This window comes from Betaproteobacteria bacterium (assembly GCA_016720925.1).
Lineage (GTDB): Bacteria > Pseudomonadota > Gammaproteobacteria > Burkholderiales > Usitatibacteraceae > UKL13-2.
In genome coordinates this window covers 1-86,246 of sequence record JADKJR010000039.1, presented here as the reverse complement: position 1 = coordinate 86,246, position 86,246 = coordinate 1, and the positions used below count along the sequence as shown (strand labels likewise).

The 86,246-nt window shown below is 57.2% G+C and carries 69 protein-coding genes and 10 pseudogenes; 46 read left to right on the top strand and 33 right to left on the bottom strand.

Going from position 1 to position 86,246, the window contains the following annotated elements; translation table 11 throughout:
• From IPP88_25330 to IPP88_25270, 13 genes and pseudogenes are all read right to left on the bottom strand, one after another.
• Positions 1 to 1,574, bottom strand: a pseudogene (locus IPP88_25330) (ABC transporter ATP-binding protein).
• A 126-nt stretch (positions 1,575 to 1,700) separates the two neighbouring features.
• Positions 1,701 to 2,651, bottom strand: a complete 951-nt coding sequence (locus IPP88_25325) for an ABC transporter permease (protein ID MBL0125834.1) — start codon at positions 2,649 to 2,651, stop codon at positions 1,701 to 1,703.
• A 120-nt stretch (positions 2,652 to 2,771) separates the two neighbouring features.
• A pseudogene (locus IPP88_25320) lies at positions 2,772 to 3,752 on the bottom strand (ABC transporter permease).
• A gap of 9 nt (positions 3,753 to 3,761) precedes the next feature.
• The gene (locus IPP88_25315; GenBank protein ID MBL0125833.1) at positions 3,762 to 4,019 is read right to left on the bottom strand and encodes a hypothetical protein; all 258 of its coding nucleotides are present in this window, start codon (positions 4,017 to 4,019) and stop codon (positions 3,762 to 3,764) included.
• A gap of 395 nt (positions 4,020 to 4,414) precedes the next feature.
• The gene (locus IPP88_25310; GenBank protein MBL0125832.1) at positions 4,415 to 5,239 is read right to left on the bottom strand and encodes a hypothetical protein; all 825 of its coding nucleotides are present in this window, start codon (positions 5,237 to 5,239) and stop codon (positions 4,415 to 4,417) included.
• Positions 5,240 to 5,250: 11 nt separating this feature from the next.
• Positions 5,251 to 5,634, bottom strand: coding sequence for a hypothetical protein (locus IPP88_25305; protein ID MBL0125831.1), 384 nt, complete (start codon positions 5,632 to 5,634; stop codon positions 5,251 to 5,253).
• Positions 5,635 to 6,157: 523 nt separating this feature from the next.
• Positions 6,158 to 6,475, bottom strand: coding sequence for a hypothetical protein (locus IPP88_25300; GenBank protein MBL0125830.1), 318 nt, complete (start codon positions 6,473 to 6,475; stop codon positions 6,158 to 6,160).
• Positions 6,369 to 7,124, bottom strand: coding sequence for a hypothetical protein (locus tag IPP88_25295; GenBank protein MBL0125829.1), 756 nt, complete (start codon positions 7,122 to 7,124; stop codon positions 6,369 to 6,371). The genes IPP88_25300 and IPP88_25295 overlap by 107 nt, the downstream gene beginning before the upstream one ends.
• A 412-nt stretch (positions 7,125 to 7,536) precedes the next feature.
• Positions 7,537 to 8,982, bottom strand: a complete 1,446-nt coding sequence (locus tag IPP88_25290; protein ID MBL0125828.1) for a bicyclomycin resistance protein — start codon at positions 8,980 to 8,982, stop codon at positions 7,537 to 7,539.
• A 286-nt stretch (positions 8,983 to 9,268) separates the two neighbouring features.
• Positions 9,269 to 9,712 (bottom strand): hypothetical protein, encoded by a 444-nt coding sequence (locus IPP88_25285; GenBank protein MBL0125827.1) that lies wholly within the window; start codon positions 9,710 to 9,712, stop codon positions 9,269 to 9,271.
• A complete protein-coding gene (locus IPP88_25280; GenBank protein ID MBL0125826.1) occupies positions 9,631 to 10,155 on the bottom strand; it encodes a hypothetical protein in 525 nt (174 codons plus the stop codon). Before IPP88_25280 ends, IPP88_25285 begins: the two co-directional genes overlap by 82 nt.
• The gene (locus IPP88_25275; protein ID MBL0125825.1) at positions 10,059 to 10,472 is read right to left on the bottom strand and encodes a hypothetical protein; all 414 of its coding nucleotides are present in this window, start codon (positions 10,470 to 10,472) and stop codon (positions 10,059 to 10,061) included. Before IPP88_25275 ends, IPP88_25280 begins: the two co-directional genes overlap by 97 nt.
• Positions 10,375 to 11,109, bottom strand: a complete 735-nt coding sequence (locus IPP88_25270) for a hypothetical protein (protein ID MBL0125824.1) — start codon at positions 11,107 to 11,109, stop codon at positions 10,375 to 10,377. The genes IPP88_25275 and IPP88_25270 overlap by 98 nt, the downstream gene beginning before the upstream one ends.
• Before the next feature lie 230 nt (positions 11,110 to 11,339).
• Here IPP88_25270 and fabI point away from each other — a divergent pair, with 230 nt between their 5' ends.
• Complete coding sequence (fabI, locus tag IPP88_25265) at positions 11,340 to 12,128, top strand: enoyl-ACP reductase FabI (protein MBL0125823.1); 789 nt, start codon at positions 11,340 to 11,342, stop codon at positions 12,126 to 12,128.
• A gap of 122 nt (positions 12,129 to 12,250) precedes the next feature.
• A complete protein-coding gene (locus IPP88_25260; GenBank protein ID MBL0125822.1) occupies positions 12,251 to 13,117 on the top strand; it encodes an SDR family oxidoreductase in 867 nt (288 codons plus the stop codon).
• A 171-nt stretch (positions 13,118 to 13,288) separates the two neighbouring features.
• Here IPP88_25260 and IPP88_25255 read toward each other — a convergent pair whose 3' ends face one another.
• Entirely contained in the window at positions 13,289 to 15,196 is a 1,908-nt protein-coding gene (locus IPP88_25255; GenBank protein MBL0125821.1) for a SurA N-terminal domain-containing protein, read from the bottom strand.
• Between the two features lie 374 nt (positions 15,197 to 15,570).
• On the opposite strand from IPP88_25255, the gene IPP88_25250 reads away from it, so the two are divergent.
• The 3 genes from IPP88_25250 (at position 15,571) to IPP88_25240 (ending at position 22,398) form a co-directional block, all read left to right on the top strand.
• Positions 15,571 to 19,071, top strand: a complete 3,501-nt coding sequence (locus IPP88_25250) for a hypothetical protein (GenBank protein MBL0125820.1) — start codon at positions 15,571 to 15,573, stop codon at positions 19,069 to 19,071.
• Between the two features lie 203 nt (positions 19,072 to 19,274).
• On the top strand, positions 19,275 to 19,640 hold the full coding sequence (locus tag IPP88_25245) for a hypothetical protein (protein MBL0125819.1): 366 nt from the start codon (positions 19,275 to 19,277) through the stop codon (positions 19,638 to 19,640).
• A 91-nt stretch (positions 19,641 to 19,731) separates the two neighbouring features.
• Complete coding sequence (locus tag IPP88_25240) at positions 19,732 to 22,398, top strand: hypothetical protein (GenBank protein MBL0125818.1); 2,667 nt, start codon at positions 19,732 to 19,734, stop codon at positions 22,396 to 22,398.
• Positions 22,399 to 22,615: 217 nt separating this feature from the next.
• Here the strand turns inward: IPP88_25240 and IPP88_25235 are convergent, their stop codons facing one another.
• The 5 genes from IPP88_25235 to IPP88_25215 all read right to left on the bottom strand — a co-directional run bounded on the left by IPP88_25235 (position 22,616) and on the right by IPP88_25215 (position 30,899).
• Positions 22,616 to 23,824 carry a glycoside hydrolase family 99-like domain-containing protein gene (locus tag IPP88_25235; protein MBL0125817.1) on the bottom strand — a complete coding sequence of 403 codons (1,209 nt, stop codon included), beginning with the start codon at positions 23,822 to 23,824 and terminating at the stop codon, positions 22,616 to 22,618.
• 26 nt (positions 23,825 to 23,850) lie between these two features.
• Complete coding sequence (locus tag IPP88_25230) at positions 23,851 to 25,614, bottom strand: glycosyltransferase (GenBank protein ID MBL0125816.1); 1,764 nt, start codon at positions 25,612 to 25,614, stop codon at positions 23,851 to 23,853.
• A gap of 183 nt (positions 25,615 to 25,797) precedes the next feature.
• Positions 25,798 to 28,233, bottom strand: a complete 2,436-nt coding sequence (locus IPP88_25225; protein MBL0125815.1) for a glycosyltransferase — start codon at positions 28,231 to 28,233, stop codon at positions 25,798 to 25,800.
• A 97-nt stretch (positions 28,234 to 28,330) separates the two neighbouring features.
• Complete coding sequence (locus IPP88_25220) at positions 28,331 to 29,245, bottom strand: DMT family transporter (protein ID MBL0125814.1); 915 nt, start codon at positions 29,243 to 29,245, stop codon at positions 28,331 to 28,333.
• Between the two features lie 10 nt (positions 29,246 to 29,255).
• Positions 29,256 to 30,899 (bottom strand): FecR domain-containing protein, encoded by a 1,644-nt coding sequence (locus IPP88_25215; GenBank protein MBL0125813.1) that lies wholly within the window; start codon positions 30,897 to 30,899, stop codon positions 29,256 to 29,258.
• Between the two features lie 361 nt (positions 30,900 to 31,260).
• Between IPP88_25215 and IPP88_25210 the strand changes: the two genes are divergently transcribed.
• From IPP88_25210 to IPP88_25170, 9 genes are all read left to right on the top strand, one after another.
• Complete coding sequence (locus IPP88_25210) at positions 31,261 to 31,764, top strand: chemotaxis protein CheW (GenBank protein ID MBL0125812.1); 504 nt, start codon at positions 31,261 to 31,263, stop codon at positions 31,762 to 31,764.
• Positions 31,761 to 32,231, top strand: coding sequence for a hypothetical protein (locus tag IPP88_25205; GenBank protein MBL0125811.1), 471 nt, complete (start codon positions 31,761 to 31,763; stop codon positions 32,229 to 32,231). Before IPP88_25210 ends, IPP88_25205 begins: the two co-directional genes overlap by 4 nt.
• Before the next feature lie 49 nt (positions 32,232 to 32,280).
• Complete coding sequence (locus tag IPP88_25200) at positions 32,281 to 32,658, top strand: response regulator (protein ID MBL0125810.1); 378 nt, start codon at positions 32,281 to 32,283, stop codon at positions 32,656 to 32,658.
• Between the two features lie 11 nt (positions 32,659 to 32,669).
• Positions 32,670 to 34,265 carry an Hpt domain-containing protein gene (locus IPP88_25195; GenBank protein MBL0125809.1) on the top strand — a complete coding sequence of 532 codons (1,596 nt, stop codon included), beginning with the start codon at positions 32,670 to 32,672 and terminating at the stop codon, positions 34,263 to 34,265.
• Positions 34,266 to 34,269: 4 nt separating this feature from the next.
• Positions 34,270 to 34,716: a chemotaxis protein CheW gene (locus tag IPP88_25190; protein MBL0125808.1), complete on the top strand. Its 447-nt coding sequence runs from the start codon at positions 34,270 to 34,272 to the stop codon at positions 34,714 to 34,716.
• On the top strand, positions 34,706 to 35,278 hold the full coding sequence (locus IPP88_25185) for a hypothetical protein (protein MBL0125807.1): 573 nt from the start codon (positions 34,706 to 34,708) through the stop codon (positions 35,276 to 35,278). Before IPP88_25190 ends, IPP88_25185 begins: the two co-directional genes overlap by 11 nt.
• A 74-nt stretch (positions 35,279 to 35,352) precedes the next feature.
• Positions 35,353 to 36,186, top strand: a complete 834-nt coding sequence (locus IPP88_25180) for a chemotaxis protein CheR (GenBank protein MBL0125806.1) — start codon at positions 35,353 to 35,355, stop codon at positions 36,184 to 36,186.
• Positions 36,187 to 36,200: 14 nt separating this feature from the next.
• A complete protein-coding gene (gene cheD, locus IPP88_25175; GenBank protein ID MBL0125805.1) occupies positions 36,201 to 36,821 on the top strand; it encodes a chemoreceptor glutamine deamidase CheD in 621 nt (206 codons plus the stop codon).
• 19 nt (positions 36,822 to 36,840) lie between these two features.
• Positions 36,841 to 37,938: a chemotaxis response regulator protein-glutamate methylesterase gene (locus IPP88_25170; protein ID MBL0125804.1), complete on the top strand. Its 1,098-nt coding sequence runs from the start codon at positions 36,841 to 36,843 to the stop codon at positions 37,936 to 37,938.
• A 60-nt stretch (positions 37,939 to 37,998) separates the two neighbouring features.
• On the opposite strand, the gene IPP88_25165 is transcribed toward IPP88_25170, so the two are convergent.
• Both IPP88_25165 and IPP88_25160 read right to left on the bottom strand, forming a co-directional pair.
• Positions 37,999 to 38,472 (bottom strand): 2-C-methyl-D-erythritol 2,4-cyclodiphosphate synthase, encoded by a 474-nt coding sequence (locus IPP88_25165; GenBank protein ID MBL0125803.1) that lies wholly within the window; start codon positions 38,470 to 38,472, stop codon positions 37,999 to 38,001.
• A gap of 26 nt (positions 38,473 to 38,498) precedes the next feature.
• Positions 38,499 to 39,206: a 2-C-methyl-D-erythritol 4-phosphate cytidylyltransferase gene (locus tag IPP88_25160; protein MBL0125802.1), complete on the bottom strand. Its 708-nt coding sequence runs from the start codon at positions 39,204 to 39,206 to the stop codon at positions 38,499 to 38,501.
• A 158-nt stretch (positions 39,207 to 39,364) separates the two neighbouring features.
• On the opposite strand from IPP88_25160, the gene mltF reads away from it, so the two are divergent.
• Positions 39,365 to 40,873 carry a membrane-bound lytic murein transglycosylase MltF gene (gene mltF / locus IPP88_25155; protein MBL0125801.1) on the top strand — a complete coding sequence of 503 codons (1,509 nt, stop codon included), beginning with the start codon at positions 39,365 to 39,367 and terminating at the stop codon, positions 40,871 to 40,873.
• On the opposite strand, the gene IPP88_25150 is transcribed toward mltF, so the two are convergent.
• The 3 genes and pseudogenes from IPP88_25150 to IPP88_25140 all read right to left on the bottom strand — a co-directional run bounded on the left by IPP88_25150 (position 40,840) and on the right by IPP88_25140 (position 44,313).
• Complete coding sequence (locus IPP88_25150; GenBank protein MBL0125800.1) at positions 40,840 to 41,469, bottom strand: histidine phosphatase family protein; 630 nt, start codon at positions 41,467 to 41,469, stop codon at positions 40,840 to 40,842. The two genes, mltF and IPP88_25150, sit on opposite strands and share 34 nt — an antisense overlap.
• A gap of 120 nt (positions 41,470 to 41,589) precedes the next feature.
• Positions 41,590 to 42,867, bottom strand: coding sequence for a serine--tRNA ligase (serS, locus tag IPP88_25145; protein ID MBL0125799.1), 1,278 nt, complete (start codon positions 42,865 to 42,867; stop codon positions 41,590 to 41,592).
• 229 nt (positions 42,868 to 43,096) lie between these two features.
• Positions 43,097 to 44,313, bottom strand: a pseudogene (locus IPP88_25140) (replication-associated recombination protein A).
• Positions 44,314 to 44,962: 649 nt separating this feature from the next.
• On the opposite strand from IPP88_25140, the gene IPP88_25135 reads away from it, so the two are divergent.
• From IPP88_25135 to IPP88_25105, 7 genes and pseudogenes are all read left to right on the top strand, one after another.
• Positions 44,963 to 45,454 (top strand): hypothetical protein, encoded by a 492-nt coding sequence (locus IPP88_25135; protein MBL0125798.1) that lies wholly within the window; start codon positions 44,963 to 44,965, stop codon positions 45,452 to 45,454.
• 19 nt (positions 45,455 to 45,473) lie between these two features.
• A pseudogene (locus tag IPP88_25130) lies at positions 45,474 to 46,209 on the top strand (AAA family ATPase).
• A 21-nt stretch (positions 46,210 to 46,230) separates the two neighbouring features.
• The gene (locus IPP88_25125) at positions 46,231 to 46,620 is read left to right on the top strand and encodes a VOC family protein (GenBank protein MBL0125797.1); all 390 of its coding nucleotides are present in this window, start codon (positions 46,231 to 46,233) and stop codon (positions 46,618 to 46,620) included.
• A 150-nt stretch (positions 46,621 to 46,770) separates the two neighbouring features.
• The gene (locus IPP88_25120) at positions 46,771 to 47,088 is read left to right on the top strand and encodes a hypothetical protein (protein MBL0125796.1); all 318 of its coding nucleotides are present in this window, start codon (positions 46,771 to 46,773) and stop codon (positions 47,086 to 47,088) included.
• A gap of 561 nt (positions 47,089 to 47,649) precedes the next feature.
• Complete coding sequence (aqpZ, locus tag IPP88_25115; protein ID MBL0125795.1) at positions 47,650 to 48,339, top strand: aquaporin Z; 690 nt, start codon at positions 47,650 to 47,652, stop codon at positions 48,337 to 48,339.
• Positions 48,340 to 48,366: 27 nt separating this feature from the next.
• Positions 48,367 to 48,735 carry a hypothetical protein gene (locus IPP88_25110; protein ID MBL0125794.1) on the top strand — a complete coding sequence of 123 codons (369 nt, stop codon included), beginning with the start codon at positions 48,367 to 48,369 and terminating at the stop codon, positions 48,733 to 48,735.
• 186 nt (positions 48,736 to 48,921) lie between these two features.
• Positions 48,922 to 49,476: a hypothetical protein gene (locus IPP88_25105; protein MBL0125793.1), complete on the top strand. Its 555-nt coding sequence runs from the start codon at positions 48,922 to 48,924 to the stop codon at positions 49,474 to 49,476.
• A 26-nt stretch (positions 49,477 to 49,502) separates the two neighbouring features.
• Here the strand turns inward: IPP88_25105 and guaD are convergent, their stop codons facing one another.
• The 6 genes and pseudogenes from guaD to uraH all read right to left on the bottom strand — a co-directional run bounded on the left by guaD (position 49,503) and on the right by uraH (position 57,377).
• Positions 49,503 to 50,822: a guanine deaminase gene (gene guaD / locus IPP88_25100; GenBank protein MBL0125792.1), complete on the bottom strand. Its 1,320-nt coding sequence runs from the start codon at positions 50,820 to 50,822 to the stop codon at positions 49,503 to 49,505.
• Positions 50,823 to 50,856: 34 nt separating this feature from the next.
• Entirely contained in the window at positions 50,857 to 52,047 is a 1,191-nt protein-coding gene (locus IPP88_25095) for a urate hydroxylase PuuD (GenBank protein ID MBL0125791.1), read from the bottom strand.
• Between the two features lie 61 nt (positions 52,048 to 52,108).
• A complete protein-coding gene (gene xdhC, locus IPP88_25090; protein MBL0125790.1) occupies positions 52,109 to 53,206 on the bottom strand; it encodes a xanthine dehydrogenase accessory protein XdhC in 1,098 nt (365 codons plus the stop codon).
• On the bottom strand, positions 53,203 to 55,533 hold the full coding sequence (xdhB, locus tag IPP88_25085; GenBank protein ID MBL0125789.1) for a xanthine dehydrogenase molybdopterin binding subunit: 2,331 nt from the start codon (positions 55,531 to 55,533) through the stop codon (positions 53,203 to 53,205). The genes xdhC and xdhB overlap by 4 nt, the downstream gene beginning before the upstream one ends.
• An 8-nt stretch (positions 55,534 to 55,541) precedes the next feature.
• A pseudogene (xdhA, locus tag IPP88_25080) lies at positions 55,542 to 57,021 on the bottom strand (xanthine dehydrogenase small subunit).
• A gap of 2 nt (positions 57,022 to 57,023) precedes the next feature.
• Positions 57,024 to 57,377, bottom strand: a complete 354-nt coding sequence (gene uraH / locus IPP88_25075) for a hydroxyisourate hydrolase (protein MBL0125788.1) — start codon at positions 57,375 to 57,377, stop codon at positions 57,024 to 57,026.
• Between the two features lie 150 nt (positions 57,378 to 57,527).
• On the opposite strand from uraH, the gene IPP88_25070 reads away from it, so the two are divergent.
• The 12 genes and pseudogenes from IPP88_25070 to prsT all read left to right on the top strand — a co-directional run bounded on the left by IPP88_25070 (position 57,528) and on the right by prsT (position 69,067).
• A complete protein-coding gene (locus tag IPP88_25070; GenBank protein ID MBL0125787.1) occupies positions 57,528 to 58,286 on the top strand; it encodes a GntR family transcriptional regulator in 759 nt (252 codons plus the stop codon).
• A 7-nt stretch (positions 58,287 to 58,293) separates the two neighbouring features.
• Positions 58,294 to 59,244, top strand: coding sequence for an allantoinase PuuE (gene puuE, locus IPP88_25065; protein ID MBL0125786.1), 951 nt, complete (start codon positions 58,294 to 58,296; stop codon positions 59,242 to 59,244).
• A gap of 100 nt (positions 59,245 to 59,344) precedes the next feature.
• Complete coding sequence (locus tag IPP88_25060) at positions 59,345 to 59,470, top strand: hypothetical protein (protein ID MBL0125785.1); 126 nt, start codon at positions 59,345 to 59,347, stop codon at positions 59,468 to 59,470.
• 6 nt (positions 59,471 to 59,476) lie between these two features.
• Positions 59,477 to 59,761 (top strand): annotated as a pseudogene (locus IPP88_25055) (OHCU decarboxylase).
• Positions 59,762 to 60,071: 310 nt separating this feature from the next.
• Complete coding sequence (locus IPP88_25050) at positions 60,072 to 60,359, top strand: hypothetical protein (GenBank protein ID MBL0125784.1); 288 nt, start codon at positions 60,072 to 60,074, stop codon at positions 60,357 to 60,359.
• A 267-nt stretch (positions 60,360 to 60,626) separates the two neighbouring features.
• On the top strand, positions 60,627 to 60,827 hold the full coding sequence (locus tag IPP88_25045; protein ID MBL0125783.1) for a PEP-CTERM sorting domain-containing protein: 201 nt from the start codon (positions 60,627 to 60,629) through the stop codon (positions 60,825 to 60,827).
• A gap of 621 nt (positions 60,828 to 61,448) precedes the next feature.
• Positions 61,449 to 61,907, top strand: coding sequence for an exosortase (xrt, locus tag IPP88_25040; protein MBL0125782.1), 459 nt, complete (start codon positions 61,449 to 61,451; stop codon positions 61,905 to 61,907).
• A gap of 270 nt (positions 61,908 to 62,177) precedes the next feature.
• Complete coding sequence (gene epsI, locus IPP88_25035) at positions 62,178 to 62,606, top strand: EpsI family protein (GenBank protein MBL0125781.1); 429 nt, start codon at positions 62,178 to 62,180, stop codon at positions 62,604 to 62,606.
• A gap of 272 nt (positions 62,607 to 62,878) precedes the next feature.
• Complete coding sequence (locus tag IPP88_25030; protein MBL0125780.1) at positions 62,879 to 63,649, top strand: hypothetical protein; 771 nt, start codon at positions 62,879 to 62,881, stop codon at positions 63,647 to 63,649.
• Positions 63,607 to 64,896: a PEP-CTERM system histidine kinase PrsK gene (gene prsK, locus IPP88_25025; protein ID MBL0125779.1), complete on the top strand. Its 1,290-nt coding sequence runs from the start codon at positions 63,607 to 63,609 to the stop codon at positions 64,894 to 64,896. The genes IPP88_25030 and prsK overlap by 43 nt, the downstream gene beginning before the upstream one ends.
• Before the next feature lie 2 nt (positions 64,897 to 64,898).
• Positions 64,899 to 66,251: pseudogene (prsR, locus tag IPP88_25020) on the top strand (PEP-CTERM-box response regulator transcription factor).
• A 35-nt stretch (positions 66,252 to 66,286) separates the two neighbouring features.
• Positions 66,287 to 69,067 carry a PEP-CTERM system TPR-repeat protein PrsT gene (gene prsT, locus IPP88_25015; protein MBL0125778.1) on the top strand — a complete coding sequence of 927 codons (2,781 nt, stop codon included), beginning with the start codon at positions 66,287 to 66,289 and terminating at the stop codon, positions 69,065 to 69,067.
• Between the two features lie 287 nt (positions 69,068 to 69,354).
• Here prsT and galE read toward each other — a convergent pair whose 3' ends face one another.
• Positions 69,355 to 70,374 (bottom strand): UDP-glucose 4-epimerase GalE, encoded by a 1,020-nt coding sequence (galE, locus tag IPP88_25010; protein MBL0125777.1) that lies wholly within the window; start codon positions 70,372 to 70,374, stop codon positions 69,355 to 69,357.
• Positions 70,375 to 70,773: 399 nt separating this feature from the next.
• Between galE and IPP88_25005 the strand changes: the two genes are divergently transcribed.
• From IPP88_25005 to IPP88_24950, 12 genes and pseudogenes are all read left to right on the top strand, one after another.
• On the top strand, positions 70,774 to 71,397 hold the full coding sequence (locus tag IPP88_25005) for a polysaccharide biosynthesis/export family protein (protein ID MBL0125776.1): 624 nt from the start codon (positions 70,774 to 70,776) through the stop codon (positions 71,395 to 71,397).
• 75 nt (positions 71,398 to 71,472) lie between these two features.
• Positions 71,473 to 73,038: a chain length-determining protein gene (locus tag IPP88_25000; GenBank protein ID MBL0125775.1), complete on the top strand. Its 1,566-nt coding sequence runs from the start codon at positions 71,473 to 71,475 to the stop codon at positions 73,036 to 73,038.
• Positions 73,039 to 73,048: 10 nt separating this feature from the next.
• Positions 73,049 to 73,999, top strand: coding sequence for a tyrosine-protein kinase family protein (locus IPP88_24995; protein ID MBL0125774.1), 951 nt, complete (start codon positions 73,049 to 73,051; stop codon positions 73,997 to 73,999).
• A gap of 230 nt (positions 74,000 to 74,229) precedes the next feature.
• On the top strand, positions 74,230 to 75,681 hold the full coding sequence (locus IPP88_24990; protein MBL0125773.1) for a TIGR03016 family PEP-CTERM system-associated outer membrane protein: 1,452 nt from the start codon (positions 74,230 to 74,232) through the stop codon (positions 75,679 to 75,681).
• Between the two features lie 15 nt (positions 75,682 to 75,696).
• Complete coding sequence (locus IPP88_24985) at positions 75,697 to 76,824, top strand: AAA family ATPase (GenBank protein ID MBL0125772.1); 1,128 nt, start codon at positions 75,697 to 75,699, stop codon at positions 76,822 to 76,824.
• Between the two features lie 266 nt (positions 76,825 to 77,090).
• A pseudogene (gene asnB / locus IPP88_24980) lies at positions 77,091 to 78,884 on the top strand (asparagine synthase (glutamine-hydrolyzing)).
• A gap of 24 nt (positions 78,885 to 78,908) precedes the next feature.
• Complete coding sequence (locus tag IPP88_24975) at positions 78,909 to 80,447, top strand: acyl--CoA ligase (GenBank protein MBL0125771.1); 1,539 nt, start codon at positions 78,909 to 78,911, stop codon at positions 80,445 to 80,447.
• 46 nt (positions 80,448 to 80,493) lie between these two features.
• Complete coding sequence (locus tag IPP88_24970) at positions 80,494 to 80,754, top strand: acyl carrier protein (GenBank protein ID MBL0125770.1); 261 nt, start codon at positions 80,494 to 80,496, stop codon at positions 80,752 to 80,754.
• A 130-nt stretch (positions 80,755 to 80,884) separates the two neighbouring features.
• Positions 80,885 to 81,810: pseudogene (nadE, locus tag IPP88_24965) on the top strand (NAD(+) synthase).
• A 101-nt stretch (positions 81,811 to 81,911) separates the two neighbouring features.
• Positions 81,912 to 82,857 (top strand): annotated as a pseudogene (prmC, locus tag IPP88_24960) (peptide chain release factor N(5)-glutamine methyltransferase).
• A gap of 170 nt (positions 82,858 to 83,027) precedes the next feature.
• Entirely contained in the window at positions 83,028 to 83,399 is a 372-nt protein-coding gene (locus IPP88_24955) for a hypothetical protein (GenBank protein MBL0125769.1), read from the top strand.
• 126 nt (positions 83,400 to 83,525) lie between these two features.
• Positions 83,526 to 83,990 (top strand): hypothetical protein, encoded by a 465-nt coding sequence (locus IPP88_24950; GenBank protein MBL0125768.1) that lies wholly within the window; start codon positions 83,526 to 83,528, stop codon positions 83,988 to 83,990.
• A gap of 25 nt (positions 83,991 to 84,015) precedes the next feature.
• On the opposite strand, the gene IPP88_24945 is transcribed toward IPP88_24950, so the two are convergent.
• Both IPP88_24945 and IPP88_24940 read right to left on the bottom strand, forming a co-directional pair.
• Positions 84,016 to 84,549 carry a xanthine dehydrogenase family protein molybdopterin-binding subunit gene (locus IPP88_24945; GenBank protein ID MBL0125767.1) on the bottom strand — a complete coding sequence of 178 codons (534 nt, stop codon included), beginning with the start codon at positions 84,547 to 84,549 and terminating at the stop codon, positions 84,016 to 84,018.
• Positions 84,539 to 86,200, bottom strand: coding sequence for a xanthine dehydrogenase family protein molybdopterin-binding subunit (locus IPP88_24940; protein ID MBL0125766.1), 1,662 nt, complete (start codon positions 86,198 to 86,200; stop codon positions 84,539 to 84,541). Before IPP88_24940 ends, IPP88_24945 begins: the two co-directional genes overlap by 11 nt.
• Positions 86,201 to 86,246: the final 46 nt, after the last annotated feature.

Here is an 86,246-nt window from a genome sequence, read left to right as displayed (position 1 = left end):
GCCGCCACCGATTCCTGCCATCCTTTGGGGAATCGAGCCCAGCAGCTTCTTGGTGTATTCCTGCTGCGGATTGAGGTAGATGTCGTCGGAATTAGCCACTTCCACCACATCGCCGTCCGACATCACCATCACCTGGTCCGAGATGTACTTCACCACCGCGAGGTCGTGCGAGATGAAGATATAGCTCATCTGGAATTCGTCCTGCAGGTCCTGCAGCAGGTTCAGTACCTGGGCCTGCACCGAGACGTCCAGCGCCGACACCGATTCGTCGCAGATCAGCACATCGGGCTTCATCGTCAGGCAGCGCGCGATGGCGATGCGCTGGCGCTGGCCGCCCGAAAACTCGTGCGGATACTTGTAGAACGACACTTCCGGCATGCCGACCCGTTTCAGCAGCGCCATCGCCATCTGCACCCGCTCCTGCTCGTCCTTGCCGATGCTGTGGATGATCATCGGTTCCATCAGGATCTGGCCGACCGTGAAGCGCGGATTGAGCGACGCATACGGGTTCTGGAACACGATCTGGAATGCGGCGCTTGTACTTCATGAAGTCTTTCTCGACAGCTTGAGCAGGTCGACGCCGTCAAACAGCACTTCGCCGCCGGCGGCGTCATGCAACCGCATCAAGGTCAGGCCGACCGTGGTCTTGCCTGAGCCGGACTCGCCGACCAGCCCCAGCGTCTTGCCGCGGGCCAGCTTGAATGAGGCATCCTTGACCGCCGGCACGTCGCGTTTCTTGAACAGGCCTTCCTTCAGCTGGAAATGCTTGACAGGTTTACTTCCAGGACGATCTGGTCGCCTTCAGCGTAGCCGCGCTTGCGTTGCGCCAGGTGCTCGGCTGCAACCCGGCCGTACCCATGAAATCGTCGATCACCGGCAGTCGCATCGGCCGCTTGCTCACGCTGGGGCGGCACGTCAGCAGCGCCTTGCGTGTACGGGTGCTGTGGCGCCTTCGAAAATGCTGGGCCGGCCCTTTCCTTGATTTCGCCGCTTTGCATCACCACCACGTGGTCGGCGATCTCGCCCACCACCGCGAGGTCGTGGGTGATGAACAGCACCGACATGTGGTGCGTTTCCTGCAGCATGGCGATCAGGTCGAGAATCTGCTTCTGAATGGTCACGTCCAGCGCGGTGGTCGGCTCGTCGGCGATCAGCAGTTTGGGCTCGCAGGCGATCGCCATTGCGATCATCACCCGCTGCTGCTGCCCGCCGGACATTTCGTGCGGATACGAGCGCATGCGCAGCTTCGGATTGGGGATGCCAACTTCGTTCATCAGTTCCTCGGCGCGCTTCCAGGCCTGGCTGTTGCTCATGCCGGTATGCAGGCGCAATACTTCGGCGATCTGATCGCCGCAGGTGAACACCGGATTCAGCGACGTCATCGGTTCCTGGAAGATGACCGAGATTTCCTTGCCGCGGGATGGCCCGCATGCGCGTCGGTTTGCTTGAGCAGGTTGCGCCGTTGAACAGTACTTCGCTGTCGGGGGAAATGATGCCTGCTCGCGTGGCAACAGGCGAACGATCGACATCGCCGACACCGACTTGCCGCTGCCTGATTCGCCCACCAGCGCCACGGTGGAGTTGCGTGGGAACGTCGAATGACGCGCCTTTGACCGCTTCAAAATGGTGCCGCCGTCAAGGCGGAACTTGTACGCTGAGGTTTTTGACTTCGAGGATGTTTTCCATTTGGCGGGCCGCGCTTATTTGATCTTGGGATCGAGCGCATCACGCAGCGAATCGGTCAGCATCGAAAACGCCGTCACCAGTATCGCCATTGAAATACCCGCCGCCGCCAGCTGCCACCACTTGCCGATGACGAGCTCCGACTGCGCCTCGGCCAGCATGGTGCCCCAGGAAACCGAATCGACCGGCACCCCGAGGCCGAGGAAGGACAGGATCACTTCAGCCTTGATGAACTGCACCACGTGCTGCGACAACTGCACCAGGCAGACGTGCGAGACATTGGGCAGGATATGGACGAACATGCGACGCGTGTGGGTTGCGCCGATTGCCTGCGCGGCCTTCACGTATTCGCGCGATGCATGCTTGATGTACTCGGCGCGCACCAGGCGGTAAATGCCGGTCCAGCCGGTGAAGGCCAGGATGAAGATGATGGTATCGAGGCCGCGCTTGAACACGGCGGCAAAGGCCAGGATCAGCAGGATGTAGGGGATGGAGGTGAAGACGTTGTAGAACCATTCCAGCGTGTCGCCGGTCTTCCCGCCCATGTAGCCCGACATGGCGCCCAGCACGGTGCCGATGAATGTAGCCAGCAGCGCTGCCACCAGGCCGACGAAGATCGAGGTCTCGGCGCCCTTTACCGCCTTCTGCAGCACATCGCGGCCCCACTTGTCGCCGCCGAACAGCAGCGTGTCCGCGCGCGGCGTTTCGGTCACCTTGATCTTGGCGGTGCGCTCTTCCCATTCCTTGTAGCGCGGCGCCAGCGGGTCGATGTCCGACAAGTCGACATACGGCACCTTGCTGGCCTCCGGCGAGGCAGTGTTGCTGGCCTCGAGGTTTTCGGCGCCGGCCAGGAAGCCGGGGTTGGCGTACGAGACGCCGACTTCCTTGGACCAGTTCTTTGCCACCAGGCCGGTATACGATCCCGCCATCATCAGCAGGAAGAAAATCACGATCGCCAGCGACACCATACCCACCTTGTCGCGCTTGAGGCGCCGCCAGGCCAGCGTCCACAGTCCGGGTGAGGCCTGATGCAGCGGGCCGCCACGGTGCGGCGGGTTTTCGTCAGAACAGCGCTCATCGCTCGCTCCTTATTTAAACGTGACACGCGGATCGACGGCTTTGTACATCACGTCGACAGCGAGGTTGATGATCATCGTGATCATGGCGAGGTAGACGGTGGCCGCCTTGATCACCGGGAAATCGGAGCGGTTGACCGCCACCAGGATTTCGCGGCCGAGGCCGGGGATGGAGAAGAACGTCTCCAGCAGGAACGAGCCGACAAAGATGCCGGGCAGCGCGATGCCGATGTTGGTCAGGATCGGGATCATGGCATTGCGCAGTACATGTTTCATCATTACCGTGCGTTCGCCTAGCCCCTTGGCCCGCGCGGTGCGGACGTAGTCGTGGTTGATCTCGTCAAGGAAGAAACTGCGATACAGCCGCAGCGCCGGCGCCAGGCCGACGAACACCGCCAGCATGATCGGCAGCGGCGCGTACAGCGTGAGGTTCTTCCAGAAGCTGTCGGTCCAGCCCTGCACCGGGAACATGCCCCATTTGAAGCCGAAGTAGTACTGCGCGACGATGATATAGACCAGGAACGAGATCGACATCGCGACGGTGCAGACCATCATGATGGCGCGGTCGGTGATGGTGCCGCGCACGTAGGCGACGCCGATGGCGAGAATCACGCCGAGCACCGTTTCCAGCACCAGCACCGGCAGCATGATGGTCAGGGTCGGTCCGAGCCGGGTGAGGAAGATTTTGAACCTCCTTTGGTCGCCGGACGCACGAGGGCACGGCCTTGCCCTCGCCTTGTTCGCCCGTGGGTCGGAAAGTCTTGTAGGTACAGGAACCGGTCGCTTCAACGAAATAGCCCAGCTGCACCAGGTAGGGTTGGTCGACGCCGAGCTGCTTGCGGATGTTGTCGATCTGTTCCTGGTTGGAGATCTTGCCGGCCAGCACCAGCGCCGGGTCGCCGCCGACCGCATTGAACAGGAAAAAATCAGCAATACGACCCCCGCCAGCGTGGGGATCATTTGCCATAGTCGTCTTATTACATAGGCTAGCATTCGGCCTCCCTATTTTGAAAACCTTGAACAAGCTATTGCATCGCCGCCCGTTTGGGCCGCGACATCGATATCGAGATAACGGAAACTGGTGTACAGGATCGGGTGTTTCTTGTAGCCCTTCACCCACGGGTAAAGGATATGGCTGAAGATGCGATGCACGCCGAGGCGAACAGGCGCGTAGCTTAGCAGCAGGCGATACATTTCCCGGTAAACCTGATTGCGCTCGGGGCTGTCCGGCAGGGTCAGCGACCGGTCGTAGAGCCGCATCATAGGCCGGCAGCTTGAAACGCGCCTCATTGGATTGGCCGATATTGGGCCCGTAATACAGCTGCAGGAAATTCTGCGCGTCCGGATAGTCGGCGATCCAGGCCGAGCTCGCCATCTGGAACTTGCCCACCCGCTTGTCCTTGAGCATGTCGGCGAATTGGACCGCGATGGTATCGAGCTTGATGCCGACCGCCGTCAGCGATTTCGCCCACAGCTCGGCCAGCTGGCGCTGGTCCTGTGAGCCCGAGTTGTATTTGTAAGTCAGTTGCATCGGCTTGCCGTCCGGCGCCTCGCGGATGCCGTCGCCGTCACGGTCGGTGTAGCCGTACATTTCCAGCAGCGCCTTGGCGCGCGGCAGGTTGTAGTCCAGCCAGGTCGAGGAATTGAATGCCGGGTCAAACCCCACCACCCCCGGCGGCACCGGCGACTGCGCCGGAATCGCCTGCTTGCGGCGGATGATGTCGATCTCCTGCCCCCGGTCGTGCGCCAGCACCATCGCGCGCCGCAGCGCCACCTTGTCCGGGGTCAGGCCTCCCAGCACCGGGTCGTTCATGTTGAACAGGTCGTAGGTGAACTCCATCTGCTCTTCGCGGAATACAGTGGCGCCGCGCCTTGGCGAGATTGGGCGCCAGCTTGCCGTTTGGCAACACCTGTTCGACGAACTCGAATGGTGTTTCCTCGAGGAAGTCGTGTTCGAAATTGATGAAGGCGAGGTAGCGCGGCTGCTCCTGCTCGATCGGGAAAATTTCCACCCGGTCAATCAGCGGCAGCGTCTTGCCGGCCAGCGCCTTGATCGCCTCGCGGTCCCACGGGTCATCGGCATTGGCAAACTCGGTGGACAGAGTATGGCCGCGATAGCCGGGATTTTTCTCCAGCACGATCTTGGAACGGCGGGTCCATTCCTTGAGCAGATAGGGACCGGTGCCGACCGGGTGGCCCATGGTGTCGTCCTTGTAACCTTCGATCACCTCGCGGCTGATCGGCACCACGTTCGGCATCGCCAGGAAATACAGGAAGTTGTAGTCGGGCGAGCGCAGGCGAATCTGCAGCGTGTATTTGTCGAGCACCTTGAGGCCCTCGATCGGTGTGTCGTAATCGAACTTGCCTTCTTTCTTGGCCTTTTCGGCCGCCTCGTCCAGGCCCAGCACCTTGTTCTCGAACAGCCACTCGTACGGCGAGCGATTGGCCGGATCGCGAAAGCGGCGTATGGCGTATTCCATGTCCTTGGCGATCAATTCGCGGCGTTGCCCTTGAACGCCGGATCGTCGGCGAAGTAGATGCCGCGCTTGAAGCGCAGGGTATAGCGGGTGCCGTTTTCCTCCGGCACCGGGATCGACTCGACCAGTTGCGGCGCCAGCTTGACCGGCCTCGCCAGCCAGTCGTAGGTAAGCGGGGACTCGAAAATGTTCTCGATGATGCCGACCGAATAGCGGTCGTAGACCTTCATCGGGTCGAAGCCGGTCTCGGCGGTGCGGAAGGCGTAGCGCAGCGATTTCTTTTCGGTCGCGTCCGCAATCGTGACGGTGTGCCCAGCAATAGCGGACCAGGGCGGCTCGCCCGGCTCGCGATACGCTTCCTGAAAAGGATGCGCGTACAGACGCAACGGATGACGCAAGCTCTTGTATGCGGGAAAAACAAATCGGCGATTATACTCCGCCGACCCCCCCCCCCCCCCCCCCCCCACCCCCCCCTTTCCCCCCCCCCCGGGCGCCAACCCTGCAGCGGCCACCGCTCTAGTGCCACTGTCCCCGCTTGCTTCGTCGATGTCCAGATACAGCCACGGCGCGTTGATGATGGGATGCCGGAATAGCCCACCAGCCAGGGGTGCGAGACCTCATTGCGCAGGCGGTGGATTTGCGGCAACCAGGGCGCGTAGGCCGCCACCAGCCGGTTCATTTCGTTGTAGAGCGCCGTGCGCTCGGGCGAAGCCGGCATCTTCTTGGCACGGTTATACAGCGCATCGAACTGCGCATTGCGGAAATGCGCGTAGTTGGTGCCGCTGCCGGTATTCGGCCCATACAGGTTCTGCAGGAAGTTCTCGGCATCGGGATAATCCGCGCCCCAGGACACCTGCCACATCTGCAATTTGCCGAGCTTGGCCTGCTTGTTCAGGTCCGGCCATTTGGCGACGTTGAAGGTCAACCTGATGCCGATGGCGTCCAGATTTTTTCCACAATCCTGGAAACTGCTTGAAGTGGTATCGGGCTCGAGGCCAGCTCGATCACCAGCGGCATGCCGTCCGGCGTTTCGCGATAGCCATCGCCATCGCGATCGGTGTAGCCGTACAGGTCAAGCAATGCGCGCGCACTCGCTGGGTCGTATGTCAATTGCGCAGTCTTGAACGCCGGATCATAGCCCTGCACGCCAGGCGGCACCGGCGACTCCGCCTTGATCGCGCCGCCGTTGCGAATGATGTTGATGTCCTCGTGATAGTTGTACGCCGTCCGCAATCGCACGGCGCAGCGCGATCTTTTCGGGCGTGACGCCACCGACCACCGGGTGATCGAGATTGAAGTACGTGTATACGAGATCGGGCTCGACATGCCGCTGGCCCCTGATTCCCTGTTTGGCGAGATTCGGCGCCAGCTTGCCGCCGGGAAACGCACTGCCGACAAATTCGACCGGCGTATTGGCGTAATCGGTTTCAGCATTGAGAAACGCCAGCCAGCGCGGTTGCGATTCCTCCACCACGGTCACTTCCACCCGCTGCACCAGCGGCAGTTTCTTGCCTTTCATCTGCTGGGATGCCTGCATGATGGTGTCGGCTCCGGGTTCCGCCTCGTAAAACGCATCGCGGTAGCCGGGGTTCGCCTCCAGCACCATCTTGTGCGAACGCTTCCATTCGGCCAGGCGGAACGGCCCGGTGCCGACCGGGTGGCTGCCCGGGTCCGGCTGGTACTTTTCCACCACCTCGCGCGCCATGGCGCCGGTCTGGGCGGTGGCAAAGATGTAGATGAAGTTGTAATCGGTATCCTTGAGCCGCATACGCAGCGTGTATCGGTCTGGTGTTTCGATGCCGGCGATCGGCTGGTCGTAATCGAACTTGCCGCTTTTCTTGCGCAGCGGCGGCGGCCTCATCGCCACCGATGATCTTGCCTTCGACATACCAGAGCCACGGCGAGCGGTTTTTCGGGTCAAACAGCCGTCTCAGGGTGTAGGCGTAATCATAGGCAGTCAGTTCGCGCTTGGTTGCCGCCGAACGCGGCATGTCGGCGAAAATGGATGCCAGGCTTGATGCGGAAGGTATAGACTTGCCCTCGTCCGTGATCTCCGGCAGCGCGGCGGCCGTATTCGGCACCAGCTTGACCGGCCGGGCCAGAAAATCGTAGGTCAGCAGCGGATCGAAGATCGCTTCGTTGATGGTGTTCGAATACAGATCCGAGGCGACCACCGGATCGAACGTCGTCTCGGCGATCATGAATGCAATGCGTATGGTTTTTGGCACGGTCGCAGCCGCTCGCTGGGAAATGCCCACGAACAGCGCAAGCAGCCGCAAACAGCGCGACGTGCAGCAGCCTCACTTGCCCATCGCCTTTTTCTTCTGCACATCGATATCGATGTATTTCCACACGCTGCGCAAGATCGGATGGCGCTGGTAACCCACCACCCAGGCCTGGGTGAGATCGGTGTCCATGCGATGTGCGCCCAGCCGCCACGGCGCCAGGGTCAGGAATATGCGGTTCATTTCCCGATATACCGCCTGCCGCTCCGGACCAGGCGGCAGCGTCCTCGCCTTTTCGTACAGGCGATCAAAGGTGGCGTTACGGAACCGGGCGTGATTGGCCTGCCCGCTGTTGGGACCGTAGAGCATCACAAAAAACGCATCCGCGTCCGGATAGGCCGCACCCCACGCCAATCGCCAGCTCATGAGTTTCCCCGCACGTGATTCCTTGAGCAGGTCCGGCCATTTGGCTTTCTTGAAGTTGATGCGCAGTCCGACCGCTTCCAGGCTGGACTTCCAGTTTTCGTCGAATTGCCGGTCGCGCATCGTGGGCGACGATGCCATTTCAATGGCCAGCGGTGTGCCGTCGGGATTGTCGCGGAAACCGTCATTGTCGCGATCGACATAACCGTACATGTCCAACAGTGCGCGGGCGCGCGCCGGATCGTAATCGTTGGCCGTGGTGCGGAAATCCTGCTCATAGCCGAAGGCGCCCGGCCCGATCGGGCTGTGCGCCGGTATCGCCTGATGGTTTCGCAGGATGCTGATTTCCTTGTTGTGGTTGTAACTCAGCACGACCGCGCGCCGCAGCGCTATTTTTTCGGGTGTGTAGCCACCGACGACCGGGTTCTCCATGCCGAAATAGGCGTAGGTCACTTCCATCGACGGCGTGCGATTCATCTGCACACCGCGCTTGGCCAGGTCGGCGGCGAGTTTGTTGCCCGGGAAGGCGATGTTGGCGAACTCGGCCGGCACCCGGTCGATGTAATCGTGTTCTTCGTTGCGGAATGCCAACCAGCGCGGCTGGGTTTCTTCCACCACATGAAACTCGATGCGATGAATCAGCGGCAGCTGCTTGCCCTTCAGCTTGTTATAGGTCTCCTGCGCGCGCGCGTCGCCGGCTGGCGGCTCGGCGTCCCAGTATTCCTCGCGGAAATTCGGATTGAATTCAAGCGTGGTTCGTGACGACCGTCGCCAGTCGGTGAGGCGATACGGCCCGGTGCCGACCGGGTGCGCCATGATGTCGTCGCCATATTTCTCCACGACTTCGCGCGCGACGATGGCGGAAACATTGCCCGACGCCAGCTGGTAGAGAAAGTTGTAATCGGACTTGGTGAGCTTGATGCGCAGCGTATAGCGGTCGAGCAGCTGGAAGCCTTCCACCGGCAGGTCGTAATCGAATTTGCCGGTCTCGCGCTGCTTCTGCTTCAGTGTTTCCATGCCGGCGATGGTGCCGTCGATGTAATGCAAGTTAGGCGATTTGGTCTTGACGTCGAACAGGCGCTTGATGGTGTAGGCCAGGTCGGGGTGTAGACCGTGCCGTTTTCGGAAACCTCCGGCATTGCCTCCAGCATATTCGGTTTCAGCTTCAGCGGCCGCGCCAGAAAATCATAGGTCAACGGCGTATCGAAGATATTTGCGAATGACATACGCGGAATACCAGTCCGAGGTTTGCGCCGGGTCAAATCCGGTCTCGGCGATTTCGAAATGCCCAGCGCAGCACTTTGTCCGGGTCGGGCTGATGGGCAAATGCACCGCCCGTGCTGGACAGCGCCACCAGGCAAAGTGCGCGCCGCATGCATGACGGTCAGCGCCCGCCCAGATATTTCTTCTGCTCGGCGAGGTCGATATCAGCGTACTTCCACCAGTTCTGCGTTTGCATGAGCGGCCGGCGAAAGCCGTGCAGGTACGGGTACCACATGTCGGTCATGATGCGGTGCATGTTGAGCTTCCACGGCGCGTAGGCAACGAACAGCTTGGACATCTCCTGATACAGCTTGGTGCGCTCGGGACTGTCGGGCATCCGCTCGGCCTTCTCAAAGGCGGCGTCGTATTCCTTCAGCTGGAAACAGGCGCGATTGCCCTTGTAGCCGCAGTTCGGGCCGTACAGCGATTGCAGCCAGGTATCGGCATCGGGTGCGGATGCCGAGCCGCCAAGGAACCACATCATCAGCTTGCCGGCGTTCGATTCCTTGAGCAGGTCCGGCCATTTGGCTTTGCGAAACTCGATCCGGATGCCGATCTCGTCCATCGAACGCCGCCACAGTTCATCGACGGTGCGGTCTTTTTCGGTCGGCGTCGAATTGCTTTTGAGCACCAGCGGACGAGCCGTCCGGCATTTCGCGGATAGCCATCGCGGTCACGGTCGAGGTAGCCGTGCATATCCAGCAAGGCACGCGCCTTGGCCGGATTGTATTCGCTGGCGCTGGTGCGAAAATTGGGATCGTAACCGGCCACGCCCGGGCTGTACGGCGTATGTGCCGGCAGCGCCAGGCCCTTTTGCACGATGTTGATCTCGTCCTGCGAGCGATAGGCCAGCGAGATGGCCCGCCGCAGCGCGATCTTGTCGGGCGCATAGCCGCCGACGATCGGGTCCTTCATGTTGAAGTACAGGAACGCCAGATCCAGCGCGGGCACCAGCTCCGACTGAATGCCGGCCTTGACCAGGTTGGGCGCCAGCTCCCGGTTGGGCACCGCCTGGTTCGCATATCTTCGGGCATCCGCCACAGCAGGTCGAATTCCTTGTTGATGAACGAGATCCAGCGCGGCTGCCGCTCCTCGATGATCGAAATTTCAAAGCGGCCGATCATCGGCAGGCGGCGGCCTTTCAGTCTTGCCAGGATCGCCTGGCCGGCATTGTCGTCCGCGGCGGGCTCGCCACGAAAATATTCTTCGCGATAGTTCGGGTTCGGTTCAAACACCATCTTTGACGAGCGCTTCCAGGATGTCAGCCGGTAGGCGCCGGTGCCGACCGGATGCGCGCCGATGTCGTCGCCGTACTTCTCGACCACTTCGCGCCACCGCGCAGGCGGTGCGGCAACTGGCCAGTTGGTACATCCAGTTCGGTTTCGGTTCAATCAATTTGATCTGAAGCGTGTAGCGATCCAGCGCGCGCAATCCCTCGAGCGGCGTGTCGTAATCCATCTTGTTTGCCGCGCGCACGCGCTTCAGCAATTCTTCCGAACCGACAATATAGCCCTCCACTTCCGACAAATTCGGCGCGGACAGCTTAGGATCGAACAGGCGCTTGATGCTGTAGACGTAATCCTCGGCCGTTAGCTCGCGCTTCTTGCCGCCGAACACTTCGTGATTGTCGAAATAGATACCCGGCCTGACCCTGAGAGTAAAGGTTCGGTAGTCCGGCGAAATTTCCGGCATCGCCACCAGCGTATTCGGAACAAGTTTGGCGGGCCGGGCCAGATGGTCGTACGCGAGCGGCGCGTCAAACATGCCGTTGTTGACGATATTGGAATAGACGTCGCTGACCTTTTGCGGATCAAAGCTGGTCTCGGCAACCTCAAAGGCGTAACGCAACACTTTGGCGGGATCGGGCCCGTTGTCCGTTGGCTTGTTGCCCTGCCCGGCGGCAAGGATCGGCAATGCCAGACCAGTGCAAAGCAGCAGCTGACACAATTGTTTGAAACGCATATTGCCTCTTGGTCAATCCAACGAAAACATCAAAAAAAGCGCGCTAACTATATCTCAAACACCGCCCGCCCATTGTGTCAGACATTGTCCGGGAAACTCACTCGAAAATGAAGGTAACGCGCGTTAACGCGACGCGGCTGCACGGTGAAACACCTCCGCAATTGTTGCGTAAGCGCCGTGGGGGTCGCGCATAAGGGGTAGGCGCATAAGCGATAGGGGTATCTCAATTCATGGGCTTTCTTGCCAATAAAAAAATCCTGATTACCGGGCTGTTGTCCAACCGGTCAATCGCTTACGGCATCGCCAAGGCCATGAAACGCGAAGGCGCCGAACTCGCCTTCACCTATGCGGGCGAAGGCATCCGCGAACGCGTGGAAAAACTGGCACCCGATTTCGACGGCAAGATCATCTTGCCGTGCGACGTATCCAAAGACGACGAGATCACCAACTGTTTCGCTGAACTCGGCAAGCACTGGGACGGCCTCGACGGATTCGTGCACGCGATCGCCTTTGCGCCGCGCGAAGCGATTGCCGGCGATTTTCTCGATGGACTGTCGCGCGAAAGTTTTCGCATTGCCCACGATATTTCCAGCTACAGCTATGCGGCGATGGCCAAGGCCGCGCTGCCGATGATGGAAGGCCGCAATGCCGCCATCCTGACTTTGTCATACCTCGGTGCGGATCGGGCGGTGCCGCACTACAACACCATGGGGCCCGCCAAGGCGAGCCTCGAGGCCGTGACACGCTATCTGGCCGCCAGCCTCGGCCCGAGGGGCATACGCGCCAATGCGATCTCGGCCGGCCCGATCAAGACGTTAGCGTCCGCCGGCATCAACGGCTTCGGCAAGATGCTGCATTTCTTCGAGGAACAAGCGCCGCTGCGGCGCAACGTGACGCAGGAAGAAGTCGGCAACGTCGCCGCATTCATGATGAGTGATCTGGCAAGCGCGGTGACGGGAGAAATTACGTATGTGGATTGCGGATTTAATGTGATTGCGAGCGGGATGCCGCGGGACTGACGGGATATTGACGATCCGCCAAGAAGCAGGTGTAGATCGCCATCCGGCGCGCTTTTCCGGACACCTTCGGCCTGCGATCCGCGCCAGTACTAGAGTCTTATTATTTTTCACAGGGAGTTCCATTGAAAACCTTTGACCAGAAAGTGGCCGTCATCACCGGCGCCGCGAGCGGCCTCGGACGTGCGTTTGCGGATAAAGCCGCCGCGCTCAACATGAAACTGGTGCTCGCCGATGTGCGCGATGGCCCGTTGCAGCAAACGCTGCAGGAACTGAAGGCACAAGGCGCCACCGCCGTGGCGTTGGCCGGCGACGTTGCAAAATCCGAAGACATCGAAGCCCTCGCAAAACTGGCAATGGATACCTACGGCGCCGTGCATTGCCTGTTCAACAACGCCGGCGTCGGTTCGGGCGGGCTGGTGTGGGAAAGCACCGTGAAGGATTGGGAATGGGTGCTGAACGTAAACCTGTGGGGCGTCATTCACGGCGTTCGCATCTTCACGCCGCTGATGCTGGAAAGCGCCAAAAAAGACCCCGCGTACGAAGGGCATATCGTCAATGTTTCATCGATCGCGGGGCTGATTTCGCCGCATTTGCTCGGCGTGTATAACGTCAGCAAACACGCGGTGGTGGCGCTGTCCGAATCGCTGTATCACGACTTGGCCAAGACCGAGCCGCGCATTCATGCCTCGGTGTTGTGCCCCGGATTCACGCCCACCGGCATTTCAAAATCGCATGTGTCACGGCCGGAAGAAATGAAAAACGCCTCCGCGCCGAGTGCCTCGATGATGGCCGCGCAGGCGATGATCGTGAAGGCGGTCAGCAGCGGAAAACTGACCGCGGCCGATGTAGCCGACGTGACGTTCCAGGCAATCCGCGACAATCAGTTCTATATCCTGACGCACCCGAAATTCATGCCTCTGGTGAAAGCGCGACTGGATGACATTGCTGAATTGCGCAATCCGGGCGATGCGTTTGGGATGAAAGCCTAAGCAACATTCTCGCGCATACCGAAAGTTATCGCCCGACAGCCCGACGCAGGGTGGGCAATTGCAAAATAGTGGCGCAATACTGGCGGGTGCCAGATGCAAATAAAAAGGGCGGCCATGGCCGCCCTTCCCGTTTGCGCGGAACATCGCGCAACTTTTATGACGCGCCGGCAATTACCGGTCCTTCTTCTCCAGTGCATCCTTGCTGATCGACACATCGGATTTCGTCCGCATCTGCGCGAGCATCGACATCATTTCCTGCTGGGAAATGGCTTGCGCGAGGCGCGTGCGCGAGGCTTTGAGCTTGGCTTCATCGGCAATCGGGGCGTCGATCACCTTGGCGACCTGAATGAGGCTGAATCCGCCGGCGGGATTATCGGTACCGGCGAAGGCGGGAAGTGTCTTGGCTTCGAGTTTCATCGCGGCATCGATCACCGGGGGTGGCAGGCCACCCGGATTCGCGCGGCTGACCGCGAGCAGCGACGGCCACTTCAGGTCCGCGACCGGTTTGCCCGCGCGCAGTGCCGCCAGCTTGGCTTCACCATCGGCCTTCGCCAGTTTGCCGGCTTCATCGCGCGTCAGTTTGGCGATGATGGCCTTCTCGACTTCCGCCAATGGCCGCATGCCCGCGGGTTTGTGTTCAAGCATACGTGCCGCGATGAGCGTATTGGATGACGCTTCGATGGCTTCGGTGTTGCGCTTGTTTTTCACGATATCTTCGGAAAACAGCGCGGCGCTCAGCTTCGGGTTATTGAACGGCGGCAATCCGCCCTGCCCCTTCGATACCCACGGGCCTTGCCGGATGGCGAGGCCGGCGACTTCGGCCGCGGCTTTCAGGCTGGACGATTGTTCGTACGCGGCGTTGGTAAATTTTTCGGCGACTTCGGCGAATTTGCGCTGTGCTTTCTGTTTTTTCAGCTCGCCTTCGATTTCCGGCGTGGCTTCCGCGAGCGGCTTGCCTTTTTCCGGGCGGATATCCGTCAGCAGGATGATGTGATAGCCGAAATCGGTCAGGACCGGGCCCATCAATTCGCCCTTCGCCGCCTTGAAGACCGCTTCGTCAAATTGCTTCACCATCATGCCGCGCCCAAAAAAGCCCAGGTCGCCACCGGCAGCGCCGGAGCCCGGGTCCTGCGAATTTTTCTTCGCCAGCTCAGGGAACAGCTTGATGTTCTTTTTCACCTGCGCGAACAGGTCATCCGCCTTGGCTTTGGCTTCTTTCTTCGCCGCATCGGTGGCGGTCGGCGGTGCGTTGATCAGGATGTGGCTGGCCTTACGTTCTTCTTTTTGCACATAGCGGGAACTGTTGGTGTCGTAGAACGCCTTGATTTCATCGGGCGTTACCTGCACCGATGGCGCCAGCGCCTCGATGGACAGCTCCACGTACTCGGGCTTCACTTGTTCGGGAATCGCGTATTCCGCCTGGTGGGTTTCGTAATACGCCTTGGCTTGCTCGGGCGTGACTTTCACCTGCGCGGTGAATTGCTCGGGCGTCACATTGACCATCGCGATTTCACGCGTTTGCTCGGAAGCCAGCAGGTAGCCGGCCACGCTGGTGGCGGGTGTAATGGCGGTGGCGGTAATGCTGTTGGCAAATTGCGCGCGCTCCAGATCCCTGCGCAGTTGCGCTTCGAACATCGGCGCCGTCTGGCCGTTGGCCTTGAGGTACGTTTCATAGCGCGCCGGCACGAACTTGCCATTTTCCTGGAACGACGCTTCGGTGGCGATGCGATCGCGCAATGCGGCATCGCTCACCTTCACGCCGGTGGCCGCGGAGGCCTTGGCAAACAGGCGCTGGTCGATCAACTGATCGAGGATGGATTGGCGCATCTGCGGGTTATCCATGATCGAGGCATCGATGCTCGGCCCGAACTGGCGCTTGAATTGTTCAAGCTGGCCGCGCACCGCCTCGTTGAATTCGGCGCTGCTGATTTTTTCACCGCCAACGGTGGCGACTGCGTCCTGCCCGGCCGAGGGGCGGACGTATGACTCAACGCCCCACAAGGCAAAGGGAACGGTGATAAGCGCCAGGATCAGTTTGGCAATCCATGATTTGGTCGCGTTGCGGATGGTTTCTAACATACGGTTCTAGCCTGACGTTTGCGTGATACACCAGAAAAGCCCGCCAACCGAAGGATCAGCCGGACTTTTTATGAAATTTCGGAGAAACATTAAAGATTTGATTGCGGCGCCCGTATAAAACAGGGTGCGGGCGATTCTTTGCCTGCATCGCTAATTCAGCCCGGCATTTTACATCGATTCGCTGTTTCGCTGCCATTTGCGGATGGAAAACGGGCCAATTTCCCTCTTGTTTGCCCCGCCGCGAAGGGCCGCGAATGTGAGAAGTTCACTATTTTGCGGTGGGGAGTACGGCTAGAATCACCAATCGGCCGTTATGCAGGGCACCAATTCTTCGCAAAGCGGCGCGGCCAACGTCAACACTGCAAAGGTTTCGCATGGACACAACAATCGCCCATCGATGTTTCAGAACGCTGGTGTTGTCGCTGGCAATCCTCACGGGCGCGGGCACCGCTTCCGCCGCCGCATCCTTCATGACGCCCGTGAACGGCACCAAAGCGGTACGTTCGCAATTCGATATCAAGAGCAAACCCGCGCCGGTAATGCTGAGTCGCGCGACGCTCGGCAGCCTCAAAAACGCCGACGAGCTTGAACTCATATTGCCCAACGCCACGCGCCATATGGTCATCTTCGACCGGGTCGAAGATCACGGCGGCGGGATACGTTCTTCGGTGGGTTACCTGAAGGAGCACGGCAAGGACTATCGCGTGATCATCACCACCGGGCCGGGCGGCGCGTTTGGCTCGATTCGTACGCCTGACACCCATTACCGGATCATTCCCGGGTTGGATGGGCAGGATTTATTGGTGGATATGACGGAGGAACAGAAATTCATTCCGTATATCGATCTTGGCGATGATTCACGGCGGGTGCCCGATGACGCCAATTCCGCGACCAAGCATGCGGGTTTGCCGTCAGCGCTTGCGCGCGCGCCGGATCAGGCAGGCGAACCGGTCATTTCCCTCGTCAAGCCATCGCCTCAAAACACCGTCGACTTGATGATCGTGTACACCAATGGGTTGGCGGCCCAATTGGGTTCGGGATTGCTGACGCGCTTGTACAACCTGGTGACTGCGGCGAATACCGCGTACGCCGACAGCGAAGTCGCGATCACGCTGCGGTTGGTCAACGCCACCATGGTGAATTACACCGATGCCGGTGGTAGCGATACCGCGCTCTACGCAATATCCCCGGTTGTCACAAATAGCGTTTTAGGCGGCGTGGGCGTGTTCTCCAATATCGAAACCATCCGCAATGCCAACGGCGCGGATATGGTCGCGTTCCTGCGAAATGGCGGTACCAATAGCGGCAATGGAATCGCGTGGCTCACCACTTCCGGAACGCCCAATGTAAATTACATGTACTCGGTAACCACCGGTTGCACTGCGGGCTGCGATTCGGTCTTAATTCACGAACTCGGTCACAACATGGGCAACGCGCATGATCGCGCGACGGCGGCATATCAAAAGGGCGGCGTCGCCAATCCGCCTGCGGGTGCGTTTTCTTATTCTTTTGGGCATTACTACTGCGAGGGTGGGCTGACGTGCAATCCGAATCTCCCAGCAGCGTCCGGCGGGTGCAGCACACAGCCAGTGTGCGCGACCAGTGTCGTCAACAACATCGGCACCATCATGAGTTACTTCAATCCGGTGACCCTGAAGTTTTCTAATCCAGCTCTCTTATGCGCGCGCGCGGGCGGCGCCTCTCAGCCATGCGGCGTTGCCGGTCAGGAGGACAACGCATTGTCGATGAACAACATGCGCGTCGCAATGGAAAACGTCAAGACGCAGACCATCGCGACACCGCCAGGTGCCGTGCAATTCTCCGCGACGAGTTTTGCTACAACGGAAAATGCAACAACGATAACGGTGTCGGTGCAGCGGGTGGGTGGCTCGGCTGGATCGATCACCGTCAACTATGCAACCCAGGATGGAACTGCGATAGCGGGATCCGATTACACAGCAACCAGCGGAACGTTGACCTGGGCCAATGGTGACACGACGAACAAGACTTTTCTCATCCCCATTGCCAATGATGGAATCGTCGAAGCGGCAGAGGCATTTAGTGTTGTCTTATCAAATCCAGGCGGTTCCCTCGGCGCATTTATTGGTATGCCATCAACGACTATCGTGAACATATTGCCGCCAGAAGCATTTCCGCCGGATTGCCTGACACCGATCGGCTGGACGAGGCCGTTGACAACGCCCTATGGTTGGACCGTGACCTCGGACCGCGCACGCACCGGAGGCTGCAGTCTCAAGTCCGAGCCAATGCCCAATGCCGCATTGCCGGGGCAAGTGAATACAAACAAGGCGCAAATCAGCACGAGCGGGAACTTTCAAGCGGGCACGGTGAGTTTCTATTACAACGTTTCAAGTGAGGCCAATTTTGATTGCCTGCGCTTCCTGATAGATGGATCGCAACAGGCCGCGATGGGAAATTGCACTGGTAATACAGGATTCGGTGCATCGGGAGAAATTTCGATTTGGACTCAGGTTTCCATACCCGTTGGCGCCGGAAATCATACGTTCACTTGGTCGTATGAGAAGGACGAGTCTCTTACCAGCGGATCGGATGCCGCATGGATTGATGATGTGACGTTGCCGGCTTTTGTACCGGTCACTCTGACTGTCGCAAAAGCAGGTGCCGGCAGTGGCACGATAACCGGCACGGGAATTAACTGCGGTCTCGACCGTACGGAGACCGTTCCCGCGGGAACTTTGGTCACTCTCACCGCTTCGCCCGCGGTGGGTTCGAGTTTTTCCGGCTGGTCTGGTGGAGGCTGCACAGGCAATGGCACGTGCATTGTCACCGTGAGCACTGCCACATCGGTAGCGGCGACGTTCACGTTGCAGCAATTCAATCTCAACATCGTGCCGTCTGGTACGGGTACTGGAACAGTGACTTCCACCCCCATCGGCATCAACTGCGGCGTAGCCTGTACATTCCCGTTCAACTTCGGCACGCCGGTCACGCTCACCGCTGCACCATCAGTTGGATCAACCTTTATCGGCTGGAGTGGCGGCGGCTGCAGCGGTACAGGCACTTGCATCGTCACAATTAGCGCGATCACCAACGTGACGGCGACATTCAATATCACCGCAACGGCACCTGGTGCACCAACGATCAACTCCGCAGTTCCCGGCAACGGTCAGGCGACGGTCAGCTTTAGTCCTCCCGCTTCCGACGGCGGCTCGCCTATCACTGGATACACGGTTAGCTGTAGTGGCAATCTTGGCGTCGGTACGATCTCGCCGATCGTAGTCAGTCCGCTTACCAATGGCGTGAGCTATTCCTGCACGGTGACCGCCACAAACATCATCGGGCCTGGCGTCGCGTCAGGCGCGCTTGGCGTGACACCAACCGGTGTCGCCCCACTCGCCCTCAACAGCGTGTGGTCACGCAAGAACCATCCGGTCGCGGGCGTTCAGGAAATCCAGATCGACACCAACGCGCTGATCGGTGGCTTGGTCACCGTTGAGCCGCGCTTGATCGGCGCCGGCCACCAGATCGTGTTCCGATTCAACAACACGGTGAATTCTGTCCTCACGAGCGCGGTGACCACCGGCTCGGCTACGCACACGATCAACGGCAGCGAGGTCGTGGTGACGCTGACCGGTGTTGCGGATAACCAGCGCGTCACGGTATCGCTGGGCAATGTAAACGGCAGCTTGAATTCGCAGGCGTCGATGGGCTTCCTGGTGGGCGACGTGAGCAATTCACGCTCGGTGAATTCGAGCGACATCAGCGCGGTGAAAGCGCATGGCGGGCAGACCATCAGCGGGTCGAATTTCCGTTACGACCTCAATGCCGACGGCGTCTTCAATCAGACGGACATATCGGCAGCGAAGGCGCGATCGGGGCGCGTGATCCCGTAGGTAATGCACGACGTGTGCCTGCGATCGACCGATAAACTCTAGCACTGGCGAGGCTTTCCGGGCTTTTATGGCCTGTATGCAGCGCCAGTGCTTGTGTTTCATTGTCGCCTGTCATCAAAGGCACTCGGCATAGATTGCTCGGTGTTAAACTCCGAACACTCACAATCAACAACAAGCCGATGGCGCAAGCCTGCGGTGCGCCCATGTCCCTCTCCTGTTTCCGCCGCGCGATACGGCTCGTGCTTGCCGCCTTCCTGATTGCCTTCCCGGTTTTCGCGCATGCGCAGGTTCCGCCTATTGCATGGCGTGCGACTATTTATTCTTCCGCCGACACCGATGCCAAACCCGGTTCCGGGGACCTCGATTTTGGGCGGCGCTCCCTCGCGATCGACGCAATGGGCAACGTGCTCGTCACAGGGTCGAGTTTCAACGGCAATGATTACGATTATCTGACCGTCAAACATGACGCCAGTGGTACGGTGTTGTGGCGCGCCATTGCGCGCGGCAGCGCCAACAAAGACGACTTTGCCCTGGCCATTGCGGTCGACGCGGGGGCAACAGTTACGTGACCGGGCAAAGCACCAACGCCGCAGGATACGACAATATCGACTATCTCACGGTGAAGTACGACGAACGGCGTCGAGCAGTGGCGCGCGGGTGATGGATGGCGCCGGTAGTCATTCTGACTTCGCACGCGCCATTCAGGTCGATGCAGCCGGCAATTTATTTGTAGCGGGTAGCAGCCGCGACGCAAACCTCAAGTCCGCGTATCTCACGGTCAAATACAACAGCAACGGAATCGAACAGTGGCGCCGTACGGCGACCCGTTCGGTCGACAGCTTCAATGACGTCATCGGGCTCGCGATGGATACGGCCGGCAACGTGATCGTCACCGGTTTCGCGCAGGATGCCAGCGGCCGCGGCTACTTTACCGTCAAGTACAACACGGACGGCGTGGAGCAATGGCGTGTTGCAACGGCCGGAAGTGGCAGCGACACTCCATACAGCATCGTTGCCGACGCGGATGGCAATGTCTTCGTGACCGGTGCCAGCGCCAACTTGGCCGGAAACGTTGACTATCTCACCATCAAACTGAGTTCCACCGGCACGGAATTGTGGCGCGCCGCGATGAATGGCGCCGCGAACGGCTACGACGCGGCGATCGCGGTCGGCGTAGATTCCGGCGGTAACGTGGTGGTCACGGGCAGCAGCTTTGATGGGACACGCAATGTCACATGCACCGTCAAATACAATTCCACCGGTACCGAGCAATGGCGCGGCACAATTAGCCTCCCGCCAACAGACTACAGCGCCCCGGTCGCGATGGCGTTGGACACTGACGACAATATTTATGTGGCATCCAACAAAACTTCGCCTGACAACGGATTTTTCCTGACAATAAAGTACAGCCCTGCGGGCGTCGAACAGTGGCGCAACAGCGTGAGCGGCCCGCTCCAACCGCTTCACCTGGCGCACTCGCTCGGCGTCGACACAAGTGGGAACGTCTACGTTACCGGGCAGAGCCCGAGAATAGGTGTCAATTCAGATTTCTCCACCGTCAAAATTTTGGCGAGCGGCGTACAGCAATGGCGTGTGGGGGAAGGTCCCCGTGACGGCCTGGTAACTACACTTGCAACGAAGAGTGCAATCCGCTCTGATGCCGCTGGTAATTTCTATGTTTCCGGTCGTGTCAACGCCACATACGACATCATTACTGTCAAATACGACGCCAGCGGCATTGAGCAGTGGCGCGCAATCGGTACAAGCGATGGCATCACCGTGGACCTCGGCCTGGATGCGAGCGGCAACGTATTCGTACTCGCCACGACCGGCAAAGTCTCCGGCACCACCGATTTCCTGCTGATCAAGTATTCAGGCGCTGGCGTCGAACAATGGCGTGTAGCACTCAATGGCTTGGACAATGGTTTCGACCATGCGGCGGCGCTGGTTGTCAGTGCCAACGGGAATGCCTACATTACCGGCAGCGTAGATACCACCGCCGGAAGCGATTTTCTTACCATCAAATACGATGCTTCCGGCAACGAGCAGTGGCGCCGCGCGATCGCCGGCCAGAACGGAACGGGGCCGGAGTCGCTCGCGATGGATTCCAGCGAAAACATTGCGGTCTGCGGCCGGCTGACGCAAGGTGTTACATCGCAAATATTGACAGTCAAATACAACTCCGCCGGCGATGAGTTGTGGCGCAAGATGAATGGCGTCGGAAATATTGACTATTTTTTCGCGCAGGCAATGGACGCGGCCGGTAATGTCTATCTCACCGGCGCAATTCCCCAGCCCGATTACACGACCATTACCTTCGTGGTGATGTACGACAGCGACGGCATCGAAGTCTGGCGCACGACGCTACCGGCCATCTCGCCCATAGCAATCGCAATCGATGCCGCCGGTAACGTCTTCGTCGCGGGTGCATCGTCCAGTGGCATTGCCGTGGACTATGTGACCATCAAACTCAATCGCGATGGCGGCGAACAATGGCGCGCGATGAGCAATGCCAGTGGCAATGACCGGGAATACGCGTACGCGCTGGCTGTGGATGCGGTCGGCAGCACCTACATCACCGGTCGCAGCAGCCATTCCACGCTCGTCGGGGATACCCAACTCACGATCAAATACGATGCGGCAGGTGCGGAGCTGTGGCGAATACAAGATGGGACACGGTTTGAAAGTACAGCGAGCTACGCAGTGTTACCTGATAGCAGCGGAAATCTGTTTATCGCCGGAAATTTGGATGCCGCAGGCGCCGCACCAAGTATGGCGATCACGAAACGATTGGCAGCAAGCGCGCCGCTGGCCCTGCTGGCCGCGCAGTCGCGCAAGAAGCATCTTGGCGCGCCATCATTTGATCGGCCGTTGTCAATCGGCGCGCCGATCAGCGGCACCGTCTCTGTGGAGCCACGCACGGTCTTTGGCGGCTTCGACATCATCTTCATCTTCAATGCACCTGTCACCGCCCTCGGCAGCATCACAGCCGTCGATGCGGGCGGCATGCCGGTCATACTCGGCGCACCGGTGCTGGCTGGCAATGAAATCCGCGTGAACCTGCCTCAGGCGCCGGTTGGCGGACGCATCACCGTTTCTGCGACCGGCGTCAACGGCAGTGTCAACTCGTCAGTGTCGCTCGGATTCCTGCTGGGTGACGTGAACAGTACCCATGCGGTGACCGCTGCGGATATCAGCGGTGTAAAGGCCCGGCTGGCAGCACCCGTTGGCGCGATCGGTGCCGCGTTTGATTTGAACGCCGACGGTGTCGTCGACGACAAGGATGTGGCAATCGTGAAGTCGCGATCGGGATTGGTTCTTCCGTAAGGCGCGACGCATTGCACCAGCAACAGAACATTGGGAACACCAGCATTGGTGCGGTTTCTCTGGCATTTATGACCTGAACGCCGCGCCAGCTCTTGTGTTTGACTACTTCGCGGAAGATTGTGACTGTGCGCCGCATTGATCGGATATCAAGGACGGCGCACTCGGCTTTTCACGCCCGGCAAATCAGCGAGGTCTGCTACTGCGCACGCGGGACGGTTCAGTCCGTCGAACTCGCTTTGACCTGTGCGTCCAAAGCATCGCGCACGATCTCCAGATATTGCTTGCCATACCGTTCATCCGGCTCGAGGTAGGTTCCCTCCGCCCACTCATTCCACGCATTCAGGAAGATGATGCGTTCGTTCACCGGGCGGCTCGCGGTCACCTGTACCAGTTTGTTGAACCAATAGCGAAACCGATCGGGCGTTGCCCCTTTGAACAAGCGCGCACGCTTGCCGTAGCGCGGCGTGTTATCCCAATCCACAAATGCGCCGGGAAACGTCGTGAGGCCATGATCCTGTTCTACCTTGATGATTTGATTCCACATCGAGTCGTAGTCCCAGATGACCAGGGAGGGTTCTCGCCGGGATCGCAGCGCCAGGACACGTGCCTGGACAGATTTTGAAAGCATGGCGAATACCCGCTTTGGTAGCACCATCAGCGCATGGGTCAAATACCACTTCAGCCTGTGCGCCGCCAATCGAAACGATATCGGTAACTTCCTCCATTGCCTCCTGAGTAAGCCTGGCTCGGTGATCGGTGGATCGACAAATTCCGGAGAGGCAATCCCGGTCGGGGCAGGTATTTGTTGTTCCTTCTGGGGTAACGGTCGAAAGTCCGGCGAGGCCATTGCCTCGAAAGGCTGGAAATGCATCGATCCATCGAAATGCCTGAGTAGTTCCGGCTTCGGATATTCGTATTGCTTCATCGCCACAAAAAACAAACCCGGCAAGCCTTGCTCTTTGGCCCGCCGTGTCCAATACGCCAGCATTTCACCGAGTTTGGTCACCAAATGCGGGCGATAAATCATGAAGACCGGCTTGCCGTCGATGCGAATCGCCCGCGGGTCGCTCCATGCGCGGTAGAGATATTCGAAGTGCTTTTCCCACGCGGCCGGATCCGGACGGTGGGTTTGTGCCTGAAGAATATCCTGCTCCCGTCCGTCCCACCGCCGCGACCAGGTTTCGTTGGCCCAGGCGAGGCAGAACGGAAAATCGACGTCTTTGTTTGCCAACATCAGGTTGGTTGGCGTTTCGAGTAGCTGCTTGCCTTCGAACCAATAGTGGTAGTGGCAGAAGCCATATAGCCCGTGAGATTTGGCGAGTTCCACCTGCCACTTGATGGTCTCAAGCTGGGACAGGTCGTAATAGCGGTCGTCTTTCGGGACGCGCGGCTGGTAGTGGCCGGGAAACTGCGGTTCATAACCCAAGAGAATTGCGCTTTCCACCGTGAAGGTTAGAGATCCAGTACGTGCTTCAATACACGGCAGGCATGGTCGCGCGAGAACCAGTGCCTGATGTTATCCAGGCCGCCCGCGCGCAACTGCGACCAAAGATGCTCGTCGTCATACAGTTGAACAATCGCGTTTGCGAACGCGGCGGCATCGTCGCCGACGAGCACGTCTTTTCCGGCGACCAGGTTCATCCCTTCGACCGCACAAGCGGTCGCCACCACGGGAACCCCAAATTGCATGGACAGATTTACCTTGCCTTTCACGCCTGCGCCAAACCGGAGCGGCGCGATCGCGACACGCGCGTCATTGAACAACGGTTCGATATCGGGAACAAAACCGGCGATCACGAAGTCGTCGGCCGCAAATTTGAGTATGGCGTCGGGTACGTCCGAGCCGATCACCGTCGTACGAATGTTTGCGCCGCGCTCGCGGAGGATGGGTAGCACTTCGGAGGCATACCAGAGCATTGCGTCAACGTTTGGAGCATGACGGAATCCGCCGATAAATAGGGCGCCGTTTCGTTGCGCGAACGGTTTCGGACCCGGCGCAGGCTCATGAATGGTGGAAAGAATGTGGATCTGTGCACGTGGCGCCACGGTTTCAAGTAAACCGCGCTCGAAGGTACTCACCACCAGCGTGATATCGGATTTTGCGATCAGCTCCAGCTCCGATTTCTTCATCTCTTCCGCGGCAGCCATCGACGCGGCGGTCCCCGAAAGTTCCGCTTCACGTTGCAAGCGTAAAAAGTGCAAGTCCACCGTGTCGAAAATCAGCTTGGCATTGGGCATGTGCTGCCGCACGATGTCGATATACTTCACCGCCACCGTCGCGCGCGAAAGAATCACGACGTCAAAATCGGGAGCGTAGCGCGTAATCGCCGTGCTAAGCGGGGAGACGAACGGCGCATGCAACACTTCCACGCCGAGCGATTGCGTCAGGCGCACGTAGTTTTCCTGATGTTGTCCGTTGTCAGCGACAAAGCTCACGCGGCACCCCATCTCGCGCATGGCCTTGAGCATTTCGTACATCCGAAGTGAACCGGCATCCCGGTCCGGCATCACGAGGCAGTTGTCGATTACGAGTACCCGGCGCAACGCACCGCGATCACGTTCCAATTGGGGAGAAATTCCGTGCGACCGATGTCGTGCCAACGTTGATCGCCAACGTTCCTCGAAGGTTTTCTGATTGATGACCTGGTGGCGCTTCACGCCTTGCGTAAGGTCAGTCCCCGACGATTGGCCTTCAAAGTGCACCACCTCGGCATGCGGCTGGTAGATCACACGATAACCGGCTTCGCGCACTCGAAACGCGAGATCCGTGTCTTCATAGTATGCGGGGGCGAAACGCTCGTCGAAACCACCGAGCTGGTGCCACAATTTCGTCGGGATCATGATGCACGCGCCCGAGCAATAATCGACTTCGCGGCGGTAGTTGAATTCCGGACAACGCGGATCCTGGCCGCGCCCGTAATTCGACGCCGATCCATCGCGCCACACGATTCCACCGGCTTCCTGCAATTTTCCGTCGGCGAACAATAGCTTAACGCCGACCAGCCCCGCCTTGGCATCATCGGCAAATACGGTCGTCATCGCATTGAGCCAATCACCGGTAACAATGGTGTCGTTGTTGAGCAATATGATGAATTCGCCCCGGGCGTTCTTGGCCGCTTCGTTACAGTTGTGCAGGAATCCGATATTTTTTCGTTTTGGATAAATCGCACGCCGGTGACCATCGACAGCGCAGCGCTGGCGGGCTCGGGCGAGCAATCATCGGCGACGATGACCTCGATTGCATTACCCGCACAGGTGTCCGCAATGCTCTTCAAGCAGGTATACGTCAGGTTATGCTGGCCATACACGGGAATGATGATTGACCAGCGCGGAGTTTCGCTCGACGGTACAACCAACGGCGCCAATTCGACCTCGATGGCAAAACTGCGTACCGGCATTTCAATTGGCATTTCGGATCGCACGAGCTTGCGGCGAATCTCCCGTCCCAGCGCATGTACCCCTTGTTGTCTCAGGATACTTGCGGCGGTCGCGGCATACCTTGGTATCGAGCGTGCTCCCCGCCAGGCACGTCGCAATTCCGCGTACGGCAGACTTCAACAACTGCGCCGCCTTGCGCAATGGCTTCGTCATGCGCCAAGTCGTACTTTCGACAATTCTTCTCAATTCGGCATGCGCGGCCAGCGCTGCTTTTTCCTGCTCGGCATAGGCGGCTTGAAAGTGGGCAGCGCTTTCGTCGCAGTGCCGCCCGGCCGCTTTGGCCGCTTCATGCGCCGCATCGGCGGATTCGCGCGCCATTTTCAGTGCGTCATCGAACTTGCCGATGCGATTCTCGAGTTCTTTTCTTGCCGGTCCATGCCCGCACAAGATTCCACCGGCATAAAGCTCCGCCAGCAATAGCTCCCGGTCACGCGGCAGTTCGCGCGATGGAAAATAGTGACGCGACGGCAGCGCCGGTGCCGCTTGACCCGGCTTGCCATTCGCAATGGGGGCAAGATACCTGTCGCGATAAATTGCACTGCCCTCCTCAATCGCTGCCCGAGACGCAGGATGCACCGCGACCAGGCCGAGTAACGCCTCGTTCCACTCGCGTGGCGATGCGTTCCATTCGAGCAACTTTGCCTTTGGATATTTCGCCAGGCGCTCCGGAAATGCGCCAAGCCGCGATGCGAGGATCGGCAGTCCACTGCGGATTGCCGCGCTCAAAGTGTACGAGTAACTCTCCGGGATCTGCGCGGGGAACATGACTGCATCGGCGCGCTCAAGTGCGATCAGGAAGTCGAGGTCAATGCCCCGATAGCTCCCGCTGACGGTGAGTGGCAATTCTGGATACACCGGCAAAGGGTCTTCCGTGTGTCCCAACACCCGAAAAAATAATGGCAGTTTGCGTGTGTGGGCATCCTCTGCGCACGCGCGAGCCACCTCCTGGCCTTTATCCTTCGTCACTCCACCTAGAAGCAGGATCTTTGCCGGAATCAACTCCGGGTATTCGAATCGTTCGGGATGCGGCCATACGTCAACCCTGATTTCCGGGTAGAACGCAACGACTCGATCCGCCAGGTCTTTCGACGGACTAATCACGCGCGAAGCCGAGGCAAGGAACGCGCGCATCCGCGAACGCCACTGGTCGAGCGACCAGTTCCATGCATGCGCCACATTATTTTCAGGCACGGTTGCACCGTGGCCAAGGTGATATAGCGGCGTCAGCGGAAAATAATCATGCAGCGTGACATCGAGCGGAACGTCCAGTTGCTCAGCCAGGTTCAAGACTTCCGGCGCGTGGCCATGAATGTGATGCAGGTGTACGCGTGCGACACCGATGCCGCTCAAGAAGCGCAACATGGCTTCCTGATCGTCCGGCACATTGAAATGGGCGACAAACTCCTCGCGATTCACGTTCCCCGAGACCCAGCTGATTGAGAGCGAATGGACGGAGCGCGGCCGCATGACCATCACGTTGGCGCGGCCATCGATGAGCTCGATCAAATCGAGGACGTGCTGCTCCGTGCCGCCGCCCCAGTTGTGGGTCACGAACAGCAGGTTGGGGAGAGGTGATTCAAAGAGGCGCGCAATGTCGATCGCTCTGCGGAAGGGCCGCGCGGGGTCGTCATTGAAGTAGCGGGCAACTTCCTCGCGGTAGCGGGGATATCGATCATCAATGATCGTTTGTGCCCGTTCTTTCGCCATTGACGCCGATTGCGCAAACGACACCTCGCCGCGATGAAAGACGAACGTATCGGCGCAAAGCAGATGCGTATGCCCATTTGCTGCCGCACGCAGGCACCAGTCATTTTCCTCGCCATACCCGCGGCCGAACGCGGCTTCGTCGAAAAATCCAATTTCATTCAAGACTTGGCGCCGAAGGAACATACAGAAGCCAACTGTCGTCGGCAACTCAACAGTTTTACCCGCGTTAACCACTGAAATCAGTCGATCCAGCGAACCGAGCCTCATGTTCGATGGCAGCAAGTTTGCGTGGCCAACTTGCGGATAGCTGCAGAGTGTGGCGTTGTTCGAGAACGGCGAAATACTTGCCGCGTCCGTGCGCAAGGAAGCGCAAACGGCAAGCCGGTCAAGCCAGCCGTCCGCAACTTCGGTGTCACTGTTCAGCAGAACGACGTCGCGATCAGCATGCAGCGACATACCCCGATTCACCGATGCGACAAACCCGCGGTTGATCTCGTTTCGCAAGAGATTGATCCGGTGCGAATTGGCAAGTTCGTCGAGATATTCCGCAATTTCCGCTTGCGGGCTCGCGTCATCGACCACGACGATTTCCACCGGATGGATGTTGCTGGCAGCAAGCACGCTTTCGATGCAAGCCCGCGTTTCAGCCACACCGCGGTAAACCGGGATGATGATGTCGATTGGGGTCAAGGGGGAGCGCCCGGTAGGCGCGTGTAAATTTGCAGGAGGAGAGATTATAAGCGACGGTTGCGACGATCACCGCAACCGGCCAGCCGGTGAGCAGCTTTCAGGAGGACTTTTCACCCCGCGACGCGAGATAAATCCCCGCCAGCAACAAACAAAATCCGGCCATCTGCAGCGGCGCAAATGTTTCGCCGAATATGAGCCACGCCAGCAACGCCGACCCAATCGGCTCACCCAGAATTGCGATGGCAATAAATGTGGCGGAGACGTGCTTTAACGCCCAGTTGAACGCGCTGTGTCCCAGCAATTGGGGACCCAATGCCAATACGAACAGGCAGATCCACGCCGTCGTGGAATAGCCGGTCAAGGATGCACCAGCGGCGAGTGCCGTGATCATCAACACGATTGCCGCGCTGGAATACACCAGCCAGATATAAGGAAGGAGCGGCACGGTTTTACGAAGTTTACGGCCAATCAACAAATAGCCACATACCGTGAGCGAGCCAATGACGGCGAGAATATTGCCCAGCAAGGCATTGCTACCGGGCGACGTGGGAGCCAATTGCGCATCGGACAAGAAAATCAGCGCACTTCCGCCTATGGCCGCGGCAATGCCAAGAACAAGCCAACCACTCAATTTTTCACGGAAAACCAGCCATGACGCCAGGGCAATCCACGCCGGATTGGTGCTGACCAGCGCCAGACTGCTTGCGACCGAGGTATAGCCCAACGAAGAAATCCACGTCGCGAAATGCAGGGCCAGGAAAACGCCTGAAAGGCCGCCTAACAGCCATTCATTGGCGGAAAGCGCCTTGACTTGCGCATGATTCCGGCTCCAGACCAGCGGCCACAACACGGCGGCGGCCAGCGAGAGCCGCCATGCTGCGATGCCAAGGGAAGCCACCCCCTCTGCCTGCGCGATGCGAATCACGATTGCAGCGCTGGACACAATCAGGACGGCCGCACCCAGCACGATGAACGGCAGCCACACTGGCGCCGGGTTCGATCGATTTCGCACCAAGATGCCGCTAAAGCAGGAAAGGCACGAACAATAGCAGTGACAGCCAATGATTGGTCTTTACCTCGAAGCTTTGCGCACTGCTGAACGGCGCGATAAACCCATCCGGGTCAATTGCGCGGTAGCGCATGTAATAAATGCCAGCCGCACTTGGCTTTTCGATGGTGATCTCCGGTTTGTCCAGCCTTCGTTCCATCACCAGATCCTTGAACGCGATATCGCGCGCAAGCTGAAAGTCAAATTTCTGTCCTGATTCCCCGCCCCACGAAAATCCGACGCGGCCGCCTTCTTCTTTTGGCGGATTGGGCGCGGCGGGAATCGGTTTCAACGTAAACGATTGGACGTCGCCAAAAGGACCGGCATCGCCATCTGCACGAATACTTGCCGCCCGCCAGAAATAATCGCCGGGATTGAGCTTTGCGGCCAGCGCGAAACTGCTGCCACGGACAGATTTTTCGTCAGCCACCAATGTCGTAAAGGCCGGATCACGAGCAATCTGGAAACGGTAAGTCGCAGCGTCGGTGGACGTCGCCCAACTGAATTCGACCTTTTCACCGGAGAACCTGGCTTTGTTTTGCGGCGCGGAGGCAAAGGGTGGCTCCGGCCGGGCTTTCAGGCGGAATGGAACGACCGCATCGGCGCCTTCAATGCCGAGGCTGTCGATCGCGCGAACGCGCAGAAAGTATTGCCCATCGGCGAGATCGCCAAACTTGGCTTCGGCCGTCTTGAAAATGCCCTCGGCGCGCAGAGCGGTGAAAGTGTCATTGGCCGCAATTTGCGCTCGGTAGCTGTTTGCACCGGAACTTTCGGCAAACTTGAAGCGAAGCGTAAGTCGCTCCTGCAGTCGTGGTACGCCGGAAAGGTCTGGCGCGACCAGCAGCTTTACCGGTGGGACGGGCGCTCTACCCTGCTCGACCACGGTACCAAAACCGGCGGAAACGTCCAGGCTATTTACCGCCGTCGCGTCCGCGACATACACCGTTCCTTCGACTACCTCGCCGCGCGATGTCTTTCCGCTGTCGTCGCTGCTCGCGCGGAATTGCGTTCCGCGCACGCCCATGTTTGAAGTCGGCGTGGTGACCTCAAATCTTGCCGCCGGACCGGATCGTTTTTCCACCTTGGCTTCAAGGCGCCCGGATTCAAGATGCGCGCGCGTGACCGGGACACCCGATGTATTGGCAATGGTTCGTGCGATCTCCATCCTCACCTGTGATTTCGATTGGACGACGATGGTCGAGCCGTCCGCCAATCTGAGGGTGACAAAGCCATTGTCCCCGGTCTTGATACTCTGGCCTTCGCCGATGGTACTGCCAACGACAAGCTTGCCGCCGGCCGATTCCGCCGGCCCCTCAACCGAGACAACGTTCAACGGAGCCGGATCGGTCTTCATGGCAACAAGCGGAATCCTGATTGCCGTACCGGGCCGAATGCGTTGCGGATCCGCGATCTTGTTGAGTTTTTGCAGCGATTGCCAATCATTCGATTTGATCAGGTATCGATTGGCGAGGTGGATCAACGTGTCCCCCGCTTTCGCGGGATGAACATAGAACGGGCCTTCCGCTTGCGACCACGCCGGTTGCGCCAACTGGAACAACGCGATCATTGCCGCGGCGAAAACGCATGCCCGGCGCCGGTCCTTGAAGGAACTATTCACAAGAAGCCTCTCAGATTGTTATGCTTGTTTGCCGACCCATGAAATTCGGTCAAAGTATCCACATCGGACGCGAACGCATCTTGCGTGCCTCAGCAGGACATTTTGTAGTTTAGCCGTACTTCGAACCGAGCGGAAATTCGACCCACCGATCAATAGTCAGGGTGGCGCTGCCGATCCCGCCGAAAGTTGTCCAGATCGGTTTGGCGATACTCACATGTTAGAGTCATGCTCTGGCAGGTGAACCCGGTTTCTTGACCATGTCCGCACCAGTGTTGACGTTTGCAGGCTTGACGATGTTTACTGGACGAACTACATCCTGACCAGACCGTATCCAGACGGCAAAACAGACAATTTCTCGACGATGAACATGAAATCACTTTCCCGATCAAGATCCGGCGCCCCCGATGTATTGATAAAGATGGTGGAACTGTTGACGTTTACCCTGGGCACCGAGGAATATGCCATCGATATCCTCAAGGTGCAGGAAATTCGCAGTTATGAGGCCGTGACGCGAATCGCCAATACACCGGCCTTTATCAAGGGCGTCATCAATTTGCGCGGCGTTATCGTCCCCATTGTCGATATGCGCCTCAAATTTCAGCTCGGCGAACCGGTGTTCAACGAACTGACCGCGGTGATCATCCTCAACATCGGCAAGCGGGTGATTGGCATAGTAGTCGACGGCGTGTCCGACGTGATCTCGCTGGCGGAAGCTGATATCCATCCAGCGCCGGAATTTGGCACGCTTGACACGCAGTTTCTCACCGGACTTGCGACGGTCGATGATCGCCTGCTGATCCTGCTCGATATTGAACGACTGATGTCGAGTGCGGAGATGGAGCTCGTCGAGCAGGCGGCTGCATGACCGTTGCCAGCCAAAATGGCAGTCCATCCTATGCATCGTTGCTGGCGATGCACGAATTGGCGACGCGATTGTCTTCGCAAGTCAACTCGGCGCACATGGAGATCGGCGAAACACGCGCCATTCTCAAGGACGCCATCGACCGGTTGATGCCCGCATTCACGGCAATGCGCGCGCAGGATGTCGTGGCGGTGATGAATCCTTCGAAGCGCGAGGCATTTGCGGCGTTGCAATTTCAGGACATCTCCGACCAGTTGCTTGCGCACGCGCAGACCCGCCTCGCCTCCCTGCTGAACGAAGTAAATCTGGCCGTTGAAGCGCTTCAGCCCGGCGGCATGCAGGACGACGCGACCGCGAAGCTTGCGCGCCTTGTCGAACAAGCCAACGACAACTTGGCAGCGCTCGACATCTCGCTTCACAAACCGGTCGACAATGCCCACCTCGCGTCGGGGGAAATCGAGTTGTTCTAACGTACTTTCAATTGAATATTCCGGCCAAAGCCTTTCCTTTTATAGAGCGATCATGAAGACTATCCTTACCGTCGATGATTCCCCGTCCATTCGTCAAATGCTGGCTTATGTGTTGGCCAGCAATGGCTACAAGGTCATCGAAGCTGAAGACGCAGAACAGGGCCTGGCATTCGCCAGGGCGCATCAGGCCGACCTGGTGCTGACCGATCAGAACATGCCAAAGATGGATGGCATCGCGTTTATCAAGGCCCTGCGGGGACTACCCAACTACAGGAAAGTGCCGATCATGATGCTCACCACCGAGTCATCGCAAGAACTGAAGCAGCAGGGACGCGAGGCTGGCGCAACAGGCTGGATGGTAAAACCCTTTGACCCGGACAAATTGCTGGAAATGCTGAAAAGGGTATTTGCGCAAACACCGGCGTAGGCTCCAACGCAATGGCCCTTGACCTGTCCCGATTCGCGAAGGCCTTCTTCGAAGAAGCGCACGAACACATCAGCGCGCTTGAGTCGCTGCTGGTGGCGGTCAACCTGCGCGCGCCAGACGCCGAGTCGCTTAACGCAATATTTCGCGCGGTCCATTCCGTCAAGGGTGGCGCGGCCGCATTTGGACACATGGCCTTGTCCGAATTCACGCATGATTTCGAGACCATTCTCGACCGCGTACGCAAAGGCAAGATTTCCCTGACTAGACCAATGGTCAACGTTTTCCTGGGTGCCAGCGACGTAATGCGAAAACACCTGCATTCACTGGAGCAGAAAGCGGTACCAGATCTGCCGTCGATGCAATCGCTGCGCGAGGCACTGCTTGCCGTATCAGAAGAGATTCTGCTGGACCTACCGGCCGTTGAAGAGCCAGAGGCACCGGCGCCTCCGCGTTTCCATATCTGCATTCATCTGGAAAAAAGCGCATACGGGGAGCCCGATGCGCTCACCGCGCTTAATGCAGACATCGGCGGCCTTGGCGTAGTTACGGACATCGCGACCCAGAGCATCGACGAGCGGCTGCTTTCCTACTCATTCAATCTCAATACCGACATTGACGACGACGAGCTCCGCGAAAGCCTGGAATTCCTCGTGCCCGCTGATGCCATTCACATAAGCGCTTACGAGCGACGCGGAACGCGAGCCAAGGCAGCCGCATCCCGCGACGACGATCGCGATGGAGGCTACGGGTTCTTCGACATCACCAGTCATGAAGCCCGGGGGATTCCAGCCATGCAAGCGGCAGGACTGCATGCCGCCGATTCCGACATTCAACTCGCATCCCTGGTTGATGCCAGTTCGATTCGCGTCAATGTGGACAAAGTCGATCAGCTGATCAACCTCGTCGGCGAATTGGTGATCGCCGAAGCGATGCTGACGCAATCCGCGGAAGGAATCGACCCGGAAGCGCAAACACGCCTCGGCGTCGGCCTCGCGCAGCTGCAACGCAACACCCGCGAACTGCAGGGTGCCATTTTGGCGATACGCATGTTGCCCATCAGTTTTGTATTCAGCCGCCTGCCGCGATTGACGCGCGATCTCGCCGAAAAACTTGGGAAAGAGGTCGAACTTCAATTGCTCGGCGAAGATACCGAGCTGGACAAGAGTGTGATTGAGAAAATTGTGGACCCGCTGACGCATTTGGTCCGAAACGCAATCGATCACGGCATCGAGTCGCCCGAGGAACGCGCCAATCTTGGCAAACACCCGATCGGACTGCTTACGGTCGCGGCATCGCACCAGGGCGGCAACATTGTGATTACCGTAACCGATGACGGTGCCGGGCTGAGCCGCGAGCGCATTCTTGCGAAGGCGCGCGAGCTGGGCCTGGATGGCGGCGATACCTGGGAGGATGAAGAAGTCTGGCAGCTGATTTTCACACCCGGATTTTCCACCGCCGCTGCGGTCACCAATGTTTCGGGGCGCGGCGTGGGAATGGACGTGGTCTGGCAAAACGTGCATTTGCTGGGCGGGAAAATCGAGATCGAATCCATTTCCGGCCGGGGCACCAGCATGACCATTCGTCTTCCCTCACTCTTGCGATTCTGAGGGAATGTCGATATCGGTATCCGGCGAAACATACATTCTGCCGCTGGCCAATATCGCTCAATCACTTCAGTCATCGATGTCCGACATAAAGACGGTGAATGGCAATGATGTCGTACGGATGAGAGAAGAATATATTCCGATCACTTCGCTGCCTGAATTGTTCAATTTGCCCGCGCGCGATCCGAATGCAAGCGACTTCCTGGTCGTGCTGGAAGTGGATGACAGGCGTGCAGCGATTCGCGCCGACGAACTGCTGGGCCAGCACCAGGTCGTGCTGAAGAGCATTGAAGCCAATTTCCGCCGGGTCAAGGGTGTGTCGGGCGCGACCATTCTGGGTGACGGCCGCGTCGCGCTCATTCTCGACGCCACTTATCTCATCAGCGTCGCACATTCCGTGGCGCGCGAATTCTCCACTGTAGGCACGGCTGTTGAGGTGACCGATGGCCGATAGAGTATTGCATTTCGACAGCATCCTTACGCGCACCGAAGCGGGAATTACCAAGATGCGCGCACGTACGTCCGACATCACGCCGAAACTGCGATCGGTATTGTTTCTCATCGACGGCAATCTTTCTTTCGGCCGACTGCTGGAACGCGCCGGCAGCCTGAGTGAATTGCTGGAATCGCAGATTCGCCAACTGATTGAGCGGGAACTCATCGCGGTGATTGATCCGTCCGGCAACGGCCGCACCCCGGCGGTTGACAGCGCCACCACGCCGGTCTCCCCCGGGCATCGCGCCAAGGCACAGGATCTCCCACCCTTGGTGGCAGCTAAAATGCAGTTGCTGCTGAGGCTGGAAAACACGGCGAGCGACGAGGTTGATTTGCTCGGCGCCGAGCTGCTTGAGGCAAAAAATCTGCGCGAACTTGCCTTCACGTCGAAATCCGTGACGAACCGCCTGGCAATGTCGGTCGGCGTGGAACGCAGCCAGCTATTCTGGAAGGACGCAAAAAAAATACTCACCGCGTGGCGTGATCTGTCGACGAAATCCGGCACCGAGGATGGCGCATGAATCGACCGCCACCGGGTATCGTCACCCCTGCGCATGAATCAGCGCGGGAGTCGGTCCCGTTGCCCGGCGACGCGATGGGGGCGGCGTTTCAGGTGTTCGATTTTTCAGACGCGGATTTCGCGCGCCTCAAGCGAATGATCTTTGACTTCGCAGGAATATCTCTTAACGAAAACAAGAAGCCAATGGCGTACAGCCGGCTGGCCAAGCGATTGCGGCAACTCGGATTCACCAGCTTCCGCGAGTATCTGGATTTCGTCGAGTCGTCCGGCAGCGAAGAGCATGTGCGGTTCATCAATGCGCTCACCACCAATCTCACGTACTTCTTCCGGGAAGCGCATCACTTTACGATCCTGGCCGAGCATTTGCAGAAACTCCATCATGATCAACCATTGACGGTATGGAGCGCCGCATGCTCGACCGGTGAAGAACCCTATTCGATTGCCATGGCCGCGATCGAAGCATTCGGCAGCGACGCGCCACCGATACGTATCATCGCATCCGATCTCGATACGGATGCGCTGGCAAGCGCGAAACGTGGTGTCTACGCGGCGGAGAAAGTGGCGACACTCACGCCGCAACGCCTGAAACGGTTTTTTCTCAAGGGCACCGGCGACCAGGCGGGCTTCGTGCGCATACGGCCGCAAGTGCAGCGAATGGTCGAATTCAGGCAAATCAATTTGCATGAGACTGGCTGGGAAATGGCGTCCTCGGCACCCTTGGCGGCGATTTTTTGCCGCAATGTCATGATCTATTTCAACAAGGAAACACAGACCAGGATTCTTGACCGGTTTGCGCCGCTATTGAGGAAGGATGGGCTGCTGTTTGCCGGCCATTCGGAAAATTTCTTCTATAACGGCCGCGAAACGTTTCGCATTCGCGGCAAGACTGTCTACGAATTGGTCAATTGAGCAACATGGGCAATATGAGTGACGTTCACAATCCAGTCCCTGCCGAAAACGCCCCCACCCGCTACTTCGACAACAAGTTCGGGCTGGAGGCAGCCAAGATTTTGCCGGGTGAATACTTTGCGACGGACAAGAACATGGTGCTGGTGACGGTTCTAGGCTCATGCGTGGCGGCGTGCATTCGCGATCCGCAGGCTGGGACCGGGGGCATGAATCACTTCATGCTGCCGCGCAGCGAGAAGGATCCGGCCAGCCCCGTCTCGATGTCGGCCCGCTATGGCACCTTCGCGATGGAGATCCTCATCAACCAGATGATCAAGATGGGCGGGCGGCGCGACAGAATGGAGGCCAAGGTTTTTGGCGGTGGCAATGTATTGCGCGGTTTCACCATGAACAATGTCGGCGAATCCAATGCCAGCTTTGTCATGGAATACTTGCATAACGAAGGTATTCGCGTGGTCGCGGAGGACATGCTGGGCGTGCATCCGCGCAAGATCTATTACTTTCCCGCTACGGGCCGGGTGCTGGTCAAAAAAATTCGCGAACTTCACAACCACACGATCGTGGAACGCGAAAGCGAATACAACATGCGTCTGCGAAATGTCGTCGTTGGCGGCGATGTCGAAATGTTCAAGTAGGCTTCCAAAGGCGACAACCATGAAAATCAAAGTTCTCGTCATCGATGATTCGGCATTGATCCGAAATATCCTGAAGGAAATCATCAACGAACAACCCGACATGACCGTGGTCGGCTCGGCGCCCGATCCGCTGGTGGCGCGCGAAATGATTCGTAGCCTGAATCCCGACGTCCTCACGCTCGATATTGAAATGCCGAACATGAACGGCCTGTCGTTCCTGAAGCGCCTGATGCGGGTGCGGCCGATGCCGGTGGTGATGCTTTCATCGCACACGCAGGAAGGATCCGACATTGCGTTTCGCGCCCTGGCGATGGGCGCGGTTGATTTTGTCGGCAAGCCGGTCGCGGGCGAAACCACCGATGATGATTACACGCAACTCATCGTCGAGAAAATCCGCGGTGCCTATGCCGCCCGCGACAAGATCGAGCCGCTCGACATCACGCGCGCCGCGGGTGACGCCGACGAGGTCCTGCCGATGCTGGGCAATGCCGGCGTGGCACAAAGCAAGGTCATTGTGATTGGCGCCTCAACCGGTGGCGCCGAGGCGCTCAAGGAAATTCTGATGGCGATGCCGGATGACTGCCCGCCGATCCTCATCGCGCAGCACATGCCCGGCACCTTCACCAAACTGTTTGCCAAGCGCCTGGACGGCCTGTGCAAGATCACCGTAAAGGAAGCGGAAGATGAAGAACCCGCCCTGCCTGGTCATGCCTATGTGGCGCCAGGCGGATTTCACTTGCGGGTGGAGCGCAATGGCGGGCGCGGTTACGGCATCAAGCTTGCGCAGGATGCCCCGGTCAACCTGCATCGTCCGTCCGTCGATGTGCTGTTCAATTCTGCCGCCGAATTCGCCGGACCCGATGCCGTCGGCGCCATCTTGACCGGCATGGGAAAGGATGGTGCCGTCGGCCTGCTTGCGATGAAAAAAAAGGGCGCGTTTACGATCGCCCAGGACGAAGCCAGTTCAATCGTTTTTGGCATGCCCAAGGAAGCCATCGAGATCGGCGCCGTCGACGCCATTGCGCCGTTGAATCAGATCGCGCGGCGCATCATGAGCCAGCTGGCGGGAGTCGGCAACGATCGCCCCGGCACGCAGGGCGGCAAAACCAACTCGTAGTGTAAAGTCAAGCACTGGCGCGGCTCTACAAGACATTGTCTTCCGCGAGCCTCACCAGTGCTAGAGTTTGCAAATGATGCACACCGCTTCCGCGGCAATGCCTTCGCCTCTTCCCGTAAAGCCAAGCTTCTCGGTTGTCGTCGCCTTCACATTGACCTGATCAAGCTCCAGACCCAGATCAGCCGCAATGTTCTGCACCATCAGCGGAATATGCGGCGCCATTTTCGGCGCCTGCGCAATGACGGTTGCATCAATATTACCGATGGCGTAACCGCGTTCCGCAATCAACGCGCCAACGTGCTTCAGCAACGCGCGGCTATCGATACCCTTGAAGCGTGCGTCGGTATCGGGAAAATGTCTGCCGATATCGCCGAGCGCCGCCGCGCCCAGCAATGCATCGCAAATTGCGTGCAACAGTACGTCAGCGTCTGAATGCCCCAGCAATCCACGCTCAAAGGCGATGTCCACACCGCCGACGATGCATTTTCGTCCGACGACCAACTGATGGACATCAAAGCCGTGCCCGATGCGCAAACCATGAATCGCATGCGTCGCTTGTTTCACGCTAACTCCTCCTTCAGCAGCATTCGCGCCAGCTTCAGATCCGTTGCGTAGGTTACTTTCAGATTCGCGCTATCTCCGCTCACCAGCCTCGGCTGATGACCGAGCGCCTCGATGGCTTGCGACTCATCGGTGGCCTCGGGCATGCGTTCAAGCGCCGCGACGAGCATACCGTAGCGAAACATTTGCGGCGTCTGCGCCCGCCAGATGCCCTCGCGTTCCAGCGTCTTTTCCACGCGCAAATTGCCGTCATCGCGTTTGATGGTATCGGCCAGCGGCAACGCCAGCAATCCGCCCACGGGGTCCGTCTCCAGCTCGTCGATGAATTGCTCGATCAGTTCAACGCGAATGCACGGGCGCGCCGCATCGTGCACGATTATCCAGTCGTCCGCCTGCATATCGCCGGCAATGGCCTTCAAGCCATTCAACACGCTCGCGCCGCGCGATGCGCCGCCAACCGGCCACGTGACGACGCGTTTCCCGATGTGGCGTCCGCATTCGGCGTTTGCCACCAACGATTGCCAATGCACGTCTGCCGGTGACAATACGACGCCAATCTTTGCAATGCGTGCAACCTGGCTCAACGCCGACAGGGCATGGAAAATCATCGGGGAGCCATTGACGTCGAGATACTGCTTCGGCAACGCATCGCCTAAACGCGTTCCTGTGCCGGCGGCAGGCACTAACGCAACAATTTTTGGTCTCATGTATCGGGTCTTGTTCCAAGGATGCGTGAATGGCTGACATTATCGCATCGCACGCCAAAATTCCGGTGCGCATTTCAGGGTAGGATGGACAAAACTGTGCAACGCGCATTCTCTGTAATGTTGCGCAGGATTCCGGAGACAGCGGAAAAATTGCAGAAATGAAAAGCCGGTATATCGTCCTGATCATTGTCGTCGCAATCGCCGCCGCCATCGCCGGTATCGGCTACGCCATGCGTAATTCCGACTACGCGCCGTTGTGGCTGCGACCGCCGCTCAAGGCGCCACGCGAATCCGGTGAACTGGTCATTCTCACCCTGCGGGGCCCAACCACCACGCAGGATGTCCCCACCGCCGGCAAAGGCAAGGACGACACCCAGACCGGTTTTGAACACGATCTGTCGACGCTGTTTGCCAGGGAACTCGGTCTCTCACCACGTTTTGTCGTGATGCCGAGCCACAAGAAACTGATCCAGGCGCTCAAGGATAACCGTGGCCATATCGCCGCGGCGGATCTTACGCCCGATGTCGAATTGCGCGCCGCGTTTGCGTTTGGGCCGAGCTATCGATTGATTCAGTATCAACTGGTTTGCGGCAATGCCGCCCCCAAGCCCAAGTCGCTGCGCGATACCATCGGGAAACAAATATCCGTCATCGCCGAGACGCCCGCGCACGACATGCTGCGGGAACTCACGGGTGAATTTCCCGGCATGATCCTGGATGTGGTGCCGCATGAAACCAACCCGGACGATCTGTTGAAACGAATCGACGCACAACAAAGCGATTGCGCGCTGGTCGATGCGGTCGGCTTCGCGGTTGGCAAACGCCTGCATCCAGACCTCTCGACCGCATTCAACGTGGGCCACGAATACAAGGTTGCGTGGGCATTCTCACCGATGACCGACGCGGACTTGCAGCACAGCGCCGCATCGTTCTTCGACAAGATCAGGCAGAACGGTACCTTGAGCCGGCTGCTGGACCGCTACTACGGGCACATCAATCGCATCCAGCCGATCGACTCGGAAAGCCTGCTGGAAAAGGCGCAAACCCTGCTCCCGAAACTGCGGGTTCATTTCCACGAAGCACAGCAATTGACAGGTCTCGACTGGCGGGTGCTGGCGGCCATTGCCTATCAGGAATCGCACTGGGATGCACTCGCCACGTCGCCCACCGGCGTACGCGGCTTGATGATGCTGACCGAGGACACGGCGGACCGCATGGGCGTGAAAAACCGGCTGGACGCGCGCGAGTCGATCATTGGCGGCGCCAAGTATCTGCTGCTGCTGCGGGACACGGTTCCCGCGCGCATTCCGGAGCCGGATCGCACCTGGCTGGCGCTGGCCGCCTACAACCAGGGCTACGGCCATCTCGAGGATGCTCGCATCCTCACGCAACGCATGAAGCTACAGGCCGACTCGTGGCTCGATGTGCGCAAGGCCTATTTGCGGTTGCGCGATCCGGAAATTCACGAATCACTGAAGCATGGATTCGCGCGCGGTGACGAAGCCGTGCAGTTCGTGGAGAACATTCGAAACTACACGGATATCATCACGCGCCTGGAAAAGCCGCTGGAAATGGACATCCATCACGACCTGCTGCTGACGGACACCACGACTTTGCAAACACCGAAGAAAGCTCAGGCTTCTTCAAATGTGTTGAACGTCAAATGAGCGGTGTCGGCCCAAACATCCAGCATCCAGGTTCCGTCATTGATCGTCACACGGTTGTAGGCGACGTTCGGGATTTCCACCTTGTGCGCGCTCGCAATCGGCAACTCATTTAGCCAGCGATAGATAACGCCCAGCACGCCGCCATGGGTGACGACAAGAATGCGTTTGCCCGCATGCTCCTCGACAATCTGTCCGAGCGCGGTGGTGATGCGCTGATGGAATTGCCGGCGGCTTTCTCCCCCCTCGATGGCGAAATCCGGATCGGTTGAGCGCGTGCGCGAAAACAGTTCGGGGTGCAAGGCATCGAGTTCCGCATAGGTCTTGCCTTCGCCGATGCCATAGCAGCGTTCTCGCAGCGCGGGTTCATGGCGAATGGGATGATTCATGGCGGCATTAAGGATCTCCGCGGTGCGCCGGACGCGCGGCAGGTCGCTGGCGATGACGTGCTCAATGGCTTCCGTCTGCAGACGCACCGCGCACGCTTCTGCCTGCGCGATCCCCTCTGGCGTCAATGCGCTGTCGAGATGGCCCTGGATGCGGCCCTCGCGATTCCAGATCGTTTCGCCGTGGCGAATGAGGATGAGGGTGGTGGTCATCGCCAAGCGCTGTCGCCGCGGCGAAGGCCTCGGCCCAAGTTGACTTTGCTGGACAAAAGAAATTGGGCTACGGTCCTTGCAGGGAAGACAGTGATCACTTGAATGCCCTGCACTTTGCAGTCACTTGACCGGCTCCAACTTCGTCAGCCCACCCATATACGGCAACAGCACCGACGGCACCGTGACGCTGCCATCCGCATTCTGGTAGTTCTCCAGAATCGCCACCAGCGTGCGCCCCACCGCAAGGCCTGAACCGTTGATCGTATGCAGCCACTCGGTCTTGCCTTGCGCATTCTTGAAGCGCGCCATCATGCGACGCGCCTGGAAAGCTTCATAGTTCGAGCAACTGGAAATCTCGCGATAGGTGTTTTGCGCGGGCAGCCATACTTCAAGATCATAGGTTTTGGTCGATGCAAAACCCATATCGCCGGTACACAGCAACATGGTGCGGTAAGGCAGTTCCAGACGTTGCAGGATCGATTCGGCATGCGCGGTGAGTTCTTCATGCGCGTCGGCGGATTTGTCTGGATGCACGATCTGCACGACCTCGACCTTGTCGAACTGGTGCTGGCGAATCATGCCGCGCGTGTCCTTGCCGTAGCTGCCGGCCTCCGACCGAAAACACGGGCTGTGGCAGACGAACTTGAGCGGCAGGTCCTTCAGGTCCACGATCGAATCGCGCACGAAGTTCGTCACCGGATATTCCGCCGTCGGAATCAGGTACAGGTCGCGGCCTTCGATCTTGAACAAGTCTTCCTTGAACTTGGCCAGGCTTGATACGCCGTCGGCGCTAACGTCACTCACCATGTACGGCACATAGACTTCCGTGTAACCGTGCTCGGCGGTATGAGTATTGAGCATGAATTGGGCGAGCGCGCGATGCATCCGGGCCACGCCACCTTTCAATACCGAAAAACGCGCACCGGAGAGTTTTGCCGCCGTATCGAAATCGATGCCGCCGAGCGATGCACCGATATCGACGTGGTCCTTCACCGCGAATTTATAACTCGCCGGCGTGCCCCATTTGCGCACTTCGACGTTCTGGTCGGCGTCCTTGCCGGCAGGCACTTCGGCGCGCGGAATGTTGGGGATGGTGCGCAGGAAAGCGTTCAGCGTTTCCTGCAAGGCTGCGAGCGAGGTTTCGTTGGTTTTGAGCTGATCGCCGAGGCCACCGACTTCCGCCATGACGACGGCGGTATCCTCGCCCTTGCCTTTCATCATGCCGATTTGCTTGGAGAGCGCATTGCGCCGGGCCTGCAATTCTTCCGTGAACGTCTGCAGCACCTTGCGATTGTCTTCGAGGTTGCGAAACGTCGCTTCATCGAAAACAACACCGCGCCGTGCGAGGCCGGCAACAACCGCGGGGAGGTCTTTTCGGAGTTGTTGGATGTCTAACATTTTGTATCCTTGAGTCTTGAGGTTCTCTTCTATGCCCGTCATTCCCGCCTTGCGAAATGCGGATCCAATTTGCACGAACTGATTCCCGCCTCGCACGAGAATGGCGGCATGTTAAGGGGAGAAGCTTTAAGGTGTCGCGCACGCCTTCATCAGGCGACCGAAGGCGAGCGCTACGTAGATCGGGAGGAGCGGCTGGAGGGGTTGCTGCGCAGGAGTTTGACAAACGCGTTCATGACTTGGATTTTCCATCAAGTTCGCGTAAATGCGCAAGTTTTTCGCGAATCTTCGCCTCCAGGCCGCGCTCCGTGGGGCGATACCAGTCCGGCCGCTTCATGCCGTCGGGCAGGTAATTTTCCCCGGCCACGTAACCCTCTTCCTCATCGTGCGCATAACGGTAATCCTTGCCCATCCCCAGCGACTTCATCAGCTTGGTCGGCGCATTGCGGATGTGCATCGGCACTGGCCGCGACTCATCCTGCGCAATAAACGCCCGCACCTCGTTGTAGGCTTTGTACACCGCGTTCGATTTGGCGGCGATAGCGAGATAGATGATCGCCTCCGCCAGCGCAAGTTCCCCTTCCGGCGAGCCAAGGCGTTCGTACACGTCGGCGGCGGAGAGCGTGATATCCAGCGCGCGCGGATCGGCGAGGCCAATATCCTCGGTCGCCATGCGGATCACGCGGCGCGCCACGTAGCGCGGATCGGCGCCGCCATCGAGCATGCGGGCCAACCAGTACAGCGACGCATCCGGGTCGGAGCCGCGCACGCTTTTATGCAGCGCGGAAATCTGGTCGTAGAAATTATCGCCGCCCTTGTCGAAACGCTTCGCCGCGCGCGCGAGCACGCTCTCGACGAATTTGGTATCGATCGATTTGATGCCGCTGCTATCAGCTGCGATGGCAAGCTGCTCGACCAGATTGATCAGCCGCCGCCCATCGCCATCGGCCATGTTGATCATGCGCGATTTGGCCAACTCACCGTCATTCCCGCCCGCGCAGGCGGGAATCCAGGTTTGCGGCGGAACCCGCACGTTCCAGCAATGCCCCCAACGCCACCTCATCCAGCGGCTTCAACACATACACCGACGCGCGCGACAGCAACGCATTGTTCAATTCGAACGACGGATTCTCGGTGGTCGCGCCGATGAACGTCACCAGCCCCGATTCGACATGCGGCAGGAAACGCATCCTGCTGGCTCTTGTTGAAGCGATGCACTTCATCGACGAACAGGATGGTGCGGCGATTGAGATTGTCCCGGTTCACCAGCGCGCGCTCGATCGCCTCGCGGATTTCCTTCACCCCCGACAGCACGGCAGAGAGCGCGATGAAATCCGATTCGAACGCATGCGCCATTAGCCGCGCGATGGTGGTCTTGCCCACGCCGGGCGGTCCCCACAGGATCATCGAGTGCGGCTTGCCGGAGTCAAACGCGATCCGCAGCGGCATGCCCTCGCCTGTCAGGTGTTCCTGCCCGATCACCTCGGCCAGCGTACGCGGCCGCAGGCGCTCTGCGAGCGGCACGCTAGAGCCGGACTGATTCGCTCCCTCTCCCTCGGTAGAGGGCAGGGGTGAGGGGGAAATGGTTGAGAAGAGATCGGTCACGAAATGTAAGTGTCGCGGTTAGCAAACTCTAGCATTGGCGAGGCGTTTAAAGCCTTTTATGCCTGTAAGGCGCACCAGTGCTAGGGTTTAGTATTGTAAGCGGCTCAAATCCTCAAAGACCCGTCATTCCAGCGAAAGCTGGGATCCAGTCCCTTCGTATTTCAAAATATCGGGGTGAACTGGGTTCCAGCCTGCGCTGGGACGACGGCATAGTTGGAAGTTCCTTGTTCATTGGCGCCATGCGGTGCAGCTTTCGCGTCCCACATTATCACTATTCTGCGCGCGATCAGGCATACAACGACAGTTGCGCACATTGCTGCCGGCCTCAACCCCACAACCGTGGTTCCGACGAATTCCATGTTGCCATGTTCTAATGATGAAGCGCTCATTCATAGGAAGATTTCGACTCATATGCGTTACGATTTCCGGGCTGTATTACGTAACCACCTTGAGATGATCAATAGAGTTTCATTCACGCCTGCGCTGGGACGTCATGAATAGCCCCGCCAAGAAGCGAATACGTACTGGCTTTCGCCATTTTTGCCTGTACCTATTCGCAATCTCGTTATGCGTTTGCGCGCCGCTCGCGAACGCTGCAAAGTGTGGCGCCGCGCTCGAAGTGCCGGGGAAAATGCCACGAAATCCAAATTACCTCTCATTCCAAAACTTCGAAACCACTCAATGGGGAATGCTTACGCAAAGTTCGTTTGATTTTCACAAGCTACCCCCGGCATTCTTGGTCAACGTCACGTCTGGCAGGCAGGACTTTGCGTTCAAATTCTCAGACAATATCACTCGCATTCGATTATCGATTGGTTCGGAATTTCTTTACGAGGGTAAGCCGATCAAGTCGTTCGATGCGGGAAAGAAACCGTCAGGAGAGCTCAAGATCGAATTCGAATGGGACGGCGTTGATGCGAGAGTTGAAGTCAATGACAATTGCGCACTCGTGGACACATATGATTTCGGTCAGCGTAAGCAGTAAATCAATCGGTACCTGAACAATGTCCCTTTCGGCAAAACCCTACCTTCAACAGATTTCAATTCGCCCCGACGCGGAAATCGATTTCGCCCATTACCCCTACGATATTCCGTCCGTGCGTGAATTGGGCTGCATCGACTTCCATCCCGATGTCACATTTTTCGTCGGCGAAAATGGCTCGGGAAAATCAACCGTTCTTGAGGGCATCGCGGTTGCACTTGGCTATGGACCGGAAGGGGGCACGAAAAATGTCCAACTGCAAACAACCGAATCCGTCTCATCGCTACATCAGGCGCTTCGCCTGACGCGTAGCTTCCGGAAACCGGCGGACGGCTATTTCCTGCGCGCCGAGAGCTTCTTCAATGTCGCCACGTACATGGATGAAGTTGGCTATCTCGGCGGCTACGACAATCGTTCCTTGCATTCGCGCTCGCATGGGGGAAGCATTCATGGCGCTTCTCACCCACAAGTTTCGCGGCAAGGGGCTCTACCTTCTCGATGAGCCGGAGGCCGCCCTGTCCCCGAACCGTCAACTCGCCGCACTTTCTGCCATTCATCAGCTCGCGCAAAACGAATCCCAGTTCATCATCGCCACGCATTCGCCAATACTGCTGTCATATCCGCACGCAAAAATCCTCCAGTTCGATGGATCAGGCATCTCGGAAGTAAAGTACGAAGACACCGAACACTATGTCGTCACTCGTGACTTCCTCAACCACTATCCGAGGCGGCTTGAACAGTTGCTTGCCGATGAGTGAGCTATCTGGCTGACTACAACCGTGACCCCCGCCTCCCACTTCATCTTCTACGTCGCAGACCAAGCGCGCAGTACCGCCTTCTACACGGCTGTCCTCGGCATCAAGCCACGCCTTCACGCGCCCGGTATGACCGAGTTCGACCTTCCCGGCGGAGGCGTTCTGGGGCTGATGCCGGAGCAAGGCATACGCAATCTGCTTGGCGCAGCCCTGCCCGATCCGGCTGCTGCGAATGGCGTTCCGCGCGCCGAGCTTTACCTCGTCCTGGCCGAGCCGGGTGACTATCACGCGCGTGCACTCGCCGCGGGCGCACGGGAGCTGAGTCCGCTGCTGCCACGCGACTGGGGACATATCGCGGCATATTCGCTGGACCCTGATGGTCACGTTTTGGCATTCGTATCTAGCGCGGCTTAACGAGCCGAATACCCATCGAATGCAGCCATCCTCTTGCACCGGACGGATCCACATAGGCGTTCCACCAGTGAGATTCGATCATTTCAATATCGCTACTCACCTCAAGTCCCCATTGCAAATTGTGTGGCCTGATTCCCTAGACATCTTCCAATGAAACAGCATCGCACGGCTAAAGTGTTTGCCATCATCGTCGGCGTTTACGTTGCGGCGCTTCTGCCGGGCCTTGTCTGGCCACAATACCTGGACACGCCCATTGGCGTGCTGGCCGTTATCCCTTATTTGTCGGTCTATATGTTTCATTCGCTGGGCATTCCGGGGCTGCTGCAAAACGCTGGCGCGTGCGGCTGGGGCTGGTGCAAGCCGACGTGGTTCGGCTGGTGCTTTATCGCGACGGTCGGGCTTGGGTTGGCATGGCTTGTTGCGCGCGGCATCGCGTCGCTCACGGCAAGCGAAGACAAAGAGCCATGAGGTCCTACCGCGCCCCGCCCGATGATGGCAGATATGCTGACGCGCCTTCCGTGTCATGGATGAAACGATGAAAGACATTCAGCAAAATCCAGCCGCCTGCCCCGCACGCAGGGGCGCCAATGCCGCCGCGTGAAAACGCAATGCCCCGCAAACCACGGCTCGCGCGACGGCTTTTCCTTCTGCTTGCGTGCCTTGCTGTCGGCGGCGCGATCGGGGTTGTCGGCCAAAGTCTCACGTCGCGGTCGGAGTGGTTCCTGGCCGTTCCCGCTTGCCTGATCGTTGCGTGGCTCTTCGTCGCCGATCCGACAGAGTGTGCTGCGCCCGACACTCCTCGCCGGAGCAATGGTCCGGTCAATGGCAATGCAGCTCATCAATGCGCCGGCCAATCAGATGGTGTGACCGGCGATAACCGGCACGAGGCATAAATCGCCATTCGCATCCGCTTCTGTTGGCTACCACTTGCTGCGGCTGTCTCCTGACGCGAGTTGCAAACTGACAAGCCGCGCATATCAGCGGTTATGATTCACACTTTCACTTCCCACCGATCAACAGGAGAGGCAAATGAAGCAATACGGCGCGGAGTTCCTTGGTACGTTCTGGCTCGTTCTTGGCGGCTGCGGTAGTGCGGTATTGGCCGCCGCATTCCCGAATGTCGGCATTGGTTTGCACGGCGTCTCGCTGGCCTTCGGCCTCACGGTGCTGACCATGGCGTTTGCCATCGGTCACATTTCAGGCTGCCACCTCAACCCGGCGGTATCGATTGGTCTCTGGGCGGGCGGCCGGTTCCCGGCAGGCAAGCTCGCGCCCTACATCGTCGCGCAGGTGTTCGGCGCCATCGTCGCGGGCGGCGTGCTCTATCTCATCGCCAGCGGGGCGCCGGGATTTGATGTGACCAAGGGCTTTGCATCGAACGGTTATGGCGAACATTCTCCCGGCCATTATTCGCTTCTGGCCGCGCTAATCACCGAAGTTGTGATGACGATGTTTTTCCTGCTGGTGATTCTCGGCGCCACGGACAAGCGCGCACCGACCGGCTTTGCCCCGATCGCCATCGGCCTCGCGTTGACGCTCATTCACCTGATCAGCATTCCAGTGACCAATACGTCGGTCAATCCCGCGCGCAGCACCGGTGTCGCGCTATTTGTTGGCGATTGGGCGATCGGTCAGCTTTGGCTGTTCTGGCTCGCACCGATAGTTGGCGCGGTACTAGGGGCGATGACTTATCGGTTCATCGGCGGCGAGGAAAGTTGAGTTTCGATAGAAATCTCGTCGGCATATATGCCCATCGTTGATATCGAAATCGTCTGTGTGTCGGTGGCCGATTCTGGCGCCACCTCTGCTCGCGCACTCGCGGATGCGCTCGGCGAGACGTTCGGCAGCCAGCCCGGCCGTACGTGGGTGCGATTGCATTATCTGGACAGTCGCGACTATGCGGAAAATGCGGTTGAACTCATTGCGTCGGAATTGCCGGTCTTTGTGACGGTTCTGCACGCACACCCGCCGGACGGCGCTGCGCGCGAAACAGAAGCCATGGCCGTAACCAAGGTGGTCGCAAAATGCATTGGGCGTCCACCAGATCGAGTGCATGTCCAGTATGCGCCGCCCGCTGCGGGCCGGCAGGCGTTCGGGGGAACGCTTCTCGAGTAGCAGGTTGATCGTCCGGCTTTGCGACGCGCAGATCGCCATTTGACGGGCGTTTCGGGGCATTTATGCCTGAAACGCCGCTCCAGTACTAGAGATTGGCAGTTCTGTCCGGCGCAGGGGTGAACGCGAACGCGTGGCGATCTTCTGTACAATCCACCAAGAAAATATTCTTCGGGCGATTGCCACACCATGAAAAATAAAATGAAATTGCTGTTTGTCTTGCTCACTGTTTCCACTGGCGTGCTGGCAAACGATGCGGGAATCCTGCGTTGCCGGGGCATCATCGATTCGACCGCGCGACTGGCTTGCTATGACGCGCTGTCGGTGACGGTTGTCGAGCCCAAAGCGGTAGCCTCCAAGCCGGCGGTTCAAGCGGAGCCACGTCCTGCGCCGGCCGTTGCGGCAACATCAGCGCCCGCCATGCCATCCCCGGCGCCAATTGCCGCGGTGGCATCAGCCTCACCATCAGCGCCACAAAAGTCTGATCAATTTGGCCTCGAGAATCGCACGAGCCCCGCCACGTTGGATGCCATTGAGAGCACCATTCCCGGCCGCTTCGAAGGCTGGGATGCGAAGTCCATGATCAAGCTGGCCAATGGACAGGTCTGGCAAATTGCAGATGACAGCAATCGTTACCTGACGCTGACGGATCCAAAGGTCCGCATCCGCCGCGGCGCACTGGGTGCGTTTTACCTGGAATTCGAAAAAATCAATCACTCCCCGCGAGTGCGCCGGGTGCAGTAACGGCCTGCACGCAGCGCGGCGGAAAATCACCGATTTCCGCTGCGCTCGAACAATTTGCGCCCCTTCACATGGGTCGCATCGACCATGTGTTCATCCGCCAGCATCATGAGCACAAACAGGCGCTCGGCCAGGGTCTTGGCCTTCGACATACGCCGCTCAATCAGTGGCGTTGCGGTGAGGTTCAGCACCACGAAGTCAGCGTATTTTCCCGGCGCAAAACTGCCGATTTCATTATCGAGGTAAAGCGCGCGCGCGCCGCCGAGCGTGGCGTGATAAAGCCCCTGCAACGCGTTCATGCTTTGCCCCGACAATTGAATCACCTTGAAGGCTTCATGCAAGGTGCGCAGGATGCTGAAGCTGGTGCCGCCGCCGACGTCGGTACCGAGGCCGAGGCGCACGCCGCTGCGGGTGGCGGAGCCGGCATCGAACAGGCCGCTGCCGAGAAACAGGTTTGAGGTCGGGCAAAACGACATCGCCGCCCCGCTCTCGGCCATCCGCTGCCGATCACGATCATCGAGATGAATGCAGTGCGCGTAAACCGTTTTCGGCCGCAACATGCCGAAATGATCGTAGACATCCAGGTAACTGGTGCTCCAGGGGAACAGCGTCTTGACCCATTGGCATTCGCTCGCGGTTTCCGCCAGATGCGTTTGCAGATACACGCCGGGATGCTCGTCCAGCAATTGCCCGGCAAACGCCAGTTGACGCTCGCTCGACGTCGGCGCAAACCGCGGCGTAACGGCATACCGCAGGCGGCCCTCCCCTGCCCCGTGCCATTTCTCGATCAATGCCTTGCTGTCCACGTAGCTGCTCTCTGCGGTATCGCACAGCGCGTCCGGGCAGTTCCGGTCCATCATCACCTTGCCGGCGATCATGCAGAGTCCGCGCGATTCAGCGGCGCGCATGATCGCGTTCACCGATGATTTGTGCACCGTGGCGAAGACCATGCTGGTGGTCGTGCCGTTGCGCAACATTTCGTTGATCGAAAACTCCGCGACCTCGGCGGCATGTTCCTCATCGGCGAAACGCCGTTCTTCCGGAAAGGTGTAGCGTTGGAGCCATTCGAGCAGGTGTTCGCCGTGTGAAGCAACAATGTCCGCTTGCGCAAAATGAATGTGGGTATCGACAAAGCCAGGCATGATCAAGCGGCCCCGGTAGTCGGTCACGGCCAGTCCTTTGGGAAGCGTGGCCAATAGCGTCACGGCGTCGCCCAATTGATGAACGCGGCCGTCCTTGATGACGAGGAGGCCGTCTTCGAAGTACTCGCAGGCACGATCACCGAGTTCATCGGGATTACCGACGAAATGCAGGATGGACGCGCGAAATGCCTGAAGGCCGGAATTCATGGGCGGGCGCAAAGTTTGAGTGAGGCTGCTGGATTCATTTGGTTGTCGCGCCTTGCGCAAACCAGTTTGCGATCAACGCCCGCTCCGCTTCGGTCATGTGTGTCAGATTGCCGATCGGCATGTAGCGGTTGGATATTACCTCGGCCATCTTGACGGCATGGATGGCAACTTGATCGGCGGTTTCGAGTATCACCCCCTTCGGCGGCTGGCTGAAGCCCGCGAAAGTAGGCTGTGCGGCGTGACACGCGACACAGCGCAGGTCGATCACCGCCTTCACGTCCGAAAACGTCACCGTGCCTGCAGTCTTGTCGTTGGCCCTGGGTGCGAGTAATACACCCACACCGAGCAGCAGCGCAACCGCAATGGCGATGAGTGAAGGAACCATCTTCTTCTTCAAACGCAACACAAAAAACTGCCGTATCAACACCCCCGCCAGCATGATCGCCCCCAACACCGCCCAGCCGTGCGGATGGCTGTAGGTCATCGGGTAGTGATTGCTGATCATGATGAACAGCACCGGCAAGGTGAAATAGGTGTTGTGCACAGACCGCTGCTTGCCAATGATTCCGGGAGTGGGGTCGACAGGCTGCCCGGCGCGGATCGCCGCAACCATTTTCTTCTGCCCGGGAATGATATGGACGAACACGTTCGCCACCATCATGGTGCCCATCATCGCGCCGACGTGCACATAGGCCGCGCGCGCGCCGAAGATCTGGAACAGTGTCCAATCGGCAAGCATGACAAACGCAAATACGATTGCCGCCAGGATGTTTTCGCGGCCCGCAAGCAGCCGGCAAAGGCCGTCGTAAACCAGCCATCCCAAGGCGATGAATGCGGCGCTAATGCCAATGGCCGGCGCCGGTGTCAGGGCGAGTACGGTCGTGTCGATGAGATACGTGCTTGCGCCAAACCAGTAGATGATCGCCAGCAGCCCCATGCCGGACAGCCAGGTGGTGTAGGCCTCCCACTTGGACCAGTGCAATTCCAGCGTCAGCGGCTCGCGCTTGGGCCCGGTGAGATATTTCTGGCTGTGATAAAACCCGCCGCCGTGAACTGCCCAGTAATCACCATGAACGCCGCGCTTGATGTCCTCTTCACTTGCCGGCGGTCTCAAGCTATTGTCGAGCAACACAAAATAAAATGACGCGCCGATCCAGGCGGCACCGGTGATGAGGTGCAACCAGCGCAATAACAGATTCAGCCAATCGAGAAGGTATGCTTCCATTTGCAGTGAGTCATTTTCCGGAAAAACATTTTTCGGCAGGCGTCATTGCCCGCCTTGGCCGCTACTTCAGAAGGGATCCAGATTCCCGTTCATTGCTGGGTGGGAGCAAGTGGAAGTCGCTCATTCCACCCTTGCACATTTGTTGCAAGGCCTCGCGTCGTTGCAACAGTTCCGCCGCCACCGAAACGGCAATGGCCATCGGCTCTTTCGACGCAATGCCACCCGCGCCAATGGGGCAATTCATATCGGCAAATCGGACCGCCGGAATGCCACGCGCGGCGAATCGCCGTTCAAATTGCCGACGCTTGGACAGCGACCCGATCAGGCCGAAGTAGGCAAAATCCTGGCGTGCGAAAATTCGTTCGCATATCACCTGGTCGAGTTGATGGCTATGGGTCATGACCAGAAAATAGCTTCCCGCGGCCGCGAACGCAACCTCATCCTCCGGAAAATCGCTCAAGCGCATGTCGACGCCGCGCGGGACCTCGGCTGGAAACTCCGCTTCCCGGCAATCGATCCACGTAATCTTGCATGGCAACTCCGCAAGAATTTTCACTACCGCGCGCCCGACGTGACCGGCGCCAAACAAAACAATATTGAAATCCGGCGCCGCGATTGCCTCAAAAAAGTACGCGTCACCCGCCACCGTCAGCAGGGTTGATGAGGGATAGCCGGCGAGGCGTTGTCTGGCGATCGCCGTTATCTCGCGATCCAGTGTTTCGCCGCCCAGCGAACCCACCAACTCATCCGCGGCGACAAGTAGCTTTCCGGATGTTCCGCACCCACGCACGCATGTCACGACAATAATGCTTTTTCCCTTTTGTTGGAAGTCACGTACGGCCGCGACCCATTCGTCGCACGGCAGCACGGGCTCAAACAATAGATTCATCAATCCGCCACAGCACTGGCCGAGACTGGCGCCCAATGGAAAACGCATCAGCGCGCCTTTGCCTCCGGCTGCGAGCATGTCCCGGGCAATTTGAATGGCCTTGAATTCGAGATGCCCACCGCCAATGGTACCCAGGACTTCCGTCGGGGTGACCAGCATCCGCGTGCCGGCTTCACGCGGCACCGATCCTTTGGTCGACGCGACGGCAACAGAAATCGCGGGCTGCTGCCGGGACTGAACGCCTGCCAGATTATCAATCCAATGGCTCATGCCGCTACCACGCCCTGTGGCCGAATGGAATCCACGGCGGTGAGAATCGCCTCCGGCGTGGCGGGCGCGTTCAGCGGTGGATTGGTGCGGTAGTCCCCAACGCTGGCGATGGCATCGCGAATCGCGAAGAAAACCGAAAACGCCAGTAACAATGGCGGCTCACCGACGGCCTTTGAGCGAAATATCGTGTCTTCGATATTCTGATTCTTAAACAATGCAACGCGGAAATCGGCGGGGCAATCATTGACCGCGGGGATCTTGTAAGTCGACGGCGCGTGAGTCATGAGCTTGCCTTGATCGTTCCACCACAACTCTTCGGTGGTGAGCCAGCCCGTGCCCTGGATGAACGCGCCTTCTATCTGGCCAATATCGATCGCCGGATTAATGGAGTTGCCCGCGTCGTGCAGCAGGTCGGCACGCAGCAGCTTTGATTCACCCGTCAGGGTATCGATGACGACCTCGGACACAGCGGCACCGTAGGCGAAATACAGAAAGGGTCGCCCCTGCATGGCATGTCGATCCCAATGCACCTTGGGGGTGGCGTAGAAGCCGTCCGACCAGAGTTGCACGCGCGCGTGATTGGCCATCTGCACGAGTTCCGGAAAACTGATCGATTGACCGTTAACTTGTACCCTGTCGCCCGCAAAACTCACCGCATCGGGTGCGCCGCCAAATTTGTCAGCCGCAAATGATGCCAGGCGCGTCTTGATTGTTGCGGCGGCGTCCTGGGCGGCTTTGCCGTTCAGATCGCTTCCGGTGGACGCCGCGGTAGCCGATGTATTGGCAACCTTGCTGGTATCGGTCGCCGTTGCGCGTACACGCGCGACGCTAATGCCCAACTCTGTTGCGACGATCTGTGCAACCTTGGTGTGAAGGCCCTGCCCCATCTCGGTCCCGCCATGATTCACCAGCACCGAGCCATCGGTGTAGATGTGGACCAGCGCTCCAGCCTGATTGAAGTGCACCATGTTGAATGAGATGCCGAACTTTACGGGTGTCAGCGCAATACCCTTTTTCAGGATGGGGCTAAGCGCATTGAACGCACGAATAGCTTCGCGCCGCATACGGTATTCGCTGGAGCGTTCAAGCTGATCGACCAGTTCATGAATCACATTGTCCTCAACGATCATGCCGTAGGGCGTGACGTTCCGTTCATCATTTCCGTAGAGGTTCAGTTTGCGAACGTCCAGCGGATCCTTCCCCAGATCGCGCGCAATGTTGTCGAGAATGTACTCAATGGCAATTGCACCCTGCGGACCGCCAAAACCACGGAATGCCGTATTCGACTGTGTGTTGGTGCGTGCGCAGAGTCCGCGAATATCGACATCGCTCAGGTAGTAGGCATTGTCGACGTGGCATACCGCGCGCGACATGACAGGGCCCGACAAATCGGCGGAAAATCCGGCCCGAGCCAGTAACTCGATCTTGAGCGCTTTGATCAGGCCATCATCGTCGTAGCCAACTTCATACTCAAAATGAAAATCGTGGCGCTTGCCGGTGATCATCATGTCGTCATCACGGTCGAGCCGAAGTTTGACCGGGCGCCGCAATCGTCTGGCTGCAATGGCCGCCACGCAGGCAAACAGCGCTGACTGCGATTCCTTGCCACCGAAACCGCCACCCATGCGGCGGACTTCCACAGTGACCTGATTGGACTGCAGTTTGAGTGCGTGGGCCACCATGTGCTGCATTTCGCTGGGATGCTGGGTCGAGCACCAGAGATGAATGCCGTCGTCTTCGGTCGGCACGGCGTAGGAAATCTGTCCCTCCAGGTAAAACTGCTCTTGCCCGCCAACCTGGAACTGGCCGGACATTCTTCGGGGGGCGCGTGCGAGGGCACTTAGCGCGTCGCCTTGCGACCGGTGCATGGGCGGAATGACGAAGCCTTCCTGCTGCCGCGCCGCCAGCGGCGATAAAGTGGGAGTCAGGTCCTGATACTCAACCCGCGCAAGCCTGGCCGCACGGCGCGCGGCACCATGCGAATCTGCGATCACGGCGAACATCGGTTGCCCAAGATAATTCACGGTGGCATCTGCCAGGATTGGATCATCATGAAGAATCGGGCCACAGTCATTCGTACCGGGAATATCTTGCGAAACCAGGACGTCAACCACGTCCGGATAAGCGTGCACTTCCTTGAAGTCTATCGACAGGACACTCGCGTAGGCCCTTTCACTCAAACCCAGGGCGGCATGAAGCGTGCCACGCAGCTCGGGAATATCGTCGACGTAAACGGCCTCGCCGGACACATGCAGATGCGCAGATTCATGCGGGTGCGCAGTGCCTGCCGGGAGGTCGTCCGCCATTTGCGTTGACTCGTCGCTCATGGAGCGACTCACGCAAACACACTCAGTTCGTTTGCCGTCATCGGATTGACAGGACGTGTTTCCAGGAAAAATCGGTATAGCAGATTGCGCGAAGCCGACAGACGGTAGTTGGCACTTGCCCGCATATCGGTCAGTGGCGCGTAATCCTGCGAGAGTGCATCCATTGCGGAACGCGCGGCGGCTTCATCCCACAAGCGTCCGATCAGCTTTTCTTCGGCATGAATCGCGCGCTTTGGCGTGGCTGCCATACCGCCAAATGCAATACGACAGCGGGCAACGGTTTGCCCATCCAGTTCGATTGCGAATGCGGCGCAAACGGCGGAAATATCAGAGTCGAAGCGCTTGGACAATTTGTAGACGCGAAAACGCAGCGCGGGGGTCGGCTTGGGAATGCTGACGGAGACGAGCACCTCATCGGGTTGCAGCGCTTTCTTCTGGTAGCCCACATACAAGTCTTCCAATAGCAGTCGACGGCTTCTCTGGACATTGGACAACGTCACTTCTGCACGCAGCGCGATGAGCGCAGGCATCGCATCGCCAATTGGAGAGCCATTGGCGATATTGCCGCCGAGTGTGCCGGCATTGCGAATCGGCATGGAAGCGAATCGTTCCCACATTTCATTCATTTCGGGAAAATAGTTTTTCAGTGCGTCGCAGGCAAGGTTGAGCGAAACGACCGCGCCGATGGTGACATGGGTTGCATCCTCGGCGATCAAATGCAACTCAGCAACCTCGCCGATGTAGAGAATGTCACCCAATTCGCGGAACTGCTTGTTTACCCAAAGTCCGACATCGGTGCCACCGGCCAAAAGGGTCGACGACGGCAATGCGGCCCTGTGCAATCAACTCGGCAAGTGTCTTCGGCGCGAAGAATCGTTGCTTCTGATACTCGTAGCTAAATGATGTCCGGCGCACCAGGCTTTCAAGTGACTTCGCAACCGTTTCATGATCAAACTCGACCTGCGGCAACGTGAACATGAGTTTGCCGGCATCGACAATCGGTCGGTATCCGGTGCATCGGCATAGATTTCCGGTGATGGACTGACGTACGAGCGCCTCGTCAGGTTGGCTGGCCCCCTTATTCTTGTGGTGATCGACGTAGAGTCCCCAAAGCGACATCACGAATCCTGGCGTGCAAAAGCCGCATTGCGACGCGTGACACTCAACCATTGCGTGCTGCACCGGATGCAACTGGCCATGCTTCCCACGCAGCGCTTCCACCGTAAACAGCGCCTTGCCGTCCAGCGTCGGCAAAAACTGGATACAGGCGTTCACCGTTTTCAATTCAAGCTGATTCTGCCTGAGTTCACCGACCACTACGGTGCAGGCACCGCAATCGCCCTCGGCGCATCCTTCCTTGGTACCCATGTAACCCTGCCGTTGCCGCAGGAAATTCAGAATAGTGGTGGTCGGCCCAACGTCGTCTACTTCGAAAAGCTGATGGTTCAGCAGGAAGCGAATCGGATGCCCGCCCGTGGAAGGCAGCATCTTCAACTGCCCCGATAGGTGGAATAACTCCACGGGGAAATGAGTAGCGGTACGTGGTAATGCTGCGCCGGATCGGCGATGCCAAAACGCAATACGACTTCATTAAGGAACGGTGGGTCGGGAAGCGCGATCGAGCGTGCCTTGAAATATTCACCCGCGTGAAACACCAGTTCATATTCGCCCGCCAGAAAGCCGGCGTCTTGCAGCAACGGCGTATCGCAACGGCCATCCACATTGGTTTTGGTCGCGCGAACCAGCGCGCGCCTTCCGCCGTCCAGCCTGAAGAGTGCCAGCTGCATGCCCGCACCGGGACAGCCTTGCGCGGTGTCGAGCACATGAGTGGTGAGTCGTCCCATAAGGGTTCCCCGCTGGTTTCCAATGCGCAATCATCATCTTGGACCAATTTTTTGTCAACATAAACACATTGATTTTGTGCACAATATGGCCCAAAGTAGTCGCGTTTGCCACCCGTTGCCGATTGTCGGCGCCGCATGGAAAGTCCTCAATTGAAATCACCGACCACGAAGCCGATCCAACGTACGCGCCCCGCACAAAGTGCGGCGTCTGCCGACGTCTATGCGCGCATTTATGAAGCCGTGCTCGATCATCGTCTGCCGCCGGGCACCAAGCTAAAGGAAGTGCCGCTGTCAGAACTATTCGGCGTCACGCGCGGCACAATTCGCAAGGCGTTTACTCAGCTGGCGGCGATGAAAATAATTGAACTTCGTCCAAATCGCGGTGCGATTGTCGCGAGCCCATCGATAGACGAGAGCCGTGACCTGTTTTCGGTCCGGCGCACGATCGAAAGCTCGATCGTTGATACGCTCGCACGGCGCATCACCAAGGCGCAGGTAAGGCAATTGAATTCACTGATCAAGCAGGAAGACCGGGCGTACCGGCGCGGTGAAATGCGCACGGCGTTGAAGCTTTCTGTCGATTTTCATCGCGTGCTGGCCACGATGGCCGGCAACTCGGTGTTGGTCGGCGTGCTGGATCAGCTGATTTCGCGCACACCGTTGGTGGTGCTGGCGTACGGGGATCCTTCGAAAACGAACGAATGCGCCAATCGTGACCATGCCGAACTGGTCGAGGCGATGGCCGCGCATGATACCGATCGTGCCGTCTTTGCAATGAAACTCCATCTTTGCAACCTTGAAGGAAAACTCGACCTGCGGGATGATGGCCCTGCGAACGAGCTTTCAGCCATTTTTGGATTGACGCGATCACCTCCGCGTCTTCCGCCCAGTAAAGACCAATTTGATTGACTGGACTATGCCGCACTTACATCAGCCCTACCCGCGAGATTTGATCGGTTACGGTAATCAACCACCTCAAGCCGATTGGCCGAATCATGCGCGTATCGCGGTGCAGTTCGTGCTGAATTATGAAGAGGGCGGGGAGAATTCGGTGTTGCACGGCGACCAAGCCTCCGAACAGTTTCTGTCCGAGATCGTCGGCGCCCCTGCGTATGCAGCGCGTCACATGAGCATGGAATCGATCTATGAATATGGCTCGCGCGCCGGGGTATGGCGTATCCTGCGAGAATTCGAGCGCCGGCAACTTCCTCTCACGGTTTTTGGAGTCTCGATGGCACTGGAGCGCCATCCTGAATTGACCGCCGCACTGGTTGAACTCGGCCACGAAATCGCCTGCCATGGTTGGCGCTGGATTCACTATCAAAATGTGGACAAGGCGACCGAGCGTGCTCACATGAAAATCGCAGTCGATACCCTCAAGCGCATGACTGGCTGCGCACCAGCCGGCTGGTACACCGGGCGCGATAGCCCCAATACACGCCGCCTGGTGGTGGAACATGGTGGATTTCTCTACGATTCAGACTATTACGGCGATGATCTACCTTGCTGGACCGAGGTGGAAACAAGGCATGCGGGAAGGGTTCCGCATCTGGTCGTCCCGTATGCACTCGATACGAACGACATGCGTTTTGCGACCGCACAAGGCTTCAATACCGGTGACGATTTCTTTCGCTATCTGCGTGATGCCTTCGATGTACTGTATGCCGAGGGAGAAGAGACACCCAAAATGCTTTCCATCGGTATGCATTGCCGATTGCTGGGTCGCCCCGCGCGTTTTCGTGCGCTGCAACAATTTCTGGACCATATTGAAAGGCATGAACGGGTCTGGATATGCAAGCGCGCAGATATCGCCCGGCACTGGATTCGCCGACATCCGTTTGTACCACACGTTAGGCCGGTGAAATGACGACCGCTCAGCCTACAATTGAATCGCTTTCAAGTTTGGATGAGTCACAGTTCATTGAAGCGCTTGGCAACTTTTTGAGCATTCCCCGTGGGTCGCCGCGGTGGCATGGAAATCAAGACCATTCACGTCGATTGAATCCTTGCATGGCGCCGTGGTTCAGGCGATGCTATCTGCCGGAGAGAGCCAAATTGCCCTGATCCGCACATCCGCAACTTGGCGGGGCTAAGCGCGCAACAAGGCACTCACCGCAAGCTCCGCATTTGAACAATCGCGCGCAGGTCTGGATCACTGCGACAGCGGTGAGCTGGAACAATTGCGCATCCTGAACGCCGCGTATCTTGCCAAGTTTGGCTTCCCCTTCGTCATGTCGGTACGGAATCGGTCCCGAATCGACGTTTTCTCTGCCCTCGCCGAGCGGACAGAGCGCTCTGCACAAGAGGAATTTGCAAGATGCCTCAATGAAATTGGCAAAATCGCGGAATTCTGCCTACGGGATTTGCTTGAAGCGAGAAAATAAACCGGTCTCAATCATTTGTCAGGAAATTTTACAGTCCAAATGCGGAGCTAGAAAATTTAACCCCTTGTTTTTTATAAAACTATACGAATACCTTTCATTACCCTTACGAAATTTGCGACATATCTCACATGAAGTTTTTCGGGAAATTTTACAGATCGCTACTCTTCCATACCTGCAATGCCTCATGAATTCGTTAACTAATTGTATTTACTAATTTTTTAGTACGCGGCCCAATGCTTGCTTATAAGAGACCGAGTAGAAGTGGAATAATCTCAAAAACAACATTCAGCGCCATGTAAGGAGCATGAAAATGAAACTGAAAAAATTGGCTTACACGATCTTGGCAACCAGCTTAATGGCACTTTTCGCCGGGCCAAGCCAAGCGACAATGATGCTTACATTGAATGACGGTGCCGGACATACTGCGACGATTTGGGACGGCGGCGCAGGCGATTTGAAAGGGGGCAGCTGCCGGATCATTTGGATGGGATCATTGGGTACCTGGTCTGGCAACGTAACTTGGGGCGGGGTGTTTGGAGTCGTCGAACAGTCCTGGCGCTGGCGAGCTTGGATTTGTCTGGGGCTGGTGACTTCGTAGCCGAAGTGGCACAGTGACAGTTACTTTGACTGATACATTTACCTCCCCTACTGGGTCGGGACTTGGCGCAACAACTCAGCTGGGTGGCCCAACCTCCGGCAATGTTTCGTTCAATACTTTACTCAATGGGGGATCGCTTTTAATTTTGGGGGCTTTTTCCGGAACAAACTCCACCGGCCTTCCAGACATTACGGCGGATTCACTCTCACACAAATTGCGACAATTCCTAATCAGGGACGCGGTTCCCCAGTTTTCGATATCGTAACGGTGCCTAGACCCGCAACATTGGGACTTTTGGGACTTGGTTTGATTGGACTCGGATTCATTCGGCGCAATCCGCAAGATCTGACGCAAGAAAGACGCAAAAGTCGACGAATATTGAATTGTCGCGTACTCTTAAAACCCCGCAATTGCGGGGTTTTTGTTTGTATCTATTCGGTGAACATTGAGAATCTTCGCGTTGATTGAGCGGAGCCGATCAGATTGATGACATTGTTATGAACTGCGCCGCGAACCTCGAAATCAAGTGCTGGTGATCTTTTGCTGTCATGTAAGATGTCGCCTGATATGTATGTCCCGCTCGAAGCGAGACCCGTTCCCCGCAGGCTTTCCGCTTAACACCAGAATTCATGTCCCTGCCTACACGCGACATCAAGAGCAATTCAGGCAATCATAAACACCACCTCGCGAGAAGGGCGTGACGCAACGCCCTATTGCCGTCGGCCCAACTTTGGTCATCCTGAGTCTGGTTGGGGTCGCGCTGATGTTCTGGCCTACGTTCTATCACTTGCTTGCAATTGGTGTTCCAGGCGAGGAATACACTCACCGAATTTTCGTTATACCGATATTCCTTGTTGCGGTGTGGGAGTTTGCGATTTGAAATCGTCGGCTTTACCGATTCGTCCTTTCTGGCCTGGACTGATTGCGCTCGCCGGGGCGGGATTGATCTGGCTGACGGGCGAACTCACCTTCATCCGATTGCTTACGGAGTTTCGGCAATTGCCATGGTCCCGCTAATGGTCCTTACCGTCGCCGGGTACCGCTGGCTGTGGGCGCTCAGTTTCCCACTTTTTTATCTCTTTGTTTGCAGTGCCTGTGCACGGCCCGTTCGTCAACCTGCAAGTGGATCTGACCGCAAAATTTGCACATTGCGGACTATCGTCCACCGGAATTCCGGTTCATCGTGAGGGACCGTATTTTGAGCTCTCTTCCGGAAAATGGTCCATCGCTGAGGCATGTAGCGGTATTGAGTACCTCAGTGCATGCATGATGCTGTCCGTGCTCTATGCGTGGACAATGTACACGTCAACCAGGAAACGTCTCGCCTTCATCGCGGGCGCCATCTTGATTGGCATTTGCGGCAACTGGATGCGCGCCTATTTGACGATATGCATCGCCCACATTAGTGACAACCGATTCCTGAGAAACGATCACGGCACTTTCGGCTGGATACTGTTTGCAGCCCTGTTGTTCATGTACTGCCTGCTCGGATGGTATTTTCGCGACCGTGAAGGCTCAGGAAGCGCCACAAACGTCCCGAAAAAGTGACTTGTCACTGAATCCATCTTCTTCGCGATCTCACTTGCTCGTAATGTCCGCAATCGCCTTGGCGACACTTGTGGTGTGGCCGGCTATCACTCATTCAATCGCGCGTGCACAACCGTCAGGGACCAGTCGAAATTGCCGCAATTTCACCCGCTGCGGGATGGGCCAAGGTGGACAACTCGACCGTCAATTGGACGCCGACACTCATCAATCCAACCCGCGAAAGCGTTCAATCGTTTGAAAAAGCGGTCGCCGCGTTGATGTCTTTTTGGTATCTTTGCCAATCAATCATGGACATCCAAGCTGGTTACGTCAGTCAATCAATTCGTTACTTCGGAAACCGGTCGCTGGAACCTGGTGAGCCGTGGGGTCACGCGTACGGCCTATCTGGAAACGCCGCTGCAGGTTAAAACCGGCGTAATTCTTGGCGCGGGCGCCCGAATCATGGCATGGCAGTGGTATTGGGTTCACGGCGAGAGTACCGCTAGCGACATACAGGCGAAACTTTGTCAACTCCGCGCACGCCTGTATGGAAACGACGACATTTCAGCCTGGATCGCGATATACACGAATATGGACCCATCATCGGAAGTCGCCAATAGTACGCTTAACGAGTTCATGCAGGGAATGGGCTCGTCCCTGGAGCAAGCACTTGTGGAGACTAGACGGCGACAGGCCATACGCTTGAATTCCAGCTATTGAATATTCGTATCGACAATGACGTGCCAAACCCCGCATTAGTATTACGCCAAACTCAACATTGGAATTGACGTCTTGACCAGTACGTTTCCCTACACACCCGCAATATGGAGCTACGGACTTGCGGCAATGGTATTTGTCGCCTTCGCCATTAAGATGCTGCTGAGCTGGCAGGGTGGTTCGAGGGCAACTGTGCTCCTTTTCGCGGCTATCGCGAGTGCGGCTTGGGCGGGTACACTTTGGACTGCCCTCGTCTTCCCGGCATTGGATACTTGGTGGCTCGCAAGCATTCTGGATACATTCCGCATCAGCGCGTGGCTCGCATTCTGACGTTGCTACTTCACGGTCGGCAACCCAACTCCGACGGCGATCTGATCAAGCCTGATATGAATGAGGGCCGGCAAGCGCACCATGAGCCTAAGCAGCCGAGCAATGTCCCTACAAAGCCTGCCGAAAAGGTAAATCAACGGCTCCCTGGATCTGAATCCAAACCGATACGACTTCTGAGGTATTTTGCAGCTCCTGCGGTTTTGTTGCTTTCAAGCATCTTGGTGCCCGCGTCACCTCCGTGGATGGAACAACAGGCAGGCGGCCAATTGTCTGGTGCATCCTATGTCTGGATCTGCGTCTCGGTATTTGGACTTGTACTTACCGAACAACTGTATCGGCGCAGCCCCGGCAACCGTCGTTGGGCACTTAAACCGCTAATTATCGGCATGGCTGGCATGTTCGCGTTTGATCTCCTTATTTATTCTGGGGCAGTGCTATTCCACCAAATCGATCCGGCGATGTGGTCTGCCCGTAGCATCGTAAGCGTGATCGTGATTGTCTTTATCGGCATCGCGACGGCACGCAATACTTCGTGGACGGTGGACGTTTACGTCTCGCGCGACGTCGTTTACCAATCGACCGCCTTACTGATGGCAGGTGTCTACCTGCTCGTCGTCGCAAGCGCCGCATACTGGGTTCACTTTTTTGCGGCGACTGGGGCGGCACACTCCGTGTGGCATTGGTGTTTGCGTCGCTGCTCGGTCTCGCTACGCTGATGCTGTCAGGAAGCCTGAGGGCACGCATAAAGGTTTTGATCAACAAGAATCTGTTTTCATATCGATACGAATACCGACAGGAATGGCTACGATTTACCCGTCTGTTGGGCACCAACGAAGAGGGAGAGAATCTCTATCAACAGGTCGTTCGGGCGTTGGGGGATCTTGTTGAAAGCACCGGTGGGTCGATTTGGCTCGAACAGCGGGGCGCGCTTTCAGAGGTCGCCAGCCTCAACATGCCACACGTCACGCAAATGGAACCCATGACCGGTTCGCTTGCATTATTCCTCGCGCGCAAGGACTGGGTGATTTGCATTGATGAAATTGCAGGGGATCCCGGCAAGTATACGGACCTTATCCTGCCCGAATGGCTGAAGGCAATTGAGGCCGCCTGGCTGATAATCCCCCTTCCCAATGGGGCCGAATTGATTGGCTTCGTTGTCCTCGGTCGTCCACGCGCCCCAATCGACATCAACTGGGAAGTTCGTGACCTGCTGAAAACCGCGAGCCGTCAAGCGGCAAGTTATATCGCACAAGTTCGCGCGAAGGAAGCGCTAGTGGAGGCGGGACAATTTGACGCCTTCAATCGTATGTCGGCTTTTGTCGTGCACGACTTGAAAAACCTTGTCGCCCAGCTTGCGCTCGTCGTGAAAAACGCGGAGCGACATCGCGACAATCCCGATTTTCAGAAGGACATGCTGGAAACGGTGGAACACGCCGTTGGACGGATGAATCAACTGATGCTTCAACTTCGAACAGGCACAAACCCGGTCGAAAAACCGCGGCCAGTCGATCTTGAAGCCATGATCCGACGTATCATTCATGCCAAAGCGCGGGAAGCGAAAAAGATTGACTTGGACATGGAGCCGAATCTCCGAATATTGGCCCATGAGGACCGCATAGAGAGAGTAGTCGGGCATATTGTGCAGAATGCAATTGAGGCAACAGAGCCAAATAATGGGGATGTCACCGTTCGTGTCTTCAGAGTCGGTGGCGGCGCAGTGGTTGAGGTTGCCGACAACGGTGTGGGCATGACCGAAGCTTTTGTTCGAGAGCACTTGTTTCATCCCTTTCAAACAACTAAACCCCAAGGTATGGGAATCGGCATGTACGAGAGCAGCCAGTATGTCAACGGAATCGGCGGTCGAATTGCGGTGACGAGCTCACAAAATGTCGGAACTCGATTTAACGTATTCTTGCCGCTGGCCGATATTGCCGATTTAGCGCCATTTCCGCTGCAGCATTGAGCATGAACGACTCAACGAGAAAACCGCTGCTCATTGTCGAGGACGATCCTGCACTGCAAAAGCAGATGCGCTGGGCCTTTTGACAAAAGTGAGACTGTTGTTGCGGTCGATCTGGAAGCGCCATCGCACAGATACGGCGACATGAACCTGCAGTTGTGACGATGGACCTTGGATTGCCCCCTCATCCCGACAACGCCACTGTGGGCTTTGAGCTGCTCAGTCAAATACTGTTACTTGCTCCGCATACCAAGGTCATCGTTCTAACCGGGCAAAACGACCACACTAACGCCCTGAAGGCAATACGACTAGGCGCCTATGATTTTTTTGCCAAACCTTTTGAGCCGGAATTGCTGGCTGCGACGATTGAACGCGCGTACCGGCACCACGAGTTGCAGGAAGAGAATCGACGTTTGCAAGCGTCCGCGCAGCTAACGCCGCTGTCCGGAATCATTACCCAGGACGCGGAAATGTTGCGCATCTGCCGTACTGTAGAAAAGGTAGCCCCCAGCCTGGTGACAATCGTATTGCTAGGTGATTCCGGTACGGGCAAAGAACTGTTTGCGCGGGCATTGCATGATCGATCGCCGCGTTGCCATGAGCGTTTCGTCGCAATCAACTGTGCTGCAATCCCGGATTCCCTGCTTGAAAGTGAACTCTTCGGATATGAAAAGGGGGCATTTACAGGCGCGGCAAAGCAAACTCGCGGGAAAATTGAAACCGCCAACAATGGCACCCTTTTCCTCGACGAGATAGGCGATTTGCCGCTTCCACTGCAATCCAAGTTGCTACGATTTCTCCAGGAACGCGTGATCGAGCGAGTCGGAGGCCGCGAAGAGATTCCGGTTGATGTGCGTATTGTTTGCGCGACGCACCAAAACCTCAAGGAAATGATCCAACGCGGTACCTTCCGGCAGGACTTATATTTCCGACTTGCCGAAATTGTGCTCGAAATTCCACCGCTACAGGCAAGACCGGGTGACGCCACTTTGCTTGCACACGCGTTTGTCAGGCGTTTTGCTGAGGAACATCGTCGCGGCACAATGACTCTGCTCCCCGATGCAATCGATGCAATAGAAGGCTATCCCTGGCCTGGAAATGTGCGGGAACTTGAGAATTGCATCAAACGCGCCGTGATCATGTCTGATGGCGTCGTAATCAAAGGCGCAGATTTGAGCCTATTGGTCGAGTCACGCAATGACATTTTGAATCTCAGGCAAGTGCGCGACGAGGCAGAGCGCAAGGCGGTTACCCGTGTACTTGGTCGGGTCAATGGCAATTTGAGCAAAGCAGCCGAAATGCTGGGGATCAGCCGCCCTACCCTCTATGAGCTCCTCGATCGATTCGGTTTGCGTTGATCGATGGAAAAGTCACCATATTTCGAGGATTCAAAATGAAGTTTGGCACCCCGTGGCGCAAGAGTCGATATTCAGTACTTCTTCTGGCAGGCGCGTTGCTGCTGGGCGCGTGCGGCCAGGAAAAGCCCGAATCGCTGATTAAGTCAGCAAGAGAATACATTGCAAAGAAGGACTTCGCGGCAGCCTCAATTCAACTAAAAAATGCTTTGCAGCGGCAGGAAAATGGCGAAGCGCATTTTCTCCTTGCAACAACCTTGATCGAACAAGGTGAATTGGGCACCGCAGAACTTCACCTTCGCCGCGCTCTCGACTCCGGCTACGCGCCTGATACGGTCTATGCCGAGCTCGCCAAAGTCATGGTGGATCTTGGCGATTTCAAGAAAGTTGTGACTGAACTCGGGGGAGTAAACATCAGTGATCAAGGGGCCAACGCCGTCGTCAAGGCGGCGACGGGCGAAGCATATTTCGCAATGGGCCAACCTGCCGACGCAAAGCAGGCTTTCGCTGCCGCACTCACGAGCAATGCCGGTGAGTTACGGGCACAAATAGGTGAGGCACGAATCATGGCTGCCCAAGGAGATATCGTTCGCGCGACCTCGATAGTCGGAAGCGTGCTGGCGAATACGCCAAGACAGCCTCAGGCGCTAGCTTTAAAGGCTGACTTGCTGGTTTCGCAATCAAAGCTCGATGATGCCGTGGCGGTCCTGACTACACTCATCAACGTAGCACCGTACAATGGACAGGCTCGCTTCGCGTTGGTTTCATTGCTGATTGCCGGCGACAAACTGGAGCAGGCCGCAGCAGGAATTGCGGCAATGAAGAAAGCGTTGCCGCGTGACATTCGATCGCGTTACCTTGAAGCCGTACTCGCATTTCGTAAAGCGCAGCCAATACAGGCGCGAGACGCCGTTCTTCAGGTACTCAACGTGCTGCCGGATCATGGCCCGTCCCTTTTGTTGGCCGGGGCTGCGGAATACCAACTAGGTTCGCTATCGACAGCAGAAAACCATTTGCGCAAAGTCCTCGCGAAATATCCCCAAAGCTTGTACACACGCAATCTCCTGATCGCCACTTACCTGCGCAAGGGACAGCCACTGAAGGCTGAAGATACGCTTGCACCCGGATTGAGACAGGCACCGCAAGATCCAACTGTTCTGCGCGCGGCCGGCGAGGTGGCGTTTGCCAATAACAAGTTCGCCAATGCGGCCAAATTCTATGAACAAGCACTGGCCCTCGAAAAAGATAGCGCCGCACTCAGGACCCGACTCGCCCAAATCCGCCTCGCCACCGGCGAAACGGTTCGCGCACTGGAAGACCTCGAGACCGCTTCCGGCCTCGACAAGAACGCATACCAGGCGGACCTTTCTCTCGTCAGCGCTTACCTGAGCCAAAATCAATTCGACAAAGCCCTTGCGGCGGTTGACACACTTGAGAAGAAACAGCCGTCGAATCCGTTGACCTACACCACCAAGGCCTCGGTCTACCTTGCAAAACAGGACATAAAGAATGCCCGAGCAAGCCTCGAAAGGGCGCTTTCCATTCAGTTTAATTACATGCCAGCGGCGCGAATTCTGGCTGGGCTAGATCTGGCTGACAAGAATTTCACTTCTGCAACAGCGCGTTTTGAAACAATTCTCACCAGGGAGCCAGCAAACGAAAGCGCCCTGCTTTCCCTTGCCGAGACCCAAATTGCCGCAAAGGCCCTCTCTAGGGAGGTCGTGGCGACTTTTGAGCGCGCCATCAAGGCCAATCCCACCTCAACTTCGGTGCGTATCGCGCTGGTAAAATTTCATACGCAGAATCGCGACCCGCAGTCCGCACTTGCTGCGGCGCAGGCGGCAATTGCAGCGATGCCCAACGACCCCGGGATTGTCGATGCCTTGGGCCTCGCACAACTCGCCTCCGGTGACACCACGCAAGCGATCGAGACCTTCAACAAACTTGCGCTGCTCCTCCCGGATTCACCCTTGCCGCTCATGCGCCTCGCTTCTGCGCAATACGCGGCGAAACAAGTTGACGCCCCCATTCAGGCACTGCGAAAGGCGCTTGTTCTGAAACCTGACCTTCTGGAGGCACAGCGCCAACTCATCATTGCCCAATTATCGGCAGGTCGTGCCGAAGAGGCGCTGAAAGAAACAAAGTCAATCCAACGAGCGCGTCCGAAAGAAGCGGCAGGATTTGCCATGGAAGGCGATGTTCTCGCCAATCAGAAAAAACATGCCGAGGCGGCAAATGCCTACGCCGAAGCGATCAAGCGTCAACCGGATGCCGAGTTGGTGGTGAAACAACTGCAACTTTTGCAGGCGGCAGGCAAAACCGCTGAGATCGGCGCTGTGTCCTCAAAGTGGCTGCAGGAAAATCCGAAAGATCCAGTTGTGCGATTCCATTTGGCGAATGCCGCAGTCTCGAACAATGACCACAAGAATGCCATTGCACGTTATCGCGAAATCCTCGCCCTGCAACCGGAAAATCTGGCCGTGCTCAATAACATGGCCTGGGTGATGAGTGAACTTCAGGACCCCGCAGCAATTGAATTTGCCGAAAGGGCCTTGAAGATTGCGCCGGACAACGCTGATGTTCAGGATACTTACGGATGGCTGCTAGTGAATAGGGGGGACGCCAAACGCGGGGCTGAGGTACTTTTGCGGGCCGTGGCTGCAGCACCCAAGGCAATCGAGCCTCGCCTTCACTTGGCAAAGGCCTTGCTAAAGTCGGGCGACAAAGCTGGTGGAAAAAGAGAATTGGAGACTCTCGCAACCCTTGTCAAAGGCGGTCCCGCGAAAGCAGAAGTTGAACGATTGCTGCAATCCTTGTAAGGGCGGACGGCGCAGCGACTGAGCTTGGGGCGCCTTGCGGACATGACCAACACCGATTGTCGTGGATCTCTTGAACTCCAAACCCAACGAAGGCGTTGCGCCATCCCTTACCAAGCCTTTGAAAACAATAGTGAACCGGACTCCAGCCTGCGCCGTTATGTCGATCTCATGCGGCCGTTTACCCTTCCAGATAAGCAAACCCCAGCGCTGGCGCGGCCTGCAAGCTTAAAGTCCTCGGAGATCCGCATAAGTACTTGATCTCGCGATTCAAAATCGCGCTCGCAATCCTACCCGGGATAGCCATCCGGATTATTGCTTTGCCAGTGCCAAGCATCAGCACACATCTGATCCAGACTACTCTCAGCGCGCCATCCGATCAACTTTGCGGCAAGCGAAGGGTCAGCATAGCATTCGGCAATATCGCCTGATCTGCGCGCCACAATTTTGTACGGCACGGGCCGTGCTGAGGCTGACTCAAATGCACGAACCACTTCAAGAACTGAATACCCGTTGCCGGTGCCAAGATTGACGGTAAACATGCCCGGGCGACTTAACAATGTGTTGAGCGCGTTCAAATGCCCCCGCGCAAGATCATTGACATGAATGTAGTCGCGCACGCCTGTGCCGTCGCGGGTTGGATAGTCATTGCCAAAAATAGATAGCGCGTCACGCTTGCCAATGGCCACTTGACTGACAATCGGCATCAAATTATTCGGTATGCCATTGGGATCCTCGCCAATCAGCCCGCTGGCGTGAGCGCCGACGGGATTGAAGTATCGTAGAAGTGCAATCCGCCAACTATCATCCGCAAGATAAACGTCGCGAAGAATATCTTCGATCATGAGCTTGCTGCGGCCATAGGGGTTGGTCACGGACAGCGGAAAATGTTCGGCGATCGGCACCGACGGTGGGTCCCCGTACACAGTCGCCGATGAACTGAATACCAGTGTCTTTACGCCCGCCGCCGCCATGACCTCAAACAATACGAGGCTACCGGATACGTTTGTGTCGTAGTACTCAAGGGGCTTTTCCACCGATTCACCCACTGCCTTGAGCCCGGCAAAATGTATGACCGCGGCAATAGAATTGTCGCTGAAGAGCGCCTGCAATCCCGGGCGATCGCGTATATCCAACTGGCAAAATGCGATCGGTTGACCGCAAATGCGTTCGACCCTTCGAATTGCCTCGCGTTTGCTATTGCAAAGATTGTCGATGACAAGTAGTTCAAAGCCTGCGGCCATGAGTTCAACACAGGTGTGCGAGCCAATATAACCGGCGCCGCCGGTAATAAGTATTTTTTGTTTCATGGATGGAAGGCCGTTGTATGTTGGAGATCGAAACCATGTCGAAAAGTGACGCTAACCTGAATCTCACATGCTGGAGAGAACAGAATCATTGAACGTGCTCACCAATAAAATGCGAATAATCGTGGATAATGTGACGGGCGTAATTGACAAATTTGGTGCACGAGTGCTCAATTTAACCTTCTGTCTCGCAGACTGGATGCAGGGGTTGGAGGAATTGCGAAATCATTAAAGTTTTTGAAGCGAGCACCTAGAATCCCACCGCGCCCCCGAAGTTTTCGTCAGGTTGTTCGCGGGATACTAGCATGGGGATTTCTCGCGAGTAGTTTTACGGCCGCCGACATCTACGTTTACGAACGCCGTTTAGTCAATGGTTGAAAAGCGGTTTAACAAGGAGGACATATGTTCAATAGAGTAAAAGCAATGGGGCAATCAGGTGTCGCCGTGGCGTTCATTGCCTTCGTCGCAGCAGGTTGTAGTTCTGGAAGATTTCCGCCGGCACCGACCTTGGCTGCCTCGCCCGACTACCAGTACGTTATTGGCGCGGGCGACACTCTGAATATCGTTGTTTGGCGCAATCCCGAACTATCCATGACGGTCCCTGTCCGACCAGACGGGAAAATTGCGGCCCCACTAGTTGAGGACTTGCCTGCCTTGGGTAAAGACTCGACGACGCTGGCGCGAGACATTGAAAAGGCGCTGTCAAAAGTTATTCGTGATCCAGTCGTGACCGTAGTTGTGACTGGATTCGTTGGACCCTATAGTGAACAAATCAGGGTAGTTGGTGAAGCGGCCCGGCCTCAGGTACTTGCTTACAAGCAAAAAATGACATTGCTTGATGTCATGATTGCTGTCGGTGGGGTGACAGAGTTCGCAGATGGAAACGGCGCCAGTATTCTCCGACCCTTGGCGGGGAACAAACAGTACAGCGTTCGAATCAAGGATCTCATTAAGCGTGGGGACGTTTCTGCAAACGTCGAGATGAGGCCCGGCGACGTTTTGATCATTCCCCAAAGCTGGTTCTAGACTGCGTGGATTCGCCACGCATCGACGGAGCGCAGCAAGTCGCGTTGAAAAAAATCGAATTGACATAGGTACTTGATGGACGAAATACTGCGGCAGGCGATAATCACGCTCAGGGGTATGTGGCACTACCGGTGGCTGGGATTGGCAGTCGCATGGATAGTTGCCGCGTTCGGCATAGTCGCCATCATTTTAATGCCGGACAAGTACGAAGCATCCACGCGGATTTATGTAAATACGGCCTCGATCCTCAAGCCGCTTATGACCGGACTAACGGTGTTGCCAAATGACGACCAACAGATCGCGATGCTTAGCCGAATCGTCGTTAGCCGTCCCAATGTCGAGAAAATCGTGCAGATGGCTGGGCTTGACGCGCAGGCGAAATCTAAAGTCGACTACGAAAAAATTGTTGACGACGTAATAAAGAGTTTAAAAATCCAGGGCGGAGGCCGCGACAATATCTATGTGCTGACATTCCGCGACGTGCAACCCGAGCGTGCGACGCGTGTCGTACAGCTATTTTCGTCGATGTTTATTGAGTCAGGACATGGTGGTAAAGCCAGTGATACCGATGCGGCAAAAAAATTCATTGATGAACAAATTGCATCGTACGAAAAAAAATTGCAGGAAGCAGAAACGCGGCTGAAAGAATTCAAACTTCGATCACTAGGTCAGGCCTCGGGCGAGGGGATGAATTATTTCGCCCGTATCGCCGAGACTAGTACGCTACTCGAACGCGCGCAATTGGAATTGCGCGAAGCTGAAAACACCCGCGACGCATTTAGACGCGGACTGGCAAATGAGGAACCGAGCCCGGCTACCGGCGTAACCGTCCCGACCGTGTCAAGCGCGATGATTTCCGACGTGGAAGCGAGGATTGACGCGATGCGCCGGAATCTGGATGTCCTGCTTCAAAAGTACACAGAAAATCATCCTGATGTGATCGGCGTGCAGCGCGTCATCCGTGAACTGGAGGAACAGCGGACTCAGTTGTTCAGCGCACGGCGCAAGGAAGGCGTACCTGCAAATCCCGCTTCTTTCGGTAATGGACCGCGCGCATCTGAACAACTCAAGGTTTCGCTCGCCAGTGCCGAAGCGGCGGTCGCCTCTTTAAGGGCGCGCGTTGCGGAGTATGCAAATCGCTATGCCAAGCTCAAAGCGTCCGCAACCATGGTCCCGCAACTTGAGGCAGAACTGGCACAGCTGAATCGTGATTACGACGTCAACAAGAAAAACTACGAAAGCCTTGTCGCGCGACGCGAGTCGGCAAGCATTTCCGGTGAAATGCAGTCTGTCTCGGGCGTTGCCGATTTTCGCCTGATCGACCCGCCGCGTGTGTCGCCCGGGCCCGTCGCACCAAATCGCCGCATGCTCTTTCCGCTGGCTTTGTTAGCGGCCTTGGCCGCAGGCTGCGCAGCAGCATTTGTTGCCAGAGAAGTGCGGCCCGCATTTTACGATGGTCGTGCGTTGGCTGAGGCGACCGGCTTGCCGATACTGGGAACAGTGTCCATGGTCGAGAACTATGGGCGCAAGAAATTGGCCAGGCGAAGCACGGCAAAGTTTCTGGCCAGTGTTGGAATGCTGTTAGGTGCTTACCTGGCGAGTTTCGTTGCGTTAACACTTCTTTCCGCGCGCGCGGGTTGAGGATGGCACGATGAGTCTCATCGAACGAGCCGCCAAACGCCTTGAAGAACTACGCCGCGCGGGCGTCGAGGTAGCCGTCCATGGAGGAGAGGAGTCCGGACGAGCCCAAGGCTCCATTCAAAATGGATCGAGTGCGCAACGTGTACACGCTCAAGCATTTATGCGTGTCGATTCGGCTGGCCCGCTACGGGGTGTACCGGAATCCGACGTAAACGCCAAAGCAACTCTACGCAACTTCGAATTGGATTTGGTCAAACTTGCGACCCTCGGTTTTGTTACCCCTGATGTACCCCGTTCACGAATCGCGGATGAATTTCGCATTCTCAAACGGCCGCTGATCGCGAATATGTCGGATAAGAAGGCGGTGCCGGTCAAGCATGGCAATCTGATCATGGTGACGAGCTCCGTGCCCGGCGAGGGGAAGACATTTTCTGCGGTCAATCTTGCCATGAGCTTGGCAACGGAACTGGATCGAACCGTGTTGCTTGTTGATGCTGACGTCGCACGCCCGTCACTTCCCGCGCTACTTGGTCTACCGCCCGGCAAGGGCCTCCTCGACGTACTTGATAGCAAGGCCATTGACCTAAGTGATGTGTTGATACGCACCAACGTGGGGAAACTCAGCATTTTGCCCAGCGGCAATCCCCATCCGCAAGCAACAGAACTATTGGCGAGCAGCGCGATGGCGCAATTGCTGGACGAAATGTCTGCACGCTATGCCGATCGCATCATCATTTTTGATTCGCCGCCGTTGCTGGTTACTACGGAAAGCCGTGTATTGGCGACCCAAATGGGACAAATCGTATTTGTCGTTCACGCCGAATCCACCCTGCAGTCAGATGTAAAGCGGGCGCTGGCAACGATAGAATCCTGCCCGATCAAGATGATGGTTCTTAACCAAGCGCGTACGGTTGGGCAAGGCGCGCATGGCTATGGTTATGGATACGGCTATGGCAGCTAATCTATTTTTCCGTGTCACTAAAATGGATTTTCTTCCAACAAGATCATCGCCGGAACCCCGTTCGCAGACCTATCCAGCACGGACAAGCATCCAATGCAAAGGAGCGTAAGGCGGCCAGCGCAACAGATCGTCGATTGCCACTTTGCGTCGGGTTGATGGCAGTGTTTGCTTCACCACTGCTGTATGCGCAAATCCAGCCTCTCGCGACGCCGCCGGAAACGCCTGCTGTCATGTACACGCCAACGTTTCGTGTCATTCCATCGGTCGTGTTGAGCGAGCGCTACACCGATAACGCGGCGCAACTTACTTCCGCGGCGGCGCAGAGTGACTGGGAAACAGACGCTGCGGCGGACTTGCACATCGATTATCGCAGCGCCCGGGCAAATGCAATGCTGGACTACCGCGTGAATCGACTTCTTCACGGACACCTTTCCAGCCTCGACACCACTCAGCACAACCTGAGTTCCAGTGCAACCCTGGAGGCTATTGAGAAATGGCTTTTTCTGGACGCGCGTGCGAGTATCGCACAACAAAACCGTTCCGCTTTCGGTGTTGCCGGCATCGCCGACGTCACTAGTACCAGTGAAAACCGGGTTGAAACCACGACCTACCAAGTCTCACCCTATATTCGCGGAAAATTCACGGAAGCAGCCACATACTTTTTCCGCGTGAACGGCGCCGAGACGCATACTGGTGGAGGCGCGATTCCAGATTCAAAAACGTATCAATGGAACGGATTCGTGAAAAACGCACCCTCTGCAGGGCGTTTGGGTTGGTCTGTCGACGGCAATGCTTTTTCCTTTGACAACAACACCGTTGACAAACGCTACAATTCGATCGTTCGCGGTACCGTCACTTTCGAAATTGATGGTCAGCTTCATATGTCGTTAAGCGCCGGAAGGGAATCGTCAGACTTGGACGGTCTCGGCAGGCGCAACACAAACTCTCCCGGGCTGGGTTTGGAGTGGTCCCCCAGCCAGCGAACTCAAATGGCGGCAGTCACGCAGAAGCGTTTTTTCGGAAATGATCATCTTGTTGCATTGGCCCACCGAACGGCACTCACCGCACGGCGATTTTCAAGTACCAGGGAAATTGCGTTTTCCACAAATGATCTTGCAGGATCCAGTCCGGTTTCAGTCAATAGCTTGTTGCTGGACCTGCTGGCTTCCGCGATCCCGGACCCCAACGCGCGAGCGGAAGCCGCGCAACGAAGGTTCACCCAAACGGGGATACCCGCCACATCTGGCATCCAGGACGGACTTCTCACTGTACGACCATTCCTTAGCAGACATCAGGAGGCGTCGGTCGCACTGATTGGGACCAGAAATACTGCCACTATCAGTCTTGGCCGGCGCGAACAACGCGCGATCGACGGCAACAGTACGGCACCTGGCAGCGGCACGCCGATCGAAGAGTTTCGCCAATTCGGCGCAAATGCAGCCTGGGCATATCGCTTGTCACCCGTTTCTACTTTGCAGATGGTTGCCTCATATTTGCGCACCAAAGGGCTATTTTTGGAGAATCTTTCGACGACACAAAGACTACAGAGCCTGTTTTTCGTCACCCAATTGGGTCCGCGTACGTCGGCATCCCTTGGCGTACAGAGGACTATTTTTGACAGCACCGTGATCAACGGTTATCGCGAAAACGCGGTCGTGGCATCCCTATCCTTACGTTTTTGAAGTCCCAGACGACCCATGTATGAGTCATTCTATGGGTTGAGCGGCAAGCCGTTTCAACTCAATCCGGACCCGGCGTTCTATTTCGGTAGCCGCCAGCACAAGCGTGCGATGTCTTACCTTGAGTACGGCCTTCACCAGAACGAAGGATTCATCGTCATCACTGGGGAAATCGGCGCTGGCAAAACCACGCTGGTTCGGAATCTACTAAGTCAGCTAAACGACGAGCAGGTCGTGGCGGCGCATCTGGTGAGTACCCAACTGGATGCAGACGACACACTGCGCATGGTCGCGGCTGCATTCGGGATACCAACCAAGAAAGTCGATAAGTCAGAGTTGTTGCTCCTGCTTGAAGCGTACCTGGTATCCGTCGCACGGGACGGCAAGCGCTGCCTTCTGGTGGTCGACGAAGCGCAAAACCTGACGCCGCGCGCCGTTGAAGAATTGCGCATGCTGTCGAATTTCCAACTTGAGACGCATGCCTTACTCCAGAGCTTCCTGATAGGACAGCCTGAGTTTCGTGAAACCTTGCAAGGGCCTGAAATGGAGCAGCTTCGCCAGCGAGTCATTGCTGCCTGCCATGTTGGGCCGCTTGGCGAGGCGGAGACGCAAGGTTACATTGAGCACCGACTTGGCTGCGTCGGTTGGAAAAATATTCCGCAGTTCCTGCCCGAGGCACATCGCGCAATTTTTGGGGCAAGCGGCGGCATCCCCCGCCGGATCAATGCGGTTTGTGACCGGCTACTTTGGTATGGGTACCTCGCTGACAAAAAAATATTTTCAGATACCGATGTGGAGGAAGTTGCGGCGGAAATGGATGATGAGTCGCGCCCGTCCAGCTTGGCTCAGCACGCACACAAGACAGATACTACGGCGGGAAACAATGCAGTTGACTCCACAATGAATAGTGGTCAGCTCATGCAAATGCCCGAGGATTACAAGGCCGCCGGTGACGCCTACAACGTCATTTCCAGCCTCTGCAACGATGTGCTGGGCGAACAACTCCTTCACATCGAGCAAGGCATGCGTCGTCTAGATGCGACGATGCTGCGAATTGAACGAAGCAACCTGGTCTCTACCGCGATGTTTCGTCGATTGCTTGATTGGATGCGAACTCGAGAAACGGGCCGAGATGATGTTGCATGAGCCATTTGGATGCACTCGTCGATCGGCGGAAGGTTTCAGGCAGTTTCTGTGCTTCCGGGAATTGGGCACTCACCATTTTGCGGCGTGATACGAGCAGACAATCCTCAAGAAACGAACAGACTTTCTTCTCTAATAAAATGTCGCCCCTGGGTGAAATGCCCTTTCGTCGCGGTAGCAATGCAAAACGCTCACATGTCCCATCGAAATCTAGCTTCCCGAATTCGGCAAGTCCGCGGTACGCGCCGCTGACTGAGGCCTGACAAAAGATGTGTGGAATTGCCGGCATACTGAGCTTTACCTCTGGTGGTCCACCCAATCGCGGGGAACTCGCGGCGATGATCGCGCGCCTGCACCACCGCGGACCCGACGGCACGGGCTACTTTCTGGATGGCCCCATTGGCCTGGCGCATGCGCGCTTGAGCATCATTGACCTTGCCGGCGGCCAACAGCCCATTCACAAGGAGGCGCGCACTATATGGGTGGTGTTTAACGGCGAAATTTTTTAACTACGTCGAGTTGCGTCGTGAGTTGGAGGCGCAAGGCCATCGTTTCTATACTCAATCCGATACAGAGGTCATCGTTCACCTATTCGAACAATATGGTGAACGTTTTGTCGAGCATCTGAACGGCCAGTTCGCGATTTCGCTTTGGGATACGCAGCGGCAAACTCTGGTGTTGGCTCGCGATCGTACCGGGATTCGACCGCTCTTTTATACTGAGTCTGCCGGCCGACTGATATTCGCATCCGAAATTAAGGCTTTGTTTGCGCTTCCAGGCGTGCAGCGCCGCATTAGTCCGCAGGCAATTGCTGAAATCTGCACTTACTGGTCACCACTCGTGCCACGCACGGCATTTGACGGCGTACTATCTCTACCACCCGGCCACCTAATGGTTGTCGCCAATGGCGTTCAGCGCATCAGCAGCTATTGGGATTGGAAGTTTCCGCAATCCGTACTGCGTACGCGGCATACCGAGGAAGAGTATGCCGACGAATTGCGCGAATTGCTGGTTGATGCCGTCAAGCTACAGCTGCGCGCCGATGTGCCTGTGGGGGCATACTTGAGTGGAGGGCTGGATTCTTCAATCATTACATCGATCATCCACAATTTCACCAAAACGCCGCTGCGCACTTTTTCGCTGACATTCGAAGATGCAGAGTTCGACGAAAGCGCGCACCAGCGTGAATTAGTAGAGTACCTGGGAACAGACCACACATCGCTACGATGCACACGGGCCGATATTGCAGCCGCCTTCCCGCGCACCATTTTCCATGCCGAAACGCCCATCGTTCGCACCGCACCTACGCCGCTAATGTTGTTGTCTGGTCATGTCCGCGCCTCGGGATACAAGGTGGTGTTGACCGGCGAAGGAGCGGATGAAGTGTTCGGTGGCTATGACCTTTTCAAGGAAGCGAAGATTCGCCGCTTCGGCAGTTCTTTTCAAGCGATATGCGCGCGGCGATCGGCGAATGGGATCCCTATGCGCGGATCAAAGCTACGCTGCCACCTGATATTGGAAGTTGGATACCCATGGGACGCGATCAATACGTCGAGGCACACACCTTGATGACCGGATATCTATTGTGCTCGCAGGGTGACCGGATGGCGATGGCGAATTCCATTGAGGGTCGCTTTCCGTTTCTGGATCATCGCCTGATCGAATTTGCGAACCGCCTGCCGCCACAATTAAAAATGCGCGGGCTGACGGAGAAGTATCTGCTGAAAAAATCGATGACCGGCCTGCTTCCAGAATCGGTGCGGACGCGCACGAAGCAGCCTTATCGCGCGCCGGACAGTCAAAGTTTTTTCAATGCCGGAAAGCCGACCGATTACGTGGCAGACCTGTTCAGTACGCCAAAGATCTCTGCCGCGGGGTTCTTTGACGCCAACGCGACGACCAAACTGTTTGAAAAATGTCGCACTGGACGCGCGATTGGCTTTGCCGACAACATGGCTTTCGTCACCATTTTGTCGACGATGTTGCTGCACGAACAATTTGTCGTTGGCAATATTGCCGAATCAAGCGCCGCAGTGTCATTAGAAAAAGTGCACGCCACATAACTACTCAACTACTTCTAGAAAAACATATGCTCCTACACCACTTTTTTGACGAATCTGCCAAATCGCCTGCCAGGAAAAACTGCCCTGATTTGCGGTGACGATCGATACACCTATGCCGATATCGCAACTCGCGTGGACCAACTAGCGCGACTGCTACATGCCCGTGGTGTGAAACGCGGTGATCGAATCGCGTTGTTTCTTGACAACGGCATAGAATTGGTTTGCGGTGTATACGCAGCATTACGGATCGGTGCCGTCTTTATGCCCATCAATGCACTGACCAAGGACGACAAGCTTGCATACCTTCTCAATGATGCGCGCGCAAGTGTCCTCATTACTCATTCGTCGCTTGGCGGAATTTGGCGAGGGCCGTGCTCGACCAACTCCACGGTTCATACCTGCCTTGTGGTTGAGGCGATCGATGATGCAGGTGATACTACAGGCCGATTTCTGCCTTATCCGGCAGCCGCGCTTCCGCTTGACGGGGTCGGCGTTGAGCCTGCCACAATTGATCAGGATCTTGCCGCGATCATCTATACGTCGGGCTCAACCGGTGACCCGAAAGGGGTAATGCTGACGCACCTGAATATGGTTTCTGCGGCCCGTTCGGTGAGTACCTATCTGGGACTACGAGAAGACGATACCGTCATCTGCGTGCTGCCGCTGGCGTTCGATTACGGACTCTATCAGTTGTTGATGACAATGAAGGTGGGCGGCACGCTGGTGTTGGAGTCCTCCTTCGCCTTCCCGATCAAGGTCCTGGAAATCATGGTTCGGGAACGTGTGACAGTGTTTCCGGGAGTGCCGACGATGTTTTCGCTGCTGATGAATCTGAAGGGACTTAACCAGTTTGCGCTACCGTTGTTAAGAATGATTACCAATACGGCGGCCGCGCTGTCGGAAGAGCATATCCGACGCCTGCGTGCCCTTTTCCCGCAAGCGACTCTGTTCTCCATGTATGGATTGACCGAGTGCAAACGCGTGACATACCTGCCACCGGAGCAACTGGACATACGACCGACCAGCGTCGGACGCGGCATGCCGAACGAAGAGGTCTGGCTGGTCGATGATGCGGGTCGGCGGCTGCCAAATGGCAGTACCGGCGAACTGGTGATTCGTGGATCAAATGTGATGCGCGGGTATTGGGAGAAACCCGTCGAGACAACCGAGAGGCTCAGACCAGGTCCACAGGCCGGCGAGATGCTGTTGTACTCAGGTGATCTGTTTCGTACTGACGTCGAGGGTTGGTTATACTTTGTTGCACGCAAGGACGATATTATCAAGAGTCGTGGTGAGAAAATTAGTCCGCGTGAGGTGGAAAATGCAATCTATAGTCTTGATGGCGTCCTCGATGTGGCAGTGGTCGGAACGCATGACGACATTCTTGGCGAAGCGGTAAAGGCATTTATTGTGCAGAAAGATGGTTACACGCTGACGGAACGCGATATCATTCGCCATTGCCTTGCGCATTTGGAAAACTTCATGGCGCCCAAATATGTGGTATTCGTCACAGAATTGCCAAAGACGGACACCGGCAAAATCAAGAAATCCGGTCTGCGCTGATTCAGAATTTTGTTTTTTTGTTCACCCAATTACGGCAAGGTCCAAAATGCAAGACATCAAGACAATGGTTCGCAAATTCCTGCTAGATAATTTCGTCATGGGCAGCAATGTTGAAATCGCCGATGACGCGTCTTTCATGAAAGGGCACATTCTGGATTCGACCGGATTCATCGAACTGATCATGTTCATCGAGGAGTCCTTTGACCTCAAGGTCGAGGATGCGGAAATGTTGCCGGAGAATTTTGATAGCCTCGTGAACATTGAAGGCTACATCGCACGCAAACGTGCGGTCAATGCGGCCACCTAATCAATAATCAATTTATACTTGGAAGGCACGTAATGTCCTCCGATGCATTGAGGTTGAAACCAGCCCACACTCTCATGCCGATGTCCTTGCGATTGACTGCGAGGCTGAGACCAAGCGGATCGTCGATCGAATGATCGATATCGTTGGGCGGCAGTTACGTCGGCGCGGTGTAATAATCGCCCTGTCTGGCGGAGTGGATAGCTCAGTTTGTGCAGCCTTGGCGGCGCGAGCCTTCGCTCGTGCGGGCACACCAAAGATTTACGGCTTAATGCTACCGGAGACAGATTCTTCATCGCACAGCCTCACGCGTGCAACTGTCATCGCAGAGCAATTTGGTATTCCATACGCCGTCGAGAATATTGCGCCGACGCTGGAGGCGCTGGGATGTTATCGCTGGCGGGACGACGCCATGCGGGCCGTGTTTCCCCAATTTGCAGCGGACTGGAAGAGCAAGATTGCCATCGCGGGCGGACGTGATGGTACGTTTAACTATTTCAAGTTGGTCGTGCGGTCGCCGTTGGGCGAACTATTCGAGCACGCCTGCCCTTGCGAGAGTATCTGCAGATTGTGGCCGCCACCAATTTCAAGCAGCGGGTTCGCAAGACTGTTGAATATTTCCACGCCGATCGTCTGAACTACGCCGTTATCGGGACACCCAACCGGCTTGAGTACGACCAAGGTTTCTTCGTCAAGAATGGCGATGGAGCGGCGGACCTTAAGCCGATTGCGCACCTTTATAAGACGCAAGTTTACGCGATGGCGCGTCACCTCGGTATTCCCGATGAAATCTGCAATGCCGCGCCAACGACTGATACCTATAGCCTCCAGCAAGGGCAGGACGAATTTTATTTCGCGCTGAGTTACGACAAAATGGATATTGCGCTTTGGGCGTTCAATCACGGCGTGCCAGAGGATGAGTTGGCACAATTCCTGTTGACACCGCCAGCGCAGGCAGCATTCATCTACAAGGATATCGTGGCCAAGCGTCACGCTACACGCTACCTGCATGCCGCCCCGCTCCTGGTGGAGCCGGTGGTGGAGATCTCACCTTCATAACATTTCCTGTTGACGAATTCGATGAATACTCGCGGTGCGGAATGACCTTTGCGCCTGATCAGTTTCAACAAATACATACTCAGCGTCTTGACGCTGATGCGATGGAAGTTTATCGCAGATGTGAAGTTGATCTCGACGCAGCATGGCGCGCCTATCAAGACAAGCCTGCTGAAACGCCAGCGACCACCGTTGCTGCGCTGTGGCACACGGCGGCGGGACAGCCGCTCTCAGTACAACGTGCATTTGAAGTTGCGCTACCACCGTTGGATGTGACGGGCACTGAACGATTGAGCGCATTGATGACCAAGCGACTGCAGGGCGTTCCGCTTGCGCACCTCACAGGATGGCAGCAATTCATGGGCGTCGAGTTCCAGACCTCAGTGGCGGCGTTGATTCCGCGTATGGAGACAGAACTGCTCGGTTATGCAGCCTTGGAGCAACTGCATACGATTGTGCGTGAGCATCAAACTGCAACGGTCATCGATGTTTGCACCGGGTCTGGAAACCTTGCCATTGCGCTTGCATATCATGCGCCGCACGCTCGTGTTTGGGGGACAGACCTTTCGGTCGATGCGGTTGCTCTTGCGCGACGCAATGCTGCGCATCACATGCTTTCGGACAGAGTGACCTTTCTCAGCGGCGACCTCATGACACCATTTGATGCCCCTGAATTTCACGGGACTGTTGACCTGCTGGTCTGCAACCCGCCCTATATTTCAAGCGGCAAGGTAGACACGCTGCCGGGCGAAATTATCGGCCACGAACCGCGATTGGCCTTCGACGGCGGTCCATTGGGTATCCGCATCCTACAGCGGTTGATCAATGAGGCGCCCCGCTTTCTTCGCAAAGGCGGCTGTCTTGCCTTCGAAGTTGGAGTCGGTCAGGGGACGGGGCATGCGTCGACGCATTGAGCAACATGGCGGCTATTGCGATGTGCGCGAAATTACCAACAGCAACGGGGAGACTCGCGCTTTGCTAGCCCGCGCGCGCATTGCGGGAACTTTCAATGCTGGGCTTCCGTCCCATGGCAGGTTCACAGGTGCATAGGCGGTAAATTCGTGCCCAACATTCTAGCCATGGATGCCACGTCCACCATTGATGAACCGCCCCGCATGGCGATCCAAGAGCAACCTGCTTACAGGACGACAGTGGCCGATCTAGCAATCGACTCGGATATGATTGTTGCGCTTTGGCGCACCGGTCTAAGTCAAAACGGTATGCCAAAAGCCAAATTCGATTGGTACTACCAGCATAACTCCGAAGGTACTCCGCTAGTCGTGTTTCTACGTCTCGAAGGCGCTGACAATCCGGTCGGTGTGGCTGCCGTCGGTCCACGACGAATGCGATTTGGCGAAGTGACATTCACGGCGGGCGCACTGGTGGATTTTGTTCTCCAGCTCGAACATCGGACGTTTTTTTTTCCGGCCATTTTCCTGCAAAGGAAATTCGTCGCCGCGCGCTTGGTCAATACCCCATTCTGTTTGGCTTCCCGAACCCGAAGTCACTGGCAATCGTACGTCGAATCGACTATCGGTGCGTGGGACACATGGTACGGCGTACCCGTGTACTTCGGTCCGCAATGTACCTGACGAGGTACCTGCCAGGCTGGTTAAGCGGCGTCGCGGGTGCCGGGATAGATGCAATGCGATCAACCACAGTAATTATGCGTGGACTCATCAATACAGGCTTTCAAGCGCAGTGGCAGGAACGCCCTGATGACGCTTTTGACGACCTGTGGAAGCGCGCTTAGCATACCGGACGTGGTAATGGGCGTTCGCGACAGTGCATTTCTGAAATGGCGATTTGTCGATATGCCATCGAAATCCTACCGATTTTTCACACTGATGAGCTCTACAGACAAGCGTCTGGTCGCATATGCAGTCTGCGACGCGGATAGCGCAGTTATGAATGTCGATGATTTTCTCGTCGACCCGACGGTACCTTCCGCTGCGACGCGACTTTGGCTGGAACTTTCTCGTGAGGCTACTCGTATGGGACATTCGAGTCTGTGCGTCGAATTCTTGGGATCCGATCAGGAGCAAAGGCAACTAAGTGCGGCGGGCCTGATTGTTCGCGATCAGCGCCCCGTTTATGCATCGTTCGCAGTACCATCTCCCGCAACGAATAAATGTCTGACGGACGCGTCGACCTGGTACCTGACCTCGGCAGACGACGACTGATAAGCCGGGGCTCTTCATTTCTTGATCAGTCAATCCTGAGCGGCAAAGTGCGCAGGCGTCGGTCGGTGAGGACGAACACTGCGTTGGCAATCGCCGGCGCAATTGGTGGCAACGCTGCCTCCCCAACCCCAGTTGGTGGGTGATCTGAATGGACAATATGCGTTTCGACGATCGGCACATCGCCCATCCGTGGAAGCTGGTATTCGTGCAAATTGCCCTGCACCACGCGGCCGTTACGGATCTCAATGCCGTCATCCAGCGCCGCCCCCATGCCCATGATCACGGCGCCTTCCACCTGTTGAGCAATGCCATCAGGATGCACCGCCAGGCCGCAGTGAATCGCACACACCACTCGATGCACTCGCGGACGGTTACCTTCGATCGACACTTCTGCCACTTCAGCTACCACACTACCTACGGACTCATACAGCGCAACACCCAAGGCGCGTCCTTGCGTTCTCAGCGCTGCCTGTCGTTCGGGACTATATCCTGACTTTTCAATAGCAAGTTCAAGCGTCTCCAGATGACGCGGCTGCCCGGCTAGCAGTTCACGGCGCAAGGCAACAGGGTCCCATCGGATCGTGGCAGCTAACTCGTCCATAAATGACTCGATAAAAAAAGCCGTTGTACGAGGCATCTACACTTCGCCACGAGCCGATGGGAACCGCTGAATTGACCTGCACATGACGGTAACACTGATGTGGAATCGCATAGGCAAGTCCGCCGACGATCGGCGGGCTTGCAGGTTTGGACGTTCCGGGCTCGTTACGGCTGTCTTGTGCTCGCCCTACCGATTCAGAGGCCACTCTCAAATCAAGCGCCATGACTTTTCCCGTGGCGTCGATTGCGGCACGCAAGCGGGCTGTTGCGGCGGGGCGATAAAAGTCGTGGCGAAAGTCCTGTTCACGCGTCCAAATCATGTGTACAGGACGGCCATCGGCCTGGGATGCAATAGCAACAGACTGAAACACGAAGTCGGCCTCGAGGCGCCGACCAAACCCACCACCAAGCATCGGCACCACCATCTCAACTGCCTCGGCCTTGACGTTAGCAGCCTGGGCCGCAGCGGCAATCGCAACGCGCGGCGCCTGCACCGGTGCCCATACCCGGACGATGCCGCCACTCACCTGTGCAGTGCAGTTCATAGGTTCCATGGCCGCGTGCGCGAGATATGGCACCGCGTATTCAGCCTCGAGTTTGTTACCGGCGGCGCTTAACGTTGCATCTGGATCACCTATGACCGACTTGACGACACTGGTCCCGCCATCCAATGCCGCCCGTCGCCTGGAAGCCAGCACATTGGTGTCGATTGTCGCACCGGTTATCTCATTCCAGGTAATGTCTAGCGCGCCCGCGATCTGCTGCGCCGTCCACCAACTATCGGCGATCACCGCCAGCGATTCTCCCTGCCCGTAGCCTGCCGGGACAGGTACAACTTCGGCGCCCTGTACCTCCAGAGGCACCCGAAAAGTTACCAGCGTCGCGCCGATCGACGGGGGCATTGCGAGCGCCGCGTAACACATACCTGGCAGGCGCACATCCGAGGCAAATTTCACACTGCCATCACCCTTTGCGCGCGCATCAGTGCGCGTGGGCGACCGCCCAATAAGCCTGAACTGCTCTGGAGATTTGACATTGAAATCTCTCGCCGGCTCGACAACGATCGCACGGCTCAATACTTCCGCGTACGTAAGCCGCGTGCCGTTCGGCAGTACTACGAAGCCCGTCTCAGTGCGGCACTGTCGGGGATCCGCCGCGTACAGGCGCGCGGCGGCATTGACCAGTGAAGCGCGCGCCTGTGCGCCAACCATGCGTATGGGCCGCCACAATTCGCGAAGGCTGGTAGAACCGCCAGTCGTGGTCGAGACACCGAGCGTTTGCCGGCCCGCGACATCTTTCAGCCAGCGCTTGCTACGTGCCACCAGACGCTGATCCTCAAACAATGCCGGCAACATTGCCTCCGCAACCATGATATTGCCGAAAATTTTGTGAACCGGGGCGTCCATGATCTTGACGCGTTCGAGCGGAATGTCCAACTCTTCGGCAGCAAGCATGGCCAGCGCGGTATATACGCCCTGCCCCATTTCGCAGCGTGGCACCGCCGACCGTGCACCGCCGTCTGTCGTTAGTTCAATCCAGCCGCTAAATGCAATTTCGGCATTGCAACCAGACACAACCGGGAGACGAGGACGTAATGCGGGCTTGAGCACTCCCCCCAGCCAACAATGAATGCACTGGCACCCCTGCAGCGGCCAA

Excerpts from the sequence above, each read along its gene's own strand:
- xdhC (MBL0125790.1), bottom strand. The coding sequence starts at position 53,206 with ATGAGCCATTGGATTGATAATCTGGCAGGCGTTCAGTCCCGGCAGCAG.
- serS (MBL0125799.1), bottom strand. The coding sequence starts at position 42,867 with ATGTTAGACATCCAACAACTCCGAAAAGACCTCCCCGCGGTTGTTGCC.
- IPP88_25285 (MBL0125827.1), bottom strand. The coding sequence starts at position 9,712 with ATGGACGAGATCGGCATCCGGATCGAGTTTCGCAAAGCCAAATGGCCG.
- fabI (MBL0125823.1), top strand. The coding sequence starts at position 11,340 with ATGGGCTTTCTTGCCAATAAAAAAATCCTGATTACCGGGCTGTTGTCC.
- IPP88_25195 (MBL0125809.1), top strand. The coding sequence starts at position 32,670 with ATGGCCCTTGACCTGTCCCGATTCGCGAAGGCCTTCTTCGAAGAAGCG.
- cheD (MBL0125805.1), top strand. The coding sequence starts at position 36,201 with ATGAGTGACGTTCACAATCCAGTCCCTGCCGAAAACGCCCCCACCCGC.
- IPP88_24990 (MBL0125773.1), top strand. The coding sequence starts at position 74,230 with ATGTACACGCCAACGTTTCGTGTCATTCCATCGGTCGTGTTGAGCGAG.
- IPP88_25205 (MBL0125811.1), top strand. The coding sequence starts at position 31,761 with ATGACCGTTGCCAGCCAAAATGGCAGTCCATCCTATGCATCGTTGCTG.
- puuE (MBL0125786.1), top strand. The coding sequence starts at position 58,294 with ATGCCGCACTTACATCAGCCCTACCCGCGAGATTTGATCGGTTACGGT.
- IPP88_25255 (MBL0125821.1), bottom strand. The coding sequence starts at position 15,196 with ATGTTAGAAACCATCCGCAACGCGACCAAATCATGGATTGCCAAACTG.
- IPP88_25160 (MBL0125802.1), bottom strand. The coding sequence starts at position 39,206 with ATGAGACCAAAAATTGTTGCGTTAGTGCCTGCCGCCGGCACAGGAACG.
- IPP88_25000 (MBL0125775.1), top strand. The coding sequence starts at position 71,473 with ATGGACGAAATACTGCGGCAGGCGATAATCACGCTCAGGGGTATGTGG.
- IPP88_25250 (MBL0125820.1), top strand. The coding sequence starts at position 15,571 with ATGGACACAACAATCGCCCATCGATGTTTCAGAACGCTGGTGTTGTCG.
- IPP88_25005 (MBL0125776.1), top strand. The coding sequence starts at position 70,774 with ATGTTCAATAGAGTAAAAGCAATGGGGCAATCAGGTGTCGCCGTGGCG.
- guaD (MBL0125792.1), bottom strand. The coding sequence starts at position 50,822 with ATGAATTCCGGCCTTCAGGCATTTCGCGCGTCCATCCTGCATTTCGTC.
- IPP88_25095 (MBL0125791.1), bottom strand. The coding sequence starts at position 52,047 with ATGGAAGCATACCTTCTCGATTGGCTGAATCTGTTATTGCGCTGGTTG.
- IPP88_25120 (MBL0125796.1), top strand. The coding sequence starts at position 46,771 with ATGAAACAGCATCGCACGGCTAAAGTGTTTGCCATCATCGTCGGCGTT.
- IPP88_25105 (MBL0125793.1), top strand. The coding sequence starts at position 48,922 with ATGAAAAATAAAATGAAATTGCTGTTTGTCTTGCTCACTGTTTCCACT.
- mltF (MBL0125801.1), top strand. The coding sequence starts at position 39,365 with ATGAAAAGCCGGTATATCGTCCTGATCATTGTCGTCGCAATCGCCGCC.
- prsT (MBL0125778.1), top strand. The coding sequence starts at position 66,287 with ATGAAGTTTGGCACCCCGTGGCGCAAGAGTCGATATTCAGTACTTCTT.
- uraH (MBL0125788.1), bottom strand. The coding sequence starts at position 57,377 with ATGGGACGACTCACCACTCATGTGCTCGACACCGCGCAAGGCTGTCCC.
- IPP88_25245 (MBL0125819.1), top strand. The coding sequence starts at position 19,275 with ATGTCCCTCTCCTGTTTCCGCCGCGCGATACGGCTCGTGCTTGCCGCC.
- IPP88_25190 (MBL0125808.1), top strand. The coding sequence starts at position 34,270 with ATGTCGATATCGGTATCCGGCGAAACATACATTCTGCCGCTGGCCAAT.
- IPP88_25325 (MBL0125834.1), bottom strand. The coding sequence starts at position 2,651 with ATGGTGTCGCTGGCGATCGTGATTTTCTTCCTGCTGATGATGGCGGGA.
- IPP88_25050 (MBL0125784.1), top strand. The coding sequence starts at position 60,072 with ATGAAACTGAAAAAATTGGCTTACACGATCTTGGCAACCAGCTTAATG.
- IPP88_24995 (MBL0125774.1), top strand. The coding sequence starts at position 73,049 with ATGAGTCTCATCGAACGAGCCGCCAAACGCCTTGAAGAACTACGCCGC.
- IPP88_25315 (MBL0125833.1), bottom strand. The coding sequence starts at position 4,019 with ATGCGGCTCTACGACCGGTCGCTGACCCTGCCGGACAGCCCCGAGCGC.
- IPP88_24985 (MBL0125772.1), top strand. The coding sequence starts at position 75,697 with ATGTATGAGTCATTCTATGGGTTGAGCGGCAAGCCGTTTCAACTCAAT.
- IPP88_24955 (MBL0125769.1), top strand. The coding sequence starts at position 83,028 with ATGCCAAAAGCCAAATTCGATTGGTACTACCAGCATAACTCCGAAGGT.
- aqpZ (MBL0125795.1), top strand. The coding sequence starts at position 47,650 with ATGAAGCAATACGGCGCGGAGTTCCTTGGTACGTTCTGGCTCGTTCTT.
- IPP88_25270 (MBL0125824.1), bottom strand. The coding sequence starts at position 11,109 with ATGCGTTTCAAACAATTGTGTCAGCTGCTGCTTTGCACTGGTCTGGCA.
- IPP88_25185 (MBL0125807.1), top strand. The coding sequence starts at position 34,706 with ATGGCCGATAGAGTATTGCATTTCGACAGCATCCTTACGCGCACCGAA.
- IPP88_25135 (MBL0125798.1), top strand. The coding sequence starts at position 44,963 with ATGAATAGCCCCGCCAAGAAGCGAATACGTACTGGCTTTCGCCATTTT.
- IPP88_25310 (MBL0125832.1), bottom strand. The coding sequence starts at position 5,239 with ATGGAATACGCCATACGCCGCTTTCGCGATCCGGCCAATCGCTCGCCG.
- IPP88_24970 (MBL0125770.1), top strand. The coding sequence starts at position 80,494 with ATGCAAGACATCAAGACAATGGTTCGCAAATTCCTGCTAGATAATTTC.
- IPP88_25210 (MBL0125812.1), top strand. The coding sequence starts at position 31,261 with ATGAACATGAAATCACTTTCCCGATCAAGATCCGGCGCCCCCGATGTA.
- IPP88_25170 (MBL0125804.1), top strand. The coding sequence starts at position 36,841 with ATGAAAATCAAAGTTCTCGTCATCGATGATTCGGCATTGATCCGAAAT.
- galE (MBL0125777.1), bottom strand. The coding sequence starts at position 70,374 with ATGAAACAAAAAATACTTATTACCGGCGGCGCCGGTTATATTGGCTCG.
- IPP88_25180 (MBL0125806.1), top strand. The coding sequence starts at position 35,353 with ATGGGGGCGGCGTTTCAGGTGTTCGATTTTTCAGACGCGGATTTCGCG.
- IPP88_25240 (MBL0125818.1), top strand. The coding sequence starts at position 19,732 with ATGGATGGCGCCGGTAGTCATTCTGACTTCGCACGCGCCATTCAGGTC.
- xdhB (MBL0125789.1), bottom strand. The coding sequence starts at position 55,533 with ATGAGCGACGAGTCAACGCAAATGGCGGACGACCTCCCGGCAGGCACT.
- IPP88_25110 (MBL0125794.1), top strand. The coding sequence starts at position 48,367 with ATGCCCATCGTTGATATCGAAATCGTCTGTGTGTCGGTGGCCGATTCT.
- IPP88_25295 (MBL0125829.1), bottom strand. The coding sequence starts at position 7,124 with ATGTCGAAGGCAAGATCATCGGTGGCGATGAGGCCGCCGCCGCTGCGC.
- IPP88_24950 (MBL0125768.1), top strand. The coding sequence starts at position 83,526 with ATGACGCTTTTGACGACCTGTGGAAGCGCGCTTAGCATACCGGACGTG.
- IPP88_25150 (MBL0125800.1), bottom strand. The coding sequence starts at position 41,469 with ATGACCACCACCCTCATCCTCATTCGCCACGGCGAAACGATCTGGAAT.